This is a genomic window from Okeania sp. KiyG1 (assembly GCF_014132355.1).
GTDB lineage: Bacteria > Cyanobacteriota > Cyanobacteriia > Cyanobacteriales > Microcoleaceae > Okeania.
This window is the reverse complement of record NZ_BLZO01000082.1, coordinates 1-115343: the sequence shown is the minus strand read 5'-3', so window position 1 is coordinate 115343 and position 115343 is coordinate 1. Positions and strand designations below refer to the sequence as shown.

General features: G+C 36.7%; 78 protein-coding genes and 7 pseudogenes (1 of these 85 running past the window's edge). 39 read left to right on the top strand and 46 right to left on the bottom strand.

The window, feature by feature from the left end:
- The 6 genes and pseudogenes from SAGCYANO_RS17825 to SAGCYANO_RS17805 all read left to right on the top strand — a co-directional run.
- Positions 1–308, top strand: the end of a protein-coding gene (locus SAGCYANO_RS17825) for a Bro-N domain-containing protein (protein WP_202219549.1). 424 nt of this gene lie to the left of the window's left edge; 308 of the gene's 732 nt are visible here — the last part of the coding sequence; its start codon lies off the left edge, out of view; its stop codon occupies positions 306–308.
- Positions 309–809: 501 nt separating this feature from the next.
- Positions 810–917, top strand: a complete 108-nt coding sequence (locus SAGCYANO_RS49330; RefSeq protein WP_202220519.1) for a helix-turn-helix domain-containing protein — start codon at positions 810–812, stop codon at positions 915–917.
- Positions 910–1095, top strand: a complete 186-nt coding sequence (locus tag SAGCYANO_RS49325) for a hypothetical protein (protein WP_307785881.1) — start codon at positions 910–912, stop codon at positions 1093–1095. The genes SAGCYANO_RS49330 and SAGCYANO_RS49325 overlap by 8 nt, the downstream gene beginning before the upstream one ends.
- Before the next feature lie 55 nt (positions 1096–1150).
- Positions 1151–1783, top strand: a pseudogene (locus SAGCYANO_RS49320) (RNA-guided endonuclease InsQ/TnpB family protein); the annotation flags it as partial.
- 61 nt (positions 1784–1844) lie between these two features.
- A pseudogene (locus SAGCYANO_RS49315) lies at positions 1845–2099 on the top strand (zinc ribbon domain-containing protein); the annotation flags it as partial.
- Positions 2100–2159: 60 nt separating this feature from the next.
- Positions 2160–2435 (top strand): annotated as a pseudogene (locus SAGCYANO_RS17805) (cytochrome); the annotation flags it as partial.
- Positions 2436–2727: 292 nt separating this feature from the next.
- On the opposite strand, the gene SAGCYANO_RS17800 reads toward SAGCYANO_RS17805, so the two are convergent.
- From SAGCYANO_RS17800 to SAGCYANO_RS17790, 3 genes and pseudogenes are all read right to left on the bottom strand, one after another.
- A complete protein-coding gene (locus tag SAGCYANO_RS17800; protein WP_202221303.1) occupies positions 2728–3699 on the bottom strand; it encodes an ExeA family protein in 972 nt (323 codons plus the stop codon).
- Positions 3689–5331: pseudogene (locus SAGCYANO_RS17795) on the bottom strand (IS481 family transposase). Before SAGCYANO_RS17795 ends, SAGCYANO_RS17800 begins: the two are co-directional and overlap by 11 nt.
- Before the next feature lie 11 nt (positions 5332–5342).
- Positions 5343–5906 carry a recombinase family protein gene (locus SAGCYANO_RS17790; protein WP_202221302.1) on the bottom strand — a complete coding sequence of 188 codons (564 nt, stop codon included), beginning with the start codon at positions 5904–5906 and terminating at the stop codon, positions 5343–5345.
- Between the two features lie 348 nt (positions 5907–6254).
- Between SAGCYANO_RS17790 and SAGCYANO_RS17785 the strand changes: the two genes are divergently transcribed.
- Positions 6255–7343 carry a patatin-like phospholipase family protein gene (locus SAGCYANO_RS17785; protein ID WP_202221301.1) on the top strand — a complete coding sequence of 363 codons (1089 nt, stop codon included), beginning with the start codon at positions 6255–6257 and terminating at the stop codon, positions 7341–7343.
- Between the two features lie 597 nt (positions 7344–7940).
- On the opposite strand, the gene SAGCYANO_RS17780 is transcribed toward SAGCYANO_RS17785, so the two are convergent.
- The 3 genes from SAGCYANO_RS17780 to prfB form a co-directional block, all read right to left on the bottom strand.
- On the bottom strand, positions 7941–9089 hold the full coding sequence (locus SAGCYANO_RS17780) for a redoxin domain-containing protein (protein WP_202221300.1): 1149 nt from the start codon (positions 9087–9089) through the stop codon (positions 7941–7943).
- 745 nt (positions 9090–9834) lie between these two features.
- Positions 9835–10446, bottom strand: a complete 612-nt coding sequence (locus SAGCYANO_RS17775; protein ID WP_202221299.1) for a hypothetical protein — start codon at positions 10444–10446, stop codon at positions 9835–9837.
- Positions 10447–11378: 932 nt separating this feature from the next.
- A protein-coding gene (prfB, locus tag SAGCYANO_RS17770) for a peptide chain release factor 2 (protein ID WP_202221315.1) occupies positions 11379–12501 on the bottom strand; the annotation gives its coding sequence in 2 pieces (ribosomal slippage) (positions 11379–12428 and positions 12430–12501; 1122 coding nt in all).
- A gap of 430 nt (positions 12502–12931) precedes the next feature.
- On the opposite strand from prfB, the gene SAGCYANO_RS17765 reads away from it, so the two are divergent.
- Positions 12932–14188 carry a transposase gene (locus SAGCYANO_RS17765; RefSeq protein WP_237396283.1) on the top strand — a complete coding sequence of 419 codons (1257 nt, stop codon included), beginning with the start codon at positions 12932–12934 and terminating at the stop codon, positions 14186–14188.
- Positions 14189–14296: 108 nt separating this feature from the next.
- Here the strand turns inward: SAGCYANO_RS17765 and SAGCYANO_RS17760 are convergent, their stop codons facing one another.
- Positions 14297–15025 carry a Bax inhibitor-1 family protein gene (locus tag SAGCYANO_RS17760; protein ID WP_202221298.1) on the bottom strand — a complete coding sequence of 243 codons (729 nt, stop codon included), beginning with the start codon at positions 15023–15025 and terminating at the stop codon, positions 14297–14299.
- An 816-nt stretch (positions 15026–15841) separates the two neighbouring features.
- On the opposite strand from SAGCYANO_RS17760, the gene SAGCYANO_RS17755 reads away from it, so the two are divergent.
- The 4 genes from SAGCYANO_RS17755 to SAGCYANO_RS17740 all read left to right on the top strand — a co-directional run bounded on the left by SAGCYANO_RS17755 (position 15842) and on the right by SAGCYANO_RS17740 (position 21359).
- The gene (locus SAGCYANO_RS17755) at positions 15842–16540 is read left to right on the top strand and encodes a PEP-CTERM sorting domain-containing protein (RefSeq protein WP_202221297.1); all 699 of its coding nucleotides are present in this window, start codon (positions 15842–15844) and stop codon (positions 16538–16540) included.
- A 1089-nt stretch (positions 16541–17629) separates the two neighbouring features.
- Positions 17630–18325: a PEP-CTERM sorting domain-containing protein gene (locus SAGCYANO_RS17750; RefSeq protein WP_202221296.1), complete on the top strand. Its 696-nt coding sequence runs from the start codon at positions 17630–17632 to the stop codon at positions 18323–18325.
- Positions 18326–19683: 1358 nt separating this feature from the next.
- Entirely contained in the window at positions 19684–20385 is a 702-nt protein-coding gene (locus SAGCYANO_RS17745; RefSeq protein ID WP_202221295.1) for a PEP-CTERM sorting domain-containing protein, read from the top strand.
- A 269-nt stretch (positions 20386–20654) separates the two neighbouring features.
- Positions 20655–21359: a PEP-CTERM sorting domain-containing protein gene (locus SAGCYANO_RS17740; RefSeq protein ID WP_202221294.1), complete on the top strand. Its 705-nt coding sequence runs from the start codon at positions 20655–20657 to the stop codon at positions 21357–21359.
- A 424-nt stretch (positions 21360–21783) separates the two neighbouring features.
- Here the strand turns inward: SAGCYANO_RS17740 and SAGCYANO_RS17735 are convergent, their stop codons facing one another.
- From SAGCYANO_RS17735 to SAGCYANO_RS17720, 4 genes are all read right to left on the bottom strand, one after another.
- Positions 21784–23487, bottom strand: a complete 1704-nt coding sequence (locus SAGCYANO_RS17735) for a peroxidase family protein (protein ID WP_202221293.1) — start codon at positions 23485–23487, stop codon at positions 21784–21786.
- A 672-nt stretch (positions 23488–24159) separates the two neighbouring features.
- Positions 24160–24783 carry a PEP-CTERM sorting domain-containing protein gene (locus tag SAGCYANO_RS17730; RefSeq protein ID WP_237396282.1) on the bottom strand — a complete coding sequence of 208 codons (624 nt, stop codon included), beginning with the start codon at positions 24781–24783 and terminating at the stop codon, positions 24160–24162.
- A gap of 1193 nt (positions 24784–25976) precedes the next feature.
- The gene (locus tag SAGCYANO_RS17725; protein WP_202221291.1) at positions 25977–26540 is read right to left on the bottom strand and encodes a PEP-CTERM sorting domain-containing protein; all 564 of its coding nucleotides are present in this window, start codon (positions 26538–26540) and stop codon (positions 25977–25979) included.
- Between the two features lie 1189 nt (positions 26541–27729).
- Entirely contained in the window at positions 27730–28374 is a 645-nt protein-coding gene (locus SAGCYANO_RS17720; protein ID WP_237396280.1) for a hypothetical protein, read from the bottom strand.
- Between the two features lie 1247 nt (positions 28375–29621).
- Between SAGCYANO_RS17720 and SAGCYANO_RS17715 the strand changes: the two genes are divergently transcribed.
- Positions 29622–29828: a hypothetical protein gene (locus SAGCYANO_RS17715; RefSeq protein ID WP_237396279.1), complete on the top strand. Its 207-nt coding sequence runs from the start codon at positions 29622–29624 to the stop codon at positions 29826–29828.
- Positions 29829–30105: 277 nt separating this feature from the next.
- Here SAGCYANO_RS17715 and wecB read toward each other — a convergent pair whose 3' ends face one another.
- Entirely contained in the window at positions 30106–31239 is a 1134-nt protein-coding gene (gene wecB, locus SAGCYANO_RS17710) for a non-hydrolyzing UDP-N-acetylglucosamine 2-epimerase (RefSeq protein WP_202221288.1), read from the bottom strand.
- Positions 31240–31669: 430 nt separating this feature from the next.
- Here wecB and SAGCYANO_RS17705 point away from each other — a divergent pair, with 430 nt between their 5' ends.
- The 7 genes from SAGCYANO_RS17705 to SAGCYANO_RS17670 all read left to right on the top strand — a co-directional run bounded on the left by SAGCYANO_RS17705 (position 31670) and on the right by SAGCYANO_RS17670 (position 37963).
- A complete protein-coding gene (locus tag SAGCYANO_RS17705) occupies positions 31670–34159 on the top strand; it encodes a GAF domain-containing protein (RefSeq protein ID WP_202221287.1) in 2490 nt (829 codons plus the stop codon).
- A gap of 83 nt (positions 34160–34242) precedes the next feature.
- The gene (locus SAGCYANO_RS17700; RefSeq protein ID WP_237396278.1) at positions 34243–34482 is read left to right on the top strand and encodes an ATP-binding protein; all 240 of its coding nucleotides are present in this window, start codon (positions 34243–34245) and stop codon (positions 34480–34482) included.
- On the top strand, positions 34482–34865 hold the full coding sequence (locus SAGCYANO_RS17695) for a response regulator (protein ID WP_202221314.1): 384 nt from the start codon (positions 34482–34484) through the stop codon (positions 34863–34865). The genes SAGCYANO_RS17700 and SAGCYANO_RS17695 overlap by 1 nt, the downstream gene beginning before the upstream one ends.
- A 59-nt stretch (positions 34866–34924) precedes the next feature.
- On the top strand, positions 34925–36433 hold the full coding sequence (locus tag SAGCYANO_RS17690; RefSeq protein WP_237396277.1) for a diguanylate cyclase domain-containing protein: 1509 nt from the start codon (positions 34925–34927) through the stop codon (positions 36431–36433).
- 445 nt (positions 36434–36878) lie between these two features.
- On the top strand, positions 36879–37154 hold the full coding sequence (locus SAGCYANO_RS17680; RefSeq protein WP_202221283.1) for a hypothetical protein: 276 nt from the start codon (positions 36879–36881) through the stop codon (positions 37152–37154).
- A gap of 9 nt (positions 37155–37163) precedes the next feature.
- On the top strand, positions 37164–37373 hold the full coding sequence (locus SAGCYANO_RS17675) for a hypothetical protein (protein WP_202221282.1): 210 nt from the start codon (positions 37164–37166) through the stop codon (positions 37371–37373).
- The gene (locus SAGCYANO_RS17670) at positions 37373–37963 is read left to right on the top strand and encodes a pseudouridine synthase (RefSeq protein ID WP_202221281.1); all 591 of its coding nucleotides are present in this window, start codon (positions 37373–37375) and stop codon (positions 37961–37963) included. The genes SAGCYANO_RS17675 and SAGCYANO_RS17670 overlap by 1 nt, the downstream gene beginning before the upstream one ends.
- Before the next feature lie 554 nt (positions 37964–38517).
- Here SAGCYANO_RS17670 and SAGCYANO_RS17660 read toward each other — a convergent pair.
- From SAGCYANO_RS17660 to SAGCYANO_RS47680, 4 genes are all read right to left on the bottom strand, one after another.
- The gene (locus SAGCYANO_RS17660; RefSeq protein WP_202221279.1) at positions 38518–38826 is read right to left on the bottom strand and encodes an urease subunit beta; all 309 of its coding nucleotides are present in this window, start codon (positions 38824–38826) and stop codon (positions 38518–38520) included.
- Between the two features lie 259 nt (positions 38827–39085).
- Positions 39086–39388 carry an urease subunit gamma gene (gene ureA / locus SAGCYANO_RS17655; RefSeq protein ID WP_202221278.1) on the bottom strand — a complete coding sequence of 101 codons (303 nt, stop codon included), beginning with the start codon at positions 39386–39388 and terminating at the stop codon, positions 39086–39088.
- Positions 39389–39727: 339 nt separating this feature from the next.
- Positions 39728–40078 carry an ATP-dependent Clp protease adapter ClpS gene (clpS, locus tag SAGCYANO_RS17650; RefSeq protein WP_202221277.1) on the bottom strand — a complete coding sequence of 117 codons (351 nt, stop codon included), beginning with the start codon at positions 40076–40078 and terminating at the stop codon, positions 39728–39730.
- Positions 40079–40250: 172 nt separating this feature from the next.
- Positions 40251–40376 carry a hypothetical protein gene (locus SAGCYANO_RS47680; RefSeq protein ID WP_255502591.1) on the bottom strand — a complete coding sequence of 42 codons (126 nt, stop codon included), beginning with the start codon at positions 40374–40376 and terminating at the stop codon, positions 40251–40253.
- A 703-nt stretch (positions 40377–41079) separates the two neighbouring features.
- Here SAGCYANO_RS47680 and SAGCYANO_RS17645 point away from each other — a divergent pair.
- Positions 41080–41532, top strand: coding sequence for an endonuclease domain-containing protein (locus SAGCYANO_RS17645; RefSeq protein WP_307785919.1), 453 nt, complete (start codon positions 41080–41082; stop codon positions 41530–41532).
- A gap of 1332 nt (positions 41533–42864) precedes the next feature.
- On the opposite strand, the gene SAGCYANO_RS17640 is transcribed toward SAGCYANO_RS17645, so the two are convergent.
- The 5 genes from SAGCYANO_RS17640 to SAGCYANO_RS17620 all read right to left on the bottom strand — a co-directional run bounded on the left by SAGCYANO_RS17640 (position 42865) and on the right by SAGCYANO_RS17620 (position 55917).
- Complete coding sequence (locus SAGCYANO_RS17640; RefSeq protein WP_202221276.1) at positions 42865–48099, bottom strand: PA14 domain-containing protein; 5235 nt, start codon at positions 48097–48099, stop codon at positions 42865–42867.
- Complete coding sequence (locus tag SAGCYANO_RS17635) at positions 48056–48454, bottom strand: hypothetical protein (protein WP_202221275.1); 399 nt, start codon at positions 48452–48454, stop codon at positions 48056–48058. The genes SAGCYANO_RS17640 and SAGCYANO_RS17635 overlap by 44 nt, the downstream gene beginning before the upstream one ends.
- The gene (locus SAGCYANO_RS17630; protein WP_202221274.1) at positions 48402–50969 is read right to left on the bottom strand and encodes a S8 family serine peptidase; all 2568 of its coding nucleotides are present in this window, start codon (positions 50967–50969) and stop codon (positions 48402–48404) included. Before SAGCYANO_RS17630 ends, SAGCYANO_RS17635 begins: the two co-directional genes overlap by 53 nt.
- A gap of 867 nt (positions 50970–51836) precedes the next feature.
- Positions 51837–53351 (bottom strand): glycerol kinase GlpK, encoded by a 1515-nt coding sequence (glpK, locus tag SAGCYANO_RS17625; RefSeq protein WP_202221273.1) that lies wholly within the window; start codon positions 53349–53351, stop codon positions 51837–51839.
- Between the two features lie 940 nt (positions 53352–54291).
- Positions 54292–55917 (bottom strand): glycosyltransferase family 39 protein, encoded by a 1626-nt coding sequence (locus SAGCYANO_RS17620; RefSeq protein ID WP_202221272.1) that lies wholly within the window; start codon positions 55915–55917, stop codon positions 54292–54294.
- Here SAGCYANO_RS17620 and SAGCYANO_RS17615 point away from each other — a divergent pair.
- Positions 55904–56053 (top strand): hypothetical protein, encoded by a 150-nt coding sequence (locus tag SAGCYANO_RS17615; protein ID WP_202221271.1) that lies wholly within the window; start codon positions 55904–55906, stop codon positions 56051–56053. The two genes, SAGCYANO_RS17620 and SAGCYANO_RS17615, sit on opposite strands and share 14 nt — an antisense overlap.
- 1436 nt (positions 56054–57489) lie before the next feature.
- Here the strand turns inward: SAGCYANO_RS17615 and SAGCYANO_RS50435 are convergent.
- Together SAGCYANO_RS50435 and SAGCYANO_RS17600 are read right to left on the bottom strand one after the other, a co-directional pair.
- Positions 57490–59609 (bottom strand): annotated as a pseudogene (locus SAGCYANO_RS50435) (SUMF1/EgtB/PvdO family nonheme iron enzyme).
- A 1020-nt stretch (positions 59610–60629) separates the two neighbouring features.
- Positions 60630–61598, bottom strand: a complete 969-nt coding sequence (locus SAGCYANO_RS17600) for an FkbM family methyltransferase (RefSeq protein ID WP_202221270.1) — start codon at positions 61596–61598, stop codon at positions 60630–60632.
- A gap of 821 nt (positions 61599–62419) precedes the next feature.
- Here SAGCYANO_RS17600 and SAGCYANO_RS17595 point away from each other — a divergent pair.
- A complete protein-coding gene (locus SAGCYANO_RS17595; protein ID WP_202221269.1) occupies positions 62420–63355 on the top strand; it encodes a hypothetical protein in 936 nt (311 codons plus the stop codon).
- Positions 63356–64157: 802 nt separating this feature from the next.
- Here the strand turns inward: SAGCYANO_RS17595 and SAGCYANO_RS17590 are convergent.
- A complete protein-coding gene (locus SAGCYANO_RS17590; protein WP_202221268.1) occupies positions 64158–64649 on the bottom strand; it encodes a YbjN domain-containing protein in 492 nt (163 codons plus the stop codon).
- A 192-nt stretch (positions 64650–64841) separates the two neighbouring features.
- Between SAGCYANO_RS17590 and SAGCYANO_RS17585 the strand changes: the two are divergent.
- A pseudogene (locus tag SAGCYANO_RS17585) lies at positions 64842–65075 on the top strand (RNA-guided endonuclease TnpB family protein); the annotation flags it as partial.
- 550 nt (positions 65076–65625) lie between these two features.
- Positions 65626–66456, top strand: a complete 831-nt coding sequence (locus tag SAGCYANO_RS17580) for a class I SAM-dependent methyltransferase (RefSeq protein WP_202221267.1) — start codon at positions 65626–65628, stop codon at positions 66454–66456.
- A gap of 1044 nt (positions 66457–67500) precedes the next feature.
- On the opposite strand, the gene SAGCYANO_RS17575 is transcribed toward SAGCYANO_RS17580, so the two are convergent.
- The 3 genes from SAGCYANO_RS17575 to glnA all read right to left on the bottom strand — a co-directional run bounded on the left by SAGCYANO_RS17575 (position 67501) and on the right by glnA (position 71407).
- Positions 67501–67641 (bottom strand): hypothetical protein, encoded by a 141-nt coding sequence (locus SAGCYANO_RS17575; protein ID WP_202221266.1) that lies wholly within the window; start codon positions 67639–67641, stop codon positions 67501–67503.
- Between the two features lie 445 nt (positions 67642–68086).
- Positions 68087–69163 carry a class I SAM-dependent methyltransferase gene (locus SAGCYANO_RS17570; RefSeq protein ID WP_202221265.1) on the bottom strand — a complete coding sequence of 359 codons (1077 nt, stop codon included), beginning with the start codon at positions 69161–69163 and terminating at the stop codon, positions 68087–68089.
- 822 nt (positions 69164–69985) lie between these two features.
- Positions 69986–71407, bottom strand: coding sequence for a type I glutamate--ammonia ligase (gene glnA / locus SAGCYANO_RS17565; RefSeq protein ID WP_202221264.1), 1422 nt, complete (start codon positions 71405–71407; stop codon positions 69986–69988).
- 1107 nt (positions 71408–72514) lie between these two features.
- Here glnA and apcB point away from each other — a divergent pair.
- Positions 72515–73024: an allophycocyanin subunit beta gene (gene apcB / locus SAGCYANO_RS17560; protein WP_202221263.1), complete on the top strand. Its 510-nt coding sequence runs from the start codon at positions 72515–72517 to the stop codon at positions 73022–73024.
- Positions 73025–73391: 367 nt separating this feature from the next.
- Positions 73392–74243, top strand: coding sequence for a TlyA family RNA methyltransferase (locus SAGCYANO_RS17555; RefSeq protein ID WP_202221262.1), 852 nt, complete (start codon positions 73392–73394; stop codon positions 74241–74243).
- 293 nt (positions 74244–74536) lie between these two features.
- Here the strand turns inward: SAGCYANO_RS17555 and SAGCYANO_RS47675 are convergent, their stop codons facing one another.
- A complete protein-coding gene (locus tag SAGCYANO_RS47675) occupies positions 74537–74665 on the bottom strand; it encodes a hypothetical protein (protein WP_255502589.1) in 129 nt (42 codons plus the stop codon).
- A 48-nt stretch (positions 74666–74713) separates the two neighbouring features.
- Between SAGCYANO_RS47675 and SAGCYANO_RS17550 the strand changes: the two genes are divergently transcribed.
- From SAGCYANO_RS17550 to SAGCYANO_RS50430, 6 genes and pseudogenes are all read left to right on the top strand, one after another.
- The gene (locus SAGCYANO_RS17550; protein WP_237396276.1) at positions 74714–75412 is read left to right on the top strand and encodes a hypothetical protein; all 699 of its coding nucleotides are present in this window, start codon (positions 74714–74716) and stop codon (positions 75410–75412) included.
- Positions 75413–75948: 536 nt separating this feature from the next.
- Positions 75949–76137, top strand: coding sequence for a hypothetical protein (locus SAGCYANO_RS17545; RefSeq protein WP_202221261.1), 189 nt, complete (start codon positions 75949–75951; stop codon positions 76135–76137).
- A gap of 32 nt (positions 76138–76169) precedes the next feature.
- Entirely contained in the window at positions 76170–76658 is a 489-nt protein-coding gene (locus tag SAGCYANO_RS17540) for a hypothetical protein (protein ID WP_202221260.1), read from the top strand.
- A 51-nt stretch (positions 76659–76709) separates the two neighbouring features.
- The gene (locus SAGCYANO_RS17535) at positions 76710–77156 is read left to right on the top strand and encodes a hypothetical protein (RefSeq protein WP_202221259.1); all 447 of its coding nucleotides are present in this window, start codon (positions 76710–76712) and stop codon (positions 77154–77156) included.
- Between the two features lie 22 nt (positions 77157–77178).
- Entirely contained in the window at positions 77179–77508 is a 330-nt protein-coding gene (locus SAGCYANO_RS17530) for a hypothetical protein (protein WP_202221258.1), read from the top strand.
- Positions 77509–77613: 105 nt separating this feature from the next.
- A pseudogene (locus SAGCYANO_RS50430) lies at positions 77614–78704 on the top strand (ATP-binding protein).
- Between the two features lie 183 nt (positions 78705–78887).
- Here the strand turns inward: SAGCYANO_RS50430 and SAGCYANO_RS17520 are convergent.
- Positions 78888–79052 (bottom strand): hypothetical protein, encoded by a 165-nt coding sequence (locus tag SAGCYANO_RS17520; RefSeq protein WP_202221256.1) that lies wholly within the window; start codon positions 79050–79052, stop codon positions 78888–78890.
- On the bottom strand, positions 79012–80412 hold the full coding sequence (locus SAGCYANO_RS17515; RefSeq protein ID WP_202221311.1) for a GTP-binding protein: 1401 nt from the start codon (positions 80410–80412) through the stop codon (positions 79012–79014). Before SAGCYANO_RS17515 ends, SAGCYANO_RS17520 begins: the two co-directional genes overlap by 41 nt.
- A 560-nt stretch (positions 80413–80972) precedes the next feature.
- On the opposite strand from SAGCYANO_RS17515, the gene SAGCYANO_RS17510 reads away from it, so the two are divergent.
- Together SAGCYANO_RS17510 and SAGCYANO_RS17505 are read left to right on the top strand one after the other, a co-directional pair.
- A complete protein-coding gene (locus SAGCYANO_RS17510; protein WP_202221255.1) occupies positions 80973–81164 on the top strand; it encodes a hypothetical protein in 192 nt (63 codons plus the stop codon).
- A gap of 217 nt (positions 81165–81381) precedes the next feature.
- A complete protein-coding gene (locus SAGCYANO_RS17505; protein WP_237396273.1) occupies positions 81382–81732 on the top strand; it encodes a hypothetical protein in 351 nt (116 codons plus the stop codon).
- Positions 81733–85528: 3796 nt separating this feature from the next.
- On the opposite strand, the gene SAGCYANO_RS17500 is transcribed toward SAGCYANO_RS17505, so the two are convergent.
- The 11 genes from SAGCYANO_RS17500 to SAGCYANO_RS17455 form a co-directional block, all read right to left on the bottom strand.
- Positions 85529–86995, bottom strand: a complete 1467-nt coding sequence (locus SAGCYANO_RS17500) for a DUF697 domain-containing protein (protein WP_202221253.1) — start codon at positions 86993–86995, stop codon at positions 85529–85531.
- A 718-nt stretch (positions 86996–87713) separates the two neighbouring features.
- The gene (locus SAGCYANO_RS50425) at positions 87714–87848 is read right to left on the bottom strand and encodes a hypothetical protein (protein WP_375339957.1); all 135 of its coding nucleotides are present in this window, start codon (positions 87846–87848) and stop codon (positions 87714–87716) included.
- Between the two features lie 467 nt (positions 87849–88315).
- Positions 88316–88897, bottom strand: a complete 582-nt coding sequence (locus tag SAGCYANO_RS17490; RefSeq protein WP_202221252.1) for a thioredoxin family protein — start codon at positions 88895–88897, stop codon at positions 88316–88318.
- A 488-nt stretch (positions 88898–89385) separates the two neighbouring features.
- A complete protein-coding gene (locus SAGCYANO_RS17485; protein ID WP_202221251.1) occupies positions 89386–89538 on the bottom strand; it encodes a hypothetical protein in 153 nt (50 codons plus the stop codon).
- 818 nt (positions 89539–90356) lie between these two features.
- The gene (locus SAGCYANO_RS17480; RefSeq protein ID WP_202221250.1) at positions 90357–90497 is read right to left on the bottom strand and encodes a hypothetical protein; all 141 of its coding nucleotides are present in this window, start codon (positions 90495–90497) and stop codon (positions 90357–90359) included.
- Entirely contained in the window at positions 90469–92016 is a 1548-nt protein-coding gene (locus tag SAGCYANO_RS17475) for an ATP-binding protein (RefSeq protein WP_202221249.1), read from the bottom strand. The genes SAGCYANO_RS17480 and SAGCYANO_RS17475 overlap by 29 nt, the downstream gene beginning before the upstream one ends.
- 340 nt (positions 92017–92356) lie before the next feature.
- Entirely contained in the window at positions 92357–92749 is a 393-nt protein-coding gene (locus SAGCYANO_RS44850) for a transposase (protein WP_237396272.1), read from the bottom strand.
- On the bottom strand, positions 92691–93722 hold the full coding sequence (locus SAGCYANO_RS17470) for a transposase (RefSeq protein WP_237396270.1): 1032 nt from the start codon (positions 93720–93722) through the stop codon (positions 92691–92693). Before SAGCYANO_RS17470 ends, SAGCYANO_RS44850 begins: the two co-directional genes overlap by 59 nt.
- 529 nt (positions 93723–94251) lie before the next feature.
- Entirely contained in the window at positions 94252–94782 is a 531-nt protein-coding gene (locus tag SAGCYANO_RS17465; RefSeq protein ID WP_202221248.1) for a Rab family GTPase, read from the bottom strand.
- Positions 94783–94790: 8 nt separating this feature from the next.
- Positions 94791–98291 carry an OmpA family protein gene (locus SAGCYANO_RS17460; RefSeq protein WP_202221247.1) on the bottom strand — a complete coding sequence of 1167 codons (3501 nt, stop codon included), beginning with the start codon at positions 98289–98291 and terminating at the stop codon, positions 94791–94793.
- 11 nt (positions 98292–98302) lie between these two features.
- Positions 98303–98917: a hypothetical protein gene (locus SAGCYANO_RS17455; RefSeq protein ID WP_202221246.1), complete on the bottom strand. Its 615-nt coding sequence runs from the start codon at positions 98915–98917 to the stop codon at positions 98303–98305.
- 1105 nt (positions 98918–100022) lie between these two features.
- On the opposite strand from SAGCYANO_RS17455, the gene SAGCYANO_RS17445 reads away from it, so the two are divergent.
- Together SAGCYANO_RS17445 and gatB are read left to right on the top strand one after the other, a co-directional pair.
- Positions 100023–100583, top strand: coding sequence for a PEP-CTERM sorting domain-containing protein (locus tag SAGCYANO_RS17445; RefSeq protein WP_202221244.1), 561 nt, complete (start codon positions 100023–100025; stop codon positions 100581–100583).
- A 362-nt stretch (positions 100584–100945) separates the two neighbouring features.
- A complete protein-coding gene (gatB, locus tag SAGCYANO_RS17440; RefSeq protein ID WP_202221243.1) occupies positions 100946–102433 on the top strand; it encodes an Asp-tRNA(Asn)/Glu-tRNA(Gln) amidotransferase subunit GatB in 1488 nt (495 codons plus the stop codon).
- A 540-nt stretch (positions 102434–102973) separates the two neighbouring features.
- On the opposite strand, the gene SAGCYANO_RS17435 is transcribed toward gatB, so the two are convergent.
- Positions 102974–103495 carry a TVP38/TMEM64 family protein gene (locus tag SAGCYANO_RS17435; protein ID WP_237396268.1) on the bottom strand — a complete coding sequence of 174 codons (522 nt, stop codon included), beginning with the start codon at positions 103493–103495 and terminating at the stop codon, positions 102974–102976.
- 1549 nt (positions 103496–105044) lie between these two features.
- Here SAGCYANO_RS17435 and SAGCYANO_RS17430 point away from each other — a divergent pair.
- Together SAGCYANO_RS17430 and SAGCYANO_RS17425 are read left to right on the top strand one after the other, a co-directional pair.
- On the top strand, positions 105045–105593 hold the full coding sequence (locus SAGCYANO_RS17430; protein WP_202221242.1) for a hypothetical protein: 549 nt from the start codon (positions 105045–105047) through the stop codon (positions 105591–105593).
- A gap of 969 nt (positions 105594–106562) precedes the next feature.
- A complete protein-coding gene (locus SAGCYANO_RS17425) occupies positions 106563–108932 on the top strand; it encodes a PhoX family phosphatase (RefSeq protein ID WP_202221241.1) in 2370 nt (789 codons plus the stop codon).
- Between the two features lie 727 nt (positions 108933–109659).
- Here SAGCYANO_RS17425 and SAGCYANO_RS17420 read toward each other — a convergent pair.
- The 4 genes from SAGCYANO_RS17420 to SAGCYANO_RS17405 form a co-directional block, all read right to left on the bottom strand.
- On the bottom strand, positions 109660–110439 hold the full coding sequence (locus tag SAGCYANO_RS17420) for a carbon dioxide-concentrating mechanism protein CcmK (protein WP_202221240.1): 780 nt from the start codon (positions 110437–110439) through the stop codon (positions 109660–109662).
- Between the two features lie 53 nt (positions 110440–110492).
- Positions 110493–111791, bottom strand: coding sequence for an RNA-guided endonuclease TnpB family protein (locus tag SAGCYANO_RS17415; RefSeq protein ID WP_202221239.1), 1299 nt, complete (start codon positions 111789–111791; stop codon positions 110493–110495).
- Positions 111792–112216: 425 nt separating this feature from the next.
- Positions 112217–113749, bottom strand: coding sequence for a hypothetical protein (locus SAGCYANO_RS17410; RefSeq protein WP_202221238.1), 1533 nt, complete (start codon positions 113747–113749; stop codon positions 112217–112219).
- 536 nt (positions 113750–114285) lie between these two features.
- Positions 114286–115343, bottom strand: a 1058-nt coding sequence (locus tag SAGCYANO_RS17405) for a ribulose bisphosphate carboxylase small subunit (protein WP_202221237.1), incomplete at its 5' end; no start/stop codon positions are given.

Genomic DNA, 115343 nt, shown 5'->3' with positions numbered 1-115343 from the left:
AGGAAAATATCATACTAAAGCAGCAGCTAGCCGAACAGCAAGAAGTTGTAGAAAGCGTTGAAATGCTGGCTGAAGCCAACTCTTGTGAGCTAGAACGGTTTAGGAATAGTCATGGTTGCTGGTACAGCGTTGTCGGTTATGCGACGAAGTACGGCTTAGGCTCGTACTCTGTGAAGACGGCATCAGCGTTAGGCCGGAAGGCTACAGCACTTTGTAAGCGAATGGGGATAGTACCTGAAAAAATTAATGATCCTCGTTTTGGAATGGTGAATACTTATCCAGAACATATCTTGGCTAAAATAGTTTAATTTAAAAACTTAATAAGGATATGGGCAGCCCATATCCTGGATTATTCTGCTAACCAGAAGCAGCCAATATTCCTGCCGTTGGGAGGATAGGTTGGAGATGGATAGAGAAGATGAGCGAATCATTCATATTTGTTGAATTATTTGACAGCGATCGCTAACGCGAAGACTCTTCGCGTTGTTCCGCGTTTTTATAGCTTACAAGCTTTTTTAATGCCAACTATTATTTCAGTGATTCAGTAACTTGTACTGGGTATTTTCTAGTAAAAAGTTAGGATAAATAGGTAAGTTTTTAATTTCAACCTACCTATTTATTTTAACTTAATTTTGGTGTAAATTTAAGAAACGCTAATCCGAGTTTCTTGTCAAAGCTATATATATCAATTTATTTAAGAAACGCGAATTTTGACCGAAAAAATGGGTCTCAAGCCTCGCCCATAAGCGGGCGACTTTTTATTGCGGGTTGATTTTTTCAATAAATATGTTAACCTATATGTTAGTTTGATGCGTCAAGTTATGAAAGCTAGATTTAAGTACCGTATATATCCAACGCCGGGACAAAAATACCGATTAGCCAAGCTATTTGGCTGTGTCCGTGTGGCGAGTGAATGATAGTCTAGCTTTCTGCCAACAGAGGTATAGATCAGGAGAAAAGAAATCTACTAATTCAGAATTACAAAAGCTTTTTATTACTCAAGCTAAAAAGACTGAAGAAAGAGAATGGTTGTCAGAGGTTTCTAACATACCATTGCAGCAATCATTGAATGACTTAAACCAGGCGTTGCTCTAACTTTTTTAAATCAACTCAAGGGAAGAGAAAAGGTAGACCTGTTAGACCTCCTAAATTTAAAAGTAGGAAATCAAAGCAAACTGCTAGGTTTAGAAAGGGTGGCTTTAAGATTGGTCAGCATAAAGTTTATTTAGCTAAGATTGGAAAACTAAAAATAGTTTGGTCAAGGGAGTTACCTGCTGCTCCATCATCAGTAACAGTAATCAAAGATTCCGCCCATAGATATTTCTTGATTTTTGTAGTAGAAATACAACCAGAAATCTTACCTCAAACTGATAATTCAGTAGGCATAGATTTAGGTATTAAAACCTTTGCTACATTGAGCGACGGTACAAAGGTTGATGCTCCTAAGCCACTGAAGAAACGAATTAAGAAGTATATAAAGTTAAGTAAGTCATTATCTCATAAAACTAAAGGGTCTAAAAGGTATGAAAAAGCCAGGGTTAGAGTGGCTAAATTCCATGCCAAACTGAAAGATACAAGGACAGATTTTCTACATAAATTATCTACTAAAATAATTCGTGAAAACCAAACAATTGTTTTAGAAGATTTAAACGTTTCTGGAATGGTTAAAAACCGTAAATTATCCAGAGCAATTTCTGATTTAGCTTGGAGAACGTTCAGGACTTTTTTAGAAGGAAAAGCAGAAAAATATGGTCGCGATTTCAGAGTAATTAGTCGCCCTTGAGCCAACATCCCAAGTTTGCTCAAATTGTGGCTTTAAAGGTGGGAAGCTAGACCTTCAGGTTCGAGAATGGGAGTGTCTCAACTGTGGTGCAAAACATGATAGAGACGAGAATGCAGCGATAAATATATTAGTCGCGGGCGGGCAGTCCGAGACATTAAACGGACGTGGAGGTAAGCGTAAGACTAGCGTCAAGGTAGCAGCAGCCAGTGTTAGCGGCAGCTATGCGAAGCAAAACGTCAACCCGCCGAGGAGTTACGGCTCGGTAGGAATCCCCGCGCCTTTAGGCCGGGGAGGATGTCAAAACGCTCGGTATTAAAGAGTAGTATATGAGTTAAATTATTGAAGTATTTGACGGGTAAGAAATTGGTATGATAAAATGAAGAAAATCATCATCGGTGTGATGGGTCCGGGAAGTGGCGCTACTTCATATGACCTGAAAAATGCCTATAAACTTGGTCAATTAATTGCTCAAGAATCTTGGGTTTTATTGACGGGTGGGCGAAAGATGGGGGTGATGGATGCTGCTCCTCGAGGTGCGAAGTCCGTTAATGGTTTAACTATTGGTATTTTGCCTGGGAATAATTTTGATGGTATTTCTGAGGCGGTTGATATTCCCATTGTTACTGATATGGGTAATAGTCGAAATAATATTAGAGACTGTTTGTAAAACAAATCTTAAGAACAGCCAGATTTTTTAGCTGTAGCAGCCAGCAATAAGATTGTCCTCAACCAGCAATAACGATCATTTTGAGCCAGGATTAATTGCAACTAGATTGATATTTGAGCCAGAATTAACTGCAACTGAGCCAGGATTATTTGCAACTAGCCAGCAATAACTTTTTTCGGCCAGAATTAACTGCAACTAGAAGGCCATGATAGGGCATTCTTTAAGCCGTAAAGCTGAAAGAGCCTCAAAGACTGTTGATGTGATGAGTATAAAGTCCCTACAAAGGTAATCCAGCAGCCAACATCTGTTCCTGCAACTCACGGGCGCGACTGGGTTCAAGTTGACCTCGAAACAAAGAACGAATCTCCCCTGGTTTAGCATTAAACTGTTCAGACAGACTTTTGACGTTATAGCCATGACGAGTTAAAGTGGGTTCTAACTCATCAATTTGTTTAGAAAGAATTGATTCAATCACCGCTACAGTTACAGGCTTTTCACCCAGACGGTAAGCTTGCTCAAAAGCCAAAGATAAGTGCTGTTGAATTTGTAAAGGTGTTCTCAATTTTTGAGCTAGCTCATCAACAGCTTCAGGAACAATTAATTCAGAAAGGGGTGTATCTTCTGCCACACATTCTCCCAACAGCCACTGAATGTACTCCCCCTGGCAACCGCCAATACTATCCAAGGAGAAGACGGCAGTGCGATAGCCGATTTCCTCCATCGTTGGACGACGCAAGTCATTCTTAAGTTTAGGATGACCGCCCAACACAATTGAGAGAGTACCCCCTCCATCTTCTACCACCTCAATCAAACGCTTGAGTCCCGTTAAAGTACTATAGTGTAAGTCATGGGCTTCATCGATGAAAAGTGCAACTGGCTTCTTTCCCTTGCGAAAAAGTTCTCGCAGTTCGCGCTCCCGCTTTTCTCCAGAACTAGGAATCTTTACCTGCTTATCTGAAGATAAATCATAGAATAAAGCTGCAATCAAACTGGGTAATGTGGTTCGGTTTTTATCCACTGATAAAGATTGAGATACCCAGATTTTGCCTTCTTGCCTCAAAGCTGCCTGTAAACGTCTCATAGTAACAGTCTTACCACAGCCTACAACCCCTGTGATGGCAATTAATTTCCCCATACGAATTGCAGCAGAAATCTCTGTGAATAAACGGCGCAGGTGTTCTGTTTCATAGTAGCCCGCCCGCCGAAATTCCTTGACTAAGCCGAAAAATTGCTGCACTTCAGTCAACATCTTTGTTCCGCCTCCCACTCTGAAAGTAGTGCTGTACCCTTTCCAGAATCACTTGTTTTTCTAAAGTTTCCTCCAACAGTTCGTCGATAAAAGCCCGCTCGACTTCAGATAAACGAGCTAAGGGCAAAGCTAGGTAGTCAGCAATAGCACCCTTGGCTGCCAAGACTGTGGGGTAGCTAAACTCTTGGAAGGGGTCGGGGTCAATAAAGGGAACTACAACTAATCCAGGTGCTGTTTGAATTTGAGCCAAGAACTGGAATTCTCCGTCTCCTTGCCAGGCAGTAGTCGGCAGAACCAATTTTTTTGAGAGAGCTTCAATTCTATCAGCTCGTTGTTGGGTCTTACTTTTCTTGAATTGGCGATAGCGATGTAGGGGAATGGGGCCATCTACTGGTAAATAAGGGCCATATCTTTTTTCATCCTTTTCCACATACAACTCGTTGTCGAATAACCCCCACCAGAGGACAACCATCTCTCCAGCTAAATCTGGGTCTACTTCATAAGCCACTCCTTCAACGGAGATTCGCGCACAACCATCAACTTTTCTCTGCTCAGGTTCCCTGGCAAAGGTACAAAAGCGTTCCCAGCTACACATTTGCAGTAATCCTGTCTTGGGGAGATGTAGACGCCAGTCTTCAATGCGAGAATGGTTTTCTTGACGGTGAGGCTGACTGTTGTAGTTAAGCAAATACTGGTGTAACCAACGGTTGGCTTCAACTTCAGTTTCCGGTTGGTGGAAGTGATAGAGTGTTTCGTGAGCTTCCTTGATAGTGCGAAAAGGGCGCTCTACTTTGCCTTTAGCTCGTGCTGTAACTCGTCTGCCATCTTTACCGTTAGGTAGGTGGGTTACTACTTTTACTCCCAGACAGTCCATCACGTTCTGAAATACTCGACTCTTGGCGATCGGACCGTTATCGGCGTAGAGCATTTGTGGGATGCCTTGAAATGAAAACCCTTCAATGGTTTTAGCACTCATGGCGTTAAACAAGAACCGTAAAGCAGTTTCCGCGTCTTCGCCATAAGCACAGCGATATTCTTGATAACAAGCACCACTGCGGTCATCGACAACACTATAGAGCATTAATTGTGGTTTTCCTCGCCCAGACTGTACCCAAGGGGTTGCTTGAGATATTTTAAGTCGGAATGGCTCAAGTCAAAGTGCCAGCATTCATTGCTCTGTTCGGCTTGAAAGCGCACTGCTGGTGGCTGTCGGGTGAGGGATGTGTGGTCGTATCCCCAAGCTTTGAGATAATAGTTGACTGTACTTTTTTTCAGCAGTTCTTTTGGTGGTTGAATGAAACCGTCTGGGGTTTCTATGCCATATTCTTCTAGTAGTTCAATAGCTCGTACTGTGGAAAGGTGTCGCCCTTTAGAGTTGTTGGTGCGGATTTTCATCGCTGCTATTACCTCACAGTAATTCTCCATTTCTGAGCGGGTTAGTTTACGAGGTTTTCCTTTGTCGGAGCGCTGAATGGCTTTGGGCTTTTGTTGTCTTCGCAAGCTACGATATAGAGTATCTACTGACACACCATAGTTGGCAGAGGCTTCTTCAATTAGTGCGCGACGCTCCCGCGAACGTTCTGGTAGTAATTCCAACCTAGAGCGTAGTTGAACGAGTGCTTCAGAGGGAATTTGTTTGCGACTCACGTCGTTCCTCTAGCCTCCGCAATGTAGTGGTAAAGCGTTGGCTTGGAGATGCCCATCATCTGACAGATTTCATCAATGGTGTATTGGCTTTCATCGTAAAGTTTAACTACTAACTGGCGCTGGGCTGGTTTGAGGGTTTTGGGACGACCGCCTTTCCGTCCCCTGGCACGAGCTGCTTTTAAGCCTACTTGGGTTCGTTCTCTAATCAGGTTACGCTCGAATTCGGCTAAGGCTGCGAATAAGTGGAAGATGAGTTTACCGCTACTAGAGTTTGTAGCAATTACTTCTGTGAGGCTTTGTAGCTCTATACCTCTTTTTGAAAGAGTTTCTACTATCTCTATCAAATTTTTTAGTGATCGCCCGAGTCGGTCTAAACGCCACACAACTAATAAATCTCCGGTTCGAGCTACTTCAAGAGCTTTTTGTAAACCAGGTCTGGCTGCTGATGCCCCACTAATACGATCTTCATAAATCCGATGGCATCCCGCAGTCCGCAAGGCATCTCTTTGCAGGCTTAAGTTTTGGTCATCTGTCGAGACTCGGGCATAACCAATTAGCATGGGTGGGCCTCAGCCGTAAGGCAAGAAACTCATCACTAATTATTATATCTTACCTTAGATAAATTGACTGAGTTTTTTTACTTTTCTAAAGTCCTATTTTCGTATCTGTCATTGCTAAGAGAAAAGAGTAAAAAAAACGAACGTTTTCTTTACTTCTAGTTGCAAATAATTCTGGCTCAAAAAAGTTATTGCTGTCTGGTTGCATTTAATCCTGGCTCAGTTGCAGTTAATTCTGGCTCAAATATCAATCTAGTTGCAATTAATCCTGGCTCAAAATGATCGTTATTGCTGGTTGAGGACAATCTTATTGCTGGCTGCTACATTTATTATTCAAAAGGTAAATATCTCGTGAGCGATTCTAATTTCTTAATTTTGACCTGTGACGGTGGTGGTATTCGGGGTTTAATCACCGCTATGATTTTACAAGAACTGGATAAACAGGTACCTTTTCTGAATAAGATTGATGTCTTTTCAGGAACTTCTACAGGTGGAATAATTGCTTTAGGATTAGCAAGTGGTGTTCCCATATCAAAGCTAGTTAACATATATGCCAATCCTGGTAATTGTTCTCAGATATTTAACCCTTATAACCCTGGAGCGAAGATCGATCGTCTATCCGTGGAAAAGTTCACTAAAAGCTTAGATAATAGTAAAGAATTTGCGGGAATTGCAGAGATTATAGGAATTATAGATAAACTTTTGTATGTCAAATATGACAACACTGGCTTAAAAAATGTTTTGGAGAATAATTTAACATCACCTTCAAAATCCTTAGCCAATTTAGACCATAAAGTTTTAGTGACCACATTTCAGCTAGACAATACTGCCGATCCAAACAACCAGTCATGGAGACCACTTACACTTGATAATCTCCCAAACAATCTATTTAATAGCCAAGATACATCAATCTTAGATGCGGCTCTTTGTACCAGTGCTGCGCCAACCTATTTCCCTCCTTATCAGCATCCAAGCTATGGACTCTGTGTTGATGGTGGTGTCTTTGCTAACAACCCTAGCATATTAGCTTTAGCAAGGGTTCTCGGTTCAGGTATTCTTGGAAAACGGAATATTCAAAACATTAGAATGTTATCTATTGGTACAGGAACAACTCAGAGCTATCTTCCCCCTAGTTATCAACCCGATGGCCCCCTCAGATATGGTCCAGCAACATGGCTTTGGCCAGAGGCTGTAGGTCATACCCCTAGAATTCCATTACTTTCAATCCTCATGGATGGTTCCTCAATTCTTGATGATTTTGAGGCAGAAATGCTCTTAGGAGAGCAACAATATCAGAGAATAAATGTTCAACTTACAGAAAATATTCCTCTTGATGGTTGTTCTAACATTGGGAATATGCAAAGGCTAGTAAATAGTTACGTTGGCTCTCCGGAATGGAACAAGAAAAAAGAATGGGTTAAAAACAATTTTTTACAATAGTTGCTTCACTTGCCCAGAAAAAAACACAACAATAAGCAGAAACAATCAATGAAACTTAAAAAAAAAGGCGTTGGTGAAGCGCGTGTATGATACTAATCTTAATTATTGAGGAGTCAGGAGTCAGAAGTCAGGAGTCAGGAGGGAAGAAAGAAGAATAAAGAGGAATATAAGGAGAAAGTTTTTTGTTTGCGCTCTTATCCGGAGATAATATCATACCTCTTTTCACCAACGCCAAAAAAAAGTATTGACAGGAAAATGTTGTGAATGGCTGATTACACTACTAACCATTATTACCTTTGTCTAGGTTTGGCAAATATCGAACAATTAGATAAGTGGATTAAACAATTACATTACAAGAATGTGATTGTTGAATGGGCTGAATAAGGATAAGTCTAGTAGGCTACGTTAATGAAATGTAACGCACCTTATTTATGAATATTTGTTTGAAAATGGGAATTTGAACGCACTGCCTATCCCAGATGTTTCGGTGCGTTACGCTTTCGGTGCGGAATGCTGCGCAAACACTTTTTCCTGAGGGAATGCTCCGCTTTCCATGTAGCGCAGCGTTAACGAGGTTGTGCGTCTGAATTCTAAATTCTAAATTCTAAATTCTGAATTCTGAATTCTAACTACTGCATCATAATCATTCTGCGCTCTATTTTCATAATTATTCCTCGCTTCTGCTTCTTTATCTCCATAGAAAAAATTCAAAAGTGCAAACCTTAAACCAGATGTCACCGGAGTAGCTTCGTGCATCAAAGAAGAAGAAAAAATTACCGCACTACCAGTATCAGGTTTATAAAAATGAGGTCCGTATTCTGGAAATCTTAAAAATCCTCCCTCATATTCACCCACATTCAAATTTAATGTCATTGCAAATATTCGATGTATTGTACCCGGCGTAGTATTATCTCGATGTGCATTAAAAAAACCACCAAGACTGCCATCATAACGAGCTATTCTATACGTTTCATGTCTAGTAACATTAAAATTAAAAGCTTTTTTAATCTCCGGAAATACCCTTGACCTCATAATTTTATCTAAACTGGTAATAATTTCCTCATCTGTCACAAAATGGTCTCTTCTAATCTTATGAGTGTGGTCAATATATCCCACTGTTTTCTCACCTTTTTTACGCATAAAACCTGATTCATCATTACCTTTTGTATGCCAAATATCAATCAAATAATTACAATATTCTGGAGAAAAAACATTAGGAATTAATAGTACGGGAGCCTGCATCTGAATATGACGAGCTTCCTCTTTAGGCAGTATATATTTAATATCTTTTAATATTGCTTCAATACTACTTGATAAATATTTGAGATGATAAATTTTAACTATTCTTTGGTTAGGATTGAGTAAAAAAGCTACCCGGCTATATTGCATACTTTTCTGGTCATTATTTACAGGAAAACAAACACCATACTTACGACTGATTTTATTCTGAGAATCTGACAGCAATGGAAAAGGAATATTATATTCTCCAGCAAATTTTTGACGAAATGCTGATGAGTCAGAGCTAATTAGATAAACTTGTAAATTAAATTTATTAAAAGTAGGTATTAAGTCTCGAAATGCACAAGCTATCTCTCGACAAGCAGGAATTTCATCAGAGGCATAAAAAATTAGAATTGATGGCTTACCAGCTTCATCTCTAAAATAGAATAATTCTTCTGACTGGTCTGGTAAAATAAAAGGAGGAGCAGGATCTCCTAAACTTAATGTTTTTGTTGATGTAATCATTTTTTCAGTTATCAGTTATTAGGTAAGCATTTCCTAGGTCATGCTGCGCAAACAGCCGTCAGCCATCAGCTATCAGCTATTGCTTTTAGTTTAGGATAAAAGCAATATTTAATTGTCTTACTACAAAAGTTGCCTTCCTTGCCCTTAAAGTCTATATTAATTTAAACACTGTCCTATATGATAGACTCTTGTTGCTGATAGCTGAGAGCTAATAGCTGAATGCTTACGTTATCAGTTACAGCAGATTCCAACTATATGAAGTACAGATATTAATAATTAAATGTTCCCAGTCCGAGCATCTTGCTCGCGTGTGTGTACCTCTCCAAAAATTGCCTGTATCAGTTATAATAAAACTTACAGCGTATTTCATACATATTAGTAAGGTACACCAGTCGCGGGCAAGATGCTATAGCGGGCTACGAACACTTTACCATTTATATTTGTACCTCATTTACCTGAAATATGCTGTAATATCATGTCCGGATAATTAGCGATCAAAAAACTTTCTCCTTCTGTTCTCCTTTCTTTCCTCCTGACTCCTGAGTTCCCCTCCCCTCCACGGTCGGGGTTAGGGGTGGGTTGACTCCTGACTCCTCCGTCGTCTATTTATAACTGTTCAACCGGACATGATATAAAACGGGCGATCGCCAACCACTCACCAGAAAACTTAGATGAACAGGACTTACCCATAACCACTATATAACGCTGACTGCTGACTGCTGACTGCTGACCGCTGATAGCTATATTAACAAATAGGTTGCTTTCCTGGTTTCACAGCATGAATATACTCACTTCCAGAATTAGGCCAACCGCGACGATAAGCTGCTAACTCTGGTTTTCCCCATCCTAACTGTAGTAGCATCTCCAGAAAATTAGATTTTTCCCACTTCAACATATTTGCCCATTCTGTACGTTGAGCGATCGCTTCTACATCTTGTATTTCTATTTTGCGAAACTCTCGACCGCTACCCACACTTAAATATAAGTCCATCCCCATTGTCACCTGACTCCAGAAATTTAATACAGAAACCTTTGCTGCCTGCAAAATTTCTAGATCGCTCAATAAAGCAATTAATTGTTCATGGACTACAGGAAAACTAATAGTCTTGTCATTAACTGTCACCTGTCGCCACACAATACCAGAGACCAAATATTCTGTTTGATAGCGATGAATAGCAGCTTTAAAATCTTGATATGCAGTAAACTTTTGGAAAGCCTCTGGTTTGAGAAAATGGTCAACTACTGGATTTCCCGTGCGGGGAGTTGCTGCCAAATTCAGGCGCTGGCCTTGCAGACAAGCTTGGCGCTCTTCAGCCAGGATATCTATTAGCTCGATAGTGCTGTAGACCTTTGACATGAGGACATATTATAGTCTGGGTGGGATAAAATATCTTCATTGTGACATACTTTGGGTTAAAGAGGGAGTAGGGAGTAGGGAGTAGGGAGTAGGGGAGCGGGGAGTAGGGGAGTAGGGGAGTAGGGGAGTAGGGGAGTAGGGGAGTAGGGGCGAATGGCATTCGCCCTTGCTAAATGGCATTCGCCCTTGCTAAATGGCATTCGCCCTTGCTAAATGGCATTCGCCCTTGCTAAATGGCATTCGCCCTTGCTAAATGGCATTCGCCCTTGCTAAATGGCATTCGCCCTTGCTAAATGGCATTCGCCCTTGCTAAATGGCATTCGCCCTTGCTAAATGGCATTCGCCCTTGCTAAATGGCATTCGCCCTTGCTAAATGGCATTCGCCCTTGCTAAATGGCATTCGCCCTTGCTAAATGGCATTCGCCCTTGCTAAATGGCATTCGCCCTTGCTAAATGGCATTCGCCCTTGCTAAATGGCATTCGCCCTTGCTAAATGGCATTCGCCCTTGCTAAATGGCATTCGCCCTTGCTAAATGGCATTCGCCCTTGCTAAATGGCATTCGCCCTTGCTAAATGGCATTCGCCCTTGCTAAATGGCATTCGCCCTTGCTATATGTAGAGTCCCTGCATAAATAAAGTGTACAGTCCAGTAGTGGTGTGACACACCTAAAATGTTCTATAGTAGGGGCGGGTTCCGCGTTAAGTTAATGGTCTGACAAATTATTCAGATAAACCCGCCCCCGACCCAATAATGAAGTCAGAAGTCAGAAGTCAGTAGGGGCGAACGGCCGTTTGCTTCGCATAACTATCGTTAACGCCCGTACAGAAGTTGTTTTTGTAACGGGGACTTGAGTCCCCCTCCAAAAACATTTCGCCTTAAAAGGCGGGGTTGCGCGACCCAATTATTTTGATAATCTAATGCACTGCCTACATTAAGCAGACTGACTCTCGACCATTTGATTTTCCTGTCGCAGATAAGCTTCTATGAATGAGTCTAGCTCGCCATTCATCACATCTGTAATAGCAGTAGTTTCTTTCTGAGTCCGTAAGTCTTTTACCATCTGATAAGGATGGAAAACATAGTTACGAATTTGATTACCCCATGCTGCTTCTACCATATCACCCCGAATTTCACCAATTTCTTGAGCGCGTTGCTCTTTGGCAATTATCAGTAACCTAGCTTTGAGCAATGCTAATGCTTTTTCCTTATTTTGTAACTGACTGCGCTCTTGAGTACAACGCACAGCTAAACCTGTAGGAATATGAACAATTCGCACTGCTGTTTCAACTTTGTTGACGTTTTGACCACCCTTTCCACCAGACCGAGAAGTAGTAATTTCCAAATCTTTTTCTGGAATTTCCAACTCTACAGAATGATCTAGCACAGGCATCACTTCCACTCCTGCAAAACTGGTTTGTCGTTTGCCATTGGCATTAAAAGGTGAAATTCTGACCAAGCGGTGAGTACCTTTTTCTGCTTTCAGATAACCGTAAGCATAGCGCCCGATAATTTCCAGAGTTGCAGACTTAATACCTGCTTCATCTCCCTCAGAAATTTCTGCCAACTGTACCTTATAGTTATGGCTTTCTCCCCAGCGGGTATACATTCGCAACAACATCTCTGCCCAGTCTTGAGCGTCTGTACCTCCAGCACCAGCATTAATAGTAATAACTGCACCATTTTGGTCGTAGAGACCAGACAATAATTGCTGTAGTTCCCACCTGTCTAATTCCTGGTTGAGACCAGAGATAGTTGCTTGAGCTTCCTCCAATAAAGACTCATCTGTCTCCAGCTCCAATAACTCAAAGATAGCTCTAGTATCTTCCAAATTATTTTGCCATTGTTGATATTGCTGTAGATGGGATTTCAGGTCATTAAGCTCTTGCAGAGTATTTTGTGCTGTTGTTTGGTCATCCCAAAATTCCGGTTGAGCTGCAACTTGCTCTAAATCTTGGATTTTTGCTTTTAGTGCCGGAATGTCAAAGATAGTCCTGGGTTTTTCCCAGACGAGAGGACAAATTTTCAATTTCTCGTTTAATGTCTAATACTTCCATGGCGATCGCCTCCTGTCGATAAAAATATAGCAATTAGCTTTCAGCTTTTTTGTTTCTTTGAGCTTGTGGTTTTCCATGCAGGTTATATATTTAACTTATACACAAACCATTATTCAACATAAACTATACAATAAAACCTGGTTGATTTCAGTGCTAGGTTTAGCACTAATACCGAGTTTTTCAAATTTTAGCTGTTTTAAGCAGAAGTCCCACACTGAAAGCGTGCTTAGTCAGTGTGGGATGAATGCGTGATTTTTTTTCTACAATGTGTGTCAATTTCTCAACGTTTATCTTGTACATTATCTGACTAATTCATAATTGTTAATCATTAATTAGTCATGATTTTGTCATGTTTTTTTCATCTTTAATATCTGGCAAATATGTATATAAACTATGATAATATAATTCTGGTAGTTCAAGAAATATCGAGATGAGAATTGCTTACCAATATAAATTACGTCCAACAAAAACTCAAGCAGAAAAAATAGATAAAACTCTGGAAATGTTACGTTTCCAGTACAACTATATGTTGGCTCAAAGATTTGATTGGTGGAAGCAAAATAGATGCTCAATTAATTCTTGTCCTTTAATTTGCCACTTGCCAGAATTAAAAGACCAACCGACTTACTATAGTCAAAAACAATCATTACCTAAATTAAAAATCGATAGACCATGGTACAAAGATATTCATTCTCAAGTATTGCAAGAAGTACCAAAAAGAGTTGAGTTAGCCTTTGATAGATGGATGAAAAGTGATAAGTCTGGAAAGCGTCTTGGTAAACCAAGATTTAAAGGATTGAACCAATATAAAACTTTTGTTTATCCTCAATTTAAACAACACTGGTTTGTTAATAATCAAGTCAAGTTGTCTAAAATAGGTGATGTCAAAGTAATTGTTCACAGACCATTGCCAGATGGATTTATGATTAAAACTGTATCAGTTACGAGAAAATCTAACGGTTATTTTGTCACTTTTAGTTTAGAGGATCAAACTGTACCCGAAATCAAACCAGATATAAAACGAGGTAAAATAGTAGGTATAGATGTAGGTTTAATTGATTTTGTAGTAACTTCTGATAATGAATCTATACCTGCTCCTAAATACTTGAGAAAAGCTGTTAGCGTTTGCGGTAGCATGACCATAGGAAAGCTTTGCGTTAGCAAATGTAAACTTAAATCAGCCCAAAGGAAAGTATCTAGAAGAAAAAAGGGCAGTAAGCGTAGGCAAAAAGCAATTAAACAATTAGCTAAGAAACATAGAAAGGTAGCTGATACAAGAAAAGAGTTTCATTTCAAAACGGCTAATAATTTATTATCTAATTACGATATTGTAGCAGTTGAGAAACTGAATATAAAAGGTATGGCTAAGTCTAAATTAGCAAAGTCTGTACATGATGCAGGGTGGGGTCAATTTAATCAAATATTAACTGACAAGGCTGGAAGAGCTGGTCAGTTAATAGTCAAAGTAAAACCTCATGGAACATCAACTGAATGTAGTAATTGTGGACATAAAGTCAAGAAAACTTTAGCTCAAAGAAAGCACAATTGTCCTCAATGTAATCTATCAATTGGGCGTGACTTAAATGCTGCAATTAATATCAAGAATAGAGCAAAGGCTTTGATTAAAAACCTACTACCAACAACAAGGTTTGAAGGATATGAAGGCGTACAATTAAGCCTATTCTAACTAATTTAATTGGAGCGGTGGGGCATCCCGTGCTAGCTCAGTCAATGTTCTCATAGAGAAGTCGCGCTCGTAGCCCACACTGATTACAAGAATCAGCGTGGGAGTATGTCACTCGCGACTATTAATAGCTATCAAAAGTCGCAGAATAAAGATGAATAGGTTGATGTAAGTTAAGTACATTGAGAGAGCTGCGGAAATATACTGCTCGTCGCGATAAGTACGGGGCAAGATGTAGAAATCTACTACTGCAGCGCCAGCAAATAGAAATACACCTATGCCAGAAATACCTATTTCTAACCAGCTTGGAGTATAAACACCGAAAAAGCTAAAAATAACTTGGCCGACAAGTGCTACTAAGAGAGCCATTACTCCCAGGCTGACAGTTTTAGTCAAGGCCATGCCATCTTCTTCAGATAGATTTGAGCCTATTTGACGAGCTGCTATAAAGGTGACACCACAACCGAGGGCAGCAAAACCTACTCCCCCAATACCTACTCCTGGGGTTTTTAAGGCCACAAATACTAAACCACTCAGGGTATAGCCGGATAATAAGCTGTAAGTAGCTAATAAAGGTAGAGCTACGTTATTATTGCCTTTCTCCGCAATTCCACGGGCAATAAAAAATAATGCTAATTCGCCGATCAGTGCTACCCAGAGTGTGGGCAGAAATATACTAGGGTTAGACTGCAGCACTTGTAGGCCACCAAAAGTACCTACTGCTGTGAGAATTAGGCCACTACCTACAAAAGGTAGAGCATTAGAAATCACATTAGGGCCAACTAGGTTTTGACTTTGGGCCTCACGAATTGCTTGACGAAAATTGCTGGTATTAGCCATAAGAGTTTCCCTTAATTACAAAAAAGGACTTTTGTTAAGAAAAAGTCAGGAAGACAGTAGGGGCGATTTCGTTCCGAATGCTGTCGCAAACGCGTTTGCGGAGCATTCCGGAGGAAATCGCCCGTACAGGAGTCAGAATTAAATTTAAGATGTACGTTAATTAATTCTGTTTTCTGGACATTGTCAGTCGCCAATCTGAAGACTCCTTTACTTCTAGCTGACTTCTTATATCTACATATTATTATTGTGACATTTTAGCTAGATTTTTGTCTATAGCATATTATAGATTTTTTGTCAGTAATTGGAAACGTACTTTACAATATTTTGTTATTTTCGCTCAAAATTCAACTTAGCTTAGTAGAAAATACTTAGTCACATCACTGAGTTGTGTAGACTAATTACTTAGAATTGGACTTGAAGTCTGTATAAACCTTTTTTTTCCTCATTTTTCATATGTATCAAGTAGGTAAAATCAATTAACTAAATATATCTACGACTATTTATCTAATTTGTTAATACTGTTATGTATGTGATTAAATATACTTTAATTCCGTCAATGTCTCTGGTAAAACAGCATTGAATAGAGTAAAATTTGCAGTAGAGTTTTTTAAAGATTGAGTAAAGTCTGGCAAAAAGGGTTGCAACACTTAGGTGAAATTAGCTAGATTATATTCATCAGGGCAAGAGAGGTTCACAAGCCACTAACACTAATGAGAAGTATCAATCTTCAACTTAAGTAGCTCAACAGATAAGAATCTAAGTATTATCCTCATAATCACTGAGTAAATAACTAACTAATTATTAGGAGTCTAAAAAATGAAAAACCAAATCGTTGCTTCCATCGCTGCTCTTCCTTTCGCTTTAGGTACTGCATTCGCTGGTGCTGGTGTTGCTAATGCTGCTGGATTAACTGGGGGTTTCAGTGTAGGTAGTGTCATGACCACTATCGAATTGTCAGAAGGTCAGTTAACTTTCGATCCAAACCCAGGTCCAGTAGGACTTGCTGTTACAACTGGAAGTTTTACGAATTTTAACTCAGCAGCGATTAAAGGCCCCTTAGAATTTAATGGAAATACTGGTACTCCATATACAGTAACTTCTTTTGCCGATCCCTTTTTTGATTTTGGTAACTTAGATTTTCCTGGAGTAGATGCTGGTGGCGGTACCGGTAGCATAGAAGATGGTATTAATACCTTTTCTCTAACTAAGTCTACAATAGATGTAATGCAGATGGCAGGTAATCCTAATGTAGATATATTAGTATCTCTTCATGGATTTTTTGAGGATGAGAATGGCCACAAAACCCACGGTAAAGGTGACTTAACACTTCAGCTAGCAGATACAAGTGTTGCAGAAGTTGAGAGTATTTTCAATGGAACTAATGATGCTGCAAGCGCAACCTTCTCTGCTGCTTTAGTGGCGGAAATGAAACCAGTACCCGAACCAACTGTATTATTCGGTCTAGGTGTAGTGACTGCAGGTTTAGTAACTAGCCGCCGCAAGAAAAGCTCCTAAACTAAAGGTTGATGATTGTTTGTGCGATCGCTCTGGTCTAATTAATAATATCCTAATATTAGTCAAACTATCAGAGTGTTTAAAAAACAGCGATCGCTTGCTTCAACCTAACTATTTTTAAAATCAATCATAAGATACTTAGATTTTTACATCTATACTTATAAAAAAATATCTATGAAATCAACTCTTAGAGCGGTTGCTAAGTAATTAGCGATCGCTTATTTGTTTGTTTTAGCAATATTGTATACTATAGCGCTACGCGAATACATTAGGACATAGTAAAAATGCGCTTAATAATTATTGCTCAGACCTGATTACACGAACTATTCTCATCTTTATATTAAGTGCAACTTCATGGATAAATGGTATCAGTTGCCAATTCCAACCCTCCTCTACTTCTAGCTGACATTTATATCTAAAATATTCAGAACTTACGCCATAGGAAATCATACACCATTTGTAGGGGTTAACGGCCGTTAACCTATATCTAGTTGTTATGCGTAAGTCCTAATATTGTGACATTTTTGTTGGATTTTTGTGTTTAGCATATTACATCTGTTTTTGTCAGCAATTTGGAACGTACTTTACAATAACTTGTTATTTTCGATGAAAATTCACTTGAGCTTAGTAGAAAATACTTAGTTACATCACTGAATTATATAGACTAATTACTGATAATTGAGCTGGAAATCTAGATAGAGCTTTTTTTCCTCATTTTTCATATATATCAAGTAAGTCAAATCAATTAACTCAATATATCTATGACTATCAATCTAGTTATTAATATTGGTATAAATGTAACAAGAAAAATAGTGTATCTCCATAAATATATCGTTGATTACCATTAAATAGAGTAAAATTGGCAGTGGAGTTTTTTAAAGATTCAGTAAAGTCTGGCAAAAAGGGTTGCAACACTTAGGTGAAATTAGCTAGATTATATTTGTGAGGGCAAGAGAGGTTCACAAACCGCTAACACTACTGAGAAGTATCAATCTTCAACTTAAGTAGTTCAACATAACATATAAGAATCTAAGTATTATCCTCATCATCACTCAATTAACAAATAACTAATTATTAGGAGTCTAAAAAATGAAAAACCAAATCGTTGCTTCCATCGCTGCTCTTCCTTTTGCTTTAGGTACTGCATTCGCTGGTGCTGACGTTGCTAATGCTGCTGGATTAACTGGGGGTTTCAGTATAGGTAGTGTCATGACCACTATCGAATTGTCAGAAGGTCAGTTAACTTTCGATCCAAACCCAGGTCCAGTAGGACTTGCTGTTACCACTGGAAGTTTTCTGGATTTCAACTCGGCAGCGATTAAAGGTCCCTTAACATTTAATGGAGATACTGGTACTCCATATACAGTAACTTCTTTTGCCGATCCCTTTTTAGATTTTGGTAACTTAACTTTTCCTGGAATACCTTTTGGAGATACAACTAGCATAGGTGATGGTATTAATACCTTTTCTCTAACTAAGTCTACAATAGATGTAATGCAGATGGCAGGTAATCCTAATGTAGATATATTAGTATCTCTTTATGGAACTTTTGAGGATGCGGATGGCAACATAACCCAAGGTAAAGGTGATTTAACACTTCAGCTAGCAGATACAAATGTTGCATTTGTTGAGGGTATTTTCAATGGAGATAATCCTGGTGCAAGCGCAACCTTCTCTGCTGCTTTAGTGGCAGAAATGGAAACAGTACCCGAACCAACTGTATTATTCGGTCTAGGTGTAGTGACTGCAGGTTTAGTAACTAGCCGCCGCAAGAAAAGCTCCTAAACTAAAGGTTGATGATTGTTTGTGCGATCGCTCTGGTCTCAGCAATAATAATATCCTACATTAGTGAAACTATCAGAGTGTAGAAAAAAAATAGCGATCGCTTGCTTCAACCTAACCATTATTTCAAATCAATCATAAGATACTTAGATTTTTACATCTATACATCTATACTTATAAAAAAATATCTGTTTAATCAAATTTTAGAGCGATCGCTAATGACATAGCGATCGCTTATTAGTTATAGAAACATTTATGCAATACTCCGACAATTGATTTATTAGTTAACGATGGCCCCAGATATGATCAGTGTTGAGAATCATCCAAAAACTAGCCAGAATAATTAAGTCAGTTGGCCTATTAATATTAGGTATGTCCAGAAAATAAACTTGCTATTTATTTCACATCAGCAACAGAAGTAACAGTCACTGACAAAATTATTTTTCGTAATCTTTGGCCATAAAATTCTATTCTCTATTCCCTTTTAGTATTGGCCTTGATAATATCTAAATCTAAAGCCTAATAATCATCCCCTACATTTCTCCTCAGTAAAGATTTTTTATCCCCTTTGAATTTCCCTTGAACTTTCAAGACTATTGTTTTATTTTTATCGTCAGTTGTCAGATACTGTCCTCCTGGACTTCTGTCTAACTTTTTTTCTATCAGGATTTACGCAGAGACTCTATATATAGCGAGGGCGTTAGCGGAGCTTGGCGTTAGCCAATACCATTCGCCCCTACAGATGGTGGTGTAACAGTCAATTTGCGTAAGTCCTGTCTATGTTTATCTGTATACATTTTAATTAAATTTTTGCCTTTTATCACATCTAGTGAACTTTTGTAAATGATCTGGCATACGCTTCACAAAAACTTATTATTTTCGATAAAAGTTTACTTTGGCTTACTAGAAAATACTTAGTTACATCACTAAGCTGTATAGACTAATTATTTAAAATTGGGCTGAAAATCTATGTAAAGTTTCTTTTCCTCATTTTATATATATGTTAAGTAAGTAAAATCAATTAACTAAATATACTTACGACTATTGGCCTAGTTGTTTATACGGTTTAATATGTGATTAAACTAACTTTAAAACTGTAAGTATATTGAGTAAATACCATTAATTTTAGAGTGAAATTTATAGTACAGTTTTTAAAGATTCAGTGAAATCTTGCAAAAAGGGTTGCAAAGCCTCGGTGGAATTAGTTAGTTTATATTCGTGAGGGCAAGAGAGGTTCACAAAACGCTAACACTACTGAGAGATATCAATCTTCAAGTTAAGTAGTTAACAATATAAGAATCTAAGTGTTATCCTCATCGTCACTCAATTAACAAATAACTAATTTATTAGGAGTCTATAAAATGAAAAATCAAATCGTTGCTTCCATCGCTGCTCTTCCTTTTGCTTTAGGTACTGCTTTCGCTGGTGCTGGTGTTGCTAACGCTGGTGGATTAACTGGGGGTTTCAGTATAGGTAGTGTCATGACCACTATCGAATTGTCACAAGGTCAGTTAACTTTCGATCCAAACCCAGGTCCAGTAGGACTTGCTGTTACCAATGGAAGTTTTGTGAATTTTAACTCGGCAGGGATTCAAGGCCCCTTAAATTTTGATGGAAGTACTACTGGTACTTCATATACAGTAGATTATTTTACCAATCCCTTTTTAGATTTTGGTAACTTAGATTTTCCTGGAGTAGATGCTGGTGGCGGTACCGGTAGCATAGAAGATGGTATTAATACCTTTTCTCTAACTAAGTCTACAATAGATTTAATGCAGATGCCAGATAATCCTAATGTAGATATATTAGTATCTCTTCATGGATTTTTTGAGGATGAGAATGGCCACAAAACCCACGGTAAAGGTGACTTAACACTTCAGCTAGCAGATACAAGTGTTGCAGAAGTTCAGAGTATTTTCAATGGAACTAGTGATGCTGCAAGCGCAACCTTCTCTGGTGCTTTAGTGGCGGAAATGAAAAAAGTACCTGAACCAACTGTATTATTTGGTCTAGGTGTAGTAACTGCAGGTATAGTAACTAGCCGCCGTAAGAAAAACTCCTAATCTCAAGGTTGATTGTTGTCTGTGCGATCGCTCTGGTCTCAGCAATAATATCTACATAAGTCACAGTTTAAAAGTGTAGAACAAATAGCGATCGCTTGCTTCAACCTAACTACTATTTCAAATCAATCTAAGATACTTAGATTTTTATAGTCATTTAAAACTACTGAGAAGTATCAATCTTCAAGTGAAGTATTGAACAAGTACGAATCTAAGTGTTATCCTCATCGTCACTCAATTAACAAATAACTAATTTATTAGGAGTCTATAAAATGAAAAACCAAATCGTTGCTTCCATCGCTGCTCTTCCTTTCGCTTTAGGTACTGCTTTCGCTGGTGCTGGTGTTGCTAACGCTGGTGGATTAACTGGGGGTTTCAGTATAGGTAGTGTCATGACCACTATCGAATTGTCACAAGGTCAGTTAACTTTCGATCCAAACCCAGGTCCAGTAGGACTTGCTGTTACCAATGGAAGTTTTGTGAATTTTAACTCGGCAGGGATTCAAGGCCCCTTAAATTTTGATGGAAGTACTACTGGTACTTCATATACAGTAGATTATTTTACCAATCCCTTTTTAGATTTTGGTAACTTAGATTTTCCTGGAGTAGATGCTGGTGGCGGTACCGGTAGCATAGAAGATGGTATTAATACCTTTTCTCTAACTAAGTCTACAATAGATTTAATGCAGATGCCAGATAATCCTAATGTAGATATATTAGTATCTCTTCATGGATTTTTTGAGGATGAGAATGGCCACAAAACCCACGGTAAAGGTGACTTAACACTTCAGCTAGCAGATACAAGTGTTGCAGAAGTTCAGAGTATTTTCAATGGAACTAGTGATGCTGCAAGCGCAACCTTCTCTGGTGCTTTAGTGGGGGAAATGAAGGTAGATGTTCCTGAACCAACTGTATTATTTGGTCTAGGTGTAGTTACTGCAGGTATAGTAACTAGCCGCCGTAAGAAAAACTCCTAATCTCAAGGTTGATTGTTGTCTGTGCGATCGCTATGGTCTAATCAATAATATCCTACATTAGTTAAACTATCAGAGTCTTAAAAAAAAACAGCGATCGCTTGCTTCAACCTAAGCATTATTTCAAATCAATCATAAGATACTTAGATTTTTTACAAAAACCTGATTACAAAAAAATATCTGTGAAATCAATTTTTAGAGCGGTTGCTGGTTTATTAGCGATCGCTCATCATTATGTAGGAACATTGTATGCAATTATCCTACTATTTATGAATTTATGTCCGGTAGCATCCGTATTGTAAGCGCAAAGGTAAGGAAGAAGGAAGAAGGAAGAGGGAAGAAATAGGAAGACTTAAGAGCAAGAAAAAAACTTAAATTTCCAGACATTCTCCTTGGGTTTACACAAACGATACCAACGGACAAAATATTAACAGCGATCGCTGGACTTTCTCTTAGCTGTTGATAACTTCTTCCATAGACGACCAACGATCAAAAAACTAGCCAGGATAATTAAAGAAGTAGGTCCGCCATCATTAATATTAGGGACAGAAGTACTAACAAAGAACACATTATCAGAAATATTTTCAATTCCAGTGTTGGCCTTGATAATATCGGACAACTGAAGGCCACCTAACCAATCTGAAACCAAACCATCATCGCCTAACTCCCACTTAGCAAAGTGAGGATCATTTTCATACCAGAAGCGATCCCCATCTCGCAATCTTTCAAACTGGTCCTCTAAAATTGCTTCATTCAACTCTCCAATACTAGAATTTTCTAAATTATCTTCTGCCAACATTCCCACCCACAGGTCAATTTCGTCAACATCACTATAAACCGCCTCTAGTGATGCCACCAATTCTGGGTCAGATGAGATGTCACTAAAATTATCTTTCCTAGGTAAACCCAATGCTTCCCTAACATCATTATAACTGGCCAAACCATGGTCCCGCCCACGCTGAATATTCAGAGCAGGCAAATCTGTTCCATTTACCACTGGCCCTTCACTGGGAGGACCAAATAATTGAGTCCGCAAATCATCAATTACTTTTGCATCTCTTTCCTGCTGTACCTGAGAAGCTAAACCACGCAATACAGGGTCTATTCCTCCTTTGTCAGTAATACTATCTGGCCGGAAGAAAACTTCAGATAAGTTTAGTGGGCCAAATTCTGTAGAGCTACCATCTTCATTTAGATGTTGTAGAGTAGAACTAACTAAAGTGTGCCCCAAACGAAAACCTGCTGTAGAAAATTCTGTACTGATATTAGGATTAACAGTTGAATCATAACCAGTGTAAGGATCGAGAGTCACGCCCAAAGCAGGCAAGAATTCGTCATAAGTAATTTTCTGCATTTGGGCCCCTACTATTTTACGGGCCCGTTGATAAATTTGTTCATCGCGCTCAATAGGGTCTAAGTGTAAGTCTGTATGAGTAGCTTCAATAATTTCAGCGATCCGGTTATGCTCCCGTACAAAGAGAGTGTGTATTGAGGCTAAAGCTGAGTTTTCATTTGCTCTTACATCTCCTGCAACAAAGGTGCTTGGACCCATTGCTTCTTCCATCGACATGTGAGGTGCATTTGGATCGTCCCCTCTAGTTGGCATTAAATCTCCTGTGGAGTGAGTGGTTACATTTAATTTTCCACCGTCAAAGCTGCGTAACCAGTCAGCGCGTTCTTGGTCGCTACCATATACGTTGCTGCCATCTATCCAAGCTGTAAGTTCGTTAAATTGCTCGCGGGGGTTTGTCGGGTCAGTGCCAGTATTTTCATCAAAGAGCGATCTAGTAACAGGAATAAATGAATTTGGTGCAAAAACAGGGTCGTCGTTAGGGATAGGAATGCTAATAATTTCTCCTGTATCCGTTGACTGTAGCTCGCTCAAAGTGACATCATGGTCAAGAAATTGTCCCCATAACCACGTATAATCACTTAAATTTCGGTAGTCTAGAATAGATTCTGATTGGTTAAATACGGTGTTACTAATAACTCTAGCATTTGGGCCGTCAGCTAATTGATCTATGCCATCTCCATAATTTGCTGGTGCTAAACGAAGCAAATTTTCACCTGTTTCACCATATTGGGGATTATCTAAGTTATTGTTACTGCCGTTAAATGTACGAAAATTCATAGTTTCTACCTATATTTTTTGCAACTACATCCTTGTTATTTTTAGCCTTCCCAAGCTGATACAGTTTTTCCGAGTATCTCGATGTAAGATCGGCTGAATTACTTAATATTCGGCTGAATTACTTAATATTAAGCTGAATTACTTAATATTAAGCTGAATTACTGATCTCATTATGGATCGCTTTGTATCAAGTCATGGGAAATTGGCCTTGACGATCGCAGCCTAAGCTAAATGTAATATCTACAAGACTTACGCATAACCACAATATATCATAGGGGTTAACGGCCGTTAACCCCTAGTACAAATGGTGTATAATTTTGTCTTTTGCGTAAGGCCGGATCTATTCATAATTATAAATATTTTTTCTATATAGCGTTATGAGGTTAGGGCATCACTGGGTTATGGTGCTATGGGGTTATGGGGTTATGGGGTTATGAAATCGCTTGGTGATGCCAAGCATGAAAAAATAATGCTTTTGTTAAGGGCGAAAAATATAGTGATTTTTCACCCCTGTGGTTTTTTCATTTTTCTGTGGTAGATGAGTGTTAGCTAATACCCTGTATTTTGAATATCTTCTGCTTAGATACCAGATAGAAATTCAAGCTCGTAGTCAATATTGACCGCTCAATTATCAAATCAAACTTGACGACTAAGCTTTAATAACTTCAGTGACTAGCTATTCTTTTTCTTCAAACCGAAAGCAGAGGCAGCAGCTACCAGACCTAAACCTAATATTGTTCCTGGTTCAGAAACTCTTACACTGTCATCTGTGTCTTCTGTTCCAAATACTACACCAGAAAAACTAGCTTGGAATGTTTCGTCACCTGCAAAACTATCTTCATTTAATTGACCAATTACTTGGAAAGTGATACTACCCATAGCATCAGTCATATCTCCATCATTTAAAAAGAATCCACTGAATCCTAAGTTGATATCGGTTGTTCCAAATTGAGGAGTGAAGGTGAAATCATTAAATGATGTCAGATTTAAAGTAGTTCCATCGCTCAATTCTATAAATTTGACAGGTGCCATGACTGTATCCATACCATCAAGAGCTGCAAGACCAGAAGAAATATCAAAAATCTTGGCATCTGAGTCTAGACCTGCGAAATCGCCATTTTGAAGTGATAGAACAATTCCATCCTCAGCGAAATCTAGCATATTTTCATCAAATGAAATCGTATTACCAGCACCATCAAAACTGAAATTTCCGGATAAAACTGCAGCGTTAGCAGTACCAGCGTTGAATACAGTAGCTACTGCTAAAGGAGCAGAAACGATAGCTGCAATCATCATATTCTTCATGTTTAATACCTCTATTTGTTGTGTCTATTGTTAGTTTATTTGTGATTTCTTACAAATGCCATCAGCTAATTTACCGAATCAAGTTACTAATTTTTAGTGCGATCGTGAGTGGCATTTGTTCCTATCTGCAAATCAATATAGCAACTCTATGAAAACACTGCTACTATTTTTGGGTTTATTATAAAAAATACTACATTTGTCTTGATTTTTATGATTGATTTTTTGAAATGTCGATCGAAATAATATTTTTTTGAGAATATCGATCATCCCCTAAAAACCTATATATAGTCTCAATATACGTTTATTGTTAGTCTATTTTGATTTGAAGTTTAAATAAATAATTATTAGTTTTTCCGGAAATTAATATATGTTTTTGGAGTGATAAAAATTTGCTAAAAATATTCCGATACTTTCAGTATTTTGGCGTGTTTTGAGAAAAATAATATATTTTTCCGGACGATAAACAGCAGTTTTCATTTGAGTAGACTACTGTAGGGACGTTCCATGGAAGGTCCCTACAAGTCTTGTTTGTGAAGATGTGGTTCATCAATTTGAAAAGGGCTAAAATATACAGCAGATTCCAAGTATATGAAATACAGATATTAACAATTAAACGTTCTCAGTGCGGGCATCTTGCCCGCGATGGGTGTACCTCACTCCTGTCACTGTATCTCTAGAATTTTCTGGACTATTCCGAAAAAAATCGGTTGTTAATACTATTTTTTACCTATTTTTAATCAATCAAGAAAATTTTTCTGATGATGAGTTTATTGAATGTAGGGTATATTACAGTGACTTTCACATGAGTAGATCCCATAGTCAAAAGCAACATCTTTGTGGGGAAGTTCCATGGAATATCTTTAACTGCGATCTACTCAAATAAAAACTGTTGTAAATCTATCTATTGTATAGAAACATGAAAATTGACTATCTTAGTTCAACCGAACAAAATATGCTTGCAGAACCACCGTACCCAGACAAAAAAAATATAAGGGTGAAAAATCACTTGATTTTTTCACCCCCGTGGTTTTTTCATTTTTATGTAGTAGATGAATGTTAGCTCATACCCTGTGTTTTGAATATCTTCTGCCTAGATACCAGATAGAAATTCAAATTTGTATGTCAATATTGACTGGTCTATTATCAAGTCAAACTTGATGACGAAGTTTTAATAACTTCAACGACTAGCTATTCTTCTTTTTCAAACCGAAAGCAGAACCAGCAGCTACCACACCTAAACCTAATATTGTTGCTGGTTCAGGAACTGTTGTAGTTACTAGAGTTGCTGACCAAGAAGAACCATCTACACCAGCTCCCATCATTTGACTGGTTAAAGCACCTTCAACGTTATAAGTCTCATCACCATGTGTGACAGTTCCCGTCAAATTATACATCATGAAAAACATATCGGAGTCTGGTGAAATAGTTATAGAAGTAAGGTTAAATTCGGAAGGACTATGATCATCAAACTGGAAAAAAGAATTAACCGGTGGATCTCCTAGAAGATTTAAGGAAGCAACACCAACTGAACCATCACTATCTGCTATAAAGTCGCTGAAAACTCCTTCTCCATAGTACTCTATATCATTGTCTAAAAAATCAATGCTATCCATATCTGCCATAAAGCCTTTTTCGTTAGATATCTGCAGGGTGCCGATAAACGCTTGAGCTTCAGTGGCAATACCAAAAGCAACACAGCTTGTTCCGATAGTAGCTAATGCAATGTTCTTGATGGACTTAGCGATCATTTTGTTACTCCTTGTTTGTGTTTGATAGTTAATGTCAGTCTTTTCTCTGATAAAAACAGTTTTATTGATACAAATAACCAGATAAAACAGTTTTATCACTAATCTTTGTGTTGTAGATATTTGTAGTTGGAAATCCTAGTAGATTTCTCTTACTTCCTATCTGTAAATAACTATAGCAACTCCATAAAAACACCGCTAGTGTTTTGACGTAACTTCATGAAAACTTTACAAAATACTAGGTTTTTCTGGGGTTTTATAAGCTTTTTCTTGAATTTTATGTAAAGTGACTATTTTTTTTACTGATAGTCAATATACCCCTAGTATTGTATAGATTACGTCAATAATAATACATTTTAAATCTATTTTTATTTTCAAGTTTAATAAATAATTATTAGTTTTTTCCCCGGATAATGAATATATTACTAGAATAATATAGATTAACTAAAAATAATAGATAAGTAACGGTATTTAGACATATAAAAAAATATTTTTTTTTACCGGATGATGAGTATATTCTTAGAATAATATATATTTATCAGAATAAAATCGGCGATTAATAAATTTTTTTCCAAATTTTAGGAAAATCATAAAAACTTTCCGGATGATGAATCTATTCCTAGAATAAAGAAAATTATTTTCCAAATCTTTGGTTATTAATGAATCTTTAATGTTATATTCTGGAAAATTGTTATCAGATTTTTCCAGATGATGAATTTATCCGTAGAATTATATAGATTATTTCCTAAATCTTTGGTTATATAGCTTCTTATTCGGGTTGTGCAGACAATATATAGAAGGTGTGCAGTGCTATGTCCATAAATTACTATTGCTAGATATGAGGAAATTTTCGGAATGCTCCACAAACATTCCAATGGCAATAAGATTAATTAAAAACCAAAAAAACAAAAGTAGTCTCTGACTGAGTTTTTCCTAGATTATGCTTCGTAAATATGTTGCGCAGCAAAAATGGGAGATTCGTAAGTAGCATGATTTTTTGTATTTCATGTAAGCATCATGAGGAAAAATGTGAAGTGAGCGATCGCTAGTTCAAGCAAAGCTATTCATTGTCCAAGTCATTGCGACAGTTACTCCGTGGAAGGAGGTAATCTCAAGAGTTTAGGAGATTGCTTCCTATCGTCGCAATGACGGAGGAAAAATATGAAGCTAGCGATCGCTTGCTGAAGCAAAGCTATTTATAGTAGTTTTCGAGTCTTGGAGGTACAAATTTCATCCTAAGTAGAACAGTGCAAAAAAATAGAAATATGTGAAGTATACAACTAAAAGTAAATTCCCCCAAAATCCTCTTCTCTTCTGCCTTCTGCCTTTTACTCTCTAACTTCTGCCTTTTCATAACAATAATTTTCAACACCGACCTACTTAATAGAAGAATTAATTGGAAAGTGATACTACCTATAGCATTAGTCATATCTCCATCATTATGGTTTAAAAAGAATCCACTCAATCCTAGATTGATATCAGTTGTTCCAAATTGAGGAGTGAACGTGAAATCTTTAAATGATGTCAGATTTAAAGTAGTTCCATCGCTCAATTCTATAAACTTTATAGGTTCCATAACAGTATCTATACCATCAAGAGCGGCAAGACCAGACGAAATATCAAAAATCTTGGCATCTGGGTCTACACCTGCGAAATCACCATTTTTAAGTGATAGAACAATTCCATCACCAGCGAAGTCTAGCATATCTTCATCAAATGAAATTGTATTACCAGCACCATCAAAACTGAAATTTCCAGATAAAATTGCGGCGTTAGCAGTACCAGTTTTGAATACAGTAGCTACTGCTAAATGAGCAGAAACGAGAGCTGAAATCATTATACTCTTCATGTTTAATACCTCTATTTGTTGTATCTATTGTTAGTTTATTTGGGATTTTTTACAAATGCCATTAGCTAATTTACCGATATCAAATAACTAATTTTTTTGCGGTCGTGGGTGACATTTGTTTGTGTCTGTAAATCAATATAGCAACTCTATGAAAACACTACCAGTATTTTTTGATTAATTGGCAAAAATACTACATTAGTCTTGATTTTTATGATTGATTTTTGAAGTATTGAGGAGAATAATATTTCTTTTAAAGTATTGATTTTCCTCTAAAAACATATATATAGTCTCAATATACGTCTCTTATGGGTCTATTTTTTTAAGTTTAAATAAATAATTATTAGCTTTTTCTGGAAATTAATATATGTTTTTCCCTGATACAAATTTGCTAAAAATATTCCGATAATTTCAGTATTTTGGCGTATTTTTAAAAAAATAATATATTTTTTCCGGACGATGAATATATCTCTATAATTATCTCGAATATTCCGAAAAAACACGGTTGTTAATACTATTTTTTAGGGATTTTTAATAAATCAATAAAATTTATATGATGGTGAGTTTATTGAATGTAGGTGATATTACAGTGATTTTTACATGAGTCAATCACATAGTCAAAAGCAACATCTTTGTGGGGAAGTTCCATGGAATATCTTTAACTGCGATCTACTCAAATAAAAACTGCTGTCAATTTATCTATTGTTTAGAAATATGAAATTTGACGAGCTGAGTTCAACCGAACAAAATATGCTTGCAGAACAACCGTACCCAAACAAAAAAATATAAGGGCGAAAAATCACTCGATTTTTCACCCCCGTGGTTTTTTCATTTTTCTGTGTATCTGTAAATAACTATATCAACTCCATAAAAACACCGCTAGTGTTTTTACGCAGCTTTCGGAATGCTTCACTAATAATCGTGACGTATTTGCCTCTTACAAAAAGAGTTTTGGCTATATTTGGGCTTAAAAGTTGTGTAAGTCCCACTAACACCTAAGACCTAGAAATCAACCACTGTAGCAATATTTTATGAAAATGGCCTATTTCTCATGACTTGATACAAAGCGATCAATAAAACTTGAGATCAGTAATTCAGCCGATCTTACATCGAGATACTCGGAAAAACTGGATCATTTGTTAATACTTACTTAGCGACAGTAATTATAGGAGTTAGTCATGGACAACATGAAAAATAGAAATATAATCACACCACCAATTGCACGAAGAAACGCTAAAGTGTTGTGGACAACTATTCGTTTTGCTACAACCCTCTTATTCTTTTTAAACCAGTTAATGTCATATAGTATTGCGATTGAAATAGACCAAGGCAAAATAAAAAGAATAGAACTGAACCAAAAATCTAGTAGACTGATAGAAAAAATTACTAACCTCATTTTTTGTCATAAGAATGATGAGGATGATGTGGGCAACAAAGACAATTAACTATTGTTGGCTTTAAAGCTGACATTATATATACTACCTACAGTTGTTATACCATTTCTCAAAAGTAATGCTACCCTTGGAAGGTGGTAAAAATAACTGGAAAAATCACAGAGGTTAGTTAACAATCAAATTACGTCAATAAATAGTACAGAACTTACGCAAATTAACCTTGAAAACGCGATATGTAGGGGCGATTCGCGTTTGCGAAGCATTCCGTAGGAAATCGCCCCTACTAGATTTAGTGTCCATGCGTAGGTCCTGTAGTATTTAGAATTCGTTAAAACTTCCGTGAAACGGTATAACCAAAATAATTTTTCACAATCTTCATAATTCTTTCTGAAGCATGACCGTCACCAAAAGGATTAATTGCCATTGCCATTTTTTCATACTTAGCAGCATCACTCAACAATTCTGCAGTAGCAGCCATAATATTAGTTGAATCAGTACCTACAAGTTTAGCAGTTCCTGCCATAATTGCCTCCGGTCTTTCTGTTGTTTCTCGTAATACTAAAACAGGCTTTCCTAAGCTCGGAGCTTCTTCTTGTAAACCACCAGAATCAGTTAAGACTAAATAACAGTTATGAATTGCTCCTACTAATTCACTATAATCAAAAGGTTCTTCTAAAAATACTCTGGGATGACTTTCTAAAATAGCTTTTAAAGGTTCTCTAACTGTAGGGTTTTTATGAAGAGGTAAAACTAAAGCTGTATCAGGAAACTTGTCTAAAATTTTGATAAATCCTTGAGCAATTTCTGTCAAAGGTTCTCCCCAATTTTCCCGCCGATGAACAGTTGCTAATATTACTCTGTATTGGCTCCAATCTAAACCATAAATATCACATTGAGGTTGAGTTTTTGCTACTTTTAATAAAGCATCAATAACCGTATTTCCTGTTTGATGAATTTCCCCTACTACTCCAGATTTGTGCAAGTTTTCTACAGCTAAATTGGTAGGAGCAAAATGCAATTGAGCTATCTGAGAAATTAAACGGCGATTTGCTTCTTCAGGATAGGGGTTTAATAAATCATTAGTTCGTAAACCTGCTTCGATGTGACCTACAGGAATTTTTTGATAAAATGCAGCTAGGGCAGCCGCAAAAGCCGTGCTAGTATCTCCCTGGACTAATACTAATTGAGGCTGTAACTGCAGAAATAACGCTTCTAATCCTTGTAAACTTCGACACATAATATCTGTTAATGTTTGCCGAGTTTGCATAATTGCTAAATCCCGTTCTGGGCTAATTTCAAATAATTTCATTACCTGTGTTACCATTTCTCGATGTTGTCCAGTTAAAATTACCTGGGTTTTAAAATCTGGAGAACTTTGAAAAAGTTGGATAACTGGTGCTAATTTTATAGCTTCGGGGCGAGTTCCTAAAGTAATTGCTACTTGGATTGGAGTACTAAGCATTTTGGCTTAATTTTAGATTTTTTTCTAGACAATCAGTAAGCATTCAGCAGTCAGCCATCAGCTATCAGCTATTGCTTTTAGTTTAGGATCAAAGCAATATTTAATTATCTTACTACAAAAGTTACTTCCCTTGTCCTTAAAGTCAGTTGTTAATTTAAACACTGTCCTTAAGAAGAAAATTTTGTTGCTGAAGCGCTGACAGCAAGCTAGCTGAATGCTTACGACAATCATCAAAATTATATAGCGTTTCTTGGTTGACTGAAGTACATTCAACAATTAATAATTAATAATTAATAATTAATAATTATTAATTACAAATCAATACTTTTGACTTTTAACTTCCGCATAGCGAAACTAGAAAGTTCTATTTGCAATTGCGGCTTAGGATTTGATTAAATAATAGTAGTTAGTATATCAGGAGGGGTATTATATGTCAGAGGTATTTCTCATAACGATGAGTTCGGGTATCTTTCTCATGTTATTTCATTTAACATCCGATTTATTGATAGCACTGGCCTATTATTTTATCGCACTAATTCTTACTTACTGTTTGATTAAACGACCAAGTATGCCATTCAATTTTACTTTTTGGATGTTTGCAATTTTGATGATTTTTAGTGGTATTTCTTACAGTCAAGAAATTTGGACTCTACGGTATCCTCATCATGGTTTATTAGGATTAATTAAAGCTTCTACAGTAATAGTTGGTATTGTCACAGTAATATTTCTAATTCGTTTGGCTCGGAAACTTTTAACAATACCTGATTTCATACAATTAGAAGTAAATAATGAGGAGCTAGAAAAGCAAATTAGAGAACGTATTTTAGCTGAAGAAAAAATTAATATCCTGAATGCTAGTTTGGAAGCTAGAGTAAACAAGCGGACAGCAGATTTAAAAGATTTAAATCAAAAGCTAGAAAATGAAATACATGAACGCATAGCATTTTCTGAAGCTTTAAAAAATTCTGAGGCTCGTTTAGCAGGTATTTTAGATATGGCGGAAGATGCAATTATTTCAGTAGATAGAAATAGAATTATTCAAATGTTTAATCAAGGAGCAGAAAAAATATTTGGTTATACAAATCAGGAAGCTGTAGGGCGGTCGCTGAGTAAATTAATTGTTTGGCAAGAGTCAAAATTCAACAACTCTCTAGAAGTAAAAAATCATCAAACAAAACATAGACTAGCTGTAGTTATTGCTAGGCGAAAAGATGATACAGAATTTCCAGCAGAGGCATCAATTTCACAATTAGAATTAAAGGATGAAACTGTGTTTACAATAATTTTGCGGGATATTAGCGAACAGCAAGCTGCACTTTACGAACGCAAACAAGCAGAACAAAAATTAGCTATTCAAGCTTCAGCAGCAGCAGCATTAGCAAAATTAGGTCAACGTGCTTTACAAAAGATTTCTTTATTTGAGCTAATGTCAGAAGCAGTGTCCCTAGTTTGTCAGACTCTAAAACTAGACCATTGTCAAATTTGGGAATACTCATCAGATACTCAAACTTGGAAAATTAAAGCTAGTGTGAATAGAGCAAAAACTTCGATCGCTCAACCAGTGGTTACTAAAGCTTTTGATTCTATTATTGCTCACACTTTAGCTGCGGAAAAACCAGTTATTATTGAAGACCTCAACACTAAAATTTCAGAGTATCCAGACTTCAAACACTTGTTAAACCAAGGCATTGTCAGTGGTATCAGTTTAATTATTCCGGGAAATCATCAATCAGTAGGAATATTAGCAGCTTATGCTAATCAAAAACATACTTTCACTCTTGACGATCTTCACTTTTTACAGTCAGTGACGAATATTCTCGCTAGTGCAATTGAACAAAATTTAACTCACTTAGCGCTACAGCAACAATTACAACGTAGTCTTCTATTAAGACAAATTACTCAAGATATTCGTCAAAGTTTAGATGCACAGAGAATATTTGATACTACTGCAAAACAAATAGGCCAAGCTTTTCTCGTCAACCGTTGCATCATTCATTCCTATAAAGCAGGGACAGTACCAAAAGTGCCATTTGTAGCTGAGTATTTAGAGGAAGGATATGAATCAATCATGGATTTAGAAATGCTGGTAGTAGATAATCCATATATAGGAAAGCTTTTAGAACAAGATAGAGCGATCGCTTCTGAAAATGTTTATACAGAACCCCTGTTACAAACAAATGTTTCGGTATCAATATGTATTTCTATAGGATTAAAATCTATGTTAATGGTTCGTACCTCTTATCAGGGTGAACCCAATGGGATTATTTGCTTGCATCAATGCGATCGTTACCGTACTTGGACAAAAGATGAAATTAAACTATTAGAAGATGTTGCCCAACAAGTGGGAATTGCCCTCGCCCATTCTCATTTATTGGAGCAAGAAACTAGCCAACGTCAACAACTTGCCGAACAAAATATTGCTCTTCAACAAGCAAGAGAAGCAGCAGAAGTGGCGAATAAAGCAAAAAGTGAATTTTTGGCTACGATCAGCCATGAAATTCGGACTCCAATGAATGGAATAATTGGGATGACTTCTTTGTTATTTGATAGTGACTTAAATTTAGAACAGCAAGAATATTTGAATGATGTCCATGACTGTAGTATTCTTTTACTAGGAATTATTAATGATATTCTTGACTTTTCCAAAATAGAGTCTAATAAAATAGATTTGGAGGAAATACCTTTTAACTTAGGATTATGTGTAGAAAAGTGTATTGATTTATTAGCTATTAAGGCAGTAAACAAAAATATTGAATTAGCTTATTTACTTGAAGATGATACTCCAAGTATAGTTTCAGGAGATGAAATTAGAGTACGTCAAATATTAGTGAATCTTCTCTCTAACGCGATTAAATTCACACAAACAGGAGAAGTATTAGTTAATGTTTCAGCTAACAAAATAACAGATTCAGAAAAATAAATAATCAACAAAATATAGACAATAATTTGTATGAAATAAAAATCTTTGTTAAAGATACTGGAATTGGAATTCCCCGAGACAAAATGCACAAATTATTTCAACCATTTAGTCAAGTAGATAGTTCCAGAACTAGAGAATATGGAGGCACAGGATTAGGATTAGTAATCAGTAAACGTCTCTGCGAGATGATGGGTGGTAAAATGTGGGTTGAAAGTCAAGAAGAAATAGGATCTACCTTCTATTTTACCCTAATTGTAAAAGTTGATGAGAATGTGAAAAGTCAACTGAATTTTATACCGAAATTAGGTAAAAACGATTATTAATTGTAGATGATAATTCTTCTTGCTTACAAATTTTAACTAAGCAGTTAAGTCAGTGGGGAATTTTAGCTCATGGTGTAGCATCAGGTGCTGAAGCAATAGATATTCTCCAAAATGAAAATGTTAACCAACATCAAGATTTTGACTTAATAATTATTGATATGCAAATGCCAGAAATGGATGGAGTAGCAACTGCTACTGCTATTAGGGAAATACCTAAATATCAATCTTTACCATTAGTTATGTTAACTCCTATTGGTAAATCTCCAGAAAAAAATCTGGTCCAAGAACTAAATTTTGCAGCTTTATTAAATAAACCAATTAAACAATCACAACTGCAAAATATATTGCAGGAAATATTTAGTCAAAATACAATTAACTATTAATATTTTTTAATCATATTTTTATGAATTCAAAGCAGTCACATAATAATTCTACTGTAATTATGGTAGTCGATGATGAAAAATCTACCCGTTATTTACTTAATAAAGCATTACACAAAGAAGGATATCAAGTAATAGAAGCAAAAGATGGTCAGCAATGCTTAGAAATGTGCAGTACTTCAATACCAGACCTAATTTTACTAGATGCAATGATGCCAGAAATGAATGGCTTTACTTGCTGTATAAAATTACAAGAACTTTTTAGTAAAGATTTATCAAATAATTTCTCCCTAGATCCAGAATTAGATAGCAACCCTTTACTATATAGGACTCCAGTGTTAATGATTACTACTCTTGAAGATCAAGAATCTATCGATCTTGCCTTTACTGTTGGTGCGGTAGATTATATTACTAAACCTATTCAATTAGCAGTTTTACGTCAGCGAGTCCGTCGAATTTTGCAAATCAATCAACTTGTTAAAGAGTTAAGAAAGCAAACAAAAATATCGCGATTAATGACCTTTATTCAAGAACGAATACGTCAGTCATTAAACCTTAATGATATTCTCAAAAATACCGTATATGAAGTCAGAAAATTTCTCCAAACTGACAGGGTATTGATATATAAATTTCATCCAGACGGAACTGGTGAAGTAGTAATGGAATCTATTGCTCCTGGTTGGCAATCGGTTAGAAAAAATATTAGTATAAATTCATGTTTTAACAGCGATAATCTACAGCCAACACATCTTGCTAAAAATATATATATTGCCGATTTAATTCCATATCATATAGAATTTCTGACTCAGTTTCAAGTAAAATCTAACTTAGTAGTACCAATATCAAAAACTAATAAAGGACAACTTTCCGGTCCAGATTATTGTAACTATTCTAGAGAAGAATTATGGGGATTATTAATTGCTCACCATTGTTCAAAACCAAGAAAATGGCAACCTTCAGAAGTTGAATTTATTGAACATTTAGCTAGACAATTAGCGATCGCCTTACAACAGTCAGAATTATATCAACAATTAGAAACTGCCAATGAAAAGTTACTTCAATTTGCCACTCTAGATGGTTTAACTAAGATTGCTAACCGTCGTCTATTTGACGAATATATTGACAGGGAGTGGCGACGTATGGCAAGGGAAAAAGCTCCAATATCTTTGATTTTCTGTGATGTTGACTATTTCAAACTTTATAATGATACTTACGGTCATCCAGCAGGGGATAAGTGTCTGCAAGAAATTGCTAATGCTATCAAAGCAGAAGTAAAGCGACCTGGAGATTTAGTAGCACGTTACGGCGGCGAGGAATTTGTGGTTGTATTACCTCGAACAGATGGTAAAGGTGGATATTATGTGGCCGAATCCATCCGTAAGCGAGTTATGGGTTTAAATTTAGTTAATACTGCTTCTAAAGTATTGCCATTTGTTAGCTTGAGTCTTGGTATAGCTAGCACTATTCCTTTACCAGGGTTTCCCTTAGAACCGTTGATTAAAACGGCAGATGAAGCTCTCTATCAAGCTAAACAAGAAGGACGAAATTGTACAATTATGAGACTTTTTTAAACTGCTATGGCAGAAGGAAGAAGGAAGAAGGAAGAAGGAAGAAGGAAGAAGGAAGAAGAAAAAACTTTGCTTTCGTTACTTGATATAATTTTACTAATAGACATCTCCAATAATAAAAAATCAAATCAATTATGGTACATAAATTATCAATTATTTCCCCCTACTCCCTACTCCCTACTCCCTACTCCCTCTTTTCTGGAGATGTCTAATGAATTACAGGTATATTTTATTTAATAAACCCTTATGGCAGAAGGAAGAAGGAAGAAGGAAGAAGAAAGAAGAAAGAAGAAAAAACTTTGCTTTCGTTACTTGATATAATTTTACTAATAGACATCTCCAATAATAAAAAATCAAATCAATTATGGTACATAAATTATCAATTATTTCCCCCTACTCCTTACTCCCTACTCCCTACTCCCTACTCCCTCTTTTCTGGAGATGTCTAATGAATTACAGGTATATTTTATTTAATAAACCCTTATGGCAGAAGGAAGAAGGAAGAAGGAAGAAGGAAGAAGGAAGAAGAAAGAAGAAAGAAGAAAAAACTTTGCTTTCGTTACTTGATATAATTTTACTAATAGACATCTCCAATAATAAAAAATCAAATCAATTATGGTACATAAATTATCAATTATTTCCCCTACTCCTTACTCCCTACTCCCTACTCCCTACTCCCTCTTTTCTGGAGATGTCTAATGAATTACAGATATATTTTATTTAATAAACCCTTATGGCAGAAGGAAGAAGGAAGAAGGAAGAAGGAAGAAGAAAGAAGAAAGAAGAAAAAACTTTGCTTTCGTTACTTGATATAATTTTACTAATAGACATCTCCAATAATAAAAAATCAAATCAATTATGGTACATAAATTATCAATTATTTCCCCCTACTCCTTACTCCCTACTCCCTACTCCCTACTCCCTCTTTTCTGGAGATGTCTAATGAATTACAGGTATATTTTATTTAATAAACCCTACAATGTCTTAAGTCAATTCACTGACAACACTGATGAGTCCAACCAACGCCAAACCCTTAAGGATTATATTCCTATATCTTCAGTTTATCCTGTGGGTAGATTAGACCGAGATAGTGAAGGAGTTTTACTACTCACAAATCATGGACAACTCCAACATCGACTAACGGACCCTAAATTTGCTCATCCTCGTACTTATTGGGTACAAGTAGAACGAATACCAGACGAGGCAGCATTAAGACAACTACAACGAGGTGTAACGATTAAAAATTATCAGACTCGACCTGCAAAAGTTAAATTATTATCTGTAGAACCAAAATTTCCACCCCGCGACCCACCAATTCGATTTCGGAAAACTGTTCCTACTGCATGGTTAGAAATTACTCTCACAGAAGGTCGAAACCGTCAAGTGCGAAGAATGACAGCAGCAGTAGGTTTTCCCACACTACGGTTAGTTAGAGTAGCGATCGCTGGTCTGTGCATGAATGAACTTCAACCTGGTGAGTGGCGAGACCTCAATCAAACTGAAATTGAATCTCTCAAGCAGACAGTTTTTTAATATTATCAGGACTTACGCATAACCACCATATCTAGTAGGGGCGAATGGCATTCGCCCACTACAATTGGTGTATAATTTCACATTTTGCGTAAGTCCTGATTATCTCCGGTTGAGTAATTAGATTTTGGTGGAAGGAAGGCAGAAGGCAGAAGGGTTTAAAGGGATAAGGTTTTTTATTGTTAATCATTCGGAAATGATATCAAGACTTACGCAAAATATCAAATTACCGAATAATTAATAATTAATAATTAAATAATTCGCGCCTTGAAGCCTCCCCTTGATCGGGGAAATAAAGAAATAATATTTCCTTATATTCAATTCCGTAACGGTTTTAACCAGAGGTAATTATCAATTATCAATTATCAATTATCAATTAATGAAACCCCATCTGTAGGGGCGAATGGCCATTCGCCCTAGATATAGTGGTTGTGCATAAGTCCTGATGAAATAACTTACATTATGTCTGGATAAGAGCGTGACAAAAAAACTTTCTCCTACCTTATACCTTAAAACTCCTTCTTCTTCCCTCCTGACTCCTGACTCATGAGGACTTCTCACATGATATTACCATTAATTCTGCCATTAAAACCATAAACTTCTCGTCTCCCAACAAACGGTACTAAAATTACCTCCCGTTCATCTCCTGGTTCAAATCTAATAGCAGTACCTGCGGGAATATCTAGACGCATTCCTTTGGAGAGTTCGCGGTCAAAACTCAAAGCATCATTTGCTTCATAAAAGTGGAAATGGGAGCCAACTTGAATTGGGCGATCGCCTGTATTTGCTATTAATAATTTTACTGTGGGGCGACCTGAATTTAATTCTATTTCTCCCTCTTGAATTATCATTTCACCTGGAATCATAATAGTTATTTTTTTCCTATTTATTCTATGTTTCAAAAATTATAATTTCTAACGTAAGTATTCAGCTCTTAGCACTCACCACTGACTGCAAATAATGAATAATTCCTTTTCAGTTTGAAGGAGCGTACCTTGGCAGTAACTTTTAATTCTCTCTCAATTTTTCAATTGCTTTAACCTCCTATTTTCAGTAAATAGCTGATAGCTGATAGCTGATAGCTGATAGCTGTTTGCGCAGCATTCCGGAGGAAACGCTTACTTTCTAACGAATGGGGTTATGCACAGTCACCAATTTTGTACCATCAGGAAAAGTTCCTTCTACCTGAACTTCTTGCACCATTTCTGGGATACCTTCCATTACATCATTTCTTGTTAATAAAGTTGTACCAAAACTCATTAATTCAGACACAGTTTTACCTTCTCTAGCACCTTCTAAAATTGCTGCAGAGATATAGGCAACTGCTTCAGGGTAATTCAATTTTAAGCCTTTTTCTTTACGACGTTCTGCTAATAAAGCAGCAGTAAAAATTAACAGTTTATCCTTTTCTTGGGGTGTTAATTGCATAGTATTTTTATATAGTTATTTCATGGATAATTTTATCATGTTTATAGCAGAAGGAAGAAGAAAGAAGGAAGAAGGAAAATTTGGCGTTGTCTGAGTTTTACAGCAGATTTTAGACTAATGAGGTACAAGGAGCGAATGGTCAAATTATTGTAGTGCGGGCATCTTGCCCGCTAGCTGTGTACCTCATAACATCGGGAAGTGCTGTAAGCTTTTGATATATCTTAAATGTTGCTTCGAGTGCTATAGTTTCTAATCTGCTTTAAGATTTTACTCAATCAAAAATACCTTATTCTTTCCTCCTGACTCCTGACTCCTGACTCCTGACTCCTCCCTCATTATTTATGCTTTTTCCAACGGTGCCATTGTTAACCCGGCCCGACTCAACTGCTGATGATATAATTCTGCCTGTTCTAGAGGGCCAACCCAAACTATGGCTTGACCTTCGTTGTGAACCTGGTGAGTTAGCTCCCAAGCAAGATCGCTTGTCATACCTGGAATATATTTTTGCAAACATTCAGCGACGTGCTTAAATGTATTGACATCATCATTTAAAACAATAACCTTGTAGTTGGGATATGGTTTGTTAACAACTTGACTATACTGTCTAGGAGCAACAACTGTAGAGGAACTACCTCCTACTCCCACTGTTATATTTTCTGCAATTCCAATGATGGAAGTTCCAAGATCCATGCTACTATTCTCCTGTATATCCGTACTATACATATTGGGATGATTTATAAATAATTGTAACTGCTTGAGGAATTATCATAACCATAAAAGACGTATTTAGATTTTAGGTTTTATTTATGCCCACCAAAGGTTGATTCTCCAAGGTTTGTCAATATTATCTGACGACAAAAAATTAGCCCTGCCTTGATAAGGGGGGAACCGGAGGGGAAAAAGATGATTTGTGGTCTAGTGGGCGATCGCTTCTTGGGTTGAGGTTGAAAACAAGAAAAATCAGAGCGATCGCTTGACTAATTACCAACAAGCTACTCGGTGGATGGTGTTACTTGCTTTAAGTCTTATTCTACTACGGTGATTATTACTGCTGTTCTGAGCAGGTAATCGCAGGCGAGGGATATCTACGATCCCCCCTAACCCCCCTTGAGAAGGGGGGAACCGGAGTTTATGGGGATTTTGGGGAGGGGCGATCGCTTCTTACTTCCCAAAAAAATTCTGCTAGGGTAGAAAATACTTTTAAGAGTTGGTAACATGGATTCATCTATTTGAGAAAACACCAATGACCACTAAGCAAAACGTCACGGGCAGCCCACAAGAGCCAACCAACTCTCCGGTCCCCACCTTATCAAGGGGGGTTAGGGGGGATCGCAATCCTGAAACCACCTCAACCAACCCTCCCCCTCCTCTAGTCCCCCCTTATCGATCCCCCTCCCGTCCCCCGATCCTGCGGGGGAAGCCAGATGTTGCTGCGCTTTTTGTTAAACGAGGGGTTAGGGGGGATCGCAATCCTCAAAATACCCCAATAAATTCTACTCCTGCTCCGGCCTCTCCCTTCTCAACAGAGGAACGCTCTTCTCCAGTCCCCCCTTATCGATCCCCTCCCGTCCCCCGATCCTGCGGGGGAAGCCAGATGTTGCTGCGCTTTTTGTTAAACGAGGGGTTAGGGGGGATCGCAATCCTCAAAATACCCCAACCAACCCTCCCTCTCCTCCAGTCCCCCCTTATCGATCCCCCTCCCGTCCCCGATCCTGCGGGGGAAGCCAGATGTTGCTGCGCTTTTTGTTAAACGGGGGGTTAGGGGGGATCGCAGCAACTTCCACCTCCCCTACAACCGCCAACTCGTCCCCATCGCCAAACAACTCCGCAAAAACCCCACTCCCGCTGAAAAAAAACTCTGGCAAGATTTCCTCAGAACTTTTCCCCTGCGGGTGTTGAGACAGCGACCTATTGATAATTTTATTGTTGATTTCTATTGTGCTGCTCTTGGGTTGGTTATTGAGGTTGATGGGGATAGTCACTTTACGGAGGAGGGAAAGGCTTATGATGCTGAGAGGACTTCTGTTTTGGAGGGTTATGGGTTGCGGGTGGTGAGGTTTACTAATGTTGAGGTTTTTCGGGAGTTTGAGGGGGTTTGTTGGCGGTTGGAGGGTTTGGTTGGTGAGTTGCTCGATCCCCCCTAACCCCCCTTGATAAGGGGGGAACCGGAAGCGATCGCTGCTGCCCTAGATTAGCAGACAATTTTGTTCACCTTTGCGGAGTATTCGGTAGAACAAGAGCAATTAAGGTAGGGTGCGCCATTCGGGAGAATTTAATTATGGCGTAATTGAGTTAATATTGTTCCGGCGTAAGGCACCTGACTAAGACCACTCCGGTCCCCCCCTTAGAAAGGGGGGCTAGGGGGGATCGACAGACTAGGAAGCACCCCAACGAACCTCAAACAACCACTATCAGACCAACCCAGCAACTCTGACCATACCTCCTGTACCAGTGCTAACTTCAAAGGGTACGCTCCACAAATTTAGGTTTCCTCTCAACAATATGGATTAGATCCCCCCTAACCCCCCTTGAGAAGGGGGGAACCGGAAGCGATCGCTGCTGCCCTAGATTAGCAGACAATTTTGTTCACCTTTGCGGAGTATTCGGTAGAACAAGAGCAATTAAGGTAGGGTGGGCAATTCGGGAGAATTTAATTATGGCGTAGTCGAGTTAATGTTTTTCCCGCGTAAGGCACCTGACTAAGACCACTCCGGTCCCCCCCTTAGAAAGGGGGGCTAGGGGGGATCGACAGACTAGGAAGCACCCCAACGAACCTCAAACAATCACCATCAGACCAACCCAGCAACTCTGACCATACCTCCTGTACTAGGGCTAAGTTCAAAGGGTACGCTCCACAAATTTAGGTTTCCTCTCAACAATATGGATTAGATCCCCCCTAACCCCCCTTGATAAGGGGGGAACCGGAAGCGATCGCTATTTCCCTAGATTAGCAGACAATTTTGTTCACCTTTGCGGAGCATTCTGTAGAACAAGAGCAATTAAGGTAGGGTGCGCCATTCGGGAGAATTTAATTATGGTGTAATTGAGTTAATGTTGTTTTTGCGTAACGCACATGACTAATACCACTCCGGTCCCCCCCTTTCTAAGGGGGGCTAGGGGGGATCGACACAGGAGTCATCAACCGACAACCGACCCCAATTCAACAACTCCAACTTCTACCTTTCAAGCGATCGCTACCCTAGTAAATATGTCCTCTCAACAGCAGGAATTTTTTTCTGTTGATTTTACCTTGGGATCGATCCCCCCTAACCCCCCTTGGAAAGGGGGGAACTGGAGGAGAACGCTCCTGTTATCAAAAATCAGGTTTGTTGGTGAAAAGGTAGGGTGCGCCATTCAGGGGAATTTAATTATGGCGTAGTCGAGTTAATGTTGTTCCCGCGTAACGCACCGATACCAGGGGATATTTGTGCGTTACGGTGATATACAGGGGTTAAATGATTATTACCTACCACTTCCTATTTGAAAGGTAGCCAGTAGTTAGAGACTTCAAATGGGTTAAATTCTTTTACTTCATAATTTAATCCTGGGAATGTCAAATTTAGATCGAAGTTTACTCCACTAGGATTTACCTTAATTAATTCTTTGATCCACTGCGGAGTAGAATCCGGAACTACGCTATCTATTGCACTTTGGAAAGACGCGCCAATACTACCTATTAGCTGAGGAGAAAAGGTGGTTTTCAGTTGAGTAATTGGTTGAACCATGAGATTATTTAGGTTGCCTGTAAGTTTCTCAGAAATACTTTGCCCAAGATTTACACTAAAGTCTGCTTTACCATCATTATTTTGATCAAAATTGAACCCTGTCAGGTCTAGAGTAGATTTTTGATTGAAATTGACTTCGAGATTTGCACCCAATATATGGCTTGCATTAAGAGTGCCAAACTTTAAGTTTTTAAACAACCCCTTTGTCAAATCTATTTTAATACCAGCACTATCCTCATCTTCTAAACGGTTATTGTCAAAATTTTGATCTACTAAATTAGATGCAAAGTCTATATCAACTGAATCAGCAAACGAATTAGCAATCGACTTTGCGAGATTTGGTGGTACTCCAAATGCTGACAAACCCAACGCTACAACAGATCCTGTTGCAATATCAAAAGCATCCAATTCAAAACCAGATTTAAAGTTGAAACCAGTACCACTTAGAATAGGAATTTCTCCGTTTATTCCTATTCCAGACCCCAACTCAAAATCAATACCTACCCCCGCACCCAAGTCACTAGAAAAAAGAGGATCTCCTTTGCCAATATTAGATGAAACTGTAAATTGATTTGAACTATTATCATACTTAAAGTCAAAAACTCCAGGCAATTTAATGTCAGCAGTTCCGCTACTCACATATGCTCCAATACCACCTTTCATCTTTACCCAAAATTCGCCTGGACCGAATGACCAAGTATCACCTACATTATCGAATCGCCAATCTCCCCCTAAATAGAAACCTTGCTTACCAGAACCCCATAGACTTGTATTATCTAGCTCAAACTGTAACTGTTTCAAACTTCCTATAATACTTTCACCTGGATTGCCACCACCAGAATCATCATTATCAGAATCATCATTATCAGAATCATCATCACCAGAATTACCACCACCAGAAGCATTTTTCAACTCCCAATAAGCCTGAAGCGGACTTATTGAGTTAGCCTGATTGTATACATGACCTTGGTGAACTTCCAAATGGAGATGTTGAGCCATCCAGTAATCACCCAAATACGCGCCGTCGAATACTACACCAATCTGTGTTCCAGTTTCTACACGCTGACCAATCCCCACAGAGTAATTTTCTAGGTGTCCATAAATCCAAAGATTACCATCATCACCTTTGACACCTATAAAGTAATTACCAGCCTCATTTTGCACTAGAGTTGTTGTACCTCCAACTACAGTTTTTACTGGGTTGCCAGCAAGACCAGCCATATCAATGCCATAGTGTGTACCAGGATAATTTGTGGTATCAAAGTACCCAGCCGTCATTGCTTTGTAAGAACCAAAGATATCATTAGAGAGATCGGAGTAAAGTTGTTTAACTGATGATAAGCTTTCTCCATTTCCAGTATTACCATCAAAAAATAGGTTGTCTTTGCTTTGATAATTCCAGTCAGCATTTGTCAAAGAAGCAAGCTCAGGATAATAATTTCCACTACCACCACCGTTACCACCAGTATCAGGCAACCCTTCAGGATTTCCAAAAATATAAGCACTCGGAACCCAAGTATCCGTCCCCTTAATGCGGAACCAACGATTATCGGGCGTTCCCAACTGAGTATCGGTAGCCGTATCCCCATAAGTCCAGGCATCAAAGGTCAACCATTGCTGATAAGCCGTTGCACCACCTGTCCGATGGTGTAAATTCGGAGTATGACGGTGAGCAACTCCAATGGAAGGCATGGGATAACCTACAAACTCTTTGTAATTATAAGCCTGCGCTCTCACTTTACCATCGGGCATAATTTGAATGTATCCATGCTCAAACGGCTGGTAGGTAATCCCATTACCGATATTACGCGCATCCCCAGTCGGATAACCCAATTTACCAGTAGCACCGCCATTAGCTAAATAAGTATCCCAAATTTTGCCATGAAGATAATAAAAAGTTGTCGTATTATGCCGTCGCATCAAAATACCGCGACCGTTTGCCCCGTGGTCGAAATCCTGTACATATCCACTACCCCAAGAATGCACGTCATTAATAGGCAACCCCACTTTCTCGTAACCGCCATGTTTATTAAAAGCAACGGGAAGTTCCACACTCAGCCTGTTATCGGGGTCTAACCCCACTACATAAGCAGATGCTTTCTCAATTTGCAACTTCGCCCTCGCCGCACCGCCATATTCCCGATGCTTCACTTCTACCGGATATTGACCGCCATCAGTAAAGGTTCCATATCCTGTGGTATGGGTCGCCACTTCCATCATTTTGTTAATTGGTTTCTGACCGTTCACCTCTACAACAAAACCGTCATCGTGTTCGCTAATAAATCGATATGTACCTCGGTCAAAGGGGCGGTTACTCGTCCACCGCACGGAGAAATTATCGTCAGGCATTCCGGGAGCGGGTTGAGTGCCAGAACTCCAATTTTTATCTAAGTTACCACCAGAAGCACTATCGCTCCGTACCACAAAAGGATTTCCTTTCCAGTCACGGTTGTTAAAATATTCTCCGCGCCAGCTATCCGCAGGAATAGTCAGGGTGTCGTTTGTATATTCGTAATAGGTGGGATTTGTCATTCCCGGTGCCCAGAATAATTTGCCGTTTTCCAATTCCAACTCGGAAGCACCGTTACCTAAATCTTGCTGCGACGACAAGGGATAACCTAATGTTTCCGTACCTCCCATATTTTGGAAGGCATCCCAGAGTTTGCCAAAGACATAGGTAGGAGGGTTGTTATTAGGTTTGAGAATTGCTCCACGACCGTTTGTGCCTCGAAATTCTTGGATTTGTCCGGTTGGGAAAACGACTGCTGGAGCAAACATCCCTGGTGGTGGTTGTGGTGAATAATATTCAGTGGTTAGGGGTGTGATGGGAACTCCAATGGCACTTGCGCCAAATTCTGCTACTAAATTTTCATAAGTGGCGAGTATTTCTGGTTGATTTTTCCCTGTTGTTGTTGCTCCTGGTTGCAGGTCTGACTGTTTTTCTAAGAAGTTCCAATCTAAACCTGCATAAGCTAATCCATATTTTTCGGAATGTTCGATTTCTATACGATGCAAGCCTTCGGGCAGAATAATTTCTTGTTCGTGAGCTGTATTAAAGGGTGGGTTCTCCCAACGGTCTATTATTTTCTCGCCATTAACAAATAGTCGTACTCCATCATCTCCTTTGAGGTTGAATTTGTAGGTTCCGCCTTCGAGGTAACGGTGAGATGTGAGACGAGTAGAGAAGTTATCCCGATCGACTGCTACATCGGGGCTAGTTTCAGAAACGTTATAGTAAATTCCTCCTTTTAAATTATCGGGAGTTTTTTCTAGACGTGTTACCGCAGGTGCGCCCTGTAAATCTCGGTTATTGAAATACTGCCCTACCCAAGGTTGCGACCAATCATTCTCACCGTCTGGCGTTCCGGCAACTTTTTGCCAATTTAGTTTATTAGCTGCTTCACCAGTATTTTCATAATGTTCGACTCGAATGCGGTGATATCCTTCATCGAGAGGAACTAAAACTTTATTGGTTGCCAAAGCTTGAACTTGCCATTGGTCGATGACTAATTTATCGTCTACCCAAACTCGTACCCCATCATCAGCTTGACTCGTAAATTCATAAACGCCTGGGGAATCAAAATAACGAGTTGTTGCCCAACGGTCAGAAAAATCATCGTTACCAATAGGTACGCCTAATTCATTTCCTGTTCCCCAATCTTTGTCTAAGAAATTTACACCACCGCCACGGTTTCCGGCAAAGTCTTTAGGATTCAAATCTTGACCACGGAAAAATTCACCTGCCCATTCTTCTGGAGAATTTGCCTGTTCCCAGCGCAGGTGGTTGGCAGCACTAAAACCATTCTCATAATATTCTACCATCACCTGATGATAGCCTGGTTCGACAGCATAAAAAGCTCGTTTTTCTTCAAAGGGCGAATCTTTCCATTTATCAATAATTAAGTTGCCATCTAAATAGACTCGGACTCCATCATCAGCTCGGTTAATAAAGTTATAGATACCGCCATCAAAATAACTGGTAGTTATCCAACGCCCTCCAAATTTATCCTCTTCAATACCTCGCGTTCCCACAGGTGCGCCATTTCCAGCATGGAAACGTAAATCGCTCATTTCTTCGTATTGCGACCATTGAGGGGAGCCTGTCAATTCCTTATTATTCCAATATTGGGCGTGCCAATTTGATGTACTACTTTCACCACTATCAGCAGGCAAAGTATCGATCGCTTTTGTATCGTAAGCAATGGTTGGATAACCTTGTTTATACAGAATATAACCGCCTTCAAAGTTTTGAATAATCCAACCATCACCCAGACCTATTTCCCCACTGGTAGGAAATCCTAAGAAACTATCGGCAGCACCCAATTTTTCATACTTACCGCCGATCGCTCCCCAGGTCGGATGTGCTCCATGTTCGGATAGCCAAATTTTAGTAGGGATGCCTTTATTTCCAGCAAAATGTTGTACTGCTCCACCACCGTTTTCTAAACCTCCTGGCAATGGAATGGCATCAGTTGTGGGATAACCCAAATATCCAGCACCACCTAAATCTAAGAATTTATCCCAAATTTTTCCACCGACCCAATAGGAATTATCGTTGGCATTGGATTTCATTATCCCGCCTTTACCTGCTGCACCGCCATCGAAATCTTGGATATAACCATTTTCCCAAGGATGCACATTATTAATGGGATAACCTAATTCTTCTATACCACCATTGCGTTGATAACTACCAACATAAGTACCATGCACTGATGTACCGTCAAAACCAACGGGGCGAAAATCACCCGTATATCCTTCTAAAAATTCTGTTGGTTCCCAAAGGAAATGAATAGCAGCACTACCTCCTGCTTCAAAATAGTCAATGCGGATATCATGTTTGCCTTCTGGAATGGCAATATAAGCATCATGCTGTTGGAAAGGATCGACTGCTGCCCATTTTTGATTGACTAAAACGCCATCCACATAAACTCGCATTCCATCATCAGCTTTTGTTTTGAAGTGGTAGAAACCCCCCCTCAAAATCACTGGTAGTTTCCCAACGCGCCGAGAAATTATTTTCACCAACACCTATTGTATCGGGGGGCGCACCCGAACCTGCATGGAAACGCAATTCTCCAGGAGGGTCTGTTCGACTCCAAGCAGGAGTGCCAGATAAATTTTTGTTATTCCAGAATTGAACGTTCCATTCTCCGGTGCTGCCATTACCGCTATCTGGAGGTAAAGTATCAATTATTGTGGTGTTATAAATAGTTGTTCCCTGTTGAGGATGCCAAAGCATATATCCACCTTCAAAATCTTGCTTTACCCAACTATTACCAATTCCATGTTCAGCACTGGTAGGGAAACCTAGCCAACTCCCAGAACCCCCCCATTGAGTCATAACGTCCGCCGATCGCTCCCCAAGTTGGATGTGCGCCATGTTTTGACAGCCAAATTTTACTAGCAATACCCTCAGCACCCCGGAAATGCTGAACTTTACCACCACTATTATCTAAACCGCCTGCAACTGAGACCGCATCGGTTGTGGGATAACCGAGATATCCTGCACCGCCAATACCTAAGAATTTATCCCAAATTTTCCCACCAACCCAGTAAGAATTATCCTCGCCATGAGCTTTCATTATTGCACCGCGTCCCTCAGAACCCCAATCAAAATCCTGAGTATAACCTTCTTCCCAAGGATGTACGTTATTAATGGGAAATCCTAATTTTTCACTACCACCATTGCGGTTAAAAGTATTGATATAAGTTTGATGAACAGACTGACCATCAAATCCTACTTGACTTAACCCGAAAGGCTCATTTTTAGGTGTAGGTGTAGTTGGCGTTCCAGGTCCAGTAATATAGGCGATCGCTTGATTTCCATTCCAAATAATATAACCACCTTCAAAATTTTGTTTGAGAAACCCATTCCCTAAATCTACAGGTTGACTTGTTGCTGCTCCTAATTTAGCTTTGTTTTGTTGATAAACTTGTTCGATCGCCTCTTTCGCAATAGGATCGATCGGTTGGGTCAAGAAATCAACAGACGAGACTACGATAGGTTGCCCCCACTGTTGGTAAGTTGCAACATTTTTGGGGATACCTTTTAACCTAACTCTACTTCCCTCTTTTCCTTGAAATAACTGTTGACCTCCTAGCGGCAGATAGGATTTTCCAGCATCGCTAATGACTCCATAAAATCCACCCTCGAAAGAGTTAAAAACTACTTCTCCTGTAAACTCAATTGGTTGAGGAGTCGGTGGTTGTGGTCTGGGTGGAGTCGGAGCAGCAACCAGTTGCGGAATTAAAATATTTTGACCTGGAAATATGAGATTAGGATTAGCAATACCATTTCTCTGAGCAATAAAATTATAATAAGGCGCACTACCACCACCCATAGTTCGGTAAGCAATGTCACTCAAAGTATCCCCAGACTGAATAACATACGGACTCCACTCATAATACTTACCCATAAATTCTGTAGCTACCGCCCTTTCCCCAGGCGTCACCACTCCCGCACCACTCCAGCTTTCAGGAGTTAAAATTGAGGGTACTTCATACTCCTGCGGTACTGTCACTTTTGCCAACTCCACTGCCCAATCAATATCCAACAACCCCGCACCAGTCTCCTCATCCCATCCGGATGCTTGTACATCCTCAGCGGTAGATTTCAAAATTTCCACAACCTGACGATAACTCAAATCTGGATTTGCTGCCCAAACTAACGACGTAGCACCACTTACTTGAGCGGTCGCTACAGAAGTACCTGCCATCGTACCCAAACCATCCCCAACATTAGAAAGCAGAGGATTTGACTCCGTACCACCAGGAGCTAAAATATCCAAACCATTACCATAACTAGAATAAGCTGCCCGATTTTCACCATCAGCAGCACCCACCGTAATAATATTGTCAAATTCCTGAGATGCTTGCCCCAAAACGGACATTACACCGCCATCATTACCCGCAGCAGCAACAATTAAAACTCCATTCTGTCTGGCATATTCCAGTGCCGCCCGCTCTTCAGGTGTTAACTCATAACGGGTAGTTACATTACCATCTGAGTCGATTTTTGTCAAGTCTAAACTTAAATTAGCGATCGCATTCTTTTTCTCAGACTCCCTAGCAGCATCTACAAACTCGACTAAAGACTCGGCCCATTTCCCGGAACCGATCGCTCGCCCCAACCACAAAGGGGCACTATCGTTAATGCCATCAATACCAATACTATTATTCCGAGTCGCCCCAATAATTCCTAAAACATGAGTACCATGTTCGTTTCCTTCCCCAGAGGTGAGCAGTGGGTTATTGTCGTTGTCGAAGCGATCGCTTCCCAAACTTATCCGATTATAATCAATATCGGGATTATTACCACTAAACCCAGTATCGATAACTCCTACCAAAGGTTGATTTTCCACAGGGAAGTCATAATCTTGATTATAGTTATTTCTCGGTGGGTCTATTGGTATCGTTACCGGAGGGGGTAATGTACCTACTACTCCACCCACATCAGGTATTTCTACACTTGGCTGTCCTGGATTTATCAATGCTTCCAATGTCGGCCAAGTAGATAAATTTTCTACATCAAAAGCATCAGCTTCAGTAGGATTTTCTGCAAAATATTCGTCAATTTTAGCAAAGTAATTTTCAAATAAACTTTCTGTATCTATATTATTAATATCTATAGCGGATTCAGTTCCTAAAATTGCAGCGACTAACTCTTGTTCTGTAAATAGTTCAAATCCTCTAATATAACCAAGTGAATCATCTATTGGCACCGGACAAAATGCCACGCTCGGGCTAATAATTTCTTCTAAAATAAATGTTTGACTTCTACGCTTTTTCGGTTGTTTATTACGGTCTTTTTTGAGTTTGTTTTTGCTCTTAGTTTTTCTTTTCCATAACCAGCCCATAATTTACACCTCTGATTTTTATATTGAGAATTAAATTGACAAGTTTTTCCTTCTACAATTATTAAATAAAAGTCTCAAATACCGCTTTCATTGAACATCATATTCGGACTAAAAAATAATTATTTTACACCTTAACTCACAAAATATTTAGATGTCAAGGTAATATCATGTCTGGTTGAATACTTACACTTTGGTAGAAGGAAAGCAGAAGGTTTTATCCTATTATTATATTAAATTTTATACACAAACAATGCTACCGGACATGATATAACTAGGGTTTGCGGAAAAAGCCTTTTTCAGGAGTACGGGAGCGGGGGAGTAGGGGATATTAGAGCAGTTAAGAGGTAGCCAGATATATTTGTAGATTGTGATTTTTATGCTAAGTTTTTGAGTGTTTTCAACAGAATACTAGGCACTTTTTTCACTCCTTTAAAAGCTGAATTATTCATTTGTCAGTGCTTTTATATTTAATCAGCAGAGCAATAATTAATAACTTCAAAATAAAATTATTAGATTATTTTTAGGTAATATCAAATCCGCTTGCGAGTGGAGAATAAGGTTCTACCATCAATATTGAAAAATTCCCAGTTTGTAAAGGGTTTGGAGACCAAACCCCTACGGTCTTGAATTATACTGGTACTACCGGAGGAGAATAATGTTCTACCATCAATATTGGAAAATTCCCAGTTTGTAGAGGGTTTGGAGACCAAATCCCTACGGTCTTGAATTATACTGGTACTACCGAATTTGATATAAAAGACCGATAACGACTATTGCGAATAAATACGATTTGACTGTTCAAAATATTCGAGAACTGATACTACCAGACATGATATTATCTTTGACAAACATTTGAACGATAAAAAATTATTCCATCCAATTTTTTGCCCTACTAACAGCTTTTTGCCAAACTATAAAACTTTTTTGTACTTTTGCAGCATTTTCACCGGGTTCAAACACCTGCCCAACTATACTATTATTCACCAATTTGTGATAGTCATCCCATAAACCTACTGTCAAACCAGCAGCAACAGCAGCTCCTTGAGCAGTCGCATCAATAAACGCAGGTCGTTCAACAGGAATACCCAACAAGTCTGCCTGAAATTGCATTAAAAAATTATTTTGCGAACCTCCACCATCAACTTTTAGATTCGTCATTAGAGTTCCGCTATCTTTATTCAGAGCATCCACAACTTCTTTGACTTGAAAAGCAATTGACTCTAAAACTGCTCTAACCATGTTTTCTCGCTTCACACCTCCAGTAATTCCGAGAAAAGCACCGCGAGCATTCATATCCCAATGAGGTGCACCGAGACCACTTAAAGCAGGTACAAAATAAACACCGTTAGTATCTTCGACTTGCATTGCCAGATGTTCAGTTTCTGCTGCGGAGTCTATGAGTTTCAACCCATCTCGTAACCACTGAATACAAGCTCCTGTGGTAAACATTGCTCCCTCTAGAGCGTAAGCTGTTTTCAAATTACCGTTTATTTGTTGAGTCCATCCAATAGTTGATAATAGTTGATTTTGAGATTTAGTAAGACTATCTCCAGTATTAGCAATTAAAAAACTACCTGTACCGTAAGTGCATTTTAACATTCCGGGGCGATCGCAACCATGGGCAAATAAGGCGGCTTGTTGGTCTCCTAAAATTGTAGCTATGGGAATTGATACTCCTAATAAGTCTGCTTTTGTTTTGCCGAATATGCTGAAACTTGGTTTAATTTCCGGCATTATTTCTCTAGGTATTTGAAACAAGTCTAATAATTCTCTATCCCAATTTAGGGATTCAATATTCATTAACATTGTGCGACTGGCGTTACTATGGTCGGTGGCGTGAATTTGTCCACCAGTTAGTTTCCACAAAATCCAAGTATCGATAGTACCTGCCAATACGTTACTGAGATTAATATTGGGTTGTTCTCGCTTTACCCACTCCAGCATCCAGGATAGTTTTGTTGCTGAGAAGTAAGCATCTAAAACTAATCCGGTACAGTTTTGAATTTTTTCTGCTTTGCCTTTTGCTACTAACTCTCGAATCATGGATGCAGTGCGACGGTCTTGCCAAACTATTGCTTTGTGGAGGGGTTTACCTGTGGTTTTGTCCCACAGGAGACAGGTTTCTCGTTGTACTGTTAAACCGATAGCTTCTACATTTGAGGGGGAAATATTAGTATTTCGGAACACTTTCTCCATCATGGCATAAGTGTCTTCCCATATTTCTTCTGGGTCGTGTTCTAACCAACCGGGATGAGGGTAATATTGAGTAAGTTCTTTGTAAGCTTGACCGATACTAGCGCCTTGATAGTTGAATAATATTGCTCGGTTGCCTGTTGTACCCAGGTCAAGAGCTAGGATGTATTTTTCGGTTTCTGTTGTCATAAAAAATGATTTTTTTAACCGCAATAGTCGGTTCGGGATTTTTGTTTGTTTACCACGATTGATGGGATTTTGAATAGAGATTTTAATTTTTCTTATTATTTTCCTTTTTTTAGTTTATATCATGTCCGGAAGAAGGGAGAAGAAAGGAACAGGGAAGAAGGAAGAAGGCTATTGAGCAAGAAAAAAACTTAAATTTCCTGTAGATATTCATCCTTAAATTTACACAAACGATTGCCTTCGGACATGATATTATATTCCATTTCTTGATTTCTGAATTCTTTTTTTGTTCAATAGATATATCCAATAATCAAAAATAAAATCAATTATCGGACATAAATTATCAATTATTTCTCGCCTACTGCCTACTGCCTCTTTTCTGGAGATGTCTATTATTTTCCTTTTTTTAGTTTACATTCTATTTCTTGATTTCTGAATTCCTTTTTTGTTCAATAGACATCTTCAATAATCAAAAATAAAATTAATTAGGGTTTGCTGAAAAAGTCTGTTAGTGAACGAAGGGAACAGGGAAAAGGGAACAGTTTAAACTATCTGCTACGGTCAAATTTTCGGCATTTTCAGGGTCAAAACTTTACCATTTTGAGACAACAATAGCCAAAAAATAAGTGCCTTTTTCAGAACTGAAAAAGGCACTTACCAATATCAGTCAATACTTTGAGATTTAATCAGCAAATCCTAATTATCGTACAGAAATCATTAGACCTCTAATTATTAATTATTCCCTCCTACTTCCTCTTTTCTGAAGATGTCTAGTTATTATATGTCGATATGGGTGCATCTCATATTTATTTGCAGAAATACTTTTTTCCCTATATATTCCCTATTCCCTGTTCCCTAAAATCCCTAAAAGCGATAATTTTTTGGCTTTATTCAAAATTGAGATGCACTCGTCGATATAATCTAACATTTTGAATTGTGGTTTCTAGAAAGTATTTTTTTCTAAATATTGATTGAGATGATTTCTATATTCTGGACTAATATTATCTTTTTCTGCTAGTAATATATAACTGGGATTTTTCGCCATAATTTTATCTAATTCTTGCAGAGCATCTGTAGGCAAAATTTGAGACATGGCTGTTAAATGGCTAGAAAAAGCATATTTTGTTGGGATTTTTGTGGGAACTAGGTAATAAATTATTGGTTCATAATTGACGACATATATATAATCTGTCGATCTAATTCTTTGCTGTAGATATTTAGCAATCAAAGCTTCTCTATCATCCCATGTATCTATCTTTTTAATATATCGATAATAGATAAATTCTAGATTTTTACTTAATTTGTTATAACCTGCTTGGGTAAAAGGATATATTAAGACTAGAAATAGAAGTATTTTTGGCAAAGCAGAAGGGAAGTCAATATAAAATCTTCGGGAATCGAACCTAACAGTTTTTTTCGTTTTTTTTGCTTCTTCATATAAATTATTATCTTGATATTTTGGCTGAGGTAAATGAACAGATTTAATAATTACATAGCTACTAATTAGACATAAAGGAGGTAATAATTGTAAAAAGTAATGATTATAAAATCGCTTTGATAATAAAACTGCTAAAAAAGCACAACTCAACCACACAAATAAATAGATTAAATTTCGTTCTTGTTTTAATTTACCTCTAGCAAAGACAAACAAATAAACCGGACTCCAAAACAAACATAACCACAATAAAATATTTCCTAATACCTGTTTCCTGAGTCTACTCAAAAGGTCTGACCAAGAAAAATTGAGCATTGCTACATATTTACTATTAGCAGTGAGAGTCGCATAAATATATTCATCAAAATAACCTGAAAATTGATAAATAACTGCGATGATAACGGCAGGTAAAATTAACCCTGTACCTAAAATTATGTAAAACTTAAATAGAGAAAAGGAAAGATTTTTGAATATGTCTATAGTCTGAAAATTGTTTTGAAGGTTTATTTTTTCCTTCCTACTTTCTGCTTCTTCCTTCTTCCTTCTTCCTTCTTCCTTCCAAAATAAACTTCCCAATAAAATTAATCCCAAAACATCCATAACTACCAAATATTTGATTTGCATTCCTATCCCTAAAATTAGACCGATCCAAAAGACTTTAATATTTGACAGTTTCCTATTCTGAAACAATAATAAAAATGCTCCAGTCACTAAAGGAGCAAACAAAATTTCTGCATTCGCAGCAGCACCATCATTATGTAGGGAAAAAATGGCATATAATGCTCCTGCTAATAATCCAATTTTTTCTCCTTGTTTTTTATCAATAATTACACCAATGCTATATAAAAAATAACTGGTAAAAGTTGTGGCGATAATGGATAAGATTCTGATTGATACTATTGATTTTCCTAAAATTAGCATTGTTAGGGAAAATAATATAAAAATACCTGGAGGTTTGTTATCCCAAATTTCTATATAAGGGAGGTTGCCGTTTAATAGACTATCTGCTCCTAATATATAGATGCTTTCGTCTTTGTCTAATACTGATACAAATAATGTCCAGAATCTGAGGAAAAATGATAGTAGTAGGAATGCTAGAAAAATTATTAGTTTTTGATTGATGTTTTTGGTCATTTGCAGAAGGAAGAAGGAAGAAGGAAGAAGGAAGAAGCAATATCAAGTCTGGTTGAATAATTATATAGCTATAAGCATTCAGCATTTAGCTATCAGCTATCAGCTAGATTCAAAACTTTTAACTGCAATGTTTTGAAGTTTCTTAGCTGTCCTAACCTTAATGCATAGTGCTATCAATAATGACGGAGGAGTCAGTAGAAAAAAAACAGTGGGAGCATCTTGCTCCCGTGCCAGATATTCCTTTTTCCCGTATACCATTACCGAAAAATTTAGGTCTAAAGTCTCCCCTTTATTGCAGAGGTACTGAACTGATAACTGATAACTGATAACTGAAATAATGCTCCGCAGGACTGCCGAAAATTTTTCGGTGTAGCCACTTCTGTTCTAAGTTTGCTTCAGAGAATGATGATTTTTCTCTGTTTTGATGTCTGAGTATCTCTTCTATATGTATTCAGTGGCGAAATGTTCTTTTTGCGTTGAATAAAAAGTCATGCGTAGGGGCGAGCGACTCCCAATAATTAAATTCTATCACGATTCTTTTGGCTATGCAAGGGGAAAATCCTTGCTGATTTTTTGAGCTTCATAAAATGATGATTTTGGTTTGTAAATATAGCGTTGGCGAAGCAAGTGCGGTAGCTACATCGCTATGAGTAAATATATTGATGTGTTGATGGGGTGAAAATTTTTCGCTGTTGTCACTGTTTTTTTGATTGGTGCTTCACAGAATGATGATTTTTCTGTGCTTTGATGGTGTGAGTATCTCTTCTATATGTATTCAGTGGCGAAATATTTTTTTGCGTTGAATAAAAAGTCATGCGTAGGGGCGAGCGACTCCCAATAATTAAATTCTATCACGATTCTTTTGGCTATGCAAGGGGAAAATCCTTGCTGATTTTTTGAGCTTCACAAAATGATGATGTTTGTTTGTAAATATAGTGTTGGCGGAGCAAGTGCGGTAGCTACATCGCTTCTACATGACTAAATATATTGATGTGTTTGATGGAGTGAAAATTTTTCCGTGGTCTAATGGTCGTGCATTGTGATTATTTTTGTGACAAAAACAGTGGGAGCATCTTGCTCCCGTGCCAGATTGCAAGTCAAAAGCAAGAAGTTAAAAGTTAAAAGTAATATCTGACAGTCGTTTGAGCATTTATAAATGTCTTTCCATTACCCACTGCAGGACTACCGAAAATTTTTCCTGTAGGTACATCTTTTCTGTGCTTCAGAGAATGATGATTTTTCTGGTGTTTTGATAGTGTGAGTATCTCTTCTATAATATATTCAGTGGTGATATGCTGTTTTTGCGTTGAATAAAAAGTCATGCGTAGGGGCGAGTAACGCCCAATAATTACATACTACTATGATTTTTTTAGGAATGCAAGGGGAAATTCCTTCCCGCCCGACTTAATTTTTTGAGCTTCACAGAATGCAGATTAATCATCCCTACATCTGTAGCAAAATCCTTTTCTGGCAACAACTTCTCCCACTCTGAAAAAAAATTTCCCCGTTTCGCGGGAGGGAAAAGAGAAAAGAAAAAGAGGGAAAAGGGGAAAAGGAGAAAAGAGAAAAGGGTTAAAGAGTTCTCCCGCCATCGCATACTACACGAAAACCAAAATAGAAGTAGTTGAGGTTGAAGCGCCTAAAGTTGTAGCCGCGAAACGCAGAACGGCAGCGACTAGGATATTGGTCCCAGGAACCGCCACGCAGCGGAAAACGATTCTCATTTCCATCTAACCAAACACTTCCATCTGTAGGCGCACCATTATAATTATCGTGCCAATCATCAGCACACCATTCCCAGACATTGCCGTGCATATCGTACAAACCAAAAGCATTGGGTGGAAAAATTCCCACATCTGTTGTTTCTTCACGATATTTTCCTTTTGGTTCATCAGCATAAGTAGAACTGCCACGATAGTTAACTAACTCAGACGTTATAGTTTTGCCAAAATAAAATGGTGTGGAAGTTCTAGCTCGACAAGCATATTCCCACTGACTCTCACTGGGTAAACTATATTTTTTTCCTGTTATCTGTGAAAGTTTCTGACAATATTCTGTCGTGTCGTTCCAAGTTACATTTTCTACAGGACGACTTGCACCTTTAAACCTAGAAGGATTATTTCCCATTACTGCTTCCCACTGTGCTTGAGTGACTGGATACTTTCCCATGAAAAATTCTGGTACATCTACATAATGTTGCGGACCTTCATTATCATCTCTTTCTGCTTCTGTTTCTGGAGACCCCATGAGAAATCTACCTGCGGGAATTTTTACCATTTCTAGGGAGACTCCATTGAAATTTTCTGTCATTACTTCTGCCTTACCTTCACGACTACTTATTATTTCTCCTCTGCGGTTAACTGTGACAGTAGTAAATGTCTGAATGGGAAATTCTGGTTGTGGTGGAGGGGGAGGTGCTGGAGTTGGTTGGGGAGAAGAAATAATTTCTGGAGTTGTTTCTGGTACTGGTTGGGAAGTAGAAATAATTTCTGGAGTTGTTTCTGGTACTGGTTGGGGAGTAGAAATGATTTCTGGAGATGGTTTATTCCCAAAACCTCTACTTAATATTGCTGCGACAAACCCACTTCCTGCTAAACCTCCTAATATCAATATTTGTCTTCTGGTTTTAGAGCTGATTTATAAAGTAAATATTAAGAGGATAAATGCTTTACAGTGTAAGGGTTCGACACTATCTAAGCTCCCAGGGCATAATTTTCCGCAAACCCATAGTAGAAAGGTGTTTCAACTCAGTTTACAAATCAGCTCTTATTCGGTTTGAGTTGGGGTTGGGGTTGGGGTTTTGCGACTACTGTTTTTGTTTGAGTAGGTTGGGGTGCTGGTTTTGGTTTTGGTCTAATTGTTGGGGTTGTCAAACCTAATGCTTCTAATACTTCTTTTGCATTTTCATAACGCTGGGGAAAATATTCATGTACCATCCTATCTAATATATTTGCTAGATAGTTACTTACTTGTGCTTCGTTTCGCCAGATAACATTTCCTGTATTTGGGTCTTTTGGTAAATTTCCTGGGTTTTTACCAGTCAGTGCTTTTATTCCTACCATTCCTACTGCATATATATCGCTACTCAGTTTTGGTTTACCGATCGCCTGTTCGCTTGGCATATATTCAGGGGTTCCAACTGCTACGGTTAAGGTTGTTGTTCCTGGTTGGTTTGCTGTGGTTAATACGTTTATTTCTTTTACTGCTCCAAAGTCGATTAATACTATTTTTTTGTCTGACTTACGACGCATCAAGTTTTCTGGTTTGATGTCTCGATGAATAATATTATTTTTATGAGCTTTTTATAATGCTGATAATATTCCTTTGAGTAGGGTAATGGTGTAAGATTCGCTTAATTTTTTTCCTGGTGTTAGTTCTTTGCTTATATCGTGCCCTTCGATATATTCTTGTACTAGGTAAAATTCTGTTCTTTCTTGGAAGTGGGCAAATAGTTTTGGTATTTGGTCTGAGTCTTTGCCTAGTTTATATAAGGTTTCTGCTTCTGTTTCAAATAATCTTTGGGCAATGGTTAATGTTCCTGGGTCTGAACTTTTGGGTGATAAATGTTTGACTACGCATTTGGGTTTGCCTGGTAAGTCTAAATCTTGAGCTAGGTAGGTATCTCCGAATCCTCCACTTCCTAGAGTGTCTATTATTTTGTAGTGATTTCTCAGGATTTTTCCTGACTGCATGATTTTGAGGTTAAATTAGGAAAATATGAGGTTTTTGGCCTGATTTTTTTGAGTATATATGAGCGCACCTTTTCCATTATATTTATACTATCATGTCAAGTTTTTTTGGCAACCCATTTTCTCGATCTTTTTGAGGATTTTTTCGTTTTTTTCATTGCACCATTTTTTGTTGACTACTCCACTGCTGTCATACTCTATCTTTGTTTTATCTGGGATTTTTGAGTAGGGATATTTTCGATTCAGGATGTAGCGATCGCCCGAATTATTACTAATTTTTCTTGATTAGACCTCTTGCATAAATCAATCTTAGGGAATAAACAGGAGATTGCTTCTCTGGGAGAAGGCTTCGTCTATGGGTATCTTAGTGCTTTTACCAAAGAGTTAACTCTCTTACCGTTGCCTCGTAATTACATCAAAAGATGAAAAAATTGCGGCTTTTCCTAACTTATGCAAGATATCTATATCTATATTTATTAGTGAATTATTTTGTTGCGTTTTCTCAGGATTTTTCCTGGCTGCATGATTTTGAGGTTAAATTAGGAAAATATGAGGTTTTTGGCCTAATTTTTTTGAGTATATATGAGCGCACCTTCTCCATTGTATTTATAATATCATGTCAAGTTTTTTTTGGCAACCCATATTCTTGATTTGATTGAGGATTTTCTCATTTTTTTCTCTGATTAGGAGATGTTAATTCTACTGTTATAATCTATCTTTATTAGTCTGAGATTTTTGAGTATAGATATTTTCGATTCAGGATGTAGCGATCGCCCGAATTATTACTTATTTTTCTTGATTAGAGAATTATTTTTTTGTGTGTTCTCAGGATTTTTCCTGGCTACATGATTTTGAGGTTAATTGGGTAAATGTGACGTTTTTGGAGGCTTGCTCAAATCCTCGTTACAAAAACAACTTCTGACTTTTTAATTCTGACTTTTGACTTCATTAACGACTCGGTAGGATAGTTAAAAATCAGCCTACCCTACCAAAGATAATAAACAGTTGTTTTAGGAGACTAAATTAGGTTCTAACAGCGTATATTGCTCCAATATTACTACTACGAGGCAGACGAGAAAAAATTGCAAAGCCTTCTTGACGCAAATATTCAGCTAACTTATCTGGTCCTTTACTATGCCATTCCATCATAATTATTTTAATCTGATTTAATTGCCCTTTTGCCGCCAAAGAATCAAAGATTTCATATTCAGATCCTTCACAGTCAATCTTGGCAACAATATCCATATCTGGATGCTGAGAAATTATTGAATTTAACTCTTCGCTAATAGGTTTTAAAGTCAGTTCTTCTTTCGGGAGAGATTTATTTTGCTTATTGTTTGTTCGGTCTTCTGAAACTCCAATACTTCCTCTCAAGTCATAATCAAATTCGACTGTTACTTTTTTTTCTGCATCAGCAATTCCATAACTAAATGGTTTAATTTTCTGGGAAATATCTGGGTTTAAATCAAAATTATGTACTGCTTGTTTATAGGTAACATTGAATGGTTCGTAACCCCAGATTGACTTCACATTTTCCTGACTAGCAAAATATAGACTAGCCAATCCTACATTCATACCAATATCTAACATAACTACAGGGCGGTCGTAAATAAAAGTATAAATTCCTAACCAAAAAATTTCCCAAAGAATAGAAAGTTCTTCTGCTGTTTGAACATTTACTTTGATTCCTTCTATTTCTACAATTAATTCATCATTTTTATCTATAGTAAACTTAGCATTTAACTTTTTCTTGAGAAATTTTGCTTGATTCAATGCTTTTTTTTGTAGCAGAAAATCATACTTTTCTTTTTCAACATATATATCCAGTGGTTTGAGAAATAATTTATCCGAACCACGCTCAACTTCTACATCATTAAAACTCATATTTAACTCAGGAATTTTATCCACCCAATACCAATTGGGTATCTTCTGGTAATTCCTCACATTTCTCAAAAAATTCTTCGTCTTTAACAATGGTTCTTTTAACATCATTTGTATTCCTCTTAATTAAGTAAACAAACTGAATAATCTATTTGAAGGAAACATAACGTTTTTGTTACTATTTCCTCTCCGGACTCACCGATGGATATAGCACCTATATCAAGAAAAAAAGGAGTATAATTGTAGCCATCATAGCATAATAATTTTCTGAATTTATCTAAAACCACTGATAATTCTCTCAAAGACTTTCTAATCGGTAAAAATCCTTAACTTTATGAAATATTAGGGATGGCACAATAGCATATAGCATTTCTCAAAAAGCGTGAGATACAGTTGTTTTTCTTTTTTTCTATCCCCTGTTTCTCGAATTACTACTCCCTACTCCCTAAAACAAAGGAATTTTGTACCTCACCAATATAAGAATTGCTATAATAATTTTCTGAATTTATCTAAAACTGCTGATAATTCTCTCAAAGACTTTCTAATTGGTAAAAATCCTTAACTTTATGAAATATTAGGGATGGCACAATAGCATATAGCATTTCTCAAAAAGCGTGAGATACAGTTGTTTTTCTTTTTTTCTATTCCCTGTTTCTCGAATTACCACTCCCTACTCCCTACTCCCTACTCCCTACTCCCTAAAACAAAGGAATTTTGTACCTCACCAATATAAGAATTGCTATAATAATTTTATTCATTTATCTAAAACTGCTGATAATTTTCTCAAAGACTTTCTTATTGATGAAAATACTTAACTTTATGAAATATTAGGGATGGCACAGAACTAATATATATAGCTATACTAGATAACTAAACTAGGGAAATCGTTTCCCTCAGAATATACTTGATAAATTGATTGATTTGTTATTTTTATGAAGAACCCAATAAAAATTATCCCTTGGTTGCTTATTGCTGGTTTTGCTTGGTCTCTTGGTTTCTTTTACAATGTTTATTATGGCGGTTTAATTGGTCGTTTACGCGGAATGTACTACAATAAGGTGGCATTAGCAGCGGAGGTAGAAGGGTCAAAAAGACTAATAATTGTTGGTGGTTCGGGAGCGCACTATACTGTCAATTCTCAGTTAATGGAAGAAGAACTTGGTATTCCTGTATTTAATTTTGGCTTGGATGGAAATTTGGGTCTAAATGTAATTTTTCCTACTATTTTGGAGCAAGTTCGTCCAGGAGATATTATACTGATAATTCCTGAATACTTAATGTTATTAGATGAAGATGGATTAGGCGATCGCTCTACTTATTTTGGAGTAGCTGTTGGAAAACCAGGGTTAGGAGGGGTACCACCCAAGCAGTTTGCTCAAGATACTTTTGGTTTGGGTGTTCCTAGTCTCAGACAACTGACAAAAGCTACTATAGATATAGTTGAGCAAGTAGAAGTTCCAGATTACTATGCCGATCCAATTACGGACTGGGGAGATCCGACTAAAACATGGGAACGTAAAAGTAAGTGGTGGAAAATGACAGTTAGGAAACCCGTGACTCCTCATTCAATTGCACGAATTAAGCAATTTAGAGAAGAGTTAGAAGCCAAAGAAGCAAGTTTAGTCATATCATTACCTATCATTTATGCCAATACAGATGAAAAAACTGTGAAGAATGTGGAGAAAACCGCTGAAGAGTTGGGTAAAATTGCTCCTCTCATTTCTGACGAAAAGTTAAATTTGTGGACTGATGTTAATTTGTTTGCTGATACTCACTACCATCTCAAACCAGAAGGAAGAGTGATACGTTCAAAAGAATTAGTCGAACAACTGCAACCTATAATTCAACCGACAATAAGTAATAAATAAGGTTTGAATTACTCCCTTATATCAAATCCGGTTAAACAGTTATAGATTGGTAGTCTTTAGAAGTCAGGAGTCAGGAGTTAGGAGTCAGGAGTCAGGAGTTAGCTAAACCGTCGAGAAGCCTCACACCATAATTTTAAAGAGGAGTGTGAGATGAATCGGCGACCAATTGAATGGGTTCGATGCCCATTCAATGGGTAAATATCCCAGAAGAAGCTTTCTCTCTGGTTAAAAAACTTGTATATTTTTTTTATGTCCAATCAAACTGAAATGTTCCATCTGAACGCCATTGCCAAATCTTTCTTTATCTCCTCATCTCCCCAGACTCTTTATCTAATTACACCTATGCTACCGGATTTGATATGAATTATGAATGCCCTTTTTACCGAAAAATTGGGTTTAAAGCCTCGCCCTTGTAGGGCGACTTTTTATTTTTATGTTAAGTCAATTGAATATATGCTATAGTGCTATTAGTTGCCGGGGGGCACTCGGAAACTCTAAACGGACGTGGAGGGAAGCGTTAGACTACCGCCAAGGAAGCAGCACCCTGTGTTAGCGACAGCTATGCGAAGCAAAGCGTCAACCCGCCGAGGAGCTATGGCTCAGTAGGAATCCCCGTGCCTTTAGGCCGGGGAGGATGTCAATACTTACTCCCGAACAACCCATGAATGAACTAATCTGTACGGACGTTGTATGCAACGTCCCTATCTAATTCCCTATTCCCTACCCCCGAAGCAAAAAAGTTATAGCTAAATTCACCAATGCCGATGATTGATTTGATTTTTGATTATTTGGAGATGTCTATTTACTGGCCAAATTCTGCTGCCAAAACGTCATCATTATCATCAGCAAGAGTCGCAACAATAGTAATTGCCCGAGAAATTTCTCCTGGAGATAATTCTGCCACAGTACGAGTTGCCAGAACTACAATTTGATTATCCACAATAGCAAAATGAGATTCCATAGTCGATAACCAATTCATTTCCAATAATCTACGCATTAACTGGGGTTCATTTTTTGCTGGTAACTTCAATACATAAGACCAGACATCAAAAGTATCATCGTCTGTTTGTCCAGTCAGTCTGACATATACTTCCACACTGCCATATTGAAACTTCCATAAATGGCCTGCTTCATTATTAGCCACCATCACTTTTTGATCTTCTGCCATATTGGCAATAATTGTTTCAATCTCTTCTATGTAGCTGAGACTGGTCTCATTTTCAGTTACTTCTATATTATCTTCTTCAGTAGAAGGATTATCCACAGAAGTAGTGTCAGGGTTGTTAGTAGTCATAATTTATACCTATAGAAAAATCATCTATCACCAGTTTAAGCCCTGAACCTATCCTAATTACCGGAAAATTGGGTTTAAAGTCTCCCCCTTTTAGGGAAACTTTCTAATGCATAATGCATAATGCTTATGGTTGCAGAGCTGCTGAACTGTGTGTTATTATTTTATCGTAGCATTAAACGATAAAACATTTCTATGCTCATCTATGAAATGAAATTGCAAGGCACACAAGACCAATATAATCAGCTAGACTCAGCCATTAGGACTGGTCGATTTGTACGCAATAGCATTATCCGAGCATGGATAGATAGAGAAGTTAAAAGTCGTAACGATGCCTACAAATACTGCACAAAACTAGTACACAATCCTGAGTTTCCCTGGGCCAAGCAACTTGACTCCATGGCTAGACAAGCTCATGCTGAGAGAGCATAGGCAGCAATAGAAAAATTCTATCGAAACATAAAAGACGATGGGAGGAAAGTTCCCGGAAGATTTATCCCCTGGTTGAATAACGACGCGCGGGTAATAAAGCGAAGTAAAAATCTGCTATACTAGAGGAATAAGGAACAAGGTTTGTCGCCATGACATGAGCGCGCTTTGCGGTGAAATTCCGGTGGACAGGAGACGGGGAATTAACTTCCTACGACGGCTGTTAGCTCCGCATTCGGCACCGAAAAGCAAGTAGGCAGCTAGAGCAGCGAGAAGATTGCTCCAACCAGTGCGAGTAAAACCACTCGTGAAAGCTATTCAAAAAAAAGTAAACTCACAGCTAGATTTCGTTCTATGCCTAGGAGTATAGGAGTCTGTTGATAGACTTGGAGCAAATGTGGATTTATGAGGGGCTGCGTGCGGAAGTAAATTCCGCACATTTATTCGCCCCGTCCCAAATGGGGGTGGACTAACCACAAAATCCAGGGTGTTTCAACCCCTGGAGATGTCAAAAAGCTATAATGCTATCCACAATTAGTAATCTATAGCTATGTCTGAAGCAGAAATTAATTTTCCTTATTTTGACAAAATCTTTGCCAATTTAGAAGACGAAGTAACTAAAACTATCTTTGGAAACCATGTTCACTGGGGTTATTGGGAAAATCCTAATTGGGCAAAAAATACTCCTGAAGATTTTGCGATCGCGGCTGAGAAACTGTCACAAAAGGTTTATCAAGCTGCTGATATTAAGGATGGTATTTCTATCTTAGATGTGGGTTGTGGTTTTGGCGGTACAGCTGCCAGTATTAATAATAATTATTCGGAGGTAAAAATCACTGGATTAAATATAGATGAACGGCAATTAAATGTAGCTAGAAAACAAGTTCAAGCTTGTGGTAATAATTCTATTGAATTTGTGCAGGGAGATGCTACTAAAATGCCTTTTCCTGATAATTATTTTGATGTGGTTTTAGCGGTAGAGTGCATTTTTCATTTTCCTAGTCGTTCTGCTTTTTTCCAAGAGGCAAAGAGAGTTTTAAAACCTGGTGGTAAAATTGCTTTGTCTGATTTTGTTCCTACTGCCACAATCAATTTTTTGAAGCCTGTGGTTAGATTGTTTCTTAAAGATTTGGGTGCTGAAACTTATGGCAATGTTAATTTTTTCACTATTGCTAACTATCAAGATTTAGCAAGAAAAATAGGGTTTAATAGTTTTCAAATAGAGGATATTACTTTTAATACTTTACCTACTTATAAAATCCTCAAGGAGTTTCCTGTTTTTTCAGATTCTCCAGCTAATCAGAAAACAAATAATTTTTTTGAATGGGTGACACGGCTGGGACTACTGCGTTATTTAATTTTGTCAGCAAGTATAGAATAATTTTCCTATTTTCAATTGAGGTTTTATAGCAAGCGTGATAAATGTTTGTTACAAATGGTAGGGACGTTGCATGCAACATCCCTACGAAAGAAGGAAGAGGGAAGAAGGAAGAAGGGTTAAATATTGAAAAAAAGGGAAAAAAGATAGAGATAACTATCTCAAATGAAGTGGATAGGCTATTTTTAAGCATATCTGATCGATATCTACATTTTTGTAGCATTCTTTTTTCACGCTTAGTATTATAGTAGGGAGCAGGCAACAGTGGGAAAAATATTTCCCTGTTTAAAGTTTATTATTAGCGCAAGTCTTAACCAAGTCATTCTTTGTTATTTAATGTGTTGTGCTTAAGAAAATGAAATGACTATTGCGATCTCCGCAATAGAGAGATGAAGTAGGTATTTTTTCCACCACACATCTTAGATTCTGGTGCTTCACAAAATGAATTAGCTATTGCGATATCCGCAATAGAGAGGTGAAGTAGGTATTTTTTCCACCACACATCTCAGATTCTGGTGCTTCACAAAATGAATTAGCTATTGCGATATCCGCAATAGAGAGATGAAGTAGGTATTTTTCCACCACACATCTTAGAATCTGGTGCTTCACAAAATGAATTAGCTATTGCGATATCCGCAATAGAGAGATGAAGTAGGTATTTTTTCCACCACACATCTTAGAATCTGGTGCTTCACAAAATGAATTAGCTATTGCGATATCCGCAATAGAGAGATGAAGTAGGTATTTTTTCCACCACACATCTTAGAATCTGGTGCTTCACAAAATGAATTAGCTATTGCGATATCCGCAATAGAGAGGTGAAGTAGGTATTTTTTCCACCACACATCTTAGAATCTGGTGCTTCACAAAATGAATTAGCTATTGCGATATCCACAATAGAGAGATGAAGTAGGTATTTTTTCCACCACACATCTCAGATTCTGGTGCTTCACAAAATGAATTAGCTATTGCGATATCCGCAATAGATAGGTGAAGTAGGTATTTTTTCCACCACCCATCTTAGATTCTGGTGCTTCACAAAATGAATTAGCTATTGCGATATCCACAATAGAGAGATGAAGTAGGTATTTTTTCCACCACACATCTCAGTTCTGGTGCTTCACAAAATGAATTAGCTATTGCGATATCCACAATAGAGAGATGAAGTAGGTATTTTTTCCACCACACATCTCAGATTCTGGTGCTTCACAAAATGAATTAGCTATTGCGATCTCCGCAATAGAGAGATGAAGTAGTTATTTTTTCCACCACACATCTTAGATTCTGGTGCTTCACAAAATGAATTAGCTATTGCGATCTCCGCAATAGAGAGATGAAGTAGTTATTTTTTCCACCACACATCTCAGATTCTGGTGCTTCACAAAATGAATAATCGTGAGAATAAACTAAAAGTTCAAAATCTCAACCTAAAATTAAACAGCCTTGCTTTGAAGAATTCTTCCTCAATCCTAAATTTATTTTTAATAATTACCTCTCCTTAAAAAGAAGAAGATTGGCTAGAAAGAAAATTTTTTTCTCTTTTAAAGGAGAGGCTTGAAACCTTAATTATGCAGCAAAATTGATTATCAAAATGTAAGCATTTCCTACGGAATGCTTACCTACTAACTACTTCTTAAACAGGTTTATAACCCACCCAATACTTACTAACAAAATGAACTTCAGTAGCGATATTAATAAAACCTACTTTCTCCAAACGTTCCTCTAAATTATCTGTAATATAACTCTGATAATAAGGTTCATGGAACATTGCTGGAAAATTTTTTAACATTGGCGCAAAATCAGGTTCATCAGAAACTTGAATCGAATCACAAATCACAAAAACACCCCCAGGTTGAGTCACTCGAAAAGCTTCCTCTATTACTTTTTGACGTACCATCGGCGGTAATTCATGGAACATAAAAACACAAGTTGTTGCCTGAAAAAAATTATCTCTCCAAGGTAAATTCTCAGCATTTCCTTGTAAAAGTTGAGGCAACTCTCCCAACTCTTCAGATAATAATTGATGAGCTTTTTTTAAATAAGCCGACGACAAATCAACACCATAAAGAGCAGCCTTTGGTAAAGTAGCGCGAATAAACTTTAAAGTTCTACCAGTACCACAAGCAATATCTAAAACTCGTAAATTTTGAGGAGCGATCGCATCTAAATTTTGCCCATAAAATAACTTTTCTAATCCCATTTTTAACGGAGCCAAAATTCGTCTGCGCATAGCATCGGCAGTACCATTAAATAAAAGTTCTACCTGTAAATCATAGAGATTAGCTGATGTATCGCTTAAGTAGCCATCTGTTTGGTAATGAAAATTTTGTAAATAATACTTAGGATAATCTTGAGTGTCTATTTGTGGAGAAAATTCTTGATATTTCTTTTGTTTAATTCTATTCCAAATTGTAGGCATATCTAGCCAAATATTAGGATAGTAACTGAAAAAATCTGACCAGGGATTATCAAATATAATATTAACTGGATAAATACCATTTTCTCCATCTGCCAAATCTCTTTCCATAATCTCATCAATGCGTTTCTGAACTTTTTGGAGAATTTCAGGAGACAAAGGTTGAATTTTAAACTCAAGAGTTGGATAAATAAAATTTCTCAGCCGAGTAGAAATTTCTTTGTGAGCTAAAGCGAAGTAAATTTTACCTTGTTGAAATGTTTGATAAGTAAATTTTGTAATAGTATCTGACATGACGATAAGTCTAAATAGATTTTGCGAGTTTTGTAGTTTTATTTCAGGATTGTAACACAATTATCATACAGCAGAAGGAAGAAGGAAGAAGGAAGAAGCAGGAAGGTTGATATTCCGTTGTTTTAGATATTGCATAAGTTAAAAGTAGTAATGGCAGTTGCTATAATTTTGAAGAAAAAACCATATAGTACTTTGGCGCTTGACAATATTTGCGTAACATTCTGGTAGGAAAAGGCAAGAAGCAACAGAGGAATTAATACCAGTTCCTAAAAGTAACGCTATACTTGGGTAAGACTTCAGTTATTAATTAATCAAAACAGGTAGAATCACTTTGCATCCTAAAAATAGCCTAGTTAATGTTAATTATTCTTACTTTTTACTTCTCCCTGTACGGACGTTGCATAAGGGCGTCCCTACCCACTCCCCTATTTCCCCTCCCAGGAGGGGTTAGGAGTGGGTCCCCTGCTCAACAAAATGTAGAAAAATTTTTGAGAAATGGTATAATGTATAGTGGCATACCTAATACATTCCCTCAAAAAAAATAGCCCCCAGCAAAGGAGGCTATCAAAACTAACTCGCTATTGTTTCATATTACTAATTTTTGCTATGAGGCCAGGCAAGTAAATCAAGAATCATTTATCTAGAAAAATCATTTCTAGTCCTTACTTAGGAATCAGGATTGAATAAAATACAGAAGTTAAACAGCAAAGCTTAAATAGATTCAACCTTAATCTTTCTAAATCATGTAAGTAATAAAATACTCATTCCTTCAGCTTTGAGAAAAACTTATTTCCTCCTAACTCCTAAGTTCTACTTACTAAATTAGCAATCGTAGTAGAGAGAAAACTCATAAGGATGAGGACGCAGACGCATAGGGTTCACCTCATTGTCCAACTTGTACTCAATCCAAGTTTGAATTAAATCCTCTGTAAATACCCCACCAGTAGTCAAAAACTCATGGTCTTTTTCCAAAGCTTCCAAAGCACCTTCTAAAGACCCAGGAGTAGAAGGAATCTTGCTTAACTCTTCAGGACTGAGGTCATAAATATCCACATCCAAAGATTCGCCAGGGTCAATTTCATTCTTAATCCCATCAATACCAGCACAAAGCATTGCAGCAAAAGCCAAATAGGGATTACAACTAGCATCAGGACAACGGAACTCTAATCGTTTGGCCTTGGGATTTGTACCACTTAAAGGAATCCGAACAGAAGCAGAGCGGTTACCTTGAGAATAAGCTAAGTTTACTGGAGCTTCAAATCCAGGAACTAATCGCTTATAAGAATTAGTAGAGGGATTAGAGAATGCCAATATTGCTGGAGCGTGCTTGAGGATACCACCAATGTAATTAAGTGCTGTCTTACTCAAATTGGCATAACCATCACCCCAGAATAGAGGTTGTCCATCTTTCCAAATTGACTGGTGACAGTGCATACCAGAACCATTATCGTTAAATATAGGTTTAGGCATGAAAGTAATAGTTTTGCCATGTTTTTTGCCCACATTTTTGATGACATACTTATAAATCATCAAGTTATCTGCAGCTTCTACCAATGTGCCAAACTTAAAGCCCAATTCATTCTGACCACCTGTAGCAACTTCGTGGTGATGCTTTTCAATGGGAACTCCACACTTGGCCATTGTTAATAGCATTTCTGTCCGCAAATCCTGCATTGTATCGGTGGGAGATACAGGGAAGTAACCTTGTTTATAGTTTGGTTTATAAGCTTTATTACCACCTGGTTCTTCACTACCAGAATTCCAACGACCTTCTATACTATCTACATAGTAATAAGCTTTATTTTCAGTTTGGTCAAACCGAGCATCTTCAAATACAAAGAATTCAGCTTCAGGACCAAAGAAGGCAGTATCGCCAATACCTGTTGATTTTAAATAGTCAACTGCTTTCTGAGAGATGACTCTGGGGCAACGGCTATACCATTCACCAGTTCGAGGCTCTTTAATACTACAAGTTATACTTAATGTTGGTTCAGCCATAAAAGGATCAATCCAAGCAGTAGTTGGATCTAGTACCATCATCATGTCTGACTCGTTAATATTTTTCCAACCACGGATACTAGAACCGTCAAAGGCAACTCCATCTGTAAAGGAACTCTCATCAATTTGACTTTTGTGAACTGTTAAATGTTGCCAAATACCTGGTAGGTCAATGAATTTCAAATCAATAACTTGAATATCATCATTGTCAATCCAGTTCAATACATCTTGGGCTGTTTGTGCCATATTAGCTCCTAAGTTTTAAATTTTGGCTTTCTTGACAAGAAGAATAGCTTTAATAAGAATAAATACATCAGTCTTAAATTTTGGCTTTCTTAACAAAGTTCTAATCAGAATACATCCAGCCGATAATAAGAATGAAAATCCTTGAGTTTTTGTAACTTTAGACACAAAAAATCTGACCTTAATCAAATAATTCTGCTAGTGCAGGATGGTAGAAATAACTAACCAATTACAAAATCCTAAAAGCCTTACCAATCAAAAATGATTGACTTTTGAATGCATGACTTTTGAGTTCTGCGTAGCAGCACTAGGTGGCAATTTATCTCAAGGTTGGTTGAAGACCCACCCTCTCCTGGAAGGGACAGTCGGGATGTTTGCGCAGCATGACCCTGGGAAAACCAATCAATCTTGCGATTGTTACAAAAAAGTAGTTGAAAGCCAAGTGGCTTTAGCATTTGAATGAAAACAAGTTGTGGGAATTTATTCCCAAGTATCCCAAAACGTGGGATAATACCAATGAATGCGAGTAGGAACAAGGTTTGTCCCATAGACTCAATGCTTGTAGGGGTGAAACTCCTGTCGGGAAGAAGCTAGTAGCATGGTTCTACCAAGACACTCGGCAAAGACAAACACCTCAGCAAGGATAGGGATTTATAGCTCGAACATAAGTATAAAACCACTCTGAAAGCGAGACAAAAGTAAGGGCGATGTATGCGGCACTCTTGTCAGCTTATGTGAGTCTGTAGGTGGTATATGAGCTACCACCACTGGAAAAATTTAATTAAGTCCAGTGACAGCTAGTAGCTTTTCAGAATCGTGTTTTTCAACCAATTCCGAACAACTGCTTAGAATAACCCGTACTTTATCGGGTCAGAAGTCAAGACAGCATAGTACTCTTAATTAAAATAAGGCTGCTGGGCTAGCAGTGTCAGTCTGTGGAGCGGCTTTAAGACCGAAAAGAGGGGAAGACCTTGGAGGCGGGTGCTATGAAGCAGAAAATCCCTATCAGTGATGTTAGGGAATTCCACGTTTTAGCGTTAGCGCAACGTTGGGAGGATGTCAAAGTACGCTAATATAGAAAATTTAAGAAATTTTTGGGAGAATAATTATATGCGGGACACTATCACTAGCTTGATAGATAATTACGATGCTAAAGGTCGTTATTTGGACCGGGATGCTGTCGATCAATTAAAGTCTTATTTTGAAACGGGTACTGCGCGAGTAAAAGCTGCTACTGTAATTAATTCTATGGCTGCTAGTTTGGTCAAGCAAGCTGGGATTACGTTGTTTGCGCAACAACCTGAATTAATTCGTCCGGGTGGTAATGCTTATACGACCCGTCGTTATGCTGCTTGTCTACGGGATATGGATTATTATCTACGCTATGCTACTTATGCTTTGGTGGCAGGTAACACGGATGTTTTGGATGAAAGGGTCTTACAGGGTCTTCGAGAAACCTACAATTCTCTAGAAGTACCTATTGGACCTACTTTGGTTGGAATTGGTATTCTTAAGGAACTTGTTAAATCTGAAGTTGCAGCGGCAGGTATTGAAACTGGTGCTTTCTTAGAAGCACCCTTCGACCATTTAATTAGTGAGTTAGCTGAAAAGGACATTTAATTAATTAATAATGAATAATTAATAATGAATAATTATTCATTACCAAGGGTAAAAATGGGATTTGGAAACCAAATCCCAACAATTTTTCATAATTCAGTAATCAGTTTAATAATCAGTATAATTGGGTACATCTCATATTTGCAAAAATACTTTTTCCCTATTCCCTATTCCCTATTCCCTATTCCCTGTTCCCTAAAAGCGATAAATTTTTGGCTTTATTCACGCATTGAGATGCACCCGTTTAATTCTTTCGATTTTTTTTAACATTAATGAAGCGGATTTTAACAACTCAAAAAGCTGATAGCTGTTTGCGGAACATTCGAAACGGAAATTCTAAAAGCTGATAGCTAGTTAATAATTAAAATTTGTGGTTAAACAAAGATTAGACATTTTATTAGTAGAACAAAATTTATGTACTTCTCGACAAAAAGCTCAAGTTTTGATTAGAGCAGGAGAAGTAATGGTAAATCAGCAAATAATTGATAAACCAGGAACTGAAGTAGAGTCTGAGGCGAATATAAAAGTTAAGCAAAAATCTTTATATGTTTCTAGGGGAGGTTATAAACTTGCCAAAGCATTAGAATATTTTTCTATCCCTATTTCTGGCAGAATATGTCTTGATGGAGGTATTTCCACAGGTGGTTTTACAGACTGTTTGTTACAAACAGGGGCTAAATTAGTTTACGGTATTGATGTGGGATATGGGCAAGTTGACTGGGGTTTGCGTAATGACCAAAGAGTTGTTTTGAAGGAGAGAACTAACCTACGTTATTTAACTGCCATAGAATTATATGGCGAGGAATTAAGATTAAATTCTCAAGTACAAGAAAATTCAGAAATCTATCCTAATTTAGCAGTAGTTGATGTTTCTTTTATTTCTATAACTAAAGTTTTACCTGCTTTATGGCAATTACTTATTCCACCTCGTGAGACAATATTGTTGGTAAAACCTCAGTTTGAAGTAGGAAAAAAACGAGTCGGAAAAAAAGGTGTGGTACGTTCTTCTACTGACCAAGCTGAAGCAATTTTTCAAGTATGGAGTAGCGCTCAGAATTTAGGATGGGGATATTCTGGTTTAACCTGGTCTCCTATACAAGGTCCGGCTGGTAATATAGAATATTTATTATGGTTAAATGTTGATAGTAAACTTTCACTAGATTTGGCAGCGATCGCTCAGATAACAAAATTAGCTCAAGAAGAATTTAATCGTGTTTCATAAGATATTAAGTTTGACTGAAATGTTAGAGAAGCAGTCAGCACTCAGCAATCAGCAATCAGCTTTGTAAAAGGGGATTTTAATCCCACATTCCACACTTCAATTTGTAACATGAAAATTAGTATAAAATCTGTAGCTTGCTTAAGTATTGATACTATATAAATTATCTTCATTTACCTTGATCGGGAGTCAAATTCTCAGTTAAATATGGCAGCATAAATACTTACTGAATCCTTTATTCCTATTGACCACTATAATTTACTTCTTACTTCTTACTTTTGACTTTTGACTTTTGATTATGGTTTTATATCATGTCTGGATAATGATTGATCAAAAAACTTTTTCCTTCTACTCCTCTTTCTTCCTCTTTCTTCTCTCCTGACTTCTGACTCCTGACTCCTGACTCCTGTACGGGCGAATGCCATTCGCCCCTACGACTCCTGACTCCTCTGTCATTTACTGTTCAACCGGACATGATATTAGTCATTTTACTTCAGAGAATTAGTATATTTTTTCTTTTCTTGATTAAATTATCTATTTATATATTTTGTACTTCATTTATTTTTAGCACAATAATTTCTGCCAAAATTATATCTGTTAAATTAGCGGATCGATTTTTATATAGTTTAATTCTCTTTGGCGATTTTTTAAGAGGAATAGAAATAGTTGAACTTTTTAATATTGTTGCTTTTGCTGTTGTGGGAATGGGTTTTGGTTTAGCAACTATTTTTTTACCTAAGTATTTAGGTCGTTATGTGAGTGCAATTCTATTAATAATTTTAGTGCCAATAATTTTTCTCACGACTCAAATGGTCAGATATGATATTTGGGTAGAACAGGTAGCAAATAATGAAAATTTATCTCTTGATGGAGCTGAATTACTCGCTAATTCATTTTTAAATCAAAGGGTAGGTAATGATGGTATTTATGGTTTCTATTTATATACTGCTCAGTTTCCTATTCTCCCTGATAAAAAGGTACAGATGAATAATTTAGATAGATTGGAAAAGAATGTTAATTCAAAGTTTGTGAGTTTGATAGGGGTGCCACCAGGGGTTGTTTCGTGGGCAATGAGTTTGTGTTTTTGGGTAATTAGAATTTTTTATTTTGTAGTAGCGGTAGTCACGACTGTTGCTCACTTCAGAGAAGGTTTAAGGATAGTTAAATGTTGAGATTGTAGGTAAGCATTTCCTGCGGACTGCTACGCAAACAGCTATCAGCAGTCAGCTATCAGATTGATATAACATACTGTTTCAGCACAGGTAAAAGGGTAAAGTTGTTTTCTTGTTTTTCTATTAGGGAGCGTCGCTGTAAAGATTTAATGATATTGAATAAGTCTGAAGCTGGTATTTGTAAATTATCTAATAAGGTTGAAATAGTTACTGGTTGGGTTGTGGTTGCTAGGTGAGAGATTACTTGTTTTTCTACTTCTGATAAACGCGAAAGTTGCTGATGTAATAATTCTTTGATGTCTGCATCTAAAAATAGGGGGTCGTATTGAAATAATTCTGAGATATTTCCGCATAAAAAGGAAGTTTATCAAAGCATTGCTAAATTTCTTCAAGAAAACCTACATCAACCAGAACGTGTATGTTTAGGAATTACCCATAAACTTTGCAGAGAATTTGACGAAAGATTATTAGAAGAAGGAGTAGAAATTAACCACAAACTTCTTGAAGCTGCAAAAGCATTAATTTTAACTATTAAAGTGCATTATGAACCTAAAGTAAATTATGAACCTGAACTACAGACGGTTAAAACTTACAATCGTCAAACAGAAATTTATTACATTAAAGGAAACAAACCAATAGTAACAAGAATAGAACAGGAATTATATTTGGATACTGTACCTCAAGATGTACGTTCAGAGTGGTTACGGGAGGGTGAAAAAAATTAACTTTTAAACTTTATCCAAAGGAGTAAAAAATTATGCCAATTCCATTTTTAATTCCTATAGTAGTTGCTCTAGGAGTTTCAATAGTCTTAGCATTAGCATTTTGGTATCAAATTTTAGATTGGGCACAAGATAGTCTTTTTCCTTGGGTTAAACGAAATATTCCTTTAATTGAAGGTGTAGTTAAAGAAGCATTTATTGCTGTAGATAAAGTAGCTACTCCTATCCGCAAAACTATTCGTCAAGCATGGGAAAAGTTGCGTGATTTTTTACTAAAGCAAGTAGTAAAAATAGAAATAAAATCATCAAGTGAATTGATAAAACGAGTTACATCTTGGGTAATTAAAGTTCTCGAATCTGGTAAAAAAGTTCCGGTAAAAGTAGAGACAGAAGAAGAAGTTAATTGGGATGAATTACCTGAAGAGGTGCGTAAAGAGTTTCTCAGTAAAGGAGAAAGTGAAACTGAAATTGATGTAACTGAAATTCGCGATGATGAAATTGACCAAATGGATATGTCTGCTTAGTTACCTAGTATGTTTGAATCAAAAAAAATTAAGTATTTAAGGCGAATAAAAATGACTCAAATCAAAGTTGACTGGCTTACTATTTCTATCGTTGCAGTTGTAGCAGTAGGCATAGGTATCTATTTTTTAACCAAACAAAGTGAAACAGAAAATCGCAGGAATATTGATAGGTGGTTTGAGGAAAGATTAGCCATATCATTAGCAGAAAAATTAGGCAAATCCAGTCAAAAAATATTACAAACTATTCGGGGTTCAGGAAATCCTACAATAATTGCTAGGATTCGTGAAATCGTTAATTCTGCTAGATTAACTTTTACGAAATTATCATCTTTTAATGATGTAGAAATTCGTCTAAGTGTAGATTACAGTAACGGTACATCTTTTGCCGTTTCTAAGAATTGGAAATGGGATGAACTACCAGAAACAATTAGGTCTGAATTTCTCAGAAGTAGTAGTAATCTAGTGACTCGTCCGTGGGATTTTCCTTGGGATAACTAATAAATTTAGGAGAGTAAATATTATGCGTTGGTTAGTAGCAGTAGGTATGTTAGTAGCAGCAGCAGTAGGAACATTAATTGTTGTTCAATTATGGGATGATATACGAGAAACAGTTGCTAAATGGTTACGTCAACAAGGTTTGGAAAAAAGTGCTTTAATGGATGCTTGGGTTAAGTTAGATTCAATCGCTGGTACTGTACGTTCCAGAATTTTTGCTAAGACTGAAAAAACAGGGGCAGTTATCATCTCGGAAACTGAATATGAGATGAGTGAAATAGATGATGAAGATGTTAAAAAGCAACTTAAAGAAAGAGGATATTTTGAGCGCGGTATTATGGATTTACTTGACTAAGAAGAAATTAGTTTTTGCCTGGGAAAAGTGTCTAAGAGTTGATTTTTTTTAACTAACTACTTAATTGTTCAATATTTAGCAAATTATTATAAGGAGAATTAATTTATGCCCGCAGGATGGGAAAGAAAAACAACTACAAATGCAAATACAGAGGAAATAAAAAGTACAAATCAAAACAAATCTCCCGAACAAACTCCCAATAATAACTCCTCTGATAAAACAACTGAAATAAACAGAATGGAAATGTTTATTCCAGAAGAACCTCAGAAAAGTTTAGACAATCTAATACTTCCCTCAACTGTCAAAAATAGAATTGATACAGCACTGAATAGAATTAAATATCACGATATTTTATATCACCAATGGAACTTAAAAAGTATTGACCCCCGTGGTAAGCGTACCGCAATTAATTTATTTGGATTACCAGGTACAGGTAAAACCTTTTGTGCAGAAGCGATCGCTCACTTTTTAGAGAAAAAATTATCAAAGTTAACTATGCAGAAATTGAGTCTAAATATGTGGGTGAAACGCCAAAAAATATTACGGCAGCTTTTAACAAGGCGAAAGAAACCGATTCAGTTTTATTCTTTGATGAAGCTGACTCTATCTTGGGAAAAAGATTAACTAATGTCACTCAAAGTTCCGATCATGGAGTTAATGTTAGTCGTTCTGTAATGTTACTTCAGTTAGATAAATTTGATGGAGTTGTAATTTTTGCCACTAACCTCGCAAAAAATTATGATGGTGCATTTGTGCGCCGAATTTTGGCACATATTGAGTTTGAATTACCAGACAAAGAATGTCGCATTAAACTATGGCAATATCTACTGCCAAAAGAAGTACCAATCACAAAAGATGTAAATCTAGAATGGTTAGCAAACGAGTCAGAAGAACTTGCTGGAGGTGATATTTTAAACGTTGTAATTGCAGCAGCAAGTCGAGCAGTGATGAGAGAAAGAGAAGCTCAAAAAGTTTCCCCTTTTGACTTAGCTGAAGAAATCAAATTTGTACGAGAAGCAAAGACAAAAATTGGTTCTCCTCACTATGAAACTAATCAACAAAAACCCAAAATTAAAGAGACAGAAATGGAACGAAATGATTTATCTCCAGAACTTCGCGATCGCGACAGCGGAACGGAGTTCTATCGCTACGATAAAGCTATTTCTGAAATAGATAAATCTGATTCAAGAATTTAGAATTTAGAATGCGCGAATTTAGAATTACCTCTTCTTATAAAATAAGAGAATTGGATCAAAGGATTTTTTTTCCTTTTTTCTCAATGAATGGAGAGGTTTTATACCTGAATTTTTCGGTAAAAGGAGTAGGGGAGTGGAGAAGTTCGGGAAAAGTATAGCAGTCGAAGGAAAGGTTAGGAAAAATCAAAAGCTTAAAACTAAAACAACATAAGATTTTTCCTTCTTCCTTCTCCCTTCTTGATTAAATAATTCCATAAAATTTATTAACTTCTTGCTTCTTACTTCTTCCTTCTTGCTTCTTCCTTCTTCAATAACTTCTTCCTTCTTGCTTCTTGCTTCTTCCTTCAAATAATTCCTGTTGTAAACGATAAATAATAGTATCTGGTTCAACCTGATTTAAAATATCCTGAATAACTATATCTTGTCCCAAAGGTCCCCAAGTACAACCCTTTTCCAAATAAACCTTAGTAGCTCTACCAATAGCATAAGTCCCATAAGCTCCTATAGAAGCTTGAGTAATAGCAACCCCTGCATAAGAAGTAACACCAACCTTTCCTAAACCCAATAACAAACTACTACCCAACTCCCCTAATAACATACCACCTTCACTAAATATAATTACTTTCCAAAGTTTACCCGCTTCATAGCTAGTCATAGGCAAATTATAGAGACGAGACAAAGAGCGAATTAAAGCTAAATCTATTACAGTAGTTCCCATCACATCAATAATAGCAACAGGATTAAGAGCAACAGCTAAAGCTTTATACTTAGCAAAATCCCAAATTAAATCATCAGCTTCATCTTGTTTAATCTTAACAGTTTTATGAGCAATAGTTACCTCAGCTTCTCTTGCTTGTACTAACGCATTTAACGCTAAAAGCGACCGCCCTTCCCGCTCTAAAATAGTAATTATTTTTTGTTTCAACGGATCTATTTGAGGCGACGGAGTTTCCCATTCGTGAGTCACATTACCATCAGACCATTCAATTCTTACAGGTATAGGAGCTGGTTCTGCTGAGACCATTACTACTTCTGTCGGAGGATAAATATCTTCTAATTCTTCTGATTTATCCACAGCAATATTTTGCAAATTATGATAAATATCTTCTCGTTCAGCTTCTGTATATAAATCAATTTTATTAAACACTAAAATTAGTGGTTTTTTAGCCTTCCTTAATTCACGCAAAGCATCATATTCAGTACGGGTAAGATCCCCAGAAACAACAAATAGAATTAAATCTGCTTTCCTAGTAACTTCCTTAGCCATTTCTCCACGAACTTGACCTGCTACTTCATCTAATCCAGGAGTATCTATTAAATCTATTTTTGCTTTCTCTTGTTGATGAGAATTAATGAAAATATTAGGTGTCCATCTAATAGTACGAGGCCATTGAGTAACACCATTTAGAGGACCTGTTTCTAATATTTTTTCACTTAATAAAGCATTTAAAACTGCTGATTTACCACGACTGACAAGACCAAAAACTGCTATTTGAATTACTCCTTGGTCTAGCTTATCAATATTGGATTTTAATAAATCTAATTGAGTTTTTAAGGAGGATGAAAATTCAGAAGTGGTTGTTTTTTGGGCAGTATTTTGCAAACCAGAATATCTATTTAGAGCTTTTCGTAAACTTGCCCTAGCACGTTTCCAGTGTTGTTGACCTTGTTTCTGGTAATTTTCTGGAGATTGAGAATATTCTGTCACTATTTCTGGGTAGATATTTGAGTTATTCAAGATTATTTCAGTTATCAGTTAAATGCTTACAAGAAATCAAAGTATTATTAGTAATGATATAGCGTTTCCCAAGCTAATGAAGTACAGTTTTTTTGTAAGCATTTCCTACGGAATGCTGCGCAAACAGCGGTCAGCAATCAGCAATCAGCTATTAATTCACTGCCTTGATAGGAGGAATTAGTATTGAGAGGTTTAAGGATAATTCAAAGTATTGAAAAAAACAACTAACCTTGACCTTAGCAGTGTATATTCATGATTTATGAAAGAGCTAAAAGCTGAATGCGAGCTAGCTGAATACTTACGTTTTTTTCTTCTTTATCGATTCTTAGGGAACCAGAATTACTACTCCCTACTCCCTACTCCCTACTCCCTACTCCCTACTCCCTAAAACCAAAGAATTTTGTACCTCACGCTTTTTGGGAATTGCTATATAATTCTATCAAATCAATTGGCATAATTTCTGGAATACTCCTCATTGAGTCTAGAGAAGAAAATTTATAATTGGTATAAGTTGAGTTTTTGAGATAAACATGAGTGAAAATTCCAATAATTTAGAGTTGGCAATAGTGATAGATAGTCAATCTATGAGCTATCTGGAATGTCTATTAAATTGGGAAAGTTTGGTAAGAGCTGAGATTAAACAAATTCTCAAAAAAATAGTTATCAAATTACTCAGAGTAAAAGAAGAAAAGATTTTTTTCAGACAGGGTTATTACAAGTAGATATTGAGCAAGAAGATTTTGATAATTTAGTAAGTCTCAGAAATTGGGAAGAATTATTCAACAATTAATAATTAATAATTAATAATTACCTCTCTTTGAAAAGAAGAGAATTGACGCGGTAGGGAAATTTTTTTCTTGTTTCTCCTTTAAAGGAGACGCTTTAAACCTTAATTATTCGGTAATACCATTTCTCCATGAAGTTGCACTTAATATAAAGATGAGAATAGTCAGCGTAATAAGGCATGAGCAACAATTATTAAGCGCATTGTTACAGAGAAATGGTATAAGAGGTAAAATCAAAGAAATTATCAAAGAAAATTATGCTCAAATAGATAAATATAGCTCCTATGACTTTAGACAGAGTTTATTGGAAGTAGCAATAAATGAAGAAGACTATGAAAATTTGGCACGCTTCAAAAATTGGGAACAATTATTAAGGGATAAGGTTGACAAAATTATTGATGAAAATTACGATAAAATCTCCGATATTCAAGACTTAATGTACGAAGAGAGTTTTTCACAACCACTTCCTTATCCTTATACTGACTACCCAGGTAGTGATGGTTAACCACTCACACCTGATTAATTAATTGTAGAACAGATGCAAAGAGTCTATACATATTAGTAGACTCTTTTTTTGCTTTTCCACTAAATGTGTTTCAGTAATTCTCAGTTATTCTTTGTCTGAATAGGTAAAATTATTTGTAAATTTGGGGTTGCACATTATGGAATGATATTGCCAAAAATTAGTTGATAATTTGACTCTAAAAACCTAATATTCATCATTCTGGCAATTCTCAAATCCAAAATTATGTTCATCAAAAATGTCAAATCATTCGTCACTGTGCAACACAGTAAATTTACCATTGAGTCATATTTTTATTTATCAGTAGGTTGTTAGATACTCCCTAAAAATTGCAGATTTACTGGTTATTTAGCGCAAATATATATTTCCTATTACCATATTATTACGCCGGAGTTGAGACAAATTCATTTCTCAATTTTCACAAAATTGACTATCTGTGGAAATATAGAAATATTTTGTTCAGTTTATATCTGTTAGTCTTCTCAGATAATAGTTGCCCCTAAAAATTCTCAATATACTAATTATTCCACAGAGGTCATTACTATTTATTGCAGAATTTTTCCTAATTTCTCAACTCTCACAAAAATTAGTATCTGTGGGAGTAGGGAAATATTTTGTTCAGTTCATATCTGTTAGTCTTCTCAGATAATAGTTGCCCCTGAAAAATTCTCAATATACTAATTTCTCAACTTTCACAAAATTAATATCTGTGGAAATATAGAAATATTTTGTTCAGTTCATATCTGTTAGTCTTCTCAGATAATAGTTGCCCCTAAAAATTCTCAATATACTAATTATTCAGCAGAGGTCATTACTATTTATTGCAGAATTTTTCCTAATTTCTCAACTCTCACAAAAATTAGTATCTGTGGAAATTTTGTGGGAGTAGGGAAATATTTTGTTCAGCTCATATCTGTTAGTCTTCTCAGATAATAGTTGCCCCTAAAAATTCTCAATATACTAATTATTCCACAGAGGTCATTACTATTTATTACAGAATTTTTCCTAATTTCTCAACTCTCACAAAAATTAGTATCTGTGGAAATTTTGTAGGATTAGGGAAATATTTTGAATAATTTTTCCTAATTTCTCAACTTTCACAAAATTAATATCTGTGGAAATATAGAAATATTTTGTTCAGTTCATATCTGTTAGTCTTCTCAGATAATAGTTGCCCCTAAAAATTCTCAATATACTAATTATTCCACAGAGGTCATTACTATTTATTACAGAATTTATCCTAATTTCTCAACTCTCACAAAAATTAGTATCTGTGGGAGTAGGGAAATATTTTGTTCAGTTCATATCTGTTAGTCTTCTCAGATAATAGTTGCCCCTAAAAATTCTCAATATACTAATTATTCCACAGAGGTCATTACTATTTATTACAGAATTTATCCTAATTTCTCAACTCTCACAAAAATTAGTATCTGTGGGAGTAGGGAAATATTTTGTTCAGTTCATATCTGTTAGTCTTCTCAGATAATAGTTGCCCCTAAAAAATTCTCAATATACTAATTATTCCACAGAGGTCATTACTATTTATTGCAGAATTTATCCTAATTTCTCAACTCTCACAAAAATTAGTATCTGTGGGAGTAGGGAAATATTTTGTTCAGTTCGTATCTGTTAGTCTTCTCAGATAATAGTCGCCCCTGAAAAATTCTCAATATACTAATTTCTCAACTTTCACAAAATTAATATCTGTGGAAATATAGAAATATTTTGTTCAGTTTATATTTGCTAGTCTTCTCAGATAATAGTTGCCCCTAAAAATTCTCAATATACTAATTATTCCACAGAGGTCATTACTATTTATTGCAGAATTTTTCCTAATTTCTCAACTCTCACAAAAATTAGTATCTGTGGAAATTTTGTAGGATTAGGGAAATATTTTGAATAATTTTTCCTAATTTCTCAACTTTCACAAAATTAATATCTGTGGAAATATAGAAATATTTTGTTCAGTTCATATCTGTTAGTCTTCTCAGATAATAGTTGCCCCTAAAAAATTCTCAATATACTAATTATTCCACAGAGGTCATTACTATTTATTGCAGAATTTATCCTAATTTCTCAACTCTCACAAAAATTAGTATCTGTGGGAGTAGGGAAATATTTTGTTCAGTTCATATCTGTTAGTCTTCTCAGATAATAGTTGCCCCTAAAAATTCTCAATATACTAATTATTCCACAGAGGTCATTACTATTTATTACAGAATTTTTCCTAATTTCTCAACTCTCACAAAAATTAGTATCTGTGGGAGTAGGGAAATATTTTGTTCAGTTCATATCTGTTAGTCTTCTCAGATAATAGTTGCCCCTAAAAATTCTCAATATACTAATTATTCCACAGAGGTCATTACTATTTATTGCAGAATTTATCCTAATTTCTCAACTCTCACAAAAATTAGTATCTGTGGGAGTAGGGAAATATTTTGTTCAGTTCATATCTGTTAGTCTTCTCAGATAATAGTCGCCCCTGAAAAATTCTCAATATACTAATTTCTCAACTTTCACAAAATTAATATCTGTGGAAATATAGAAATATTTTGTTCAGTTTATATCTGTTAGTCTTCTCAGATAATAGTTGCCCCTGAAAAATTCTCAATATACTAATTATTCCACAGAGGTCATTACTATTTATTGCAGAATTTATCCTAATTTCTCAACTCTCACAAAAATTAGTATCTGTGGGAGTAGGGAAATATTTTGTTCAGTTCGTATCTGTTAGTCTTCTCAGATAATAGTCGCCCCTGAAAAATTCTCAATATACTAATTATTCCACAGAGGTCATTACTATTTATTGCAGAATTTATCCTAATTTCTCAACTCTCACAAAAATTAGTATCTGTGGAAATTTTGTAGGATTAGGGAAATATTTTGAATAATTTTTCCTAATTTCTCAACTTTCACAAAATTAATATCTGTGGAAATATAGAAATATTTTGTTCAGTTTATATCTGCTAGTCTTCTCAGATAATAGTTGCCCCTGAAAAATTCTCAATATACTAATTTCTCAACTTTCACAAAATTAATATCTGTGGAAATATAGAAATATTTTGTTCAGTTTATATCTGCTAGTCTTCTCAGATAATAGTCGCCCCTAAAAATTCTCAATATACTAATTATTCCACAGAGGTCATTACTATTTATTGCAGAATTTATCCTAATTTCTCAACTCTCACAAAAATTAGTATCTGTGGAAATTTTGTAGGATTAGGGAAATATTTTGAATAATTTTTCCTAATTTCTCAACTTTCACAAAATTAATATCTGTGGAAATATAGAAATATTTTGTTCAGTTTATATCTGCTAGTCTTCTCAGATAATAGTTGCCCCTGAAAAATTCTCAATATACTAATTTCTCAACTTTCACAAAATTAATATCTGTGGAAATATAGAAATATTTTGTTCAGTTTATATCTGCTAGTCTTCTCAGATAATAGTTGCCCCTAAAAATTCTCAATATACTAATTATTCCACAGAGGTCATTACTATTTATTGCAGAATTTATCCTAATTTCTCAACTTTCACAAAATTAATATCTGTGGAAGTTGAGAAATATTTTGCTCAGTTTATATCTGCTAGTATTTTCCGGTAATAGTCGCCCCTGAAAAATTTTCAATATACTAATTATTAGACATCTCCTCCAAAGGAGGGAGCAGGCAATAAGGAACAGGGAGAAATAATTGATAATTTTATAGATAAGAATTGATTTGATTTTGGATTTTTGGAGATGTCTATTTAACAGAGGCATTTACTATTTATTGCCATGTTATTGTACTGGAGTTGAGACAACTTCTGATTTTTTCTCCTCTGGCAAAATATGACTCATTACCTGAGTTACAAAAGACTTCAAGAAATTATTTTGTTGAGTTTGGCTAAATACACTTTGTAGAATTTTGCTTAATTTTTCTATATTCAGAGAATTACTATTTGTTTGAGTTTGAAAATATTCTACTAAACTAATACCTGCGACTCTTGTTAGATAAGCAGCACTTACAGCTTGAACTGCACCACCTGCTACAAAAGTCACACTATTACTTTTCAGAATAGTAGTTAATGTTTTTGTCGAAAGTTCTACTAAGCCTAATTTTAGCATTAGCTCTGCGATAGTTCCCGCTACTTGTTTGCCTTGTTCGAGGGAAAATTTTTGCTCATATATAGCACTTAAATCTACTATTAATTGAGCATTTATAGCTGCTGTTGCTAATAAATCTAAAGCTGGAACTGGATTAGCAAATGCTGTTGCTGCAGCTATCCATTGATACTGTTCAATTATAGGAATAGCACGTTCTCGTCTGACCTGATTTAATATACTCTTTGCTTCGAGTGTAACTATTTCTGCTTTTCTTTTAGTAGTTGCCCAGACTAATTTTTCTGTTTCTTTTTCTAATGTTTGATTCAATTTTTCGACCAATCCAGATATTTCTGGTAATGGTTGTTCTGTAGATTCTTTAATAGTGCCATCTTGCTGATGTTTTCGTACTTTAACAGAGTTAGGTTTGGCAGAAATTCCTACTAGATTTTCTTCTGAGTTAATAGTAGATAAAGTCTCTTTCAGTTTCTGTAATATCTGGGGTTTTTGGTCTGGCAAATATTGGTCTTGTTTATTCCAAACTAGGATAAAACTTTGACCGAGAGATGTTAGTTTTGATAATGCTTGATATTCTGAGTCTGTTAAGTCACCTGTAATAACAAATAAGATTAGGTCGTAAGGTGAAAGAGGATTAAGTTGAATATTCTCATCTGTTGTTATCCATTCTTGCTGCCATGTTATATCCCTAATTTCTAACTTTTGAGAATTAGTGGATAGGTATTGAGACTTCAAGATTTCAGCTACAGAAGTTTTACCTACTCCTCGATAACCAGTCACTACTATACTTAATTCTTTTCTTTCTAGTTCCTTAGTAAGTGTGGTTGCTTGTTGACGTAATTGACTAATTTTTTCAGATTTATTAGTACTTTTTATTTCCTGATAAATCTTATCTATAGTAGTAGTTGATAAAGCGATCGCTTCCTCTGCTGCTTCTTTTGTTGGTGGTGCAATTATAGTAGGTTTATCGAGTGTTTTAGACTTTGGTTTTTTTAACAACAAAACCCCTAGACCTGCTGCCATAATTCCTAACATGGTAGCTCCACCAAATTCTGCTACAGAATTCTGGACACTATCTAATAACCATAAAAGTAGAGATAATCCGATACCTCCTACTAATATTGGTCTTTGTAATTTTATAGCCATTTTTATTATCCTCAGAAACTTCCCTAGTTATTCATTTTATCATTTTCAGCTTATTACTATCTTAACTCTTCTTCTCGGTGATTTTTATAATCAATCTATGATTAAGTTATTTAGCTGTATGGTAATTTTCCTAGATTGATTGAGCCTTAAATTCATATATAAATTTGGGATGAAGTTGGATGGAAATAACTACTATTTTTTCAATGTATGTATGTGTCACAAGACCTAGTGCCGCTACGCGGAAGTTAAAAGTCAATCATTTTTGATTTGTATTGTTTTAGGATTTTGTAACTGGTCAGTTATTTCTGCTATCCTGCACTAGAAATGAGGCCCACTTCAATTTTTAACAGCAGTTCTTAGTCTAATTTTAACAAGCTAATACCAAGGGCGATCGATGTTTGTTACAAATGGTATAAGTGAAGGAAGAAGGAAGAAGAAAAAAGGTAAAAATATATAGATATAAATATCTAAAATGAATTGGAGAAGCTCTTTTTAAGTATCTCTGCTCCATATTCACCTTTTTGTAGCATTCTTTTTTTTAACTGGTATAGAAAGATGTAAATTTTTTTCACTTAGCCGTCCGGTCTACTTTTCCTGGTAATTATGCATGATATCCCAAATAATCATCCCATTGAACGACATTAATTTTGGGGTATTTTTTGACAAATTCAACTAAAATTTGGGTAAAGAAATTAGCCACTTCTTCCACTTCTACATCTTAGACATAATGCTCAATTCCATTGTAGGTTTTATCCACTCCAGGTACTATCCATTTTTTGGCGATCGCTAAATTAAAAATTGGACTATTTTTATCGATTTTAATGCCTTTCTCAAGATAAGCATGAACTTCCATTCCTTGTTAATGTGCTTCATCAATTAACCAGACTAACCATTGTTTTGTACATTAATTAGGACAACTGTTAGCTTCTAGTATTTCTTGCATTACTTCGCTTTTATACATAGTGCACCCATTACCAAAAACTCCATGAATTATGGTATTAAATCCTTGATTTTTAAAGTAACTAACTCTTTGCGGATTTAGTTTCAAGAAGTCAGAAATCAGAAGTATGTTTTCGCAGCATTCCCCAGTAAAATCAGATGTTAAAATTACCTAAGTAGTCGTGTAAAAATAACTTGAACAGTTTTTTAATGGAAGCTATATTTCACAATTTATCCCAGATAAAATTTGTACAACTTATTCTTACATGGCTCCTAACTCCTGACTCCTGACTCCTGACTCCTGTCAAATCATACATTTATTCAGCAACGCCGGAATATCAGAACAGTCTGCTCAACTATCTGCAAATATCCCTTTTAATTCTAACCAAAATAAGAAGGTTCATTACCTGGTTTCCACTTAATATTACAACCAATACTTGGCTGTTGTTTTTCACCTACAGATTTTTCTGCTAAAACTGCATCTAAAGCTGCTCTTAAATCACTTCCTGTAACTGGTTGATTATTACTAGGACGACTATCATCTAATTGTCCTCTATATACTAATTTAAAATCAGCATCAAATAGGAAAAAGTCTGGAGTACAAGCAGCAGTATAAGATTTTGCTACTTCCTGAGTTGCATCAAAACAGTAGGGAAAATTAAACCCTAATTCTAATGCCATTTCCTTTAGTTTATCTGGAGAATCATCAGGGTGAGCTTCAATATTATTGGAACTAATAGCGACTATTCCTAGATTTTTTGGAACGTAATCTTTACCAATTTTAGCAAGTTCTGATTGAACGTGCTTAACAAATGGACAATGACGACAAATAAACATGACTAAGAGTGCTTTTTTTCCCTCAAATGTTGATAGGGAAATGATTTGCTCGGAAACTACGTCCTGTAACTTAAAATCTGGAGCTGGAGTTGCTAATGTCAGCATTGTAGAAGCGGTTAAAGCCATAGTTATTCCTTCCTATATATTTTTATTTATAAAAAAACTACCACATTTTTATCAAAATAGGGAGTAGGGAGTAGAGGAAAATAATTGATAAAAATAGGGAGTAGGGAGTAGGGAGTAGGGAGTATAGGAAAATAATTGATGATTTATCTACAATAATTGATTTGATTTTTTATTCTTGGAGTTGTCTAGTATATATAAATTTCCTCACTTTATTTCTTCTTCCTTATTTCTAGAATATTTTAGATAATTAAGGTACTAAACTATTCCTCCTTTCTTCTTCCTTCTTGAACTCGAGAATTACAGATATTTTTTTCACTAGAACAAATATCTAATACCAATTATCACTCCATGAATGCCACAAAAAATCTACGAGAGATTTCTTTTGATAAAAACCAGTCTCCATCATATTTTATATCTGTAATTTATAGATTTCCTCACTTTATTTCTTATTGCTTATTACTCGAAAAATATTTGAGATAATTAAGGTACTAAGCTATTCCTTCTTCCTTCCTCCTTCCCTCTTCCTCCTTCCCTCTTCCTTCTTGCTTCTTCCTTACTTCTTCCTCCTTCCTCCTTACTTCTTCCTTCTTGACCTCGATAATTACTGATTTTTTTTCACTAGAACAAATATCTAATAGCAATTATTGCCCTATGAATGCCACAAAAAATCCACGAGAGATTTCTTTTGATAAAAACCAGTCTCCATCATATTTTATATCTATAATTTATAGATTTCCTCACTTTATTTCTTATTGCTTATTACTCGAAAAATATTTGAGATAATTAAGGTACTAAGCTATTCCTTCTTCCTTCCTCCTTACTTCTTCCCCCTTCCCTCTTCCTCCTTGCTTCTTCTTTACTTCTTCCTCCTTACTTCTTCCTTCTTCCTTCTTCCTTCCTATTGCTTCTTTATTCTTCCTTCTTGACCTCGATAATTACTGATTTTTTTTCACTACAACAAATATCTAATAGCAATTATTGCCCTATGAATGCCACAAAAAATCTACGAGAGATTTCTTTTGATAAAAACCAGTCTCCATCATATTTTATATCTGTAATTTATAGATTTCCTCACTTTATTTCTTATTGCTTATTACTCGAAAAATATTTGAGATAATTAAGGTACTAAGCTATTCCTTCTTCCTTCCTCCTTACTTCTTCCTCCTTCCCTCTTCCTCCTTGCTTCTTCTTTACTTCTTCCTCCTTACTTCTTCCTTCTTCCTTCTTCCTTCCTATTGCTTCTTTATTCTTCCTTCTTGACCTCGATAATTACTGATTTTTTTTCACTACAACAAATATCTAATAGCAATTATTGCCCTATGAATGCCACAAAAAATCTACGAGAGATTTCTTTTGATAAAAACCAGGCTCCATCATATTTTATATCTGTAATTTATAGATTTCCTCACTTTATTTCTTATTGCTTATTACTCGAAAAATATTTGAGATAATTAAGGTACTAAGCTATTCCTTCTTCCTTCCTCCTTACTTCTTCCTCCTTCCCTCTTCCTCCTTGCTTCTTCTTTACTTCTTCCTCCTTACTTCTTCCTTCTTCCTTCTTCCTTCTTCCTTCATGATACTCTTTGCAATGGAATTTCAACTTTGAAAGTAGTTCCTTTGCCTACTTCACTTGCAAAATTTATTGTTCCACTATGAAGGTCTACACACTGTTTAACAATTGCTAATCCTAATCCTGTCCCTGCTATTTTACCCACATTATTTGCTCTGTAAAAAGATTCAAACAATTTTTTTTGATTTTCAACTGGAATACCTATTCCTTTATCCTCAATCAGAAAAATAGCTCTTTGATCGTTTAAAGTCAATTGAAAATTCACCTCTCCTCCACTAGGTGAATACTTAACAGCATTTGATAATAAATTATTTAAGATATGCCGAATTAGTTTCTCATCTATCAAGAAGAATATCGCATCATTATTGTTCGACTTAGGTTGAGATTTCTGTTTGAATTTTTTGTTAACTTTGAAATTTATTATATGTCGATCGCTAGCAGTAACTTTCATAGATTCAGTAATATGAGAACAGACTTTAATCAAATCAACAGGTGCTGGTTTATATTTCAATTTTCCAGCATCTGCTTTACCAATAAATCGGACATCATTTAACAATTCAAGCATTTCTTGTGTAGACTCTTCAATATATACTAAATATTGATCTTTTTCAGTTTCAGTAATTTCCGATTCATAGGATCTTAGTAATTGAGTAGATAATAATACCGTATTTAGAGGATTACCAAATTCGTGAGTCACCATTGAAAAAAAACGACCCCTTAGTTCTCTTAAATCTCGTTCTTGTTCTAAAGCTTGACGTATTTCTTCTTCCTCTTTTTTGCGTTCTGTAATATCTCTACCTATATAAACAAAATTATATATTCCTTCTACATTGGTTTGAATCACTGAACAAGAAAGTTCAACAATAATTTTATCTCCTGTTTTATTCTGACAAATTAATTCTACATCTTGAGAAATTTGTTCTTTTAAAAATAAATATTTTTGCCGTGCTCTATGTAGTAATTCTTCTTTGGGAATAACCATAGAAATCTTTTGACCTACCAATTCTTCCTTTGTATAATCAAACAAAACTTCCGCTGCACGGTTAACAGTTTTAATTATCCCCGAACTTGTTGTTACTAATAAAGCATCCGCCATAGAAGTAAGAATTTTATTGATATAATCCTCAGAAGCAGCCAAAGAACTTAATAAAAGATTAGATTCATTTGAACTTTGAATTAACTGCTGCTGCATTACCATTTTTTCCGTTACATCTTCGACTAATACAACTAAATGTTTTTCTCGAATATTTTCATTAAAATCTGTAATTATAGATATATTGATATATAGAGGAGATTTATTTTCTGAAGACCTAGCAACTCCCTCATATTCAAAACTTTCTCTCTCCCCATTAATCACTTCCTCTAAAATTTCTTCAACTCCTGCTAATTCTGGAAAGCTATTACGAATATCTTCACCTAAAACTGCTAATTCTGGAGGAGCGGCAAACCTGCTTAACCCATAAGATACCTCTAAAATTTTTAACTCTGAATTAATTATCAAATATTCTATTTGACGATATGCTAAAAGTTTTTTTAATAGGTTAATCATGGGTCATTTCAGTTATCAGTTATAGCGCTACGCGCTAGGGAATAGGGAATAGGGAATAGGGAACAGGAAATAGCAAACTGTAAAAGTATTTTAGGATTGAAAAATGTCCGCGCCCAATTCTTATAGTGCTATATCAGTTATCAGTTAGCCTCCTCCGGAGGAACTACACTAACAGTAACTCTGCAATAAGGAGGCTTGATATCAGGAATATTCTATTTTTTTTATCCCCTTAAAAAGGGAAGCTTTAGACGACAATTTATCGGTAATTTCTATTATTTATTTTGGCATATTTGACATCCTCCCGACGCTGACCTACGGTACAGCGCGGGATTCCCATCTATCAATCAAACAACCGAAGTTGAATTGGTGACTCAGAGCGGGTTGACACATCATTGCCATTTGCGTCCTTTTTAGGGGATGACTTACGACGGCTCCGTGTCCGTTTAATTGTCTCCGAGTGCCCCTCGGCGACTTCATTGAAAAGTGATAATTGTACAGGAGTTTCTATTACTTTAGCTTCAGTAGTTTCAACCTTGGTTTTTGGCTGAATAACTTCTAAAATATTGATAGCAGCGTTTATGTCACGATAACCTCCGGTTAAGCGTAAGCTATCGTGCAAAGTGCCACAATTTAAGCAAGTCCACTCCCTAACATTTAGTTCTTTCTTGCCACCTTTAAAACCACAACTTAGAGCATTTTTGAGAAGTAGGTTCCCATCTAGAAATAGTTCCAAATTCCCTGCCATATTTCTCGCATTTAGCCTCAGTTAAAGTTCTAAATTCTCTCCATCCTAAATCACTAATTGCTTTAGCCAATTTGCGATTACGTTTGCGCAGCATTCCGTAGGAAACCATACCAGAAACATTTAAGTCTTCTAGTACAATTGTGTCGTATTTTTTAACTAAATCAGTCGATAACTTGTGAAGGAAGTCTGTACGTTTGCGCAGCATTCCGTAGGAAATGTCTTTGACTTTTGCGTGCAGTTTAGCAACTCTAACCCTTGCCTTTTCACGACGTTTGCTACCTAGCTGAGTTTTGGCAAATTTACGTTGAAACTTGCCTAATTTCTTGAGGTTTTTTTTGAGAGGTAATGATAGCTTAAACTTTTCGCCATTACTCAATGTGGCAAATGTGTTAATACCCAAATCAATCCCAATAGAATTACCAGACTTTGGCAAATGTTCTGAACAAGTTTCTACAACAAAACTAGCAAAATAACGATTAGATGAATCTTTAATGATAGTTACAGAACTAGGCTGTGATGGCAGCTTTCTTGACCAAAATATTTTAATATTACCTACTTTTGGCAGATAGATTTTGTCTTGACAAATCTTGTAATTAGCCCCTACAAATCTAGCAGTTTGCCTAGACTTTCTTTGCTTAAATCTAGGAGGTTTGACTTGAATTCCTTTACGTTTTCCAGTACGACTATCAAAAAAGTTTTTATATGCCTGATCTAAGTCTTTCAAAGATTGTTGTAGTGGTGTAGAAGCTACATCTTTCAGCCAAAGCAATTCTTTTTTAGCTTGAGTTATGAATTGTTTAGTTAAATCTACATAGCTAGGTTTCTTTTGACCACCAGCATATAGTTGATTACAATATGCTAAACTTTGATTCCAAACATATCGACAACAGCCAAAAAGTTGATTTAATTTGCTTATTTGAATATGATTAGGATAGATGCGATATTTGTATCTAGATTTCAATGTTTTGGATCTATTACTAACACGTTTGTAGTTTTATTATAGCATGGGTTGGCATTCCCATACGACGCTCCCTTGCAGGAGAGCGCGGGTATAAATGCCAACATTAGATAATTTTATCAAACAGGATTGGGTTGCGCCACCCCACCTTTTAACCCACATTCCGCACCACAAAATGTAGTATAACTCAAAAGTCATGCATTAAGAAGGAAGTAAGAAGTAAGAAGTAAATTATAGTGGTCAATAGGAGTCAAGGATTCAGTAAGTGTTTATGCTGGCATAAGTAATCTGAGAATTTGACTCTCGATTAAGGTAAATGAAGATAATTTATATAGTATAAATACCTAAGCAAGCTACGGATTTTATACTAATTTTTATGTTACGCTCTTGAAGTGCGGAATGTGGGTTTTAAGGCGAAATATTTTTGGAGGGTTGCTCAAATACCCGTTACAAAAATAACTTCTGTACGGGTGATTCGCGTTTGCGGAGCATTCCGTAGGAAATCACCCCTACTGACTTCTGACTTCGTTAATCATCCTATTTTTTCTAACATTCTATATGATAATTTATGGAATATATCATCTACATTATCACCAGTTTTAGCCGATGTAGAATATGTCGCTATAACTCTTTTATCTTCCTGATGCTCGAATTTTGATAATAATTGATTGATCATTTCTGCATCAACTAAATCAGATTTATTCAAAGCCAAAATAGCTACACTCTTAGGATTTACTGATAAAAATAATTCTAATCTTTCCGAAAGATTGTCGATAGTTTCTTGACGAGTGACATCTGCTACAACTATTGCCCCACTAGCTCCTTGTAAATAACTAGGAGCGATCGCCTTAAACTTAGTATGACCTTCTAGATCCCAAATTAATAACTGCAAAAAATCATTTTTTTCTACATCTGTTTTGGGTAAATCAACTTTTTTACGAGAAATTTTTACCCCTACCGTAGAGAGATATTGGTCACTAAACTGTCGATCGACAAACTTACGAATAAGGCTAGTTTTTCCCACACCAAAATCACCAACAAGACAAATTTTTTTCGATATCATATTTTCAGCTAGTTGTCTTTTTCATTTGGTTCAAACAACTCAAATGTTACGCACCTACTTAATAATAGTGGTTGATTGTCCTCCACATCTTGAGGAGAGTTTGTTTGTCCAATTATGTCTAATCGTCTGGCATCTACCCCCTGTTTCACCAAAGCGTCCCTGACTGTATATGCTCGTTCAAGGGCCAATTGTCTATTGAGATTGGGACTGCCAGTACGATCTGTATGACCTAATATCCTAAGATGTTTTTGAGGATATTGAGTAAGAAATTCTCTAATCTGGGCCATTGTATCTAAATATACAGGCTGAAGTTGGGCTGAACCTATATCAAAGTAGATGCGAGTTTTCAGCTTAAGTGGGCTGAGTTTAGTTGTACTGATTACAGATGTTACCCCAGGAACTTGCTCTATTTTACGAATAATTATCTGAGAATCTGCCATATCCATTACTGTTCCTTTGACTATCACTCTACCTTCTCCATATTCAGTGCTAATGGACACACCATCCATTTGATTTAAGACTCTTGTCATTCTACCTACTTCATCACTTACTTCTGAGGGTCTTCTTACAGCTACTATCTGATTATTTACTTCTAAATTGTGGAATCTAGCTTCTTTTTTAGCTATTTTTGCTGCTCTATTTCGTAGATTTTGATTTGGCAGTTGTCCAGTGAGAATTAAGGAACCTCGCTCTACTTTTGCATCTATTCCATAAATAGCCAACTCATCAATATTAGACCAAGCTTCCCTAGTTCTTACTTCAATACCACGATAAAGTCTACTGTAATATTGATAGATGCCCCAAGGTATTAATATTAGACTCAAAATTAATCCACAAACTATTAATAAAGCAGTGGGAGTTTTAGAAACTTGTAATTTCTGATTTTCTTGTACATCTTCTGTTTCCATTAATGACTTTAATAACAACTGAATTGAGGGAGGAATAGTATCAGAGTCTCCTGCAAAATTTTTAATATCTTTACCATGATCGATCACAATGTTACTCAGGACTTGTTGTAATTCTTTGATAAATGACTTGTTTGTTTGTCCTTTTATTACTACAGCTAAATAACAGTATCCGGCAACTTCTAAGATAATTTTTGAATTCCCATATTCAATTTCATTCAGTTCAGAAGTATCTCCAGACTGAGCAATACAATCATTCACAAAACTGCTAATAGCTGTTAACATTCCTGCTAGCATTTCTGATTCCAATCTATCTCGTCCAGAATGTTGAACTTCAGAAATTACTAAGCCAGATTCTTTGTGGATGAGAAACACTGCTTGGACAGTACAAATCGTTATTTCTGAGATGATTAATTCTGCTTCTGAAACTCCTTGGAAAGTTGCTTTAATTTTACGTTTTATTCCTTTTAAGCTAAAAGTCTCTGAAATTTTGTCGTTAATTTCTCGAACTTCTCCTGCCATATATTTAGAAATAGTGCTACCCATGACAGGATATAAAGCATCTGCTATAGAATTTGGCTCTAAAGTAATTTGATCTTTAATTGCTCTACCCATTTCTGGTGCTAATGCTTGAGAAATTTGTCGTCGGTCTATTCTAATTTGTTCTCTAATTGCTGCTCCCATTTCTGGTGCTAATGCTTTGGCAATTTCTTGGGGATAATTCTGTATTGCAGTAGAAATTGCTCCTGGTAATAATGGTGCTAATACTTCACTAATTGCTTGTTGGTCTTGCTCTGTTTTTTTGCTAATAATGATATCTATGATTGGTGCTATTGCATCTGCTATTACTTGAGGTTCTTGTTTGATTTGTGTTTCTATTGAGGGTGCTAATAATGGTGCTAATGATGAAGTTATTGACTGTTTGTCTTGCTCTATTTTTTTGCTAATAATGATATCTATGATTGGTGCTATTGCATCTGCTATTAGTTGAGGTTCTTGTTGAACTTGTGTTTCTATTGAGGGTGCTAATAATGGTGCTAATGATGAAGTTATTGCCTGTCGGTCTTGTCTAAATCTTTTTTGTATGGCTTGCTCGATAACTGGATAAATTGTCTCTATGACTTCTTCTTCTGTTTGACCTAATTGTAAGTTTTGTGAGAATAAAGGAGTTAGTGCATGATTGAATTCATCTTGATTGGAATTAAAATTTTTTACTCCTTGGCTAGTATTTAGTTTCCTAATTAACCTAGCTAATTGAGAGCCAAATAAAATATTTTGTAAAGCTTCAAAGGCTTCTAATTCTTCATCATATTGTTGGCGTTCGTCTGATAATTCTGGTAATTTTTGTGGAAAAAGTAATGGTTTTTCTATACCTGCTTCTTCTGCTTGATTATTAGTAGATGTAGATTTACCCTCAACATCAATAATCTTATCCCGGTCTTGTTCTGGCTGTTTTGTGATGGTCTGATGGATTGAATTTTGATGATTTTCTGTTTGATTAACTGTAGTTGACTGAAAATCTATCTCCTGTTGATAATTAATTGATTCTGCTGTTAAATCTTCCGGATTATCAGTAATCTTATCCTGGTCTTTTTCTGGTTGTTTTGTGATGGTCTGATGGATTGAATTTTGATGATTTTCTGTTTGATTAACTGTAGTTGACTGAAAATCTATCTCCTGTTGATAATTAATTGATTCTGCTGTTAAATCTTCCGGATTATCAGTAATCTTATCCTGGTCTTTTTCTGGTTGTTTTGTGATGGTCTGATGGATTGAATTTTGATGATTTTCTGTTTGATTAACTGTAGTTGACTGAAAATCTATCTCCTGTTGATAATTAATTGATTCTGCTGTTAAATCTTCCGGATTATCAGTAATCTTATCCTGGTCTTTTTCTGGTTGTTTTGTGATGGTCTGATGGATTAAATTTTGATGATTTTCTGTTTGATTAACTACCGTTGACTGAAAATCTATCTCCTGTTGAGAATTAATTGATTCTGCTGTTAAATCTTCCGGAAAATCAGTAATGTTGTGCTGATTTTGTTCTGGCTGTTTTGTGATGCTCTGATAGATTAAATTTTGATGATTTTCTGTTTGATTAACTACCGTTGACTGAAAATCTATCTCCTGTTGAGAATTAATTAATTCTGCTGTTAAATCTTCCGGAAAATCAGTAATGTTGTGCTGATTTTGTTCTAGCTGTTTTGTGATGCTCTGATAGATTAAATTTTGATGATTTTCTGTTTGATTAACTACCGTTGACTGAAAATCTATCTTCTCTTGAGAATTAATTGATTCTGCTGTTAAATCTTCCAGAAAATCAGTAATCTTATCCCTGTCTTGTTCTAACTGTTTTGTTATAGTCTGATGGATTAAATTTTGATGATTTTCTGTTTGATTAACTAACGTTGACTGAAAATCTATATCCTCTTGAGAATTAATTGATTCTGCTGTTAAACCTTCCGGAAAATCAACTAAGTTTAAATCCACCAATAATTTCAACAAACGTCTTAACTGTTCAACTGTTTCCGTATTCAGTTCAACAGATTGATTATAATTAATATCTTGTGAATTATTAGTCGATTTTTCGTTTAAGTAAGCCATCTATATTCCGATCATTTACGATGGTTGTCTGAAATTAAAAGCTCTTTTTCTAAATCCTTATCTGCTGCTTGTTTTAGTTCACTCACAAACTCAGTTTTTTTCATTCTCATGCCAACTTCAAACATAATTTCTGCTAAGTCGTCCCGTGAGACTTTCACATCATTAAGTAAGGAAAAGCGTTTTTCAAGTTCTTCAAATATTTTAGTTTTTAATTCACTAACATCATTTTGGAGTTTATCTCTTGTTTGTGATAAATCTTCCCGTAGAGAAGTTGTTTGAGCGTCAATAATTTCATTTAAAGCTTCTTTCGTAGTAGTAATTTTACGATTTACTCGCTCAATTTGTTGCTTAGTTTCCACAACATCTTCTTGAGTATTTTGGATATTCAAATTAATATTTCTAATCTTTTTCTCTATAGAATCAACTGTAGCTTGAAGTTCTGTAGAAAAAGCACTTTTAACTTGTTCTATTTGATTTTTAGTTTCTTGTCTAACAGAGAATAATTCTGATTCTAGCTTTTCAAAACGATTTTCGTACTCTCTAAGTTTAGGGCCAAATATTATATCACGAATTTTGTCAATATTTCCCAGTCTCTCACGCATTTCTTCCTTGCTTAATTCGGCCATATTTTCTCCTTATGTTACGAACTGTCAAAGTTCGGGATAATATAATGTTAAAAATATACTTTCTGATTTTACCACTTAGTTTAGTCTTTTACCGGATTGATTTATTTACGATGTTATATTAAGATTCGTCGCACTTTTAACTTTAACCATACAGTTTAATGTTGACCAGGAAGGATTAAGAAGTCAGAAGTTAACCCACCCCTAACCCCTCCCAGGAGGGGAACTAGGGGATTTAAGCAAGGCAAAAATATTGCGCCAGTCAAGTCGGGGTTGCGCGACCCATATTATTTTGATAAAAAATAGCAGGAAAGAAGGTGAAACTTTTGCAGAGGAACTCAAGCGATCGCCGATATGGAAAATGCAGCATGACAAACTGAAAAAGTAAAGCTTCCCATAAGGTGGGATAGAGAGAAAATATAAAATCTAAATCATTCTTAGCTTTATGGTCCTGCAACAGAGTGATAAAAAGTATACCAACAATAGTATTCAATTAACGATTGTAATTGACAATTGTCCCGGAAATATTTGTATAGATAAAATATATAATTATAACACTATTAACGATATAAAAGTTTTCATAATTGCTTGATGCTCATAAACTTCATCAAAACTTGATAAAAATGGATCTTTGAGTAAAGAATTGATGAAGATTGTTGTTTTTACGGAGATAGGGGTTGGTAGTAGATTTGGCTTATTGTTATAGTTAATACAGTAAACAAAAACTTTTACCGAGACACTTCTGATAATCAACAAAACTCTTTCTACTTTAATTGGTTCTTCTGTATTAGCTGTGGCACTTCCACTGGTTCCTAGCGTTGCTAATGCAATAGTCTACGATACCTGGACTACCAATGAGGGTGACTCAGGCAATTACCGAAAAATTGGGTTTAAAGCCTCGCCCTTGTAGGGCGACTTTTTATTTTATGTGCAAGTGAATTGAATATGTGGTACAGTGTTATTAGTTGCCGGGGGGCACTCGGAAACTCTAAACGGACGTGGAGAGAAGCGTTAGACTACCGCCAAGGAAGCAGCACCCTGTGTTAGCGACAGCTATGCGAAGCAAAGCGTCAACCCGCCGAGGAGCTACGGCTCAGTAGGAATCCCCGTGCCTTTAGGCCGGGGAGGATGTCAAATCGTCACAGTAACCGAAGACGATATGAATGACCTTTTTAATGTCGAACTAACAGTAAATCCGTGGAATGCTGAAGCTTTAGGAATCTTTATCGATCTTGGAGACAACTATATTTCAGACAACACATTATTAGGAAGTAATGTATCCCTTGTCGGTACTGATACCAGCAGTCTCGGTTGTGGGCCTGGTTGTAACCTCAATGGACTTAACCCACCCATAGCTAGTCCTGACGGCGAGTGGGAATGGGTAATCCGACTAGGTAATCAGGGCTTCGATAGCATTCAAACGTTTAATTTTGATATTGCTCGGAACGGCTTAACTGAAGCAGACTGGGGACTGGTTGGAATCCGCGCCCAACAGCTCTGTCCTGCAGGGGAAACCCTTTCTGACGGAGACGATTCAGGTTGTGGTGATAGCGATAAGTCTTATGGATTACCTAGTACTGATGATGATAGAGAAAGGGTACCTGAACCCAGTTCGATTTTAGCTCTTGGTTTAATTGGTAGTGGAATGTTCTTATCTCGCCGTCGCTAAAATGTTTAAAACTCTCTCTATCTAATAACATGATATTCCTGTAATGGAAATGATTTCAGCCTGGTGTAGATAGCATCTACAATCAAATATTAATCGTATCTACCAATAATTTTTTCATATATTTTTCAAACAATCAGACATTCCGCAGCACTATCCATATCAATATATTTTGTTATTCAAGGGTAAATTTTCACTTCTAAACCTTACTTCACTTCCATTTCTGATCGAAAAGTTGATATTATATTTCCGATTGACCTTAATTCTATATCAATACTAAAGCCAGTTGTCCCAAATTGCCGATCGCTCTATGATTTTGGGTATAAAATCTACAATAGAACTTATTCGATTGAATTTCTATATCTATGGCAACAACTGTACAAGTAAAAACAGAGTATGAAGCAATTATTGGTCTAGAAACCCATTGTCAACTTAACACCCAAACCAAAATTTTCTCCGCTTCATCCACAGAATTCGGTGCCCCACCAAACACCAATATTGATCCAATATGTATGGGAATGCCTGGAGTATTACCCGTACTTAATCAAAAAGTCCTAGAATATGCCGTAAAAGCAGGACTCGCCCTCAATTGTCAAATCGCACCCTATAGTAAATTTGACCGTAAACAATATTTCTATCCTGACTTGCCGAAAAATTATCAGATTTCTCAGTATGACCTACCCATCGCGGAAAATGGTTGGCTAGAAATAGAAATAGTAGAAGAAGATGGCACTGCAAACCGCAAAAAAATCGGCATTACCAGACTACACATGGAAGAAGATGCGGGTAAATTAGTCCATGGAGGTAGCGATCGCCTATCTGGGTCTACCTATTCAATGGTGGACTATAATCGTGCAGGGGTGCCATTAGTGGAAATTGTATCAGAACCGGATATGCGTTCTGGACTAGAAGCGGCAGAATATGCTCAGGAACTACAGCGAATTGTCCGCTACCTTGGGGTGAGCGATGGTAATATGCAGGAAGGTTCTCTACGATGCGATGTGAATGTTTCTGTACGACCAGTGGGCCAAAAAGAGTTTGGTACTAAGGTAGAAATCAAAAATATGAATTCCTTTAGTGCTATACAACGAGCGATCGAATATGAAATTCAACGGCAAACTGAAGCTATTGAAGCAGGGGAAAAAATTGTTCAAGAAACTAGACTCTGGGAAGAGGGTTCTCAACTTACTATTAGTATGAGGGTGAAGGAGGGTTCTAGTGATTATCGTTATTTTCCTGAACCTGATATTCCACCTATTGAAGTCTCGACTGAACAGTTAGATGCTTGGAAAGTAGAATTACCAGAATTACCCGCACAAAAACGTCACCGTTATGAGAGTAAGTTAGGTTTATCTGCTTATGATACTCGCGTGCTTACTGATGACTGCAAAGTAGCAGAATATTTTGAAGCAACAGTTGCAGCAGGTGGAAATGCAAAACAAGCAGCTAACTGGGTAATGGGGGATATTACTGCTTATTTGAAAAATGAAAAAATTAGCATTACTGATATTGGCCTTAAACCAGAAAATTTGGCGGAGCTAACTACAATAATTGAAGATGGTACTATCAGTGGCAAAATTGCTAAGGATATTCTCCCAGAATTATTATCAAAAGGTGGGTCGCCGAAGGAATTAGTAGAGAAGAAAGGTCTAATTCAAATTTCAGATACTAAGGCGATCGAAGCAATTATTGATGAAGTTTTAGCAGCACATCCAGAAGAGTTAGAAAAATATCGTGGTGGTAAAACTAAACTTAAGGGTTTCTTTGTTGGACAAGTGATGAAGAAGACTCAAGGACGTGCTGACCCGAAAATGACAAATCAATTAATTAGTAAGAAGTTAGAAGGAATTTAGAATTTAGAATTTAGAATTTAGAATTCAGAATTTAGAATTTAGAATTTAGAATTTAGAATTATAAATTCAGGAGTCAGGAGTCAGGAGTCAGGAGTCAGGAGGGAAAAAATTTATCAAGATTTGGTAATGGTGAAGATAGAGAATGTTTTGATACCGACAGGACTTGCGCAAATTCACCTTGAAAACGCCATATGTAGGGGCGTTTGCGGAGCATGACCTTAGGAAATGGCATTCGCCCTTATTGGATTTTGTAGTCTACTTAAATGAAAAGCGCTGTAATACCCTACCGTCAAGGGGGGTGCTTAATAGACATCTCCAATAATAAAAAATAAAATCAATTATCCCACAGAAATTATCAATTCTTTCCCCCTACTCCCTACTCTCTACTCCCTCTTTTTTGGAGATGTCTAATATTGTTTGGATTTTGTAGACAGGAAGTAGCCTTTCGTTGACTATCCATAAGTAATTTTCCCTTCTGCCTTCTGCCTTCTGCCTTCTGCCTTCTGCCTTCTGCCTTCTAACTTCTTCCTTCTTCCTTCTTCAATTCCTACCTTCTTCAATACTTTTTTCTAAAGCTTTTTTTGCTAATCTAGTCACATAAATAGTTACTAAAACTGTGGCAATTAAACCAACTATATTAATTATCCATTTAGTTACTTCTACAGTAGAATTTGTAGGTTGTTGAGAGGTACCAATTAAAGTAATATCACCTACTATAGAACCAATATAAACATACATTATTGTTCCAGGAATCATTCCTAGAGAACCAAAAATATAATCTTTTAATGACACCTGCATCACACCAAAAGCATAATTCAAAAGATTAAAAGGAAATAAAGGGCAAAGTCTAGTTAAAAAAACAATTTTAAATCCTTCTTTCACCACAGCTCGATCAATAACTTGAAATTTTGGATGTTGATGTAATTGTTGGTAAGCCCAATTACGAGATATATGCCGTCCGATAATAAAAGCTACTGTAGCACCTAAAGTTGAAGCAAAAAAAACATAAATAACTCCCCAGATAACTCCAAATATTACTCCTCCTCCCATAGTTAAAACCAAACCGGGAATTAATAGTAAAGTAGCTAAATTATAAATAATTATGAAAGCGATCGGACTCCAAATACCTAGAGTTTCAATCCAGATTAATATATTTTTAAAAGTTCCGGTAGGTTAAAATATTTGGCTGCAATAATTAAGCTTATAACTACAAGAAATAACAAAAAAACTTGCAAATTTTTTTAAATTTTCTCTGGGCATGAGTATTTTTCAAGAATTTAGAATTTAGAATTTAGAATTTAGAATTACCGAATAATTAATAATTAATAATTAAATAATTATGGTTTAAAGCCTCCCCTTTTAAGGGGAAATAAAGAAATAATATTTCCTTTTCAAAGGTTGCTTTTACCTTTCCCAACATTAATAGCTGAAGTCCGCAGTTCCGACCTAGGAGGCTAGCTAATAGCTGACGGCTGTTTGCGCAGCATTCCGGAGGAAATGCTTACATCCTATTCTTTTTTAGTCAACCCTAATTATTAATTGTTAAACTTATTCCTTCCTTTTGCTGCAATACTAACTTATTGATAAGTATTCAACAAACATTATATGAATTATAAATATCATCCTCAAATTATTTTTATCTTAGTTAACTATGAATTTTTACTGAGAATAATTACTGGAGAAATAAATAACTAAAATTATATCTTTTCATAGCTTATCAAAATAATATCGGTCTAAAACCCCGCCTTTTAAGGCGAAATATAGCAATGTGTGCTGGCATATTTACAAATTTCAGGAACTGTCCAATAGCTAAAAGTTTTATATTATCAGCTTTTTATCCCCCCTACTGCCTATTGCCTATTGCCAGATGAGCTGCGCGCAGCGCTATATTTTTGGAGAGTTGCTCAAAATCCCCTACTTCCCCTCCTGGGATGGGTTAGGGGTGGGTTAACTTCTGACTTCTGACTTCTGACTTCGTTAAATTATGTGCCCCCTCTGGGGAAGCTAGGAATTGCGGATAATTACTAATAACAAAGCTTTTGTTTGTAGTTAGACTTGAGCCTCTGCAATACTTATATAATTGCTAGAGCAAAACTACAATTCTAATTGTAATTTTTCTACCTAATATACAATTAATTTTGCTTGACTACTTAAATATTGAAATACTGAATTTTAGGAGTATTTTGATTAGCGATCGCCTGCCTAAAAATTGTCAATTAAAACAGATAAATCTAATTAAGGCTTGCTGATTAAATCTAAAAGTATTTACAGATAAAGGTAAGTGCCTTTTTGGGGCCTTTAAAAAGTGCCTGTTTTTCAGCTCTTCACGCTCAAAAAGGAGCGTATTTTAGGCGCATAGTTGGGCAGAAAAATCACTCTTACAATTCTTACTCCTACCTCCTCGCTCCCGACCCTTTTCTCCTGAATTCCCCTCCTGGGAGGGGTTAGGGGTGGGTTTTCTCCTGTCTCCTGTCTCCTACCCTCACCCATAATAATTTTTCAGCAAACCCTAATTATAGTAAATCTTTAACCAAAACTTAAATTGATTTTAATTATTATCTGTTACTCTTAACAAATAAATTATTATATATTTTGAAAAAAACTTAACTCAATGAATTTATATTATCGTATTTTCTCGAGTATAGTCTTAATATTATCTAGTATCTTAACCACAGATATAACGACCTTAGCTTCTGCCAAAAATACCAGTCTTTTGATTGACTCAAACAATAATAATTCTTATCAAAATCTTGTAGAACAAGCAGAAAATTTAGCAAAAAATACAATCAAGCAAGAATTTAAAAATAATCCAGAAATCACAGAAATTACTATCACTATATTAGGAGAACGTCAAAGTCAAATAGTACCAATTCTACGTTCAACAGTATCTCGTGCTGAATGGCAAAAAAATGCAGAAATTGATAATTTGACTAGATATTTTGCCGATGCCAAATATTTACTCAAATTTGATAATAATCAAGATACATCCAAAACTCAACCTCAAACTCCTGCCTATTCTCCTCAAATTCCAGCTCCACCTCCACCATCACCCAATACTCAACCTACAATTCCTCAGCCTTCAAGAAAATCTCCCACACCACCTACATCTAGACCTCCAATATTTCCTTCCGATGAAGACGACTCCGAAATAGACGATTAATAATAGGGGAGTATTTAACAATTAATAATTAATAATTAATAATTAATAATTAATAATTACCTCTCCTTGAAAACGGATAGGATTGACTCAAAGGAAAAATTTTTATTGTTTCTCCTTTAAAGGAGTGGCTTTAAACCTTAATGTAAGCAATCAGCTATCAGCTAGCCTCCTATGGTCGGAACTACGTTATCAGCTATCAGCTTTTAAATCATATCTAATATATTTCCTGCTACAAAATTGCTTATGTTAATAACTCAGACTTCTAGTTCTAGTGCTTCAATTTATGAGTTGAAAATGCAGTAGAAGTTAAAAGAGAAATTCCTTGATTAAAAAGCTGAACTCAAGTGCATTTTACAGGAAAAGCTGACCGCTGCTTGAGGAGCATCCGCAGGAAATGCTAATAGCTGAATGCTTACACCTTAATTATTCGGTAAACATCAGAATAATGTACACTTACTGGCTAATAATCGCTCAAATTCATTTTATCCAAGAGAACTAAAACCTTCTTAAATAATTTCAATAATTAGACTTCATATAACTTTATAACTTGATAAAATGGGTGCATCTTAATATTTGCAAGAATACTTTTTTCCTATTCCCTATTCCCTGTTCCCTATTCCCTGTTCCCTGTTCCCTATTCCCTGTTCCCTGTTCCCTAAAAGCGATAAATTTTTGGTTTTATTCAAAATTGAGATGTACCCGATAAAATAGAAATAAAATATCATCAAATATCCTCTATCTTCCTTCCTAATACTTACTCAATTAGATAAATTAACCAAAAATTAAACAAGATTTAAACCAAACTTAAATAAACAATAAACAGACTATAAATTTGTTTAGGTAAACTTCTGAAGGCAGTATAAAAACCAACTATATAAACACAAATTCTAGGTAAAAAATACTGCTAGCAATAGATTTAGAAACCGTAATCTACCATCTCTTGCACAGAAGAGAACTAAATAAAATTTTATGTCCAGACTAACTCGTAGAAAACTATTAATGTTTTTCGGATGTAGTGCAGCAGCTAGTGCAGCAGCTACAGCACTATCACCAAAAATTGGCAATTTTTTAGGTAGTAGCTCCGAAATAGCTCAAGCTCAGACCCCCGGTTTGAGCTTCACACCCCTAAAACTGGCACATCCTTTAGAAGCTTATCAAACTAACCCTAGCTTTGTACCTTTAGGAATAGGTGGAGAAGGAGGTACTATAGAAGCAGGTGTAGATGTAGCACTACAATCCTATCAATACTTCGATGATGTAATAGTACCTCCGGAATATGAAAGATATGTAATAGTTAGTTGGGGCGATCGCGTATTCCCTAACCCAGAAGAATACTTTGGTTATAACAGCGATTATGTTAGCTTTATCCCTATTAATGGTAATCCCAATGATGGTTATCTTTGGAATAACCACGAGTATGTCTCCTATCCATTATCATCATTACTAGGTGGTGATGACCTAGCTGGTTTCCCCACAACAGACCAACTTGTACTAGGTTTAGATTTATCTCAACCCAATGTCTTAACTCTAGGTGAATTTGCTTATAACCAAGGTGGGTCTATTGTCCGTATCACTAAAGGCGGTAATGGTCGTTATGCTACTGTCGCTGATGATGCTAATCGTAGAGTACATCTTTTGTCTGGTCTAGCAATTAACGCTGAACGTTCTGATGGTTATCAAGGTGTCACATCTTGGGGTTCACGGAGCTATCAGACTGGAGACAATAACTTCTTAGTCGGTACTGGACCTGCTGCGACTGAGGTATTCCCCCTAAGTTCTGATGGACTTGGTAATAGAATTATCGGTACAGCTTTCAATTGCTCTGGTGGTACAACTCCTTGGGGCACAATTTTGACCGCTGAAGAAAACTTCCAAGGTAGCGTTACAGAAGGCGTATTACCTAACGGTACTCAAACTGGCTATGATGATGAAGGCATAGGTTTTGCCTTTGGTTTAGTAGGTGAAAAATATGGCTGGATGGTAGAAATTTCTCCAGCAGACCCAAGTTTCCAAAACAGAAAACATACAGCTTTAGGTCGTTTCCGCCACGAAAATATTGCATTTCGAGTAGAAGCAGGTAGACCATTAGTAGCATATATGGGAGATGACCGTCGTGGTGGTCATACCTGGAAATTTGTGAGTAGTGGTATAGTTTCTAACCCTAGCGATTCAAATAATAGCCAATTATTTGAAAGTGGGACTCTTTATGCTGCACGTTTAAATCCTGATGGCTCTGGTCAGTGGATTCCATTAGTTCCTAGCACTCCCACTAATCCTCTATCACCAAGCGAGATTGCTCAAGCTGAACTTAATGCTTTTGATGAAGCTCAAAGAGATGGCCGAATTCGCTTACCTCAACGTGCTGGTATTCCTGGAGCAGAACAGGATGGTGGGTCTTTTATTGTAGACCTGACAAATGAAAGCGTATTATCTAATTATCAGGGAAGGACTCTAGGAGATTTTTACACTAGCCAAGGTGCTATTTTATCTGATGCTTTCTTAGCTGCTAATTTAGTAGGTGCTACTCCTACCTCTCGTCCTGAAGATGTAGAAGTTCACCCTGGTGATGGTAGTGTATTTATTGCCTATACAGATAATGCACCTGGTGGAGATGGATATCCAGACTCCAGAATCTTTGTTGTCAGCAAATACTCAGCAGATGTTGATGCTGTTCAGCAGTTTGGCGGTCTGTATCGTATCATTGAAACTGACAGTGATGCTACAAGTCTCACCTTTAGTTGGTCAGTTTTTGAGCAAAGTGGAGAAGATGGTGCTATTAACGGTGCTGGCTTTGCTAATGTGGATAACCTAGAAATTGATACTCTGGGTAATATCTGGGGTGTAACAGATATGTCTACCAGTAATCACAATGGTTTCCGAACTGGTGCTGCTGGAGAGCTAAGAGATATTGACCATACTGCTACTGGAAATGTTTCTAGCTTAACAGGGGTATTTGGTAACAACTGGTTGTTCTACATTCCTGTTGTTGGACCTAATGCTGGATTGGTTGTACCTTTTGCTTATGGTCCTCCACGTTGCGAAATGACTGGACCATACTTTATCAGAAATAGTAGTGGTGAAGATGAAACTCTACTATTAGCTGTACAACATCCTGGGGAAAGCGCACCTATTGGAGATGGAGTTCAACTAGGTCGAGATATTGAGATGTTAAATTTGGATGGCACTCTCTTCACTCAGCAGCGAAGTGTACCTCGTGGTAGTAACTGGCCTAGTAATATAGGTTATACAGGCAACCCTGGAGGTAGTTTTAATGGTTTACTACCACCAAGACCTACTATTATTGGTATTACTCGTAGGAACGGTGGTGCGTTTGTTTGACATACTCCCGACGTTGCGCATAGCGCGACAACGCAGGATTCTTCAGTCATGAAAAAATGACCGCTGTTTCGTGTGAGGTGATGTCCTCCCCCTGTGTTGACATCGATAATAACATACGTACCTTCTAGCTTGTCAAGGGTATAGGAAGGTTTTATTTGTGGAGGTATCCGACTCTTGGCCCTGGCTTTCCCTGATGACGCTCCCCTTCAGGAGAGTGCGGGACTTCCCGCCAGGGAAGTTAAAATTTAACTTGACGCAAGAATCTCTAGTAGTGGCGTGACACGTCTAAAATGTTCCAATAGTAGGGGTGGGTTCCACGTTTAAATTAATTACTCAACATTAAATTTAGATGAACCCGCCCCCTCCCCTATGAGTTTTGTTGTCAAACAGCAAGACTTTGCAACTCATCTGTCTTAACTTTAATTGGAGATGCTATACTAGACATCTCCAAAAATCAAAAATAAAATCGATTATCGTACAGAAATTATCAATTCTTTCCCCTCCCAGGAGGGGTTAGGGGTGGGTTCCCTACTGCCTACTCCCTACTCCCTACTAGACATCTCCAAAAATCAAAAATAAAATCGATTATCGTACAGAAATTATCAATTCTTTCCCCTCCCAGGAGGGGTTAGGGGTGGGTTCCCTACTGCCTACTCCCTACTCCCTACTCCCTCTTCCAAGTGTAAGCTTTGAGCAGGTTAAATGTTGCACAACAAACGGAATTGTATTATTTATCCTTAACTTCTTCTTTCATAGGTACAGGAAGTTGAGAAAAATCGGGTAATCTCACAAGCTCCTTTTCTTTTTCTGTAATTGCCAATGGCAAACGTAGAGGTTCAGATTTTTCTTCAATTAAATAAGTAGCTATAGGTAATGTCCTTTCTAAATCATCCAATGCTCTAGGAATTACCATTACAGCATTTAAATCTCCAATTCTTTCTGCTTCCTGCATACCAGCTTCTACTGCCACTGCAACATTAGAAACCGAACCCCGAACAATAGCAGTACATAAACCTGCCCCTGTAGTTTCATAAGCAGTCAACTGTACATCACCAGCTTTGAGCATTGCGTCACAAGCTCCCACCATTGCTGGAAAACCTCTAGTCTCTATCAGACCAACTGCCTTATTTCTAAACTCAGCAGAAACTCTACCTTGAGATAATTTAAATAAAAGACTGCCAATAGGTAGTACAGCTTCTAAATTAGGTAAAGGTCGAGGAATAACAGTATGAGAAATAAGTTGTCCAAATTCTTTCGCTGTTTCTGCTCCAGAGTCTATTGCTAAACGAACATCAGCAACACCACCACGAACTACCGCAGTACAATATCCACTACCAATTTTTTCGTATCCTACCAGAATAACCCCAGATGACTTCAGCATCATATCAGCAGTACCAACTATGGCAGGAAAACTCCTGGTTGTGATTAAACCAAGAGCTGAATCTCCAAAGTTGATTGGCGATTCAAGAGATTCTAGATTATGGTTATTGTGGGTCTGTATTTTCATTTTCTATCTCTTTACTTCGGTGTAGCAGTGAACCCACGTGACATACTCCCACACTAAGCTTGCGCTATAGTGTGGGCTTCTCGTTTCCCTGCCCTGCTATTGCATCGGGCTCCACGAGCTTTAAGAACGGAATGCCCTACCGCCCTATTTTTTATATTTATCGCTGCATTTCCTAGGTCATGCTTCCCTACGGGATGCTGCGCAAACGCAAACAAGTCGCGGTCTATTACTATGCCGCAGTGCGGGCAAGAATGGGTTCGTATGTTTAATTCTTTCTTGACTTTTTCCCCACAGCTTGAGCAATCTTGGCTAGTATTTTTTGGGTTCACTCCTATAGTTTTCTGTCCAGCATTTCCGGCTTTGACAGTTAAAATAGTTAGAAATTGGCCCCATCCAGCATCCTTAATTGATTTACTCAAACGGGTCAATGCTTGCCCTTTAATGTTTAAGTTTGCCTCCGGCACGCCGCGCTCCGCGTCTACATGGGCGATAACTTCAGCTTTTAATAACAATTCATTGGCTGTTTTAAAGTGGAAATCTTTTCGTTTATCGGCAGCCTTTTTATGTTGTTTAGCTACAGCTTTGATAGCTTTGAGCCACCTTTTACTTCCTTTTTTCTTTCGAGATAAACGTTTCTTTTGAGTCTTTAATCGCTGCTGAGATTTTCGATAGTATTGAGGGATGGGAACAGATTCTCCTTGACTTGTTACTAAGAATTCCTTCAACCCCATATCGATTCCCAGGGTATTTTTTAATGTAGGTTCCACTTCAGTTGTCGAAGCTGGAACTGATTTGTCTTCTAGGGATAAAGTAATATAATAACCATCAGCTTTACGACTAATAGTCACTGTTTTAATTTGAAAATCATCAGGTAATAGTCGATGTTTAATTAACTTTACCTTGCCTATTTTGGGCAAGTTTATCTTGTTTTCTTCCATGCAGTCTTGCTTGATTTGAGGATAAGTAAAACTGCGATAACGTCCAATTCCTTTAAACCTTGGTTTTCCTAATTTATGTCCATTTTTATCTTTTTTAAACCATCTATCAAAGGCAAGTTTTACTCGTTTTATGCAATCTTGCAAAACCTGAGAATGAATTAGCTTGTAGGAAGGAAACTTGTCTTTGGTATTGACCAAATCTCGTTTTTGAGAGTAATAATCTGGATTATCTCTTAGTTGAGGAATTGGTATCACCAAGGGGCAAGCATTAACCGGACAGCGATTTTCGTCCCACCACGAGAACCGCTCGCCTAACCGATAGTTGTACTGCTGACGCAACAATTCCAACCACAATTCTATGGTGGCTAACTGTTTTTTATTGGGCCTTAATTTATATTGGTAGGCAGTCCGCATGGTGGAAAATTTGTAGAAATGTCCTTTCTTTGGCTAGGTTCTTCAAAGGTGATGGTCTTTAGAGCTAGTTCAGGAATTTTTTATATAAAATCAAAAATAGAAATTAATATAGTTGAGCTGATTGGACTTTACTTGAAAGAGACTTTGAATAATTTTTTGTCCCTGGATGAGAGTAAAGTTTTGTCAGTTAGTTCTCTACATTTATCAAATTATATTATATTTTTTTGAAATTAGCAAGCCTTCTTATATCAAATAGATAGTTATATTGTCAATTATCCGACTGCTGTTTATCTGCTACAAATATCCTGCTCTAAATCAGATTTTTTAGTTTATCTCAACTAACATCAGTCAAAAGTAACAAAAATTGCTATAATTCTCGGCATCTACTACCTTTGTGTTTCCCTTACTAACCCAATATGACTTGTCTAATCTTCTTCATCGGGAGGAGAGTTAAGAGAATTTTTATGAGGAAATAAAGTTTTCATCATCCTATTTACATAATCTTGTCCGTAGATTGGAGTTTTAGTGGTTTCAGGTGCTTCTTCTTGTAGTTGAGTTTTAGCCTGCTCAATTTTATTTTGAGTTTCTTCTTCATTTTGAGTTTTTTCTTGGTCTGGTGATGAAGAAGTATTTGTTAATTCTTGATTAGCAAGAGCATGGGAATTATCATTTTCAGGTTCAGTTTTTTTGAAAAATTGATAATTACTGTTTAGTACTTGATTATTATCTGGATAATTAAAAGTACTTGTTTGAGCAATATTTTCTTCATTCAATTCAGAACTACTGCCTAATTCCTGATTATTATCTGGAGGATTAAAAGTACTTGTTTGAGCAATATTTTCTTCATTCAATTCAGAACTACTGCCTAATTCCTGATTATTATCTGGAGGATTAAAAGTACTTGTTTGAGCAATATTTTCTTCATTCAATTCAGAACTACTGCCTAATTCCTGATTATTATCTGGAGGATTAAAAGTACTTGTTTGAGCAATATTTTCTTCATTCAATTCAGAACTACTGCCTAATTCCTGATTATTATCTGGAGGATTAAAAGTACTTGTTTGAGCAATATTTTCTTCATTCAATTCAGAACTACTGCCTAATTCCTGATTATTATCTGGAGGATTAAAAGTACTTGTTTGAGCAATATTTTCTTCATTCAATTCAGAACTACTGCCTAATTCCTGATTATTATCTGGATAATTAAAAGTACTTGTTTGCATAATATTTTCTTCATTCAATTCAGAACTATTGCCTAATTCCTGATTATTATCTGGATAATTAAAAGTACTTGTTTGAGCAATATTTTCTTCATTCAATTCAGAATTATTGCCTAATTCCTGATTATTATCTGGATAATTAAAAGTACTTGTTTGAACAATATTTTCTTCATTCAATTCAGAACTACTGCCTAATTCTTGATTATTAACCGGAGGATTAACTGGATAATTAAAAGTACTTGTTTGAGAGAGATTTTCTTCGTTAAATTCAGAACTACTGCCTAATTCCCCAGCTACTGACAAATCATCATTGCTGTTAGTAGTAGTTGTTATTTGTGGTGTTAAAACTGTTTGAGATGGAGCTGTAATAGAATTTCCTAAGACTTGTCGTCCAGACTCTCCTATAATAGAAGTCGGTGGTACAACTTGATTTGGTTCAATATCATGTTCTAGAATCGTTGCCACTGAACCAATACAGGCATTAGCCCCTATTTTGCTCTTACCAACTACTAACACTCCCGCACCAATAGTGACTCCCGACTCAACTTCAATATTGCCCTGGTAAGCATGAAGAATAACCCCCATACCAATACAAACCCCTGTAGCAATAACTATCTGACAATCAGCAGCAGCTTGGAGAATGACACCAGAAGCGATCGCCACATTCGGCTCAATTTTTACATCACCACTAACAAAAGGCTCAGTATTTTCAATAGGTTGTAGTGGTGTGAACTGCATAAATACTCCTTTCAACTATCGGAATTAAAGCCAAAAGTTATCACTTTGAACTTTTGACTTTCTGTTTTTGGCATTGCTGATTCTGGGTATGATTTTGCCCCCCTAGCCCCCCAATTTTGGGGGGAATAAAACTCTAAAAGTCCCCCAAGATTGGGGGATTTAGGGGGGTTTACCAGAACCAAACAATCGCACATTCATACTTCAATTCAACAACGCCCTATTTTTTTGGCATTGCATAATTGCGGGATGATTTTATCAGAGAGGATCGACTTTAACAAAGTCAAAAGTCAGAAGTCAGAAGTCAGAAGTTAACCCACCCTAACCCCTCCCAGGAACCCACCCCTAGCCCCTCCCAGGAACCCACCCTAGCCCCTCCCAGGAGGGGAACTAGGGGATTGGAGCAACGCTCCAAAAATATTACGCCTTAAAAGGCGGGGTTGCGCGACCCATATTATTTTGATAATCCCCGTGTTGACCTGTCTCCGTGTCTCCGTTTCAGCCTCTAATCATCCCAGTATTCAGCAACGCCGTTTTCTTTACTTAGCCTTACCGTTAGGTTGCTGAATAATCATTTCTAAAACACGGCGTTTAGCTTGAGGGTCGATACCAATTAAGCGGACATATTCTCCCTCGTGTTGAGCTAGAGTTTCCTCAATAGCTGGAAAAACATCAGCATCACGTTTGCCATTAATTTGAGTATCAGTTTTCCAAGAGCTAGTCTTGAAACGGCGTTGGTCTGCATACTCTGTACCTATTTTGTAGCCACTCGCAATCAAAGAGCGAACTTGTTCTACCACCTCTTGAGTTAGCTTCTGGGTACTAGCAGTAGCTGTAACACTACTATATGATGGTTGATAACTATTACCTGCTCCATTAGATGTAGCTTGAGCTGTAGTAACTACTTGGCGTTTGCCATTTGGCTCCTGAATCAATACTTCCAACACCCGACGTTTGGCAGCGGTATCAACACCAATTAAACGTACATACTCACCACTATAATGTGTCAAAGCTGCTTCTAATTCCTCTATTGCTTGTGCAGTGGTCTGTGCCGAAATGGGAGCACTCTGCCAAGAGCTAGTCTTAAAGCGACGTGCATTAGCGTGTTCTATGCTGACGCGATATCCTTGATTAAATAGTGAACCTACTTGAGCTAAAACGTCCTGACTTAATTCTGTATTAGCACTACCTTGACTCGATACACTGGTTTGAGCAGTATTATAAATAGGAGGCTTACTATTACCTACTCCATTAGAAGTTGTAGCAACTCCTTGGCGTTTGCCATTTGGCTCCTGAATCAATACTTCCAACACCCGACGTTTAGCCACAGGATCGACACCAATTAAACGTACATATTCCCCACTATAATGTGCCAAAGCTGCTTCTAATTCCTCTATTGCTTGTGCAGTAGTTTGTGCCGAGATGGGAGCGCTCTGCCAAGAACTGGTCTTAAAGCGACGTGCATTAGCGTGTTCTATGCTGACGCGATATCCTTGATTAAATAGGGAACCTACTTGAGCTAAAACTTCCTGACTTAATCCTGTATTGACCGCACCACCTTGGATATTTGCAGGAGTTTTAGCAGTGAAAGAAGCAG

Coding starts and splice junctions, on each gene's coding strand:
- SAGCYANO_RS49330 (WP_202220519.1), top strand. CDS start 810: ATGCGTCAAGTTATGAAAGCTAGATTTAAGTACCGTATATATCCAACG.
- SAGCYANO_RS17800 (WP_202221303.1), bottom strand. CDS start 3,699: ATGTTGACTGAAGTGCAGCAATTTTTCGGCTTAGTCAAGGAATTTCGG.
- SAGCYANO_RS17790 (WP_202221302.1), bottom strand. CDS start 5,906: ATGCTAATTGGTTATGCCCGAGTCTCGACAGATGACCAAAACTTAAGC.
- SAGCYANO_RS17780 (WP_202221300.1), bottom strand. CDS start 9,089: ATGATTACATCAACAAAAACATTAAGTTTAGGAGATCCTGCTCCTCCT.
- SAGCYANO_RS17775 (WP_202221299.1), bottom strand. CDS start 10,446: ATGTCAAAGGTCTACAGCACTATCGAGCTAATAGATATCCTGGCTGAA.
- SAGCYANO_RS17765 (WP_237396283.1), top strand. CDS start 12,932: ATGAGAATTGCTTACCAATATAAATTACGTCCAACAAAAACTCAAGCA.
- SAGCYANO_RS17760 (WP_202221298.1), bottom strand. CDS start 15,025: ATGGCTAATACCAGCAATTTTCGTCAAGCAATTCGTGAGGCCCAAAGT.
- SAGCYANO_RS17755 (WP_202221297.1), top strand. CDS start 15,842: ATGAAAAACCAAATCGTTGCTTCCATCGCTGCTCTTCCTTTCGCTTTA.
- SAGCYANO_RS17750 (WP_202221296.1), top strand. CDS start 17,630: ATGAAAAACCAAATCGTTGCTTCCATCGCTGCTCTTCCTTTTGCTTTA.
- SAGCYANO_RS17745 (WP_202221295.1), top strand. CDS start 19,684: ATGAAAAATCAAATCGTTGCTTCCATCGCTGCTCTTCCTTTTGCTTTA.
- SAGCYANO_RS17740 (WP_202221294.1), top strand. CDS start 20,655: ATGAAAAACCAAATCGTTGCTTCCATCGCTGCTCTTCCTTTCGCTTTA.
- SAGCYANO_RS17735 (WP_202221293.1), bottom strand. CDS start 23,487: ATGAATTTTCGTACATTTAACGGCAGTAACAATAACTTAGATAATCCC.
- SAGCYANO_RS17730 (WP_237396282.1), bottom strand. CDS start 24,783: ATGATGATTGCAGCTATCGTTTCTGCTCCTTTAGCAGTAGCTACTGTA.
- SAGCYANO_RS17725 (WP_202221291.1), bottom strand. CDS start 26,540: ATGATCGCTAAGTCCATCAAGAACATTGCATTAGCTACTATCGGAACA.
- SAGCYANO_RS17720 (WP_237396280.1), bottom strand. CDS start 28,374: ATGATTTCAGCTCTCGTTTCTGCTCATTTAGCAGTAGCTACTGTATTC.
- wecB (WP_202221288.1), bottom strand. CDS start 31,239: ATGCTTAGTACTCCAATCCAAGTAGCAATTACTTTAGGAACTCGCCCC.
- SAGCYANO_RS17705 (WP_202221287.1), top strand. CDS start 31,670: ATGTCAGAGGTATTTCTCATAACGATGAGTTCGGGTATCTTTCTCATG.
- SAGCYANO_RS17700 (WP_237396278.1), top strand. CDS start 34,243: ATGCACAAATTATTTCAACCATTTAGTCAAGTAGATAGTTCCAGAACT.
- SAGCYANO_RS17690 (WP_237396277.1), top strand. CDS start 34,925: ATGGTAGTCGATGATGAAAAATCTACCCGTTATTTACTTAATAAAGCA.
- SAGCYANO_RS17680 (WP_202221283.1), top strand. CDS start 36,879: ATGAATTACAGGTATATTTTATTTAATAAACCCTTATGGCAGAAGGAA.
- SAGCYANO_RS17675 (WP_202221282.1), top strand. CDS start 37,164: ATGGCAGAAGGAAGAAGGAAGAAGGAAGAAGGAAGAAGAAAGAAGAAA.
- SAGCYANO_RS17670 (WP_202221281.1), top strand. CDS start 37,373: ATGAATTACAGGTATATTTTATTTAATAAACCCTACAATGTCTTAAGT.
- SAGCYANO_RS17660 (WP_202221279.1), bottom strand. CDS start 38,826: ATGATTCCAGGTGAAATGATAATTCAAGAGGGAGAAATAGAATTAAAT.
- ureA (WP_202221278.1), bottom strand. CDS start 39,388: ATGCAATTAACACCCCAAGAAAAGGATAAACTGTTAATTTTTACTGCT.
- clpS (WP_202221277.1), bottom strand. CDS start 40,078: ATGGATCTTGGAACTTCCATCATTGGAATTGCAGAAAATATAACAGTG.
- SAGCYANO_RS17635 (WP_202221275.1), bottom strand. CDS start 48,454: ATGACTCAATGGGGGGGTTCTGGGAGTTGGCTAGGTTTCCCTACCAGT.
- SAGCYANO_RS17630 (WP_202221274.1), bottom strand. CDS start 50,969: ATGGGCTGGTTATGGAAAAGAAAAACTAAGAGCAAAAACAAACTCAAA.
- glpK (WP_202221273.1), bottom strand. CDS start 53,351: ATGACAACAGAAACCGAAAAATACATCCTAGCTCTTGACCTGGGTACA.
- SAGCYANO_RS17615 (WP_202221271.1), top strand. CDS start 55,904: ATGTTTTTGGTCATTTGCAGAAGGAAGAAGGAAGAAGGAAGAAGGAAG.
- SAGCYANO_RS17620 (WP_202221272.1), bottom strand. CDS start 55,917: ATGACCAAAAACATCAATCAAAAACTAATAATTTTTCTAGCATTCCTA.
- SAGCYANO_RS17600 (WP_202221270.1), bottom strand. CDS start 61,598: ATGATGTTAAAAGAACCATTGTTAAAGACGAAGAATTTTTTGAGAAAT.
- SAGCYANO_RS17595 (WP_202221269.1), top strand. CDS start 62,420: ATGAAGAACCCAATAAAAATTATCCCTTGGTTGCTTATTGCTGGTTTT.
- SAGCYANO_RS17590 (WP_202221268.1), bottom strand. CDS start 64,649: ATGACTACTAACAACCCTGACACTACTTCTGTGGATAATCCTTCTACT.
- SAGCYANO_RS17580 (WP_202221267.1), top strand. CDS start 65,626: ATGTCTGAAGCAGAAATTAATTTTCCTTATTTTGACAAAATCTTTGCC.
- SAGCYANO_RS17570 (WP_202221265.1), bottom strand. CDS start 69,163: ATGTCAGATACTATTACAAAATTTACTTATCAAACATTTCAACAAGGT.
- glnA (WP_202221264.1), bottom strand. CDS start 71,407: ATGGCACAAACAGCCCAAGATGTATTGAACTGGATTGACAATGATGAT.
- apcB (WP_202221263.1), top strand. CDS start 72,515: ATGCGGGACACTATCACTAGCTTGATAGATAATTACGATGCTAAAGGT.
- SAGCYANO_RS47675 (WP_255502589.1), bottom strand. CDS start 74,665: ATGGCATTCGCCCGTACAGGAGTCAGGAGTCAGGAGTCAGAAGTCAGG.
- SAGCYANO_RS17550 (WP_237396276.1), top strand. CDS start 74,714: ATGATATTAGTCATTTTACTTCAGAGAATTAGTATATTTTTTCTTTTC.
- SAGCYANO_RS17540 (WP_202221260.1), top strand. CDS start 76,170: ATGCCAATTCCATTTTTAATTCCTATAGTAGTTGCTCTAGGAGTTTCA.
- SAGCYANO_RS17535 (WP_202221259.1), top strand. CDS start 76,710: ATGACTCAAATCAAAGTTGACTGGCTTACTATTTCTATCGTTGCAGTT.
- SAGCYANO_RS17530 (WP_202221258.1), top strand. CDS start 77,179: ATGCGTTGGTTAGTAGCAGTAGGTATGTTAGTAGCAGCAGCAGTAGGA.
- SAGCYANO_RS17510 (WP_202221255.1), top strand. CDS start 80,973: ATGAGTGAAAATTCCAATAATTTAGAGTTGGCAATAGTGATAGATAGT.
- SAGCYANO_RS17505 (WP_237396273.1), top strand. CDS start 81,382: ATGAGAATAGTCAGCGTAATAAGGCATGAGCAACAATTATTAAGCGCA.
- SAGCYANO_RS17500 (WP_202221253.1), bottom strand. CDS start 86,995: ATGGCTATAAAATTACAAAGACCAATATTAGTAGGAGGTATCGGATTA.
- SAGCYANO_RS50425 (WP_375339957.1), bottom strand. CDS start 87,848: ATGGAAGTTCATGCTTATCTTGAGAAAGGCATTAAAATCGATAAAAAT.
- SAGCYANO_RS17490 (WP_202221252.1), bottom strand. CDS start 88,897: ATGGCTTTAACCGCTTCTACAATGCTGACATTAGCAACTCCAGCTCCA.
- SAGCYANO_RS17475 (WP_202221249.1), bottom strand. CDS start 92,016: ATGATTAACCTATTAAAAAAACTTTTAGCATATCGTCAAATAGAATAT.
- SAGCYANO_RS17465 (WP_202221248.1), bottom strand. CDS start 94,782: ATGATATCGAAAAAAATTTGTCTTGTTGGTGATTTTGGTGTGGGAAAA.
- SAGCYANO_RS17460 (WP_202221247.1), bottom strand. CDS start 98,291: ATGGCTTACTTAAACGAAAAATCGACTAATAATTCACAAGATATTAAT.
- SAGCYANO_RS17455 (WP_202221246.1), bottom strand. CDS start 98,917: ATGGCCGAATTAAGCAAGGAAGAAATGCGTGAGAGACTGGGAAATATT.
- gatB (WP_202221243.1), top strand. CDS start 100,946: ATGGCAACAACTGTACAAGTAAAAACAGAGTATGAAGCAATTATTGGT.
- SAGCYANO_RS17430 (WP_202221242.1), top strand. CDS start 105,045: ATGAATTTATATTATCGTATTTTCTCGAGTATAGTCTTAATATTATCT.
- SAGCYANO_RS17425 (WP_202221241.1), top strand. CDS start 106,563: ATGTCCAGACTAACTCGTAGAAAACTATTAATGTTTTTCGGATGTAGT.
- SAGCYANO_RS17420 (WP_202221240.1), bottom strand. CDS start 110,439: ATGAAAATACAGACCCACAATAACCATAATCTAGAATCTCTTGAATCG.
- SAGCYANO_RS17415 (WP_202221239.1), bottom strand. CDS start 111,791: ATGCGGACTGCCTACCAATATAAATTAAGGCCCAATAAAAAACAGTTA.
- SAGCYANO_RS17410 (WP_202221238.1), bottom strand. CDS start 113,749: ATGCAGTTCACACCACTACAACCTATTGAAAATACTGAGCCTTTTGTT.